Here is a 115,343-nt window from a genome sequence, read left to right as displayed (position 1 = left end):
CTTGCCCGGCACGGGCAGCCGCGAGCCGGACAGCCTCCTGCAGCGTCTGAGCGAACAATGTCTCCGTTGCTATGCCGAGGACCCTTGCCATCTTGTCCGCGGCCTTGCCGATCAGGATCAGGAGCTTGACCCTGCGCTTGAACAGATCGTAGAGCGGGCTGAAATCGCTTCCCTTGTCCAGACCCCCGGCGATCAGGATCACGGGCCGGGTGAATCCTTCCACGGATTTGAGCACGGCGCCGACATTCGTGCCTTTAGAATCATTGATGTAGCTAACACTGTCTTTCATGCGAACGAATTCGAGCCTGTGCTCCAGACCGGGAAACTCCCGCAACACTGATGCCACCGATTGGATATCAGCCCCGGCCAGGAGGGACAGCGCTGTTGCGGCGAGCGCGTTTTCAAGGTTATGCACGCCGCCGATCTTTAGTTCATCAACGGCAATGATGCGCCGTCCGTTGAACATGAGGTATCCGTCAAGCACGCACGCGCCGGGATTAAACCGGAGCCGCCGTGAAAAGGGGATCACCGTGGCCTCTGTCCGCCCGGTGTACGATTTTACGATGGGATCATCGAAATTCAAGACCAGATAATCGTTCTTTTGCTGGTTCATGAAGATCCGCGCCTTGGCTTCTCCATATTCTTCGATCGTGTGATACCGGTCGAGATGGTCCTGGGTCACGTTCAGGATGGTCGCGATGCGCGGCCTGAAGGTGTCGATGTCCTCAAGCTGGAAGCTTGAAAGCTCGGCAACGATCCAGTCCTTGCCGGTAAGTTGCGGAACATCCTCGGTGAGCGCATTCCCGATATTTCCCGCCACCAGAACCTTCTTCTTCGCTTTCGCGAGCATCAGTCCCACGAGGGTCGTGACCGTTGACTTGCCGTTCGTTCCGGTGATGCCGATATACGGCGCGTCAGAGAGCAGCCATGCAAGTTCGAGTTCGCTGATCACCTTGACACCATGCTGCCGTGCCTGCAGGACCTGGGGGATCCCGGGCACGCCGGGACTGAGCACGATGAGGTCGGTATCGATGAAGATCCGGTCCGGATGGCCGCCCGCTTCAATCGTGATGCCGCTGCCGAGGGACGCAACCTGCGCAATAAGCTGGTCGATCGGCTTCTTGTCCGTCACGGTCACGATCGCGCCGAGCGCATGGAGCGCCCGCGCCGCCGCCACCCCGCTTCGCGCCAGACCAACCACCGTAACCTTTTTGCCTTTGAAGTCAGGCTTCACGAGACCTCCAAGGTCAAAAACTTTTTACCACAGAGATCGCAGAGAAGAGCGAGAAAAAAGATACTGAAAAATTGGGCTCATCCTGTCCGTAGCTACTTGAATGACTTCTCTTTCCCTTTCCTTCGGTTTCATGCCTTCCTCTGTGTCCTCTGTGGTAAATTAAATTTTCCTGTTTTCATCTCAACTTTAACGACCCGATCGAGATCAGCGCCAGGATGATCCCGATGATCCAGAACCGCACAATGACCTTCGACTCCGGCCAACCGATCTGTTCAAAATGGTGATGAATGGGCGCCATCCTGAAGATACGCTTGCCCCTCAGCTTGTACGACGCAACCTGCAGGGCCACCGAGACGGTCTCCATGACGAAAATGCCGCCCACGACGATCAGAATGAGCTCGTGCTTGGTCACGACAGCCAGCGTGCCGAGCGCTCCGCCGAGCGAGAGCGATCCCACATCTCCCATGAACACCTCCGCCGGGTGCGTGTTGTACCACAGGAACCCGAGGCTTGCGCCGATCATGGCGCCGCAGAAGATGACGAGCTCGCCGCTCCCGGAAATATAGAGGATCTTCAGATAGTCGGCGATGATCTTGTTCCCGCCCAGATAGACGATCACCGCATTCGCCGCGGCTGCGATGCCCACGAGACCGATGGCCAGACCATCCAGGCCGTCGGTGAGGTTCACGGCGTTCGACGACCCGACAATGACCACGGCGACAAAGGGGAGGTAGAACCAGCCCAGATCGATCAGCAGACTTTTCATGAACGGCACGGACAGGAACGTCGCCGTGCGGTCGCCGGAAAAATGATAGAGAAAGAGGCCGACAACCAGCGACGCCGCGACCTGGAGTCCGAACTTCTGATATGCCCGGAGACCGGTGGAGCGTTTTTTCACCACCTTGAGATAGTCGTCCCAGAACCCGATGCCGCCGAAGGCGAGTGTGGCGAAGAGCACCACCCAGACATACTTGTTCGTGAGGTCCGACCATAACAGCACGGAGCTCACGAGGGCGGCAATGATCAGCAGTCCGCCCATGGTCGGCGTGCCCTGCTTGCTGAGATGGGTCTTTGGACCGTCGTCCCGGACCTGCTGGCCCACCTTGAGCCTCCGAAGCCATGCGATCATGGACGGCCCCAGCAGGAAGCTTACGATGAGCGCGGTCAGGACCGCACCCGCGCTCCGGAAGGTGATGTACCGGAAAACGTTAAACCCGAAGAAGGCATCACGCAACGGATACAAGAGATGATAGAGCATTAAAACTCCTCCAGGATCTTTTCCATCTTCATGCCGCGGGAGCCTTTGATCAGCACGACATCTCCCGGCCGGGACAGCTTCTTGAGCAGAGCGGCGGCCTCAGCCTGCGAACGCGCTTCAAGCACCCGGTCCTTCGGCATTCCGGCATCGATCGCCCCTTCTCCAACGTGTTTCGCGAGCGGCCCCAATGTGATCACCAGGTCCACCCCGAGTCGAGCGATAGTCTTGCCGATTGTTTGATGCGCATCGATTGCGACTATTCCCAGCTCGAGCATATCGCCAAGCACGGCGATCGTCTTTCCTCCGGATCTCAGTGAGGCCAGTGTCGAGAGTGCCGCGTCCATCGAAGCGGGATTTGCATTGTAACAGTCTGCAAGCACGGTCCTTCCCTGGACCTGTCTCAGCTCCGAACGCATGGCGAGCGGCTGAAAAGCATCGAGTCCGTTTTTCACGGCATCCATGGATATGCCCATTGCGAGCGCGGCGGCAGCAGCGGCCAGGGCATTATAGACATTGTGCTTTCCGACAGCCCGCAGCCGCACCTTCACCGTGGAATTGCCGGACCGGATCGTGAATTCCATGCGGTCCTTTTCCTGCCGGATGTCCGATGCGCGCACAGCGGACGCCTTGTCGATGCCGAAAGAAAGAACGCGTCCGCCGAACTTTTTTTTCAGCGTATCGAAGTACTGGTCATCCGCATTCAGCACAGCCGTACCGTCGGGCTTCAGGTGGCCGAACAACTCTCCCTTTGCCTGCGCCACCAGGTCCATGCTCTTGAGAAACTCGAGATGGGCCGGGCCAATGTTGGTGATCACCCCGACATCGGGGCCGACAAACCGGGCGAGCGCATCGATCTCTCCCAGCGCGCTCATCCCCATTTCCACGACCGCGGCCTTATGGCCCGCGTTGAGCCTGAGCAGCGTGAGCGGCACACCGATGTGGTTGTTCAGGTTCCCCTCGTTCTTGAGCACCGGACCTTGCTGCTGCAGGATGCCGGCGAGCATTTCCTTGGTCGTGGTCTTGCCGTTCGAGCCGGTGATGCTCACGACGGGAACAGAGAACTTCCTGCGATGCAGGTAAGCCAATTCCTGGAGCGCAATGAGCGTATCTTCCACCGGCAGGATATTTTTCAGTCCGCCAAAAAGGGGTAACGTGTCCGCAAGCGCCTTCGGCGCGACCAGCGCTCCCCAGGCCCCTTTTTTCATCACCCCGGGAACGAAGTCATGGCCGTCGAACCGATCGCCTTTTATGGCGACGAACAGCTCGCCCTCCCGAATGGTCCGGGAGTCTATGGATACCCCTGTGATCTCCAGCTGTGCCATCTTATCCAAGAGTCCCAGCAACAATTTTTTTTCAGATTCGTTCATGATAACGCATCGTATGACGGAAGTCGGGAAACAGACCGAATCCAGATAGATACTTATTTGCTCGCTGTATTTCCTCTGTCGTCTCTGGTTCGTCGTTTCTCGTCACTCATCTATCCCCTGTCATCCTACCCCTATTGTCTGTCTTTTCCGTATCTCCTCCCGCGCTACCTCCCGATCGTCAAAGCGCATTTTTGTCTCCCCGATGATCTGATAATTTTCATGGCCCTTGCCGGCAAGCACGACCACATCACCGGGTCTTGCCAGACCGATCGCAACCGCGACGGCTTCATGCCGGCCGGGGATGACATAGTACGGTTTTTTTCCGGGGACAACCTGCTTTGCAGTTTCCTCTGCCGACGTCTTTACGCCCTGTTCCCTCAGTCCCTGTTCAATTTCGCGGATAATGCTCAAGGGATCTTCGGTCCTCGGATTGTCTGAGGTGATGATCACGACGTCGCTCCCCGCGATCGCCGCCGCTCCCATGGCCGGCCGTTTGGTCCTGTCACGATCGCCGCCGCATCCGAAAACGACGATGATGCGCCTGGCCGTAATCTCCCGGACCGACTCGAGGACCCGGACGATGGCATCCTCGGTATGTGCATAGTCCACCACGACGCTGAAGGGCTGGCCTTCATCCACTTTTTCCATGCGGCCGGGCACGGCCTTCATGTTTCTGATACCGCGGGCGATCATCTCGGCACTCACGCCGAGGGCGGTGCCGATGCCGATCGCCGTAAGGATATTGTTAATATTGTATCTGCCGACGAGCGATGACTCGACCGGGATCGTGCCCGCCGGCGAGGCAGCATCGAACATCAATCCCGTGATGCCGTGACGGATCGTTCCCACCGGCCGCACGTTTGCAAGCTCTGAAAAACCGGTGGTGATGACCCGGGCACGGGTTTTCCTGACGATCTCGACGCCGTACGCATCGTCACTATTGATGATCGCCCAGGCCTCCGGGGAGAGACCGGTGAACAGCCGCAGCTTGGCCTGAAAATAGGCGTCCATGCTCTCGTGAAAATCCAGATGGTCCTGGGTAAGGTTCGTAAATCCCGCCGCGGCAAACTCACATCCCTCGATCCTGCCCAGCGCCAGCGCGTGCGACGAGACCTCCATGACGCAGTGGCTCGTGCCGAGCCCCACCATCTCCGACAGCAGCCGCTGGAGTTCGAGAGATTCGGGCGTGGTATTCGGCGCGGGATACACCTTGTCGCCCACGCGATAGTCGATCGTGCCGATGAGTCCGGCTGCATGCCCCGCGGCCTCGATAATGGCTTTAACCAAATACGTAGTCGTGGTCTTGCCGTTCGTGCCGGTGATGCCGGTAAGCGTCAGACGGCGGGAGGGATGGCCGAAGAACGCATTCGCGAGGAGAGCAAGCGCTCTGCGCGAGTCATCCACGATGACCAACAGCGTATCGGCCGGGACCGGGGGCCCCTCCTGTTTTTCAGCGACAATTGCCATTGCGCCCTGTTTTATTGCCTGCGAAATAAACTGATGGCCGTCCGAGTGAAATCCTCGCACGGCCACGAACAGGGAGCCCGGTTTTACCTTCCGGGAATCATGGGCGATGTCCCGCACTTCCCGTTCCAGCCAGCCCGGCGGAACCGTCGTTTTGTTTTCCAACCCGATCAGAAGGTCACCGAGCTTCATCGTCCCACCAGGAGCATTCTGCCTCCCACCTCGTCCGGCGCCACCTGCAGGTACGCGAGACTCTGTTCCGCCACCGCCTTGAATACCGGTCCGGCCACGCTGCCGCCGTAGTGGACAGCGCCTTCAGGACTGTCCACCATCACCAGGATCACAAGCTTCGGGGAGTTGGCCGGAGTGAATCCCACGAATGAGCTCACGTAATCATTTTGTGAATACCTGCCGGTCCGTTGGTCGATCTTTTGCGCCGTGCCCGTTTTGCCGGCGGCGGTGTACCCCGCGGGCCGCGCCTGCTGGCCCGTGCCGGTCTCGACGACCCGCTGAAGCATCTTGTTCACCTTGGCGCAGGTCTCCGCGGTGATCGCGCGGCCCACGGCCTGGGCCTGGAACTTTTTCCCTTCCCCGCCGCCGTGGTCGATGATCTCAGACACGAGGTAGGGCTTCATGAGCATACCGCCGTTAGCGAGCGCGCAGTAGGCCGAGGCCATCTGAATCGGCGTCACCCCGATCTCCTGGCCGATGGCAATGGAACCGATGGATACACCGGACCAGAGGCGGTAGTCCTTGAGCTGGCCGGAGATCTCCCCGGGGATGTCCACGCCGGTCTTCTTCCCGAAGCCAAAGGCGGAAATGTATCTCGCAAAGCGCTCCTTTCCGAGCCGCAGGGCCACCGTGATGGTGCCGACGTTGCTTGACTCGGCGATCACGTCCGTGAAGGTCAGTACGCCTTTTTCATGCGCGTCCCTGATCACGCGGTCGGCAAGCTGAATTTTGCCTGCCGAACAGTCAACCGGCTCGAGCGGGTGCACGACCCGCTCTTCGAGCGCCGCCGCCGCGAGGAATGGTTTGAAGATCGAGCCTGGTTCGAAGGCATCGGTTACCGCGCGGTTCCGCCACTCCGCCGGCTTCGAGCGCTGAGGCTCGTTCGGGTTGAACGCCTGTTTGACGTGCGGGGCCGAGCGCACCGAAAGGGCAAGCACCTCGCCGGTCTGCGGGTTCATGACAAGGCAGACGCCGCCCTTTGCGCGCGAAGTCGCGAGCGCCGCGTCGAGCTCTTTGTCGGCGATGTGCTGGATCACTTCGTCGATCGTGAGGAGGATGTCATGGCCCGGTTTCGGCAGCTGGTACTGGAAACCCGATCCGCCGGGGAAAACCGTCCTGCCCCTGGCGTCCTTTTCAGCGACCACCCAGCCGCTCACGCCACGGAGCGTCTTGTCGTAGGTGAGTTCCAATCCCTCAAGGCCTTTGTTGTCCACACCGAGAAATCCAAGCACCGGCCCGGCGAGGGCCTTCTTGGGATAAAATCGTTTTGCCTCGATCCGAAGACCGATCTCCTTATTGCCGAGTTCTCGGATCTTCTCGGCCCTTCCCGGTTCCACCTTGCGGCTGAGCCAGACAAACTGCTTGTTTCCCGCCAGCCGTTGCTCAAGGCCGCGCCGGTCTTCCCGCAGAATCCCGGAGAGCTGCTGCGCGACCGCGCGCGGATTGTCGATCCCGGAGGGCACCCCGTAGACCGAATCCACATCGAGACTCACGGCAAGCTCCCTGCCCATGCGGTCGTAAATGGTGCCCCGCTTGGGATCAAGCTTCACGACGCGCTCCTGTTGACGTTCGGCACGGGCGGTGAACTCTGCTCGCTGATAGACCTGGAGGTATACAAGCCTCAGCGACACGAGCGCGAAGCCCATGCCCATCAGCAGCAATACCGTGATTATCCTTCCCCGCCTGTTAATGTCTACACGCTCCCCGGAGTTGGCAGCCGGATCCCTTTCAACTCCTTCACACTGCGTCATGCTGAAAATCAAATCCAACTGCTCTGGTTCAAAGACTTCGGCGAGCTCAGTCGAGCCGTTCCAGGTTCACGGTTGGAAAGTCGTGATGAAAGGTACAGAGTATCGGTGTTGAATATTCACAGGCTGTTGAAAAAGTCTTTTTGTGGTTCGACAGGCTCACCACGAACGGATAAATACGAATAAATTCAATACATGCTCCGTTCGCCCTGAGCTTGTCGAAGGGTAAACCAAGTGTTTTTCAACAACCTGTTCAGTTTTAAACCATGAACCTTGAGCCGTGAACCAGACAACCTGAGTAATTGCTATTTGGAATTTACCGTATCCCTCTTTCTTTTCACGATCACGACGTTCTCCTTCGCCGGTCTGATCATGCCCAGACGCTTGATCGCGATCTCCTCAATGCGCGCGGGAGATGACAGGCTCGACGCCTCGATCAGGAGCGACCTGTTCGCACGCTCAAGCCCATGCTTCTCGCGCTCCAGGCCCTCGATCTGGTATCCGAGTTGGACGATTTGCACCTTCCCGCCCACATAGAGGAGCAGGCCGGAGATGATCAGGAGCGCGACGAGAACCCGGTGAAAATTGTCACGCCTGCTCCGCCCGAATACCATAGTACCGATGTCACCTGTCCGGGTTGTCATGATGTCGCTACGCTCCAATTGGAAAATGAAGATTGGAAATTATAAATTTGATGCATTCGTAAAAAGTATCAAAAAGGATCTTTGCGAGCGAAGCGAAGCAATCTCGCAGTTCATAATCGGTTGCACAGTCGAGATCGCCACGTCGCTGCACTCCTTGCAATGACGGCTCTGGGGCCTTTTTACGAGTTCATCAATATTCACTTTCATAGTTTCTCCGCAGCTCTGAGCTTTGCGCTCCTTGACGCGGGGTTCTTTCTCAACTCTTCTTCCCCGGCCGCCACCGGCCTGGGAGTAAGGATCCTGAGGACCGGCTTCCTGCCGCAGGCACACACCGGCATTCGGGGCGGACATATACATCCTTTTGCCTCTTTCACGAAGGCCTGCTTCACGATCCGGTCTTCGAGAGAGTGGAACGTTATTACGGCGACCCTTCCACCGGGCCTCAGCATCGGAATGATATTGGCCAGCCCTTCCGCGAGGGCCGCCAGTTCATCATTGACCGCGATCCTGAGCGCCTGGAACGTCAGCGTGGCGGGGTGAATGCGTCGGGGCGGGTAAGGGGGAAATACGCTTGAAATGATCTCTGCAAGCTGAACCGTGCTCGTGATAGGCCCCCGGACCCTTGCCTTCTCTATTGCCCTCGCTATGGCGCCGGCCCTATGGTCCTCCCCGTATTCCCGGATGATCTTCACCAGCTCTTCATGAGGGAGGGTGTTCACCAGGTCGGCAGCGGTCCTCGATCTGCTCATGTCCATGCGCATATCGAGGGGACCGTCGAGCATGAAGCTGAAGCCGCGCTCCGGGGCCTTGAGGTGGAACCACGACATGCCGAGATCAAGCAGGACCCCGTCGACAACCGTATGCCCGAGCTCGGAGAGGACCTCGGGCAGGTCACGGTAATTCGCCTGCCTGATGATAACGCGATTTCCGTAAGGCGCGAGGCTTTTGCCGCAACGCTCCACCGCGTCCGCATCCTGGTCCATGCCGATCAGCACGCCGTCGGGCGCCGAGCGGTTCAGGATCTCCGCAGCATGGCCGCCGGCCCCGAGCGTCCCGTCTACATACAACCCACCTGCTTTTGGTGCGAGCAGGTCAACGGCCTCGTGCAGCAGAACGGGTGTATGGATCAAGTTCGAAGTCAGGAGTTCGGAGTTGGGAGTATTATTTAATTCTGCATTCCCTCCAGATAATTCCGCACTCCGCATTCCGCACTCCGCACTGATTCACAGTCCCAATGGCAGGTTTGTTTCCGGTTTTCCGCCCCCAAAGCTCTTCGCCGCGAGCTGTGCCGTGTCAAAGACCTGGAACTGCTCGAGCACGCCGGTGGTGCGAAAGATATTCTTGATATAGTCCGACATTCCCGCAAGCCGGATATCACCACCGAACGACTGCATCCGTTTCCGCTCGTCAACCAGCGCAGAAAGGACCGTAAAGTTGACATGCTCCACGGACTCGAAGTTCAGGATCAGGCCGAACATTTCACCCTTGATCAGCTGACCGATGACGCGATTGATCTCCGCTATCTTCGCCGCGTCGATCTCGCCATCCAGGTTCATCTGATATACCCTGAGTTTCGGTTCCATGCTAGAGGCCCAATGCGGCAAGCGCTTCGCCGATTTTGTCGCCATTCTGAGAATTTCGTGCCTCCCACGCCTTGGCGTCCCATATCTCGATCTTGTCGATGATCCCGACCAGCATCACATTTTTCACGATCCCCGCGTGATCGCGATGAACAGCGGGGATCAGCACGCGGCCCTGCTTGTCGAGCTCACACTCGGTGGCCGAGGCAAGAAGAAACCGCATGAAGTCTTTGACCTCTTTTTTCATCGTGGGCAGGGTCCTGATCTTTTCCTCCAACTTCTCCCATTCCTCGAGCGGATAGACCGTGAGGCACTTGTCATAGTCCATGGCAAGCACGAGCCTGCCGTCGTACCGGTCCGCGATGATATCGCGAAACTTCGACGGAACGCTCACCCTTCCTTTGGAATCCACGGTATGTTCAAAGCTGCCCCGGAACATGGCCCTCCCCTGCTATACCCACTGCACCCCACTTTATACCACCTGCTGGCCAAAGTATATAATTCATGGGGGTCGATGTCAAGGAAAATATTAATATTTTATGCTGTTACAGGGTGGGTGGGGAATTGGGCTGAAAATCAATTTTATGTGGTATCCGTGACCCATGTAACCACAATATCTGGTATCATCTGAAACCGGATTCCCCCCGGCTTAAAAACATGCTGGGGCAGGCTTTTAAAACTTCGGGAAGGACGCTATATTTATACGTGTGTTTATGCCATCCCCGAATGCCTCTAACGGGGATGTGGTGTCACCATATTTGGAATTTCTGAATGAAGGAGATATGCCATTTCATTTTTTGGCGTGACAATCGGGGAAGAAGCCAGTAGTATAAGCGTTGCAGGAGTCCGCAGTAAAAGGCAAGCTATTCCCCCTTTTTTTCTGACCCCTGTCTACTTCTTTTTTAATACTATGACCGATTATTTCATTGCCGTCGATGACGAACACATCAAAAGGGAGAAGGCAAAGGCCCGCGAACTGCGCGGTTCCCAGTGGTGGAAACGGAAACGCTCTTCCGGCATCTGCTACTATTGCGAAGGCAAGTTTAAACCAGCGGAGCTGACCATGGACCATCTTATCCCGATCGTGCGCGGCGGCAAGTCGGTGCAGGGAAATCTCGTGCCCGCATGCAAGGAATGCAACAACAAAAAAAAATATTTCCTCCCCATGGAATGGGAGGAGTATTTGAGGTCGCTGAAAGCCACAGAATAATCTGACGCTTATGATGTTCCAGACAATCAGAATTGCGCGATAAAATAACGTGCTGTGATACTCAATTGCCGTTCGCCTATTCTTGCGGCAACATCCCCGTCACCCATTCAAGGAAGCGCTTTGCATGCTCCGCCATTTCCCTTGCCTCGGCCTGGGTAATTGACCTTCCTTCGTATTCAACAAGGTTCTTTTTTGCGATGACCCTTGAAACATGCCTGCCCGCCGGCGCAGCCGCTTCGCCAATGATATCGTGGAGCAGGCCGACAACCTCCCGGTGGTCGAGTTCGACGCTCCTCACTCCGCCATAATAGACAATCACCGCGTCACTGGCTGAGATCACGGCATGGACAGCTTGAAGCCCCGCGGAGTTCCACTTGCCTTCCGCAAGCGCAAAGTCCAACAGGGAAGCAAAATCCCTTGCCTTGGCGAAAAAGTCCCGATACTCGCGCTTGTCAACAGCCCGCGTTTTCCGTTTTTTTGTCATGGAAGCAGCTCTCGGAGTGGTTTGCCGGAAAGCGTCACGCCCTCCTCTTTGACGGTCCTGAGCAACGGCAAGGTTTTTTTGCTTCGGAGCTCATCGAGAGTAAAACAGTGCAGCGAAAGAAGGGAATTGTAACGCTCGCGATAGAAGGGTGCAAGAGCCGCTGATTTTTCCTCCAGGTCCGATTTCAGTCGTTCATCCCCTGCAATTGCCAGAACATCGATGTCGCTGCCCCTTTTTTCCGTCCCCCTGACAACACTGCCGTACAGCGTGAGACTGACCGCTTTTCTTCCGAATTGCGCGACGATCTTCTTTTTCAGCTCATCAAGTAACGCCGCCTCGGCTTTGATACTGGGCACAATGATCAGTTCGACCGCTCTATTGCCCGGGGAGAGGGAATACTGATACGCGTTTCCAACCCTGCGCTGACGTACTGCGCCGAGTTCGACCAGGGATTCCAATGCCTGGATGGCGCCTCGATGACTGAGCTTTGAAAGTTCTCCAACCTGCCTTCCGCTCAGCGGTTGCGGGGAGGCGGAGAGAACCCGCAGGATGCGGATTTTTGCGGGACTGCCGAAGATGGCTTCAAGAACCTTGTGGATGCCCATGTATGGATACTATACTATCCATAAGAATAAGTCAAGTATCCATCATGGTTTTTCCGTTGATTGTTCATGGATGGCAGCGAGCAGGACTGCAACGCGCACAGGTACTCGTCGATACGTGACAGGCTGTTGAAAAACGCTCCTATATCGTCATCCTGAACGAAGTGAAGGATCTCAACTATTCGAAAAAACAAGATTCTTCGCTGCGCTCAGAATGACATTATTGGTACTCATTGACTTATTCAACAGTCTGGTGAGATTCGATCCAACAGCTTCTTTCCTTTGGGCAATGCTTCCTCGTAATGCAGCAGCCTCGCGAAAATTGAGGGATGGATGCCGACATCATTTCTTCAAGCCGCTCTCTTTTCCCTCTACTCTTTCCCTTCTGTTCCGCTCCGGCAGGAAGGACAGCATAATTTCTTTATTTGCAATATAACCATTCCCCTGTTGCCGGATCAAGTTGACACGCAACAATTCCTCGACGTCACGGCGAACGGTTCTTGGGGTTTTCGTCGCGTATAACGCTGCTATGCGGGGACTGACTTCATTGAGTTTGGCGAGGGCAACAGGTTCACTCAGCTGTGAAAGATCCAACACGAGTTTTCTCATACGGTCGTTTATCTTTCCGGTCTTATCTCTGAAATGTGAATACACATAATCGCGCCAGGCAACTAATAATTGCTGCTGCTGTACGACCCTAAGCTGCGACCGCAGACCGTCCACAAAACCTTCCACCGCATACTGTATGAATGGAATGATGTCCCCTTTTGATTTGCTCGCATAGTCGAGCTGCCGGTAGTATTCGGTCCTCGTAAGATTATAGTGATTGCTCAGAAGGTGCGCGGCAGGGGTCGGGATGCCGGACAATAGGAGTATTTTGAACTCGAGCAGTCTGGCAGTGCGGCCGTTGCCGTCTCCAAAAGGATGTATCCATGCAATATAAAGATGGGCGACAATGGCCCGTATTACGCCAAAAATAATGACTTGTTCTTGCGGGTTAAACTCCGGCCTATTCAGCCATTCGCACATATGCTGGAGAAGATACTCGCAATCCTCGGCAGGCGCCCCCCTGTATCCCGCCACGCCAACCGAGTGTTTTCTGATTACTCCGGGCACAACGTCCTTGTCGAGTTCCAATTCATTCAGTACCGTTTTGTTGAATGCCACGATCTCTGCGACGCTTAAACCGCCCGCTTCCCCTTTCATTAATTTTTCCTTAATCTCATTACAGCCCTTGAGGATATTATCTATCTCTTTTCCAAGGTACTCACGCGAAGGCGGCAGGGGAAGATTTCCCTCTATACGCTCAATAACTTCCTCTTCGGAAAGGGTGTTTCCTTCAATGGCAGTAGTTGCCCTGACGCCTTTTGCAAGATACAACAGATGTAGTTTTTCCGCAGTATCCGGCTGTAAGGGCACGCCCGCTATGTGCTCACACTTGGACGCGGTCTCTCCGAGCGCCATCCAAAGCTTATGATCAAATTTCCTTAGATCAAGCTCAAAACTTATCCACGGGTGTGTCTTTTCGAATGTCTTCATTTTTGTCACAGTTTTATTATGTTAAACTATATGAATTTATACTGATAATCTACATTATAGCACTAATATTGTCAATACTTTTGTCCAATAATTTATTAGATGAATTTATCGTTAAATACGTCTAATTGGCTTATCCAAAGCGAAGCAGAAGACTCCAAAACTATGCTCGTCCCCTCTTCCTTTTTTCGATCGCCACTATAAGAAGGGACATCGCAGCCGGAGTCACGCCGGAGATGCGCGATGCCTGGCCGAGCGAGACCGGCTGAACCTGCTTGAGCTTTTGCTTCACCTCGCTGCCGAGGCCGGTCACCGCGTCGTAGTCCATGTCCGCGGGGATGGTTTTCTGTTCCAGTGATGCAAAGCGCTCCACCTGCTGGAGCTGACGCTGGATATATCCTTCATATTTCAGATGGATTTCCACCTGTTCAGCCGCTGTTCTTTCAAGCGGTGTTTCAGGCGGGTTGATCTTTGCAATATCCCCGTATCCCAGCTCCGGCCGCTTGATGAGCTGATCGAGCGGTACTTCTCCCGGAAGTTCAGTAGAGCCCTGTTGTGCGAGCACGGCATTGACCTCAGGTGTGGGCTTGACCCAGGTTTTCTTGAGCCGTGCTGTTTCTTGCTCGATACTTTTCTTTTTCTCAAGGAATAGTTTGTAAACATCCTCTGACACGAGCCCAAGTTCACGCCCCTTGTCCCGGAGCCGCAAATCCGCGTTGTCCTCGCGGAGGATGAGTCGATATTCTGCTCGGGAAGTGAACATGCGGTAGGGCTCGTTCGTCCCGCGGGTCACGAGGTCATCGATCAACACACCGATGTACGCCTCGGCGCGCGTGAGGATAAGGGGTGGCTGCTTCCGGATCTTGAGCGCGGCGTTGATACCGGCCATCAGTCCCTGGGCAGCGGCTTCCTCGTATCCCGATGTTCCATTGATCTGGCCGGCGAAGTAGAGCCCGCTCACCTTTTTCGTTTCGAGTGTATGCCGGACCTGGGTCGGCGGCGCAAAGTCGTACTCGATGGCATAGGCAGGCCGCATGATCTCGACCTTCGCGAGTCCTGCAATGGAACGGTACATCCGGACCTGAACATCGTACGGCAGGCTTGTGGACACGCCATTGGCATAATATTCCTCGGTATCGAGCCCCTCGGGCTCAAGGAAGACCTGATGCCGTTCGCGCTCGGAAAATCTTTTTACCTTGTCCTCAATGGAGGGGCAGTAGCGCGGCCCTATGCCCTTTATCTGACCAGTATAAAGTGGGGAGCGGTCTAGGTTATTAAGTATGATTTCATGGGTTTGTGCGTTTGTATATGTGAGAAAGCAGGGTATTTGTGGGAGGGGATGGCTATTTTCTGTAAAAGAGAAGAATGGGGCCGGATCATCGCCGGTCTGCATTTTCATGACTGAAAAATCGATCGTTCTCCCGTTCAGCCGCGCGGGCGTACCGGTCTTGAGCCGGCCGATCTCGAAGCCGAGTTCCCTCAAGCTGTCCGATAGTCCGATTGACGGGAACTCCCCTGCCCTGCCCGAAGGATAATGCACCATGCCGATGTGAATGAGTCCCTTTAAAAAAGTACCGGTTGTCACGATCACTGCCGATGCCAGATACTGCACGCCGATGCTCGTTTCGACCCCCAGGATCGTATTGTCCTCAACAAGGAACTTCTCGACAGTCCCCTGCTTCACATCCAGGCCCGGCTGCTTCTCAATGGTTTCCTTCATAGCGAGCCGGTACCGCTGCTTGTCGGCCTGTGCGCGCGTGCCGTGGACAGCCGGTCCTTTGCTCCGGTTCAGGACGCGGAACTGGATCCCGGTCCGGTCGATGATCTTCGCCATCTCGCCGCCAAGCGCATCGATCTCCTTTACGAGATGACCCTTTGCCAGGCCGCCGATAGCCGGGTTGCAGGGCATGAGCGCGATGCTGTCAAGGTTCATGGTGAGCATGAGCGTGGAGCAGCCCATGCGCGCCGAGGCCAATGCGGCCTCGCACCCGGCATGGCCCGCGCCGATCACGATGATATCGTATTTATTATCTAAAGACATCAATCATCTCCTGAATATTAGCAACGGAGACACCGACGTTTGAGTCAGGTTTGACAAAGTCGTAAATCGTGTCTCACACTAAGCCACGAAGCCACAAAGAAATCTCTTTTATGAATCAACGGCCTTACTTACTTCGTGTCTTCGTGCCTCCGTGTGAGAATATGACTTTACGAAGTCGTCATGTTCACTTCCCGATACAGAAGTCATTAAATATCCGTTCAAGGATGTCTTCCGTATAGGTCGCTCCGGTGATCAGCCCCAGGCTGTCGAGCGCGCCCCGGAGGTCCAGGGAAATGAACTCCGGCGAGAGTCCGGACGTTATCGATTCAAGCGCTCGTTGCAGGCTTTCTTTCGTCTGTTCAAGCGCTGTTTTGTGCCGCTGGTTCACTGCCCAGACATGTTCCCGCGAGCTGATCGTCCCCTGCTTGACCAGGCCTGCTATCGTGCGCTTCAGGTCATCAAGCCCCTCGCCGGTGCGGCAAGATACCGAAACCTGCGCCTCCGGTTCTCTCAGCTGCTCGAGCTTTCTCGGCAGGTCCGATTTGTTGATGATCGCGATCACGTGCTTGCCCTTTACTTCGTCCATCACACGCCGGTCCTCGGCAGTGAATGGTTGGGAGCCGTCGAGAACGAAAAGCACGATATCGGCGGACCCGATGGCTCCGAGGCTCCGTCGCACGCCCTCCTGCTCCACGATGTCATGGGAATGCCGGATGCCGGCGGTGTCCAGGATCTTGAGCGGTACGCCCGCGATGTTCAGATATTCTTCGATCACGTCCCGGGTCGTTCCCGGGACCTCGGTCACGATCGCCCGGTTCTGTTTCAAGAGCGCGTTCAAGAGCGAAGACTTGCCGACGTTCGGCTTGCCCACGATAGCGGTCGCGAAACCGTCGCGCAGTATCCTTCCCTGGGCGTAACCCGAGAGCAGTGAGTCGACCATGGCGAGCAAGCGGTCTGTTTCGTCCGCGAGCGGCTGACCAGTCCCGGTCTCAAGGTCCTCCTCGGGAAAATCGATCCCCGCCTCTATTGCGGCAATGAGTGACAGCAGCCGGTCGCGGAGTATGGCGATCTCTCCTGAAAGGCCGCCGAGCAGTTGTTCATTTGCCGCACGGAGAGCGAGATCGGTCTTGGCCATGATGATGTCCATGACAGCCTCGGCCTGGGCAAGGTCGATCCTGCCGTTCAAAAAAGCCCGTTTCGTGAACTCGCCCGGTTCCGCCTGTCTCGCACCTGCCGATATAAGCAGCCCCAGTGTTCGCCAGAGCGGCATCATGCCGCCGTGACAGTGTATCTCGATCACGTCTTCCCTCGTGTACGTTGACGGCGCGCGCATCACGCTACATAGCGCTTCATCCACGGTCTCGCCAGTGGCGGGATCAACAACATGTCCGTAGTGAATCGAATGCGAATTCGCGGCGATAAGATGTTTGTCCCTGCGGGGCTTGAAGATTGTAGTTGCGATCCCGATCGCCGTCCTGCCGCTGATCCGGATAATGCCGATGCCGCCGGCGCCTGGCGGTGTTGAGACGGCGCATATGGTGTCCTGTTCAGGCATAGCGGTATATTACCATAAACAGGGGAGGGGCGAAAAAGAAATTATTGGAATGGGAACGTCGAGCTTCATGACGGCACGGGTAGCAGTGATATAGCTTTGATAATTACAAATAGTGTACAATCGGAATATTTTTTATGATAAAATGCGGTACATACAGAGTTGCCCCTCACCTTAATCCTCTCCCCTGATGGGAGAGGAAATATAAACTCCCTCGCCCCATCGGGGAGAGGGCTGGGGGTGAGGGGAGGGTCCTGCCGAGATGAAAAATTGATTATTTCGTTTGCAGTAGCTTCTCCAACAGGAAGTTTGAGAGACCGCTTTCTCTGCGCCCTCTGAGGTGAAAAAAGATGAACAGCAAGTTACTCTGGGAACGGTACAAAAAACATCTCTGCGAATGTCCCTCGATCGGCATGACGCTCGACATCAGCAGGATAAACTTCGCTGATGATTATCTCGCACGCATGGAGCCTGATATCCAGAGGGCGTACGCGGCCATGGATGCCCTCGAAGCAGGGGCGATCGCCAACCCCGACGAAAACCGCATGGTCGGTCACTACTGGCTTAGGGCGCCGGGGCTCGCTCCATCGCCGGAGATCAGAAAAGAGATCGAGGACACCATCAAGGCGATAAAGGATTTCACGTTCACCGTGCACACGGGAAAGATCTTTCCCCGAAAGCGTGCCCGGTTCACGCATGTCCTTTGCATCGGCATCGGAGGTTCCGCACTGGGACCGCAGTTTATTGCTGACGCGCTCGGCACGACTGCGGATAAAATGAAACCGCACTTTCTGGACAATACGGACCCGGAAGGGATCAGCCGGGTGCTCGCCGAGATCGGGAACGATCTGGCGGATACGCTTACCGTGGTGATCTCTAAAAGCGGTAGAACCATTGAGACCAGGAATGGAATGATCGAGGTTGCCGCAGCCTATCGCAAAGCCAAACTCTCCTTTGAGCGGCAAGCTGTTGCAGTAACTGGAGTGGGGAGCAAGCTTGATGAAACTGCCAAAAAAGATTGCTGGATAGCCAGATTTCCAATGTGTGACTGGGTTGGTGGGAGAACTTCGCTATTTTCGGCAGTTGGTATTTTGCCGGCTGCATTGCAAGGAATTAATACTGAAGGATTATTAAAAGGCGCTGCGCTCTGTGACGGGCTCACTCGAGAAAAAGACACCCGCTCTAACCCGGCGGCGCTCCTGGCTCTTGCCTGGTATCATGCAACAGGCGGCAGGGGACAGAAGGACATGGTGATCCTCCCCTATAGGGACCGGTTGATGCTCTTTCCAAAATATCTCCAGCAGCTTATTATGGAGTCACTGGGCAAGGAAAAGGACCTGAACAACAAGGTCGTTAACCAGGGGATCACGGTCTACGGTAATAAAGGCGCCACGGACCAGCATGCCTATGTACAGCAGCTCCGGGATGGAGTAAACAATTTTTTCGCCACCTTTATCGAAGTGCTCCATGACCGGGATGGGGCTTCCCTTGAGGTTGAACCCGGCATCACGAGCGGGGACTATCTGAGCGCTTTTCTGCACGGAACGAGGAGCGCCCTGTACGAGAACAAGCGCGAGTCGATCACCATCTCGATCGACAAGCTCGATGAGCGATCCATCGGCGCGCTTATTGCGCTGTATGAACGGGCGGTCGGGTTCTACGCCACGCTGGTGAACATCAATGCGTACCACCAGCCCGGGGTCGAGGCGGGGAAAAAGATGGCCGAGGCGGTCATCAAGCTTCAAGGCGAGGTGTTTGCCCATCTCCGAAACAATGTCGGAAAATCGTATACAGCGGAAGAAGTTGCTGGAGCCATCGGAGCAGCAGAGAACGCGGAGTCGGTTTTCAAGATCCTCGAACACGCGAGCGCAAACGCGGATCATGGGGTTAAGAAGGATGCGGGGAAGACCGTTTTTGAGTCAAGGTATGAGGCGTTGTCAAATAATTGAACGGTTTCTTTGAAACATTCGTCATACGTCTAGTCTCACACAAAGCCACGAAGCCACAAAGGGAAAAATTTTATTTTCAATCCGTCTTTCTTTGTGTCTCTGTGTCTTTGTGTGATAGAGATATCTTTTTCATGTTCATCTTTTTGCCTGTACCATGAATAAACCGTTATCGTGCCAACCGTTCAACAGCATTGAATAATCCTGCAATCTCCTCCCCGGTATTATAAAAATGCGGCGACACGCGGATACCGCCGCCGCGGGCATTGACCATGATCTTTTTTCCCCGCAGCGCATCCCGCATTTTGGCAGGATCAAAATCACCCGAAAACGTAATGTTCCCACCGCGCTCGTGCCGCGCATTCGGGGTCAGGACACGATAGCTTCTTTTCATCGCTTCCTGCATGATCAGATCACCGAGGTCGAGCACGCGCTTTTCGATATGTTCGATCCCGACCTCGAACAGGAGATCAAGCGCCGCGCCAAGCCCGACAATGCCCATAAGGTTCATCGAGCCTTCCTCGAATCGCAGGGCATTGGTTTTCAGCAATAATTCGGGGCGATCGAATTCGAATTCGTTTTGGACACTTTTCCACCCGATGAGGGGAGGGGAGAGCTGCCCGGCCAGCTCTTTTCTGCAATAGAATATCCCGATGCCCTCAGGACCGAGGAGCCATTTGTGCGCATCTGCCGAGAGAAAGTCGATATGACAGTCCTTCACATCCATCGGGATGATGCCCAGGCTCTGGATCGCATCAACACAGAAGTGAATCTGTTTCTCCCGACACAGGGCGCCGACTTTTTTTAGATCGATCCTGAAGCCGTTCGAGAATTGAACAGAGCTCATGGCAAGAAGGCGTGTTCGTGTATCCATCAACCGCTCGATGTCAATCATGTCGATGCGGCCGTCCTGTGAAGGAATGATGCGGACTTCGACACCGTTACTCCTCAGATTCAACCAGGGATAGATATTGGCAGGGAACTCTTTTTCATAGATAAGGACATTGTCTCCCGGCCGCCAGTCGAGCCCCTGGGCAACGATCGACAGCCCATGAGACGTATTTTTTACAAAGGCGATCTCGTCCGGCCCCGCGTTGACGAGCCGTGCACACGCCTGTCTTATCTCCATGACCTGTTGTGCCCACGCAGGATAATGAAAGGACCCGCCTTCGGTCGCCTCGGCAAGAAATTTTTCGACCGCTGTCCTGACCCGGAGCGACATCGGCGCCACGCCTGCATGGTCGAGGTAAAGGTATTTCCCAGTAACGGGAAATTCGTGCCGGTATGCCTCGAAGAATTTATTATCCATTGTTCCTGATGTACGCTTTCTTTTCTTTCCTTTCCTTGATAATTGCTTCATGGCGTATTCCTTTTTAAGGGCCTGCGAGCGATTGCGGCAAGGCTCGCTGAACAGGAGCTTCACCGGAAGACGGCTGCGGGTGTAGCGTGAGGCCGTGCCGTCATTGTGCTGTTGGACGCGTCTCTGCAGATCGGTGGTAATGCCGGTATACAGCGTATTGTCCCTGCATTTCAGAACGTAGAGCAACCAGGCAGCAGCTTTCTTTTTTCTTTTCTTCGCGGCACCCATTCAACCACGATTGTATCCGAGACAGGGGCCTTTATCAAGCCTATTTACGGGTATTGTCAACCCCATCTCTCTTCTGGACTTTTGCAGCCACTTGTAGTAGATTTTCAAACAGTTGTGGCGTTGTTAAGGAGGGGCATGGCTGATTTAGAATCTATCCAGAAAAAAATTATCTCATTCCGGAACGAGCGTCACTGGGCGCAATTCCACGACCCCAAGAACCTCGCCGAAGCCCTCTCCATTGAAGCGGGGGAGCTGCTGGAAAATTTCCTGTGGAAGACAACCGATCAGTCCCGCAAACTCTCTCCTGAAGAACTCAAGAACGTAAAAGAAGAACTTGCCGACATTTTTATCTTTCTCACCTATCTCAGCGAGGAATATAAGATCGATCTTTTTAAGGAAGTAGAGAATAAGATCGCGAAGAACGCTGTCAAATATCCAGTAGAAAAGGCAAAAGGGTCGAATCGAAAATACACGGACTTATAAACGGCAAACCAAGCAGGAATTCCCTTGACAAAGTCTTATAAGTACTATATAGTTCTTTATAGTACTCTATAGCTATCCGTTGGGGGTGTCTTTATGAAGAAAATCGAAATTGATGATGACGTATTTAGTTTTTTACAGAAACATGCCAATCCATTGATCGATTCTCCAAATCAAGTGCTCAGGAGACTACTGTTCGGTGAGAAGGAACACACGGCTGTCAAGGAATCGTCCGGAAAGCTCAGCGGCGATTTAAAATCGATCTTCATACAGGGTGTTGTCAAAAAAGAGTTGGGCAAGAATTATAAAAAGATACCGCCAAATAGATTTATGTATGAGTCGGCAGATAAGTTGATATATCTCCAAAACTTTGATAAAAGCAGCGTAAAACTGTGGTACAGAATTAACAAGAACCAGTTTGACCTTCTGAAAAAAGTAACGAAAAAGGCATTTCTTGGGCTGACAAATCCGGCAGATAAGTTTGCCTATATATTCCCGATTAAGGATATAGAGCAGAGAATTAAAGAAGTGAAATGGACACGTGACTACCTCGAAGCAAATATTGATTACGCCTCATCACGCTGGGTTGAATTGGATTGGCGCATAGAGAAATATCTTCGCAGATATTAGAGATATACCATCAGACTGTAGTTGAAGAGCCTTCGGCGCTAATGGTGAACAATAACTATGCAGAATGACCTGTTTGGTAAACAGAAATTTCGCGATGTAACAACCTCGATATCGGGCATACGGGATAACCACAACCGGGGTGCGGTTGGCGACTTCCTGAAAACTAAAATAAAGGAAGGTTCCAATCTTTCGGTAGTATCTGCCTATTTCACTATTTATGCCTTTGATGCTCTCAAAGATCATCTCAGGCAGATTCAAGAAATGAGATTTCTTTTCGGAGAACCTCGTTTTATTCAATCTCTCGATCCGGATAAAACGGACAAGAAAGCATTCAAGTTGATAGATGACGGTCTCAAACTAGAAAACAGGCTGGAACAGAAGCGTGTAGCGAGGGAGTGCGCTGCGTGGTTAAGTGAGAAAGTCCAAATTAAATCAATAAGACAAACGAATTTACTGCATGGCAAAATGTATCACATGTCCACTGATGGTATTGACGATGCCATAATGGGCAGTTCGAATTTTACGGTTCGAGGCCTTGGCCTTGGCGAGGCCAACAATATCGAATTAAACCTTGAAGTAGACAGCAATCGCGATCGGAAGGATCTTAAATCGTGGTTCGACGAAATCTGGAACGACGAAAAGCTGGTTGTTGATGTTAAACAGGATGTCTTAAACTCCCTGTCTAAACTTTATGCAAATCATCCGCCCCAGTTCATCTATTATCTGACGCTGTTCAATCTGTTCAGGGAATTTCTTGACGGCAAGCGGGAATTAGACGAAACACTTCGCAAGACAGCTCTACCCGATACTCACGTTTGGCAGAAGCTGTTTTCCTTCCAAAAGGACGGGGCGAAGGCGGCCATTAATAAGATCCTTGCCAATAACGGCTGCATCCTTGCTGACAGCGTAGGACTTGGCAAAACCTTTACCGCACTGGCTGTTATCAAGTATTTCGAATTGAGAAACGAGCGGGTTCTTGTGCTTTGTCCCAAGAAACTGCGCCGCAACTGGACGGTCTATCGTTCCAACAGCACGCTTAATCCCTTTCTTGCCGATCGTTTTCGTTATGACGTGCTCTCGCATACGGATCTTTCTCGAACGACCGGGTCAATTGACGATATTGACCTGTCCACGTTGAACTGGGGCAACTATGATCTAGTCGTGATCGACGAATCCCATAACTTCCGCAATAACGCGGTCAACCGTCAGCGGCCGGGAGAAAAGCCGCGCCGCAGCAGGTATCAGCGACTGATCGAAGATATCGTCAAGTCCGGCGTTCGCACCAAGATCCTTTTGCTTTCTGCTACTCCGGTAAACAATCAATTATCCGACCTGCGAAATCAGATCTCCTTCATTGCGGGGGGCGACGTAGCCCGCGACGACCAGGCCGATGCTTCGTTTACAGAAAAGCTCGGGATAACTTCCGTTCGCGAGACCACCCGCATAGCCCAAACGCATTTTACGAACTGGTCTAAGAAGCCGGCTGCTGAAAGAAAAACCAGAGATCTCCTTGCCGCACTCGGCGGTGATTTCTTCAAGTTGCTTGACGGGCTCAGCATTGCCCGCTCCCGACGCCAAATAGCGAGCTACTATAAAAACGAGATGAAGGAGCTTGGCGGTTTTCCTCGCCGGACCACGCCTCGGTCCGAGCATCCCACCATCGATCTCCAGCAGCGGTATCTGTCATTTGAACAGCTCGACAGGGAAATCAGCGATCTTCATCTTGCGCTGTATCATCCGACCGCAAAACTTCGAAAAGACCTGCCGACCGCAATACGAGACATGTATCAGGATAAGATCTTGGGCGGGTTCACTCAGGAGGGTCGTGAAAAGATCCTGATCGCGATGATGAAGGTCAATTTTCTGAAGCGCCTCGAAAGCTCCGTTGATTCCTTCCGGCTGACGCTGGAGCGTACAATCGAGAAAATCAACCGTCTGGAAGAGCGCATCCTGGCATTCGAAAAGCATATCGATGAAAATCCTGAGATCGACTACGACACGTTAACGCCGGACCAGTTCGAAGATCCGGATTTCGATAGAGAAGAATTTACCATAGGCGGAAAGCGGCGAATTCATCTGGGACATATCGACCTTCCTGAATGGCTGAAGGAAGTCCGTCAGGATCGCGTGCAGCTGCAGTTTCTGCTAGAAAAGACAACAGCGGTCCGGCCGGACCGCGACGGCAAACTGGCAACTCTTCGGACCATCATAGAGGAGAAGACTAAGTCGCCCTCGATTAACAAAGATGGCAAACAGATACGGAAGATACTGGTATTCACCGCGTTTGCCGATACCGCCCGCTACCTGTACGAACAACTCGCGCCCTGGGCGCGGCAGACCCTCGGCATTCATACTGCTCTCGTTGTCGGAACGGGCGACAATAAAACATCTCTGGCCGAACCCAGCTCCGATTTCGATGACATCCTGACCAACTTTTCTCCGTTGTCCAAGTTTCGTGAACTCCAGGAGCGTTTTCCACAGGACGAGGAGATCGACCTACTGATTGCGACGGATTGCATATCCGAGGGACAGAACCTCCAGGACTGTGACCTGCTCGTCAATTACGATATTCACTGGAACCCCGTCCGGATCATCCAGCGATTTGGCCGTATAGATCGGCTCAAATCACGAAATAATGAAGTCAATCTTGTTAACTTCTGGCCAGTGGCTGATCTCGATCGTTATCTTAATGTTAAACATCGTGTTGAAGCCCGCATGGCCCTTGTGGATATTTCGGCCACCCAGACCGACAATCTTCTCGATCCTGGTCAGCTTGAGGAATTGATCCGGGAAGATCTTCTTTTCCGCGATCGGCAGCTTAAGCGGCTGAAAGATGAAATCCTCGATCTGGAAGATTTAGATGACAGTGTATCCCTGACAGATTTTTCACTGGATGAATTTCGGCTTGATCTGTTGCAGTATATCGAGTCCCGCAAAGAAGAATTGGAGGATGCCGGGCCGGGTCTGTATGCAGTTGTCCCTCCCAAAGAGGACATCCCGGCCTGCAAGCCGGGTGTGATCTTCTGCCTTCGCCATAATGGAGCTCACGCAGCCAAAAAGAAAGAGGCGGCGGATCGACAGCCGGGGGATTCCGCTCCAATTAATCCGCTGCTGCCTCATTATCTTGTCTATGTTCATGATGACGGAACCATCCGGTACTCATTTGCTCAACCCAAGGAATCGCTTCTCCTGATGCGCAGCATTGCTTCTGGCGAGGAAGCCGCGATTGAAAAGATTTGCGATCTGTTTGACTCCCGCACAGCGGATGGCACTGATATGAGCCACTACGATAGCTTGATTAAGAAGGCGCTTGCCTCGATCGAACACACTTTTCAGCGCCGGGCTGCTTCAGCGCTTCTTTCCGGTCGGGGGGGCGTACTCCCGACTGCAGAGGAGACCCCGGTTGCGGATACGGGAGAGTTTGAGCTGATTACCTGGCTTGTTATCATGGAACCGCATAAGGACTAAAACGAATGGCAGTAAATGCGTCACAAGAAATAAGAGAAAAGATAAAATCAGCGCTTGTCGATTTCGACACAAAGCCGCTCAATACGGCTGCGCGCGCTTTATTCGACGTTCTTGGTTACAATAGCCAACGCGACGAACGAGTTTTGAAAATATCTTCAAATGATGATTTCTTGCATTGGTTGAATGCTTCCGGGATCGGCGGCAAGTTGACGGATAAAGATAGAAGCGAACTCTTTTCATCGGTAAAGAGTCTCCACTTTCTGTTCCAGCTGACCGACGCGGACATCAGAGAAAAAATCGGGCCTGTTCAAGGTTCTCTCTTCGATTCCTCAACGGCTGTCGATAGGGCTAAGATTGAAAGTTACCTGTTCTTCGCGGTATCTCTGAATCCAGGCGTTCCGCGTACCCGCACAGCTCTTGCCAAAATCGTACGTCTTATAAACAAGCCGCTCCCGATGCCCGCTCTTGTCCTCTTCCGGCATGGAGAAACACTTACCCTTGGAGTAATCAACCGAAGGCTAAATTTAAAGGCAGCGGACAAGGATGTCCTGGAGAAGGTCACCGTCATCAAGGATATCAGCATCAAGAGCCCCCACCGGGCGCATACTGAAATACTTTTTGACCTTTCTTTTTCCGAGCTTCGCCGAGAACCGGGGTTCGAGAACTTTGTTCAGCTGCATAACGCATGGAAAAAGACACTCAACATCCAAACCCTCAATGAAGGCTTCTTCCGGAAGATACGCAACTGGTTCTACTGGGCTCGGTTGAATGCCAGCTTCCCGGAGGGCGCGAAAAAGGACGCCGACGGCCGCGATTCGGAATCCGTGATCCGGCTGCTCACGCGCATGATCTTCTGCTGGTTTCTGCGCGAAAAGAACCTTATCCCCGATGAACTCTTCTCGGAACGATCAATCGAAGCTTTGCTCGACAAATGGAAAGCCGCGGAGATCGGGCAGGATGCCGAAGGCCGCTACTACAAGGCAATTCTTCAGAATCTGTTCTTTGCCACTCTCAGCACACCGATTGAAGAGCGTAAATTCAGAACGAATTACTCATACAAAGGCAGGAACAAACATTACGGTGATCAGCGGTTCTTTCGCCATTGCGGCCTGATCTCGGAAAAAGCTCCGGTCGAAGATTTGTATAAGTCGATTCCCTTCCTGAACGGCGGCCTCTTTGAGAATCTTGATGAGATTCCGGGGCAGGGCGATCCCTCTATCACGAAAGAAAAACGCATCGATGGTTTCTCCGATGTCGAGCAGAAACAGCCGGCTGTTCCGGACTTTCTCTTCTTCGGGATTGAAAAACCGGTCCCAGAAATAGCCGAACTCCTTGGCGAGAAAACGGCCCCGTTGGCGATGGGCCTGCTCAACATCTTCCGGGATTACAAATTTACGATTGAGGAGAATACCCCGCTCGAAGAAGACATTGCGCTTGATCCGGAACTCCTCGGCCGGGCGTTTGAGAATCTGCTGGCAGCGGTTAACCCCGAGACCGGCACGGTTGCCCGGAAATCGACCGGTTCCTTCTACACGCCCCGCGAGATCGTCAACTACATGGTTGACGAGGCGATTGTTCGCTATCTGTTAGAAGCGGTGAGTGCAAAAGGGAATCACGCACCCGATCTTGAAGAAAAACTGCGCCAACTGGTTTCAGAAGACCTTGAGTTGCAGCCCTTTAATGAACAGGAAACCGACACAATTATTTCGATCGTCAGCCGCCTGAGAGTCCTTGATCCCGCCTGCGGGTCCGGCGCGTTCCCGATGGGCGTTCTTCATCGTCTCGTTCATATTCTGCGTAAGCTCGATCCCGGCAACACCCGTTGGAAAGAAACAAAACTCGCCACTTTGCCGCCTGAGATGCGTCAGAAGGCCGAAGACGTTTTTCATTCCGAATCATTCGACTACTCGCGCAAGCTGGAACTGATCAAGGATTGCATATACGGCGTTGATATTCAGCCGACGGCCATTCAGATCAGCAAACTGCGTTTTTTCCTGTCCCTGGTTATTGAACAGCACGCCGGGAATTCCATCAGGCCACTCCCCAATCTTGAAACAAAGTTCGTGTGCGCAAACGTATTGCTTGGAGGGACTCACCCTGACGGTTGGTCTCTGTTCCAGCATCAGGTCGAGCAAAAGGAAAAAGAGATTCTCGTTGTTCGTTCCAAATATTTCTACGCTATGACGAAAGCTGAAAAAGACGCTTGTCGAAACGAGGATCGCCGTCTGCGGAAAGAGATGAGCGACTTTATCGAACAACTCGGCGGAAGCGACGCGCACGCGCTTGCTTCGGTCGTCGCGGATTGGGACCCTTACAAAAGCGGCACAGTGGCCGAGTATTTTGACCCGGAGTCCATGTTCGGCGTTTCAGACGGCTTCGATATCACCATCGGCAATCCGCCGTATGTCCGGGCCGATGAACAGTCGGAATGGAACCAAAAACAACGTCGGCAGGTAGTTGCGAGTAAAGAGTATGAAACTCTCTGGGAGAAGTGGGACCTCTTCGTTCCATTTATAGAGCGGAGCTTCAAACTTCTTAGGCCCGGTGGAGTCTCCACGCTGATTGTTTCGGATGCTTTCTGCCATGCAAAATATGCTCAGAAACCACAGAACTGGTTCCTACAAAACGCGCGCGTCGTTCGCCTCGACTTTTGTAGCGATCTAAAGATATTTGATGCTGCAGTTCATAATCTTATATATTTCTTCCAAAGAACAGACGGTAGCCATAATATTCCTGATCGCCGTGTTCATAAAGACGAGTTCGGGAATGTAGAGAAGCTATCGAGTGACGAGCAAGTGAAGTTGACATATAGGGCCTTCTTCCCAGATGCGGCTAGTAGCGGGCATGTTAATTCATCAAGTATTACATTGTCACAGATTTGTTACATAAGCAAGGGAATGGTCGTTTCCTCTGATGAACGGCGTGCACAGGGTGCATTTCGCATGGAGGATGTCGTTTCAGAATTGAAAGATGAAGAGCATCCAAAGAAATTTGCAGAGGGAAAGCATCTATCCTCGTGGTTGCCAAGTTGCACTAAATGGTTGGAGTGGGGAACAAAGCGAGCGCCAAGCCTGTTTAGTCGCCCAACATTTCGAGAGTTGCATGAGGTCGCCGAAAAGATTCTTGTACAGCGTAGCCCGGGTCCCGATCCAAAATGTTGCTATGACGACCAACAAATTCACTTCACTGAAAGTACGGTTGGCTTTGTTTCATGGCATATGCTCGCAGATGTCCGAAATCGATCACTCCAAAAAGTTGCCCGATATCGCGGAGAGAAGCGGCGTCCTGATCTGCCTATGCGAGAAGATTTAGAGGCAATAAGCAATCGATTTGCCGCAAAGTATCTTGTTGCAGTAATGAACTCTTCGGCAGCGCGCGCATTTCTTAGGTCAAACCGCCGTAGCAATATTCATCTTTATCCTGATGACTGGAAAAAACTTCCAATCCCTGACGTTCCTAAAGACAAGCAAACACCGATCGTTCATATCGTTGACCAGATTCTTACTCTTCGCCGGGGAAATCCCGAAGCTGATATTGCCGAGCTTGAGGCAAGGGTTGATCGCATGGTAACGGAATTGTACGGGATCGGCGTACACGTTGCCCATATCGATGCGGTCTTGCCGGCGATGACAGCCGAGATATATGTGTCCAGTGAATCCGGAAGGAAGCAGTTGTTGCGCGATCAGGTATTGCCCGAGTTGCGTTTAAAGGGGCCATATTTCAGCGTAGAAGTTCTGAAAAGGATTTTGAAGGAACGCAAAGAGACCATAGAATCTACGACACTAAATCGATATCTCGTCGAGTTGGTTGATGGCGGCTTTATCTTTGATGCCGGTCGCGGCTGGTATTCATTCTTAAAAGATCCGGCAATGTTAAATAAGGATTCCGTCAAGGAACTTGTGTCGGAGGTTCGCAAAGAATTTCCTTTGCTGCGCTTCGCCGCGTGGTCAACTGACCAGTTCAATCCCTGGCTGCATCATTTGATCGGTCAACCCGTGATTCTTCTTCATGTTGAAAAAGACGCCATGAAGGACGTTGCCGCTCGTCTTGAGGAAAAGAACTGGAAAATTGCGCTCAATCCGCGCGGAGGCCATGCACAGGTTACTCCGCAACCGCGCGTTGTGGTCATCAGGTCGCTTCATTCAGCTGCGCCGGAAGCAGCGGACGGTTACGCGAAGCCGGAGCAGGCGCTTGTTGAATTGGGGCTTGAAGTTGAAGCGCTAAACCTGATATCGGCAGCCGAATATCGTGCAATGGCTTCGCGGTTAGTCGGGGAACAGCATGTTTCAGTCGCTACCTTATTGAATTATGGGGCAAAGAGGCGCTTAGAACCTAAGGATATTTTCGATAATCAATTAGCGGCACTTTTTAAGGAATTTGCCGTTAATTGATTTAAGGCCAAATCATGATTGCAACTCATTGTTTTCAAAAGGATTGGGCTTTAGCCAAACGCAGTGAGTTAGGCGGCGGCGATCCCACATTAATAGAGAAAACAGTCCACGCCTTTGCTCTTCTTTGCCATCTGGCGCACAGAGGCGTGCCCATGGTTTTTAAGGGCGGAACCAGCCTGATTCTCAGATTGCCACGATTCAGACGCCTTTCGATCGACATAGATATTCTTTGTCCTCTGCCTGATAACGATCTCGACACTCATCTAAAACAGATTGCCTTAGAGCCGCCATTCATTCGATACGAAGAAGACGACCGGGGGCATGACCGCTTGCCTGCGCGGCGGCATTTCAAATTCTATTACAACTCAGCAGTCAACAATAATTCACCTGAATACGTTCTTCTTGATGTTGTCAAAGAGGAGGCTCAGCATCCCTATGTGGAGAACATAGTCATTGCATCGTCTCTGTTTGACGTGACGGGTGACATTCGGGTTGATGTGCCGGTTATTGAGAGTCTTCTCGGTGATAAACTTACTGCTTTTGCACCGTGTACCGTCGGCGTTCCTTGCACACCCGATTATGCGATGCAGGTGATGAAGCAGTTATTTGATGTTGGTGTCCTGTTCGATGTAGCTTCCGATTTTGGAAGGGTCGCACAGGCATACGATGCAATTTTTGCAGCTGAAAATATGTATCGCGATGGGGCACATACGGTCGAGGCTGCTCTCAACGATAGTATCGAGACGGCACGGCTCATTGGTCACTTTGGCCTCAAAGGGTCAGCGCAAAATGAACAGCAAATTTTGCTTGAACGGGGCAGATCTTCTCTGACCAGTCATCTGTGCGGGACCTCTTTTTCGGGCGCGCAGGCAAAAGTAGCTGCAGCAAAAGCAGCATATCTTGCGACATGTTTAAGAGATCGGAACTTAGATGGGATAATACGAAGAAGACCATTTAATCCGGACGGCGTCGGCGAATTGCGCGAAATTGTTTTGCCTGACCTCGTTCTTCAGAGATTGCGGGGTGGCAATCCCGAAGCTTTCTATTACTGGGCGCTCGCATTAGGACTGTTATCGTGACGGAGTGTAATGTAGGGGTGCGATTTGGAAACGACTGAAAAGATAGTCGAAGCCTATGTTCGATATGTCAAAGGATGGTTCACTTTGCCGAATATCAAATGCGATGGCCAAATGGAAATTGATTTGCTAGCCTTGAATACGGCCAATCCGAACAACCCCGAGCGCTATCATATCGAGAGTGGTGTTTCAATATCCGGCAATTTTTCGAAACTGACTAATAAGCCTTTTTCCAAAGACGATCTGAAAATTCGTGTTAAACAGGCGGAACAACGACGAACACTTGGTTATTTTGTTGATCGAAAATTCAATGATCCACAGGTCATTGTCAAGTTAGAACAATATGGGTTTACACCGGGCACTTATCGCAAGGTGATCGTGTCGTGGGGTTGGGAGGATGACGTTCCGAGCGCAGCTGAAAGAGCCGGAGTCTTGCTTTGGGATTTCAAAGAGATACTTCACGAAATTGCACATAGTGGGCGTGCATGTAGAACGTATTTTACTGACGATACTATGAGGACTCTTCAGCTCATGGCGAAGGCTATTGATTTCAATTAAAGCAGAAAGGCCACACTATGATAAATCAATTATACATAGAGCGCGCTTTGTTCGTTGTTGGCTTACAAAACACGGGCAAATCCACTCAATTAAGAAGCATGCTCGCGGATCCTCGATTTGGGGCAAATGGACGTACTGCGTCGTCGAAAAGAATCAAAATCATTCAACTCAGCAATGAAAGAAATCTGTATATAAGATTGTCGTCTCCTCATGAAAGTCGCCTGACGCCACAGAAATTTATACGGGGTATTCAAAGTAGAATGCGAGCGGGGCGCTGGTGCTTTGCCGGAGCCCTTCATCCCAAGCCGCTTAATAAAATGCCAGACGCTGCTGAGTCTATAGCGTTGTTTCAGGACAAATTCAACGTGGAAAGAATTCGGGTTTGTTTCCTTTCGCCGGATAAACGCGGTCAGTGGTTGAATGAAAATGAAGAAATTAGAATTGAAGGTTTGTTGCGACATTTAAGAAAAATCGGCAATGTTGAGTGCATGTTTATTGATGCCAGATCGAGGAAGGCCAATAGTTTATTGCTTTCTGACTTTTTTGATTTCAGCTAGCCAGCTACACAGATCTTGGGGCATTAGACTCGCTTGTTATCCTTTCAATATTCGTACTGGGAGTTGCTCATGGATGATGAGTTATGTCAGAAAATGAAAGCCATCAATTGGAAGTGGGCGGATAAAGACCCGAACGCTCTTCAGGTCCTTGAAGGGCGGATTGCAGATGCCGGAAGCATGCTCGGCATAGTTGTTTACTCCGATCTCGTTCGAGGTATAGATTTCCATGTGCCAACAGTAAACAATGGCAATGCTTATCGAATACAAACACATGAATGGTCCGGCTTCGACAGGGGATTAATTGGAGAATTTCTCGGATATATATCGATGCGGTCATATTGCGAGCACGGATTCATGGCGAGCGCATTAGTAGTGAATAAGATAGAATTTAAGCCTAGTGATCATTTTTTTCAGTGGATGGAGACGCTAAACGTACTTCCGGATACTACTGATGATACTGTGTTAAAATTTTGGATCGAAGAAGTTAATAAAGCGCACAATTAGTATAAGGCTGGCCGTAGATAGAGGTCTTCATACGCGACCCATAATTATGCGGATGAAGCCAGCGCGTCATATCAATTATGACAACTGATAATCACAATTAAACTGAAATATTATTATAGAGGTGTTGATTTTATGAGTAAACATGATAATAAGGATGATGGCTATTTTGAGGGCTACGCCCAATTTGCGGGTGTTCTGAGAACTTGGCTGATAGCTTACGGTATTGGTGGACCAGTCTTATTCGTCACTCAGGCGCAGCTTGCAGATAAATTATCTAAATCAGGCCAGGCCCATTTTATTGCAAGTCTCTTCTTGGCTGGTGTTTTTCTTCAAGTGGTAGTTGCGTTACTTTATAAAGGTGCAATGTGGTACCTCTATGTTGGTGAGGAAGATGAAGATATGCAAAAAAGAAAACGTTATATAATATCAAGTTGGCTGGCCGAATCTTTTTGGCTCGAGATGCTTTTTGATTTAGCATCAATAGCGTTGTTTATGTTTGCGACAAGTATTGTTTTAGATATACTTACGTCAACTGTTATAGCACAAGTGCATCCGTGAAAAAACTTCATTGGTGCCGGTCTATATTGCTGCACTTTGTACATACGCGACTCGCAGTGCGTGGTTTTTTGCCTTTGCATATTGAGGCCGTGAAAAGGGCGCTTTTATGAATAAAGAAAATCCGACTACCACCATTACCCCATTTGAACGCATCCGCCGAACAAATTCGACAGGCAACGAATTCTTCTGGTCGAGCCGGGGTTTCGCCCAGGTGCTTGGATATACGGATTACCGCAACTTCGAAGCTGTCATCGAAAAAGCGCGCACTGCGTGTTTTAACAGCGGCCAATGTGTCGAAAACCATTTCGTTGAAATCACCGAAATGGTCGGCATTGGGAGCGGGGCGCAGCGTCCGATCTGGACGGTGATGCTGTCTCGTTATGCCTGTTATCTGGTCATCTGAGTGCCCTCAATCATCGTTGCTCTTCCCAAAAACACACAGATCATGTTGCGCCGCTGCCGTTCGGTATGTTATAGTACTTTTTCCATGAAGACCCTGCGCGACATCATCCAGCCGGTGCTCTGCGATATCCAGGCCGGGCACAAAACCGTTGAAGTAAGCGAACTCTGGGGGGCTGCGAAGGCCTTTTTTTTATTCGGTCTCCAGCACGAATCACGCCGACCGGTCATTATCGTGACCGCCACAGAGGAAGAAGCAGAAACGCTTGCTGAGGACCTGCGGTTTTTTTCCGGGCAGAAGAACCTGTTCACCACGGAGGCTGCAGAGGGAACAACACCGCTAGAAAATCCCCCTGTATCCCCCTTCCCCGATAAAACCATTCGAGGACAAGTTTCCAAAGGGGGAGAAATAAATGCCCCCCCTTTAGCAAAGGGGGGAGGGGGGGGATTTGAAATATTCCTCTTTCCTGCCTGGGGCGTGCTTCCCTTTGAGGCGGACTCGCCCGACAGCCGCACCGTGGGCGAGCGCATGCGCTTCCTGTACAGCCTCATCTCCGGCAGCCCGGGGATCTTCGTGGCGCCGGTCACGTCCCTGATGCAGAAGCTTCCGCCCTGGGAGCTTTTCGTTGATTCAATAAAAACCATAACCACCCAAACACAGATCAATCCCGACGGCCTCATTGCCGCGCTGGTTGCCACGGGCTACGAATCAGCCTCCCTGGTCACGCGCGTAGGCGAGTTCAGCAGGCGCGGCGGGATCATTGATTTCTTCTCGCCATTGCATGAGAACCCGGTCCGCATGGAATTCTTCGGCGACGCGATCGAGTCCCTGCGCGAGTTCGATCCCGAAACCCAGCGCTCCACGGGAGAGATCCGGGAGGCGGTGGTGCTGCCGGTGCGGGAACTGATCCTCAATGAGAAGGGGATCGAACGATTCAAAAAAAGACTTCAGATAACCACGGATGAAAACGGTTTCACAACAGACGAACGTATCAATCAAATACAGCAGGGCATCCTCCCGCCAGGCGGCGAGTTCCTCGCCCCGTTCTTCTACGAGATGGAGAGCCTGTTCCACTATCTGCCCGTAAACAGTCTCTTCGCGCTCATCGAGCCCGATGATCTGAAAAAAGAGCTCGAGGACCAGATCAGAAAGAGAGAAGAGGGCAGACACGAAGAGAAAGAAGAGGGGAGAATACTGCCGGAGGTCGCCGAGCTGTATCTTGACCGGAAGGGGATAGAGGCCGGGCTTTCAAAGTTCCCCTTGCTCAACATCCGCCTGCTCGGCTCAGGAGCGGGGCATCGCATGGACACGAAATCCTCGTCCTGGCTCAGCGTTCGCCTCACGAAGCCGATCGAGCGGGAGCAGCGCGAGCAGGAGCAGAGGCCTGTTGAAGGCACGATGGCCGGGCTCGTGGAAAAGCTGAAACGGCTGAGAGAGTTCAACCGTGTCGCGCTCGTATGCGGCACGGACGAGGCCGCGGCGCGGCTAAAAAAACTGTTCATGGAATACGGCCTCGGCGTTGCGCTCGGCCCGCATCTTCCTGACCAGCAGTCCGGGCCATGGCCGATCATGGCAATGATCGGCAGGCTGTCGGATGGGTTCGCCTGGCAGGAGCTGGGCGTCGCGCTGATCACCGAAGAAGAGATCTTCGGCAGGAAAGTGCATTCCGCCAGAGGCGGAACGCCAAGATCCAAAGTCGCTCCGTTCCTCTCGACGTTCAAAGAGCTCAAGCCCGGAGACTTCGTGGTCCATACCGACTACGGCGTTGGCGAATACCAGGGCCTGACGCACCTCAGCGTTGACGAGTTCGAGACAGACTTTCTCACGCTCCGCTATGAACCGGACGCGAAATTATACGTTCCTCTTTACAGCCTCGACAAGGTCCAAAAGTATATTGGAATAGAAGGTTCGGCCCCGAAGCTCGACAAGCTCGGAGCGCCCGCGTGGGCACGGACAAAAGAGAAAGCACGGAAGGACATCCTCGAGATGGCCCAGCAGCTCGTGGCCATCTATGCCGCGCGCGAGGCCATGCAGCGGCCGTCCTTTTCGCCGCCGGACAACCTTTACCGCGAGTTCGAGTCCGCGTTCCCCTATGAGGAGACACCGGACCAGCAGAAGGCGATCGAGGACGTGCTCGCGGACATGCAGCGCCCCCGGCCCATGGACCGGGTCGTGTGCGGTGACGTGGGGTATGGAAAGACCGAGGTCGCGCTGCGGGCCGCGTTCAAGGCCGTGGAGGACGGGTATCAGGCCGCGGTGCTCGTACCCACGACGCTGCTTGCGGACCAGCACTTTCGCACCTTCTCCCAGCGGCTTGCGCCCTTTTCGGTCCGCGTGGACATGCTTTCGCGCTTTCGGACAAAAGCAGAACAGAAGGAAACCCTCAAGGGCTTGAAGAGCGGCACCGTGGACATGGTCATCGGCACGCATCGCCTGATCCAGAAGGACATTCTTTTCAAGAACCTCGGACTGCTCGTGGTGGATGAGGAGCACAAGTTCGGCGTCAAGCACAAGGAGCGCATCAAGGAATTCAAGAAGCTTGTGGACGTGCTCACGCTTACGGCCACCCCGATCCCGCGCACGCTCCACATGTCGCTCGCGGGCATCCGGGACCTCTCGATCATCCAGACGCCGCCGCTCGACCGCCAGGCCATTCAGGTGGTGCTCGCGCGCTTCGGCAAACGCGTGGTCCGCGAGGCGATCGCGCACGAGCTCGCGAGAAACGGCCAGGTATTCTTCGTGCACAACCGGGTCCAGGGCATCGAGCGCATGGCCGACTTCATCCGGAACCTGGTGCCCGAGGCAAGGGTGGGTGTGGCGCATGGCCAGCTCAAGGAAGACAAGATCGAGGACGTGATGACGAAGTTCCTTGCCGGGAACCTGAACGTGCTGGTGACCACGACGATCATCGAATCCGGCATCGACATCCCGACCGCCAATACGATCATCATCAACCGCGCGGACCGCTTCGGTCTGGCGGACCTGTATCAGATCAAAGGCAGGGTCGGCCGGAGCAGGGAGAAGGCCTATGCCTATCTGCTGGCCCCGGCGGACGAAGCGCTCTCTGACACGGCGCGCAAGCGTCTCCGAGCGATCCAGGAGCTGTCCGAGCTCGGCGCCGGGTTCCGCATCGCGGCGCAGGACCTCGAGACGCGCGGCGCCGGAAATCTGCTCGGCAAGCAGCAATCCGGCCATATCGCGGCCGTGGGCATCGACCTCTACACCCAGATGATGGAGGAGGCCATGGCGGAGCTGCGCGGCGAAACGGTTTCGGAAGTGCCGGACACGCTCATTACCATGCGCGCGTCGGCCTTTATACCCGAGGACTACATAAGCGACGTGAGCCTGCGGCTCGCGGCGTACAAGGAGATCTCGAGCATGAGCCTTGAAACGGAGCTGAAGGACCTCGCTGATGAGCTTCGCGACCGCTACGGTGAGCTGCCCGAGCCAACGGCGAACCTGCTCGAGATCATGTCCATCAAACTGATCGCCAAAAAGGCAGGTGTTGCGCGGATTGACGCGGGCAAGAACATCGTGAATATCACCTTTACCGTGAACGCGGGCATTTCGCCCGACCGGGTCATGACGCTCCTCAAAAGGAACAAGGGAAGGATCAAGCTTGTCCCGGAATATACGCTTCAGATCGCTTTGCCTGACCAGACGCTTCGGACCGCGTCGGAAGCGGTGAAAAAGTGCTTGCAGGAACTAGTGTAGTGTGTTATAAGAATAAGCGTTTTATGCACTAGAGAGAGCCTTACCAAAGGACGTAAATTCACTTATTTGAGGAGATCATTTCATGAAAAAGTTCAGCACGATACCCCTGTTATTAATCCTTGCGTTTTCCCTCACAATGTCCGGTTGCAACAAGGGCGAGGATGGCGCGGTTCTGGCCAAGGTGAACCGCGGCACCATCACCGCGTCGGATTTCAAAAAACAGATCGAGGAACTGGCGCCCCAGATGCAGCAGGCCATCCTGGCCGATCCCAAGGCCCGCAAGGAGTTCCTCGAAGACCTGATCGGGATCGAGGTCGTGATCCAGGAAGCGAAGCGACAGGGGCTGGACAAGGACGCGGAGTATAAAAAGCGGCAGGAGCAGCTCAAAAAGGAACTGGAGAGGCGGGTCCAGGAAGAGGCGAAGAACGATCTCTTCAACAGCCTGTTAAAGAAGGAGCTGGGCGACAAGATGAGCAAGGTGACCCCGCCTTCGGACAAGGAAGTGCAGGACTATTTCACCCAGAACAAGGACAAGATCTTCAAGGCAGCGGGAAAACAGGTCAGCCTGAAAGATATCGGGCAGCAGCTCAAGTTGAGAATGACGCAGGAAAAGCGGCGGGACCTGTACCTTGAGTACGCGAAAGGCCTCAAAGCCAAGGCCAAGATATCGGTTGACGACAAGGCCATGGACACGGCAATGGCCGAACTCAACAAGCCCGCGGACCTGTCCAATCTGACCGTGACGAAGGTCCCCGCAGCGGGAAAAGAAGAAACAAAAAAATAGCGGCTGCGATGAATATCCCGCGTCTCACGAAATATCTGGCCCCGGTGCTGTTGCTGGGGCTTCTCTTTTTTGCCTGTAAGAAAAAGGTGGAGGAGAAGTCACAGAACAGTACCGTTGCGACGGTCTCCGCCGACGTCAGGGTCGTGGCGACGGTGAACGGGGACCCTATCACACTCGCAGAATTTCAGGAACGATTCGGCCGCACCGGGATTAAACCCGAGCGCGAAGCCGAACTCGAGATCAAGGTGGAGTTCCTCAACAGGCTTATCGAACGCAAGATGATGCTCGGCGAGGCCCAGCGGAAGCGGATCAAGGTCGGGTTGCCCGAGATCGACAAAAAAATGGAAGCGCTTCGCATGGAATACGGACAAGACATTAAGGACCTGCTCGCAAGCCAGGGCATTGACTTTGAAAAGTGGAAGTCGGACATCTGGGAAGAAATCATGATCGATCGGCTGATCGCGCGCGAAGTGAACCGGCACATAGCCGTGGCGCCGTCCGATGTGCGGCGGTATTACCAGGCCAATGCCCGGGAGTTCGAGAGGCCTGAGCGGGTCCGTGTGCGCCAGATCGTGGTTGCCACCGAGGAGGAGGCCAGAAAGGTTGAGGAACTCCTGCAGGCCGGAACCGACTTCGCCACCCTTGCGCGCGAGAAGTCAACGGCACCCGAGGCCGAGCGCGGCGGTGATCTGGGCTATTTTGCCATGGGAGAAATGCCGGCTGAGTTCAACGTAGTCTTCGGGCTGCCCAAGGGCGGTATCAGCGGGATCGTGAAGAGCCCGTATGGGTTCCACGTTTTTAAACTTGAGGAGAAGCGGGGAGCCGGCAGGATGGGTCTTGACGAAGTTTCTCATGGCATAGCCGAGAAGCTGCAGCGGGAAAAAGAGGACACGCGGTACAAACAGTGGCTCAAGGAGCTTCGCGCGCGGACAAAGTTCGAGGTGAATTATAAGGCGCTGGAGCAGTGAGGCGGGATGAGCGAAATTGGAGAAGGGGAGACGGGAAAATAGAGAGGCAAAGCGCAAAGGGCATAGAGCAAACCCCTATGCGCCATGCGCTATGCACCATGCCATTTTTTTACCGAGTCCCCGTTTCAGCGCTTTTCAAGGATGGCGCAAGCAGGATCGTCCCGCGGTCATTCGCAATGTCCAGTTTTGTCTTGAACCGTTCCGATGCGGCATTGATGCTCTCAAGCACTTCCCGGGCAGGTTTGCCCCGCAGAATGCGGGGCCGGTATTTTACCCGGTAGTTGTTCACATCCAGCGGCACTGCCTCAACCCGCGAAAGGCTCTTGCCCTGAAAAGTCAAAAGGAGTAGTATGCTCGCGTTCGTGTTGTTGCTCTCGGACCCGAACACGAAATTGCCGAGACTGTAAGCGATGATGCGGCCCTGGTACACCTCCAGCTCCTGCAATACGTGGGGGTGGTGGCCGAGCACGAGATCGGCTCCCCAGTCGATAGCCTTGCGGCCCAATTCGACCTGATAGTCCTTGGCCGCGGTCATGAGTTCCGCTCCCCAGTGGAACGAGACCACGACCAGGTCCGCCGAGGACCTTGCCTTTTCGATGTCGGCCCTCACAAAGTCGTCGTACCCCGGGGCGGTGCCGGGCCTGCCTGCCGATGCGAAGAATTCGAGCGGAAAGGTAAGTGAGTACGAGAGAAAGGCGATCGTCCTCCCCTTGACCTTCAGAAAGGCCGGGGAGCGGGCGTCATCGAGGTCCATACCGGCTCCGGTGTGAAGGATATCGTTCTCATCCAGGACCGTGAGCGTGTCCCTGAGCGCGAGGGGGCCGAAGTCCATTGAATGATTGTTCGCGAGCGTCACCACCCGGATGCCGGCCTTCTTGAGTGCCTGGGCGGCGATCGGCCCGGCGCGGAGCGTGAACTTCTTGTTCTCCACAGCAATGCCCCGGGTGGAGATCGCAGACTCAAGATTGCCCACCGCCACATCGGCATTCGAGAGAAACGGCATCACCTCCGCAAAGGGGTAGTCCGGGCCGAAATCATTGAGCATTGGCTCGGCCCGTCCGCCAAGCATCAGGTCGCCGACCGCGGCAATGGTGATCTCGTCCTGCACCGGCTGTTCAGCGGCAGCGGCGGGAAGGATGAGGGCGAGAACAAGGATGAACGTAACAGCGAATTTTTTCATAACCGGTGTGAATAATAATCAACTCGCCGCCAAAAGGCAACAGGAAAAGGCGGAAAGAGACAACGCAGGGAGCGGAATCATGAAAAAAAATCTAATTACAGTATTTGCAATGATCGGGATTTTTTGCACGAACGCCATGCCGGGTAGTGCGAGCGGGTCGGTTGTCGTGGACCGGGTGGTCGCGGTGGTGAACGACGAGATCATCACCATGAGCGACCTCCAGCGCGAGGAGGCGTTGAAGAAGAACGATGTCGCGCGCGACGATCGGCTGGTCCTCGAGGACATGATCGACCGGAAGCTTCAGATGGCGGCTGCGAAGCGCGAGGGCGTGGATGTTACGGACAAAGAGCTTACCGACGCCGTCGCCGATATCATAAAACGGAACAATATGGATATGATGCAATTCGGCGTGGCACTGTCCAAAGAGGGGCTTACGCTCGAACAATACCGGGCCGAGCTCCGGGAGCAGATCACGCTTTCGCGTTTGTTCAACAAATACGTTCGCTCCGGTGTTAATGTGGACGAGGCAGAGGCCCGTGCTTTCTACCGGAATAATCAGAAGACGTATTCACTGCCGGAAGAGATCCGGGTGCGGCAGATTTTCCTGACTGTGCCGGACAAGGCGACGCCGGAACAGGCTGCGGCGATCAAGGAGAAGGCGCAATCCGTTCATGCGCGCATCCAAAAAGGCGAGGATTTCATCAAACTTGTCCGCGAGGTCTCGCAGGGCGCGACTGCGTCCCAGGACGGCGATCTTGGGTTCATGCAGCGAGGGGACGCGTTGCCTGAGATACAGCAAGCGGCACAGGCTCTCAAACCCGGCGACAGTTCAAGCCCTTTCCAGTGTGCCGGCGGCTACAATATCATCAAACTCGAAGAGATACGGACGCCGGTCCGACCTTTTGAAAAGGTAAAGGACGAGATCATGAAGACCCTCTACGAGCAGAAGGTGGAGAACACCTACCGAAGCTGGCTGCAGGCGCTCAGGGGCGATTCGCATATCGAGAATAGATTATAGGAATATCGCAGAGGGCAAAGAGCGAAAAGCAAAACAGAATTAATGCAAACGCATAAAATATTGTTACATGTAGGGCAAGGCTTTAGCCTTGCTTTAAGCAACCCTGAAGGGTTACCCTACAAATGATATAACAATAATTATTACGTTTGCTATAGTTGATTCAGACGCTCTGCGCCATGCTCTCTGCGCGATGCCTCTCCCCTCATGAAAACCGTCAAACTCAAGCAAAAAGAAGAACGCCGCATCCTTCGCGGACACCCCTGGGTGTTCAGCAACGAGCTCGATCGCTCCCCCGTTGAATTCACACCCGGCGAGATCGTCGATGTGCTGGACAGCATGGGCCGTTTCCTCGGCCGGGGCTATATCAATCCGCACTCGCTCATCGCCGTACGCCTTCTCACGAGAACACAGGAAGAGATCAACGTTGGTTTTTTTAGAAGGCGGATCTCCGCTGCCCGCAGTCTGCGGACCATGCTTGGGTTCGGCGATTCCTTTCGCGCGGTCTTCAGCGAAGGCGACAATCTGCCCGGTCTCATTGTCGACAAATACGCCGACGCGCTGGTGGTTCAGTCCTCAACCGCGGGGATCGATGGGATGCTGAACGAGATCCTTGACGCGCTGAGGGAAGAATACGCGCCCGAGGCGATCATACTCAGAAACGACACCGCATCGCGCGAGCTCGAAGGTCTTGCCCGGGAAACGCGAGTGGCGCACGGGGCAATTTCCGGGCCGGTGACGTTCGAGGAATCCGGAATCAAATACCGTGTCGATGTTCTCGAAGGACAGAAGACCGGGTTCTTTTTCGACCAGCGCGAGAACCGGCTGGCGCTCAAAGGGTATGTGCAGGGCAGGCGCACGCTCGACTGTTTCTGCTACGTGGGCGCCTGGGCGCTCTCCGCGGCGCGCTTTGGCGCAACGGAGGTCATCGGGCTTGACTCGTCGGAGAAGGCGATCGCACTGGCAACGGAAAACGCCGCACTGAACGGCCTGTCGGTGCAGTTTAAAAAAGCCGATGTCTTTGATGAGCTCCGCGTCCTCGAAAAGCAGCGGGAACGTTTCGGCTGCATCGTCCTTGATCCGCCCGCGTTCGTGAAGAGCAGGGCAAAGGTGCGCGAGGGGCTCAAGGGATACAAGGAAATAAACCTGCGCGCCATGAAGCTGCTCGAGCCGGGCGGCGCGCTCGTGACCTGTTCCTGCTCGCATCATATAGATCAGGAACTCTTCCGGGAAATGCTGATCGACGCGGCCTACTCGGCAGGGCGGCAGGCGAGGCTTCTGGAAATGCGCTCCCAGGCCCGGGACCATCCGGCCCTGCTTGCGGCAAAGGAAACGCAGTATCTGAAGTGCGCGATTTTAATGGTAGATTAAAAAGATGATCATGACTCTTGGCTCATAGTCAAACCAACAGCTATGAACTATCAGCAATGAGCCGGTTTTTTATCTTGACGAACCGGCGTGCCCTGTGTTAAAAAGTATCCGTTCCCGGGCGATTAGCTCAGCGGGAGAGCACTGCCTTCACACGGCAGGGGTCGCAGGTTCAAACCCTGCATCGCCCACCATAAATTTACAAAGGGGTTAGCATACAACTGCTAACTCCTTTTTATTTTACCCATCTCTTTTTTTACCCCGTAGCAGCTCTCGTGCGGATAAAATATCTCAAGCGACAAAGACAATATGAATTACGATGCCCACGTAATGCGTTACGGAGTGCGATGATTCGAGGCTGGACTTATTCAGCCACTTGTAGTAATGTTTTTAAATATTTGAGAGATTAGCTATAGTCGGGGAAGGGCATGGCTGATTTAGAATCCATCCAGAAAAAGATCATCGCATTCCGGAACGAGCGCGACTGGGCTCAATTCCACGACCCCAAAAACCTCGCTGAAGCCCTCTCCATTGAAGCGGGTGAACTGCTTGAGAACTTCCTTTGGAAGACCACCGAGAAGTCTCGCAATCTTACCGCAGAAGAACTCAAGAACGTAAAAGAAGAACTGGCAGATATCTTTATCTTTCTTACTTATCTCAGTGAGGAATACAAGATCGACTTGCTGACGGAAGTGGAAAAGAAAATCGCGGTGAATGAGGCGAAGTACCCGGTAGAGAAGGCGAAGGGGTCGGCCAAGAAATATTCGGCATTGGATTGAGAGTGGCGATTTCGGGACCTTGACTTTAGGCTTCCTGTGATTTTTTGTGAGGAGAGATTTCATGAAGCAAGAGATTATCATATCGCTGAGCAAAACATTCGAAGAATCGGCCTATGAACAGGACGGTGTTGAATACTGGCTTGCAAGGGATCTTCAGGTTTTGTTGGAATACAGCGAATGGCGCAACTTCGTACAGGTTGTTGACAAGGCAAAAATAGCCTGTAAAAATGCTGGTCAGAGCACTGCCGATCATTTTGTTGACGTCAACAAAATGATCGAATTGGGCAAGGGGGCTCAAAGAGAAATTGACGACATAATGCTGACGCGTTATGCTTCTTATCTGATAGCGCAGAATGGAGACCCTCGTAAAGAACGGATAGCTTTTGCTCAAAGCTACTTCGCGCTTCAGACGCGCAAGCAGGAACTGCTGGAAGAGCGTATTGCCCTTACCGAACGTCTGCAGGCCAGGGAAAAACTGGTTGCGACCGAGACCGAGCTGTCTAAAATCATTTATGATCGCGGCGTCGACGGTCAAGGATTCGGGCGCATACGGAGCAAGGGCGATCAGGCGCTTTTCGGCGGCCACACGACAATGCAGATGAAAAAGAAGATGGGGATTCCCGACAACAGACCTCTTGCCGATTTTCTGCCGACCATCACCATCAAGGCAAAGGACCTGGCCACTGAAATCACTAATTTCAATGTAACCAAAAAAGACCTCCACGGCGAAAGCGGCATTACATTCGAGCATGTTAAGAATAACACGGATGTGCGAAACCTGTTGGCCAAGAGCGGCATAGAGCCTGAAAGCCTGTTGCCGGAAGAAGACATTAAGAAACTTGAACGTCGTGTAAAAGCGCATGATAAAAAGCTTGTCAACGGCGTTCAAAAGCTCAAGAGCATTGATGGTGGCGAAGAGCATTAGCGGGTTCCTAAATGGGTGATGACCATTTTAAGAAAATGATTCTTGCGTTTATCAAGAAGTATGGTTCTGCGAGTAGGCAAGATTTAGACAAGCTGCTGGTAGATAAGCTTTCGGATATATTAGATGAAAAGCAAAAAAGGAACAAAATAAGCAATTTGCTGTCGCAAATGTCTAAAAAGGACAGGACCATTAAAAATAGGGGTTCTGACAAAAGTCCGAAATGGATCTTAGCATGACGTTTTATTTGTAAAATTTGTATTAATATTTGTAAGTTAATTGAAACGCCTTATAACTGTTTGATCGAACAGGAAAAAATGGGATCTGCCCAAGACCTTCCTCGCCGGCTCGGACGATTCCGCTACGCAAGCAAGGCGCAGTTGGCGCTCCAATTTCTGAGTGCGGGACGGGGACGTAGTTGCACCCGTTGCGTAGCGGGATTTAGAGAAAAAGAATGACCCCAATGCTGACACCACCACCCTTGAAAAACAGAACGACGAAATGGTCTATGCCCTCTATGGCCTCACGCCTGAACATCTCGGGGCCGTTGTGTCCCGAGTGTCTTTTCTCTTGATTGATAGTGCACTGTCTCACATAAAGGTACGATAGGACTCCCTTGATGACGTTGAGGTTGTCGAGGAAACGGAATTGGAAGCGGAGGAGAGCACGGATAATGTGGAGGCTGAAGAAGTATGAGCGAAGCACCTGACAGACCGAAAATCTATCATATTACCCATGTGGATAATCTATCGTCTGTTCTGGCTGCTGGCGGGCTTGAATCAGATGCAAGGCGGCTTGCTCAGGAAGCTGGGCACACGACTATCGGCATGACGGAGATCAAACAGCGCAGGTTGACGCTGGAGGTTGATTGCCACCCAGGAACCAAAGTCGGCGGGGATTCCCTTGGTAATGTTGTTCCTACTGTACATTCTTTTTGACCAGATAATATTCAAAACGATGTAAGGGGGGATATGAAAAAGAAGGACCCGGAAAAAAATAAAGACCTAGTGTCTACGGAAAGTTCGTTTTTGCTTTATACAACAGAAGACGGTAAAACCCGCATTCAAGTAAAACTGCAGGATGAAACCGTATGGCTTACCCAAAGACTTATGGCAGAATTATTTCGGATATCGGTTCCAACGGTTAACGAGCATATAAAGACTATCTATAAAGACGGCGAACTGATTCCTGATGCAACTATTCGGAAATTCCGAATAGTTCAACCCGAAGGGGTAAGAGCTGTTTCCCGTGAGGTTGATTTTTACAACCTCGATATAATTATTTCCGTAGGCTATCGGGTCAACAGCCTGCGCGGCACGCAATTCCGTATCTGGGCCACACAGCGTCTGCGGGAATATATCATTAAAGGCTTCACCATGGATGACGAGCGGCTTAAACAGGCGGGCGGTGGCAATTACTTTGACGAACTGCTTGCAAGAATCCGCGATATACGTTCATCGGAAAAGGTGTTCTGGCGCAAGGTGCTGGATATTTACGCAACCAGCATTGACTACACCCCGGACGCAGTCATTTCGCAAGAATTTTTCAGAATAATTCAAAATAAAATGCACTGGGCTGCGCACGGCCATACAGCGGCTGAGATCATTGATAAGCGGGCTGATTCAGCATTGCCCAATATGGGACTGACTTCGTGGACAGGAACAACTCCCCGTAAAGATGATGTTACCGTTGCCAAAAACTATCTGAACGAAAAAGAGCTGAATCTGCTAAATCGCATTGTTACCGCCTATCTTGAATTTGCCGAGCTTCAGGCGCTGGAACACAAGCCCATGTACATGAAAGACTGGATAGCCAAACTCGATGACTTTCTCAAACTCAGCGGAAGAGAGCTTTTGAATCATGCCGGAAAAATCAGCCATGATGACGCAACAACAAAGGCGCTTGCCGAACTTCAAATATATCGCCAGTTGCATTTGAATGATCCATCCCCAGTAGATCGACATTTCATTGAAGCGATAAAAGAGGTGGAGGTTCTTGAAAAGGAATCAAAGAAGGCCAAGAAAAAGGGCGGAAATAAAGAATGAAACTGAAATTTGAGACTCCTTTGGTGACATTCTAACTGTGCATTCTTCTTATCTGATGGCCAGATCGAAAGCGTAAAAAGCATTCATAGAACCAACCAAAATTATTCACGTAACCCATTTATTATGAGGATGGAACCATGTGCGACCTCTGCACCAAACACGGCGATGGCAGGATCTGGTATAAGAACGCGAGAAATTATGCCGAGGATCTCCTGTCAGACCTTGAACGCCGCCGGTATATCGAGAACTTTCTGACCACCGCGTTCAGCGAAGGGTTTCAGACTCTCGGAAGGCTCGAGACCATCTACAAGAAAAAAGGCAGGCTTCCGGAAGCGGTCAAGAATGCCATGGTCGCCAAGGCAAAGGCGGAGCATTTCGGCCAGGTGCTGCCTATCGAGGAGATCAGCGAGGTGGTGCGTCAGGCCAGGACCGTGGTACGCATGCCCTGTGCCTGCAGGTGGAACATCGGGAAAAAAGAGGAGCGTTGCTGCTACGCGGTGAGCTACGGGCCCGAGGCATGGTACCAGGGCATCGATATGGGATATTTCGGCATGGCTTCGGATGAGGGCCTCGAATCGCTCTCTCCGGACACGGCTATCGCACAAATGAAGGCAATGGAGGCGGACGGGTCGGTCCATACCATCTGGACCATGATGACGCCGTTCATCGGGGCGATCTGCAATTGTTCTCCTGATGAGTGTCTTGCCATGAGGACCCTGTCACGGACCAGTGTCGAGACCATGGAGCGGGCCGAGTATGTGGCGAACGTCGATGAAGAGCTCTGCACCGGGTGCGGGCTCTGTGATGCGCAATGTCACTTTCACGCGATCGAGAGCGTGACCCGAAACGGCATATCTTGTGCCCGCATTGATCCGCACAACTGTTTTGGCTGCGGCCTGTGCCGCAGGGCTTGTAGTACCGGGGCTATCTCGCTTGTGTTGCGATAGGTGAGAACGGGGAGAGTAAAACAATAAAAAAAGCAGGTCCTGAATGAACAGGACCTGCTTGATAGGTTAATGCGCAGACTTACAGCTTTACAACATTGGCTGCCTTGGGGCCTTTGGGCGAGTCGACAACGTCGAACTGCACTTGCTGGCCTTCAGCCAACGACTTAAAGCCGCTGTCCTGAATATCGCCGAAATGGACGAACACATCGCCGCCCTTTTCGCGGGTAATGAATCCAAAGCCTTTGGAATCATTGAACCACTTTACCGTACCTGTTTCCATGGTGAGCTACCTCCTTCTTGGGAATTGAAGCTCACGGAAAAGGCCAAAAAAATCCGCAAAGCCTAACGTACTTTGCGGTTACCCTACAAATACATCCGGAACTTCTGAAAGACATAATGGCACTTCCGAACCGTAATGTCAAGGATTATTATTTAAATAAAAAGTGGTCACCCACCGCGTGCAGAGGACAGGGAATTCAACGGCGGCGGAAAATCGCTCTCAGTACGTTGCGTTTTTGACCGCGTCAAGAAGCGAGGCGATGGTCTTATCAGGGTCCTGGAGCGTCTGGTAAAGGGGCGCTTGTTTAACCTGTTTCTGGAGGTACGCTTCCTCTTCAGGGGACAAGACGACAAATTGGATGCCTGCTCGGTAGCGGTCGCTGTTCGGCTTGCTCCAGATGAGCACGCCGTATTTCTGGCCGCCGATTTGTTCCTTGAAACAGATCAGGCCGGGATCGATCCGCTCGCTTGACTCAACCCCCACGCCGATCACGCTGATATCCACGATCCGGACAACGTGTTCCGTCCGCGTGGGCAGGTCGAAGGAGATGACGTCCAGGGAGTAGGTGCGATGTGAGGTGACGCGATACCGCTGGATTCCCTGGCTCCGTTTTTCTCCCCACGTAATCACGAAAAGCGTTCCTCCACAGGGTGCTATGACCGGCTGCTCTAGTTATATCAAAAAACTGACCCGGTGTGAAGAAAAAAATGCGACCCGTCCTTTTTTTGGGTGTCCCCACTATCCGGCATTCCCCTTGACCCCGTCACGACAAATCGGTATTATATCATTCAGGCGTCCCATGCCGTAATCCCCATGACAGCAGACAAAACCATATTCGGCCTCCGGTTCCGTTCGAATGAAAAACTCCAGCCCTCGATCGACGGGCTCAGGATCTTCCTCGACAGCCCAAAGAAGGAAGGCAAGGGAAAGCTGCACGGCGACGACCTGGCCGCGTACCGAGATCTGCTCAAGGCCGTCGAGTCCTTTGAACATGACCAGAAGAAAGACGTTCGCAACTGGATGCTCTTTACCGTGCTTGATCACTCCCACCTTGTCAAACCCGCCCTGAAATCGGCCGTGGAGCAGTATAAATATCATATGCATAACCTGTCCGAACTCGACCTTAAAAAGCCGTCAGCCTTCATCAAGTCCGCCGAAGAAGAGATCTCCAGGCTTAATCCGAAAAAGAAGGACGAAGCTGCGCGAAAAGAACGACTCCTGGGAATGGTCAAAGATCGGAAGCAGGCCCTCGACGCTCTGAAGAAGCACTGGTTCGCGCTGGCCGAAGAGTTGAGCCATATCATCGCGTACCTCAGGGACAATCTCACCAAGATCGAAAAGCTATCCGAAGAGTCGATCGCCGTCCTGGTGAGCGACCAGATTAACAGAAAGAAACAGGATGACCTGATCGAGGACATAAAAACGCAGTTCAAGGAGCGCCTTCGGGAGTCCCTGCGCCAGGGTACCATCACCAGGGAGCAGCTCGAAGCGGCGAAGGAAGAGGTCGCCGGTCTTTCGAAACGGACCGCGGATCTCATGCGGGCAGACATCTATACGCTGACCGAGCTGTACGAGACCATCCACGAATACAGCGGGACGGCGTCTCGCGAGCTCGACAGAATGATGGGCGAGATCGAGACAAAAAATCATGCCAGCTTCGATGACGACCTGGAGCTCTACACACAGGTTGAAAATACTCTGATATTGCTCACCGGCAGCTGCCGCTTTGAGATAAAGGCAACCGACATCGGCGCCGAGACAGAGCATGACCTGATCCTGAGTGAAAAAAGAAAAGAGATGCTCGACCACCTTTTTGATCTGTTGCGAAAGGGGTCCTCGTCCTGATGAATCTGCAGAGGGTATTTCACCATGGTCACAGGTTGGGGGTTGCGACGGCGCTGTGTTTCCTGACCCTGGGATTGATGTCGGTGCCCCGTGTGTTCAGCGCGGAAGAACGAACAACCGCCGTTACCTCACCTCGCATCCGGGCATTTACGCCGGGCGAAACACTGACCTATGAGATCAGTTGGTCGAAAATCGTCACGGCAGGGACCGCGGTCATGGAGGTCAAAGAGGAAAGACTGCCAAACGGGAGAAAGGTCTTCAGGTTCATCGCAACATCCCGCTCCGTGGGCGTGGTGGACAAGGTCTATCCGGTGAACGACAGGGTCCAGAGCCTCTTTGACCCGCAGATCATGCAAAGTCTTTCGTTCGATCTCAGCGAGAGCCACGGTAAGAGAAAGAGACGCCACACGCTGACCTTCGACCATGCAAGCCGAACAGTCGTCAGTACGGTGAACGCCGATCCGCCGCAGACCCTGACCATTCCAGAGAAGGTACAGGATGCCCTGTCGTCGCTCTTCTATCTCCGGACCATGGAAGACTTCACGATCGGCAAGACCCATGTCATCGATGTCCACGACAGCGGCAAAAACTGGTCCGTCGAGGTCCTTACCCTGGGCAGGGAAAAGGTGAAGACGCATGCCGGGGAGTTCAACACGATCAAGGTCAAGACCTTTCCCCGGTACGAGGGTGTCTTCATGAATAAGGGGGAAATCTTTATCTGGCTTACCGACGACAGCCGGAAGCTGCCGGTGCTCATGAAAAGCACGATCTCGATCGGGTCCATCGTGACCACCCTGACGGACATGAAGCTGGGAGAGGTTGCGCGTTGATGTCATCGCTGCCCCGCATTGCTTTTCAGAAAAACAAAAAAGGGGTCAGCCGATAACCGGCCAACCCCTTTTCATCATACGTATCAAAAGATATTTACGGGAAGGTCCCGTGGCGCGATTCCCTACCCCGCCTGCAGCTTCTCTTCTTCTTCCTGGCGGGTCTTGCAGTCAATGCACAGGGTGGTTACCGGCCTGGCCTCCAGCCGTTTCATGCTGATTTGTTCTCCGCATGACTCACAGACACCGTACACGCCGCTGTCGATGCGCGAAATGGCATCGTCGATCTTCTTGAGCAGTTTCTGCTCTCTCCCCCGCAGCCTGAGGACGAAGTTATTGTCGAGTTCGGCCACAGCCTGGTCCGTGGGGTCGGGAAAGCTTTCTTTTTCCGAGCTGATTTTGCTTGTCAGCGTGTGTTCCGCTTCGGCAAGAAGGTCCTGCCGCTGTTTGATGAGCTTCTTTTTTATTATCAGAAGTTTCGAATCCGCTACCATTCCACAACCTTTCCATAACAGTATAAAAGGGCTGTTACCGCCGAGGTGGCGATGCAGCCCTTTGAGATTTAATGGTGTACTATATCAAAAAAGCCCGCATGAGTCAATTGTTAAATAGCAGGGTCGCCGCATTCGCTGATTGACAAATTAGGGCGATATCGATACTATTAAACATGCCGAGCGAAAAACAGATGCTCAATATGATCATGAGACTGGGCGTGGAGCTCACCGAGGTGAAGGATGTCGATGTGCTTCTTGAACGGATCCTTCGCGAGGCTCGCCAGCTTGTCACCGCTGATGCAGGATCGATCTATATTAAGGAAAAGGACACGTTAAAGTTCAGCTATACCCAGAACGATACGCAGCAGAAAAAGCTCTCGCCCGGCAGGAAGCTGATCTATTCCACCTTCTCGATACCCATCAACAACCAGACGATCTCGGGCTACGTGGCGAACACCGGTGAATCCGTGAACATCCCGGATGCCTACAAGCTCCGCTCCGGTCTGCCCTATTCGTTCAGCAAGTCTTACGATGACCTCTCGGGGTACCGGACCCAGTCCATGCTGACATTCCCGCTCAAGACCAACCGCGGCGATACCATCGGCGTTCTCCAGCTTATCAATGCGAAGGATTCCAAGGGCAGGGTCGTTCCCTTCTCGAAAAAGGACGAGCCCCTGATCCTGCACTTTGCCAATATGGCCGCGGTGGCCATCGAACGGGCACAGATGACCCGGGCCATGATCCTCCGTACCATCAAAATGGCGGAACTGCGCGACCCCATGGAAACGGGCGCCCATGTGAACCGCGTCGCGTCCTATGCGGTTGCGATCTATGAGGTGTGGGCCGGGAAGCAGGGCGTTCCCGAAGTTGTGATCGATAAGAACCGCGACATCCTCCGCATGGCGGCCATGCTCCATGATGTGGGCAAGGTGGCGATCTCCGATTCGATCCTGAAAAAGCCGGGCCGACTCGACGATACTGAGCGCGATGTCATGAAGCAGCACACCATTCTGGGCGCGCGGCTGTTTTCCGAAAAATATTCCGAGTTCGATGAAATGGCGGCGGTCGTTGCCCTCACGCATCATGAGAAATGGGACGGGACGGGTTATCCGGGGCATGTGAACGTCAGTGACGGCCAGGTGCTTCCGGGCTACGAGATGAGCGATGGAACGGCGCGGCCCATAAAAGGGGAGGAGATCCCCATATTCGGAAGGATCGTTGCTCTTGCCGACGTGTATGACGCCCTCGGATCACACCGGGCGTATAAAGAGCGGTGGGACGAGACGCAGATCCTTGAGGAGTTGAAGGCCTGTTCCGGCACCTTCTTCGATCCGGAGATCGTTGAATTGTTTTTATCCTGCATGGACACGATCCGCAGCATCGGCGAGAGGTATCCCAACCATTAATTTCCCGAATACTTCGGATTTAAACAAGATTAACATAATGAGCGGTATTTCCGATTGATCTTTATTCTGAACAGCTTGTTGAAGAACGCCTATGGTTCCAGCTCATCGAGCTGGTTCCTCAAATCCGCATATGAAAAAAAGCAAACCCCCGGCTTGGCCACAACCGGATTTTAAAAACACACCGTTCACGTCCCTGAAAGGCCGTGTTCCCGCAACAGCCGGATCTTCAAAAAAAAGCACAACGCCCCTGGTGCGCAAGAAGAACAACAGCAGCACCGATGAAGACGATGCCTCGCTCTTTCTTCGCGCAACAGAGGGAGCAAAGAGATTCGGTCAAGCTCCTGACGCGCACGATCTCTCGGCTACCCGGCAGGCCCCTGTGGAAACCACGGTCCGCGCGCCGGAAGACAGCCGGCTTTTTCTCGTTGCCATGCAGAAGATCGGAACGACCTTCGGCGATAGAGTACCTGAGCGGGAACTTGAAGATGCGGAGCGACGGTCACCGACGAGCAGAATGCGGCAGCTGAAACGCGGTACGATCCGAATCAGCCGGGAGCTTGATCTCCACGGCTTTCTCAAGGACGAGGCACTTATGCGGCTTGAGCAGTTTGTTGCCGATGCATACAGCGGAGGGCAGCAGGCGGTGCTCGTGATCACGGGTAAGGGCATCAATTCTCCCGAGGGCCCGGTATTGCAGGGGGCTGTGGCCGAGTGGCTGAGGAAAAAGGGGAAGGGGCTTGTTGCGGAGTTTTCACCGGCGCCGCGCGCGCTGGGAGGGAACGGTGCCTTTGCGGTGTTCTTGAAGAAGCAGTGATCACCACTCGGGAAAACGGGCATTTTTCTGTTGTTACGACACAGGTCCCTGGAATATATCGTACGTTAAGCAAGGAGGTAACGGTGACGAAGCCCGTATCGTCAAGCGGTCAACGGTAACGTAAAAGACGTATGGCGTTACCGAATACCGAAACAGGCATCGTAACCGTTGCGGATGTCCTGAGTGTTTTCACGATGTAATCCAGTCCGCAAGGGATGCTGAACTACAGGGAAAATCGGGTTTTTGCCCTTGACAGGCGCTTGTGATTTGGATATAGTGCTGGGGCTGTGAACGACTGGGGGATCGTCCAGTGGTAGGACGGCAGGCTCTGAACCTGTCTACGGGGGTTCGAATCCTCCTCCCCCAACCATGTAACGACCTATTGTAAAATGAAGATTGGAAATTGCAAATTGGAAATTGTTGCAATCCGATCAGGCTTTTTCATTTTACAATCTTCAATATGCAATCTCCAATTTCCAATCTGACGCTTCACCAAGCATGGTCCCATCGTCTAGCGGCCTAGGACGCTGGCCTCTCACGCCGGAGACACGGGTTCGATTCCCGTTGGGACCACCATCTTAATAAAACAAATCCTTACTAAAAATCTATTTGATTTTCCGGCCCTGATGTGACGTGTTCACGTTCGATCATATCGGGGCCAGTGGTGATCTGGATTTATCTCGTCTTAATAATCCCGGAACAAGTTGACATATCGCATAATTATCATTATGATATTGATGATGCATCAAATATGTACGGTTGCCACATTTTGTTGCGCGTTCAATTGTCTAATAATGGAAAGCCACTAAAGCTGCAACATGGAGGTTATTATGGCAGAGATATGTCCGGTGGTAAATACTGAGAAGTTGCTTCTTGCAACAGATGCTTCACAATTCAGCGAGGGCGCCATACGCGAGGCCATCCGGCTCGCAAAACGGTGTTCAAGCAAGCTTTCGGTATTATCCGTGATCGAAACGAACCCTGAGTATGAAACGATCGCGCCCCAGCTTCTGGAAAAAGCTGAGAAGTCCGCACAGGAGCATCTCGGATCCGTGAAAGAACGGGCAAAAAAAGAGGGGGTGGATTGCACCACCAGCATCCTTGAAGGTGAAGACTCCTTTAACTATATTTCCGACGAAGCGGCCAAGAACAAGGTATCGATGATCATTATGGGAAGGCGCGGCCGTTCGGGGCTGAAGCGGCTTATGATGGGGAGTGTCACCTCGCGCGTAATCGGCCACGCGCCATGCAACGTGTTAGTCGTGCCAAAGGCGGCGCAGGTGGATTTCAAGAGCATCGTGGTTGCGACGGACGGCTCGAAATACTCGCTTGCAGCGGCGTCCGAGGCCATCGGGCTTGCGAAGCAGAACAAGAGCGAGTTGACGGTCATCAGTGTGGTTCCGTCAGAGCTTATGACCCCCACGGACATCGACTTGACCATGACCCACAAGGAACTCATCGCGGATAAAGAGATGCACGAGGCGGAGAAGAACGTCAAGTCAGTTAAAGAAGCGGCGCAGAAAGAAGGTGTCGCGGTAAAGGCCTTTGTCATGAGCGGCAGGCCCGCCGACGCCATCATCGAGATCGCCAGGGACAAGAACGCGGACCTCATCGTGCTGGGAAGTCATGGCCGGACCGGTCTGGAAAAACTCCTCATGGGCAGCGTGGCAGAGCGGGTGATCGTACTGTCGTCCTGCGCGGTGCTGGTAGTGAAGCGGAAATGACTACGAGGGATGAGGGATGATCGTTCGCTACGCGCACAAGGACGAGGGACGCGCGTATCCTTTCCTTTTCGTCCCTCTTCTGTCGTCCATCGTCCGTCGTCTTATTTATTATGCTCAACATCCTAATCATATCCGATGAATCGAAGTACATCGCGGCCCTGTTCAAGGCTACCGGTTTTACTTCTGATACGCAGAATCAGAGCAGGGAGAGTGACACTTCGGGAACAGTTCCCGCCGGCATGGAAGGGTATGATATCGCCTTGCTGGACCTTGATACAGAGAACTGGCAGCATCGGCTTCTGGACGTGCGACAGAGCATGCCCGTCATAGCCTTCTCTCATCCGGACCTGAACCGGGCAGTGGAGGCTATGAAACTGGGGGCGAGCGATTATCTGGGAAAGCCGTTGACCACAGAGACCCTGAGTCAGGTCATCGAGAAGCACAAAAAACAGATCCTGAACCAAAAGTATGGATTTGATGAGATTATCGGGACGAGCAAGCCCATGCAGGAGGTCTTCGGGCTTATTAAAAAGGCCGCGGCGAGCGAGAGCAATGTGCTGATCACCGGTGAGAGCGGTTCGGGCAAGGAGCTTATCGCCCGCGCGATCCATCGCTGGAGCCCGCGGAACGAAAAGTCGTTCATGACCATAAACTGCAGCGCGATCCCGGACACGCTTCTTGAGTCGGAGCTTTTCGGATTTGAAAAGGGATCGTTCACCGGCGCCCAGTACATGAAGAAAGGCCTTCTTGAACAGGCTGACGGCGGAACGGTCTTTTTTGACGAGATCGGAGATGTTTCGTTGTTATTCCAGACAAAGATCCTGCGGGTCCTCCAGGAAGGGGAGATCATGCGGATCGGCGGAATGCGTCATATGAACGTGGATGTGCGTTACATAGCCGCCACGAACGTCGACCTCAAGACAGCCTGCCAGCGCGGAACCTTCAGGGAAGATCTCTTTTACCGGCTGAACGTTATCAATATCCATCTGCCCCCGCTGCGCGACCGGTTGGAGGATGTGCCGCTTCTCGCAAAACATTTTATCCAGGAACATGCGGCAAAGCGGAAAGACATCATGATCAAGGGCATTTCCAGCGATGCCCTGCACATCCTCAAGGAGCACAGCTATCCAGGCAATGTGCGTGAACTTGAGAACATCATTGAACGCGCCATATCCTTCGCGAACACCTCGGACATTCTGCCGACCGATCTCCCTCCCTATCTTATGCTGACATCCCCTGCTAAACCCAGACCCGCGGCACAGCGGCTTCGGGATGCCATCGTGGCAACGGAAAAAGAAACTATAGCTTCAGCGCTCCGTGAGGCTAATGGAAACATATCCCGCGCAGCAACAGCCCTCGGTATCTACCGGCAGCAACTTCAAAGAAAAATAAAACAATATAATATCGCAACATAAATAAACTTAGTGCAACATCATGGTGCACTAACTGCCACGAAAAATCGCACAATTTAATAAAAAACCGCATCATTTGATTGCACCACCATGCCCACAACATTAAAATTAATATAAATTTCAACCAGTTATAATATGGCATGTCTCTTGTAATACAATAAGATAGAAATTGATTCAGGAGGTATTAGATGGAAAAACTAATAAAAATGATAGAGGATATCATGGTAGCAATCACCTTTGCCGAGGCTGGAGAATTCGACGAAGCGAACAGAATAGCCGGGAATGATATTGCCCGGGATGAGAAAAGCGCGGAGCTTATTTCTGTTAGAAAATAATCTGTGCTGATCTCCTAAGTTTGCGCATGCTTCTTGACAACATAATATGTGGATCATTCGGGCTTTCCTGAAAAAGAAAACCCCGATTTTTTTGACCAATAATAATCATTATAACAACCTGAAGAAATAAACTTATGTTGACTAATAAGACAATAGATAGAGAAAGCCAGCAAAAGCTCTATGTCCAGATGTTCTCTATTATCAAAGAAAAGATAGAGACTCGCGAATGGCCTGTGGGATCGCAGATTCCTACTGAAGACGAGCTTTGCAAAATCTATGATGTGAGCAAGGCAACGATCCGGATGGCCATTGCCGATCTGGTACGGACCGGGTATCTCAAAAAATTGCAGGGCAAAGGCACCTTTGTCAAGCATTCAATTCCAGACCTCGGCATAACCATGAAAACAAGATTGACCGAAGATATGTTCGGAGAGGGGGTGAGCGCACGAAAGGAGCTTCTGGTGAAAGGGATCAAGGTGCCGCCTGCGGACGTGAAAAATTATTTAAAGGCCGAAGGCGACATCTACTACATTCTCTGCAAGAGGGTCGTGAACAGTGAGCCTGCCTACCTTGAGGAGTCATTCATTCCGCTCGACAGCGTTCCCGACATAGCAGAGTTTGAGGTCTGTCAGACCCCTTTTTATGAAATGGTGCAGCAGAAGTCAACAAAAAAGATCTTCAAGGTCGTCCAGATGATCGAGATCACCGGAATGACCGACGACGCCGCTTCAATTCTCAAGACCGGTGTTGGCACGCCGATGCTCCTGCTCCATCGGCTTCTCGTTGCGTCCGATGGGAGCCCGATCGCCTATACCCGCTTGATGGGATGTGGCAGAAAGTACAAGATCCAGACGGAACTGATACAGATTACCTCGTAACCGGTCACAAAAATATACAGAGGAGGGTTTGATATGGGAGCAATGAGAAACACCTACGAATTTTTGAAAGCGGCGTCCATAGCGCACGCCAAGTGGGACTATGAGGTCTCCATGAGCATCATTCATAACCGGAAGAAGATGTGGCTCCTGTTGCTCATGCTGATGCCGATTCTGATCATTACACTGGCAGACGCTGGTAATATGCTGGGCGGCAAGACCGCCTATGCACCGGCATTTTATTCAGACAGCATCTTTCTGATCTCGATCGCCATCGGCCTGGCCGCAGGGCTCATCACCGGCTGTATTGGCGCGGGCGGCGGATTTATCATCACCCCGGCGCTTATGGCCGCGGGCGTCAAGGGCATCCTGGCTGTGGGCACCGACGTGTTCCACATCTTTGCCAAGGCCATCATGGGCACCACGGTCCATAAAAAGCTCGGTAACGTATCGACGAAGCTGGCAATAGCGTTCCTCGTCGGTTCGGGCGCCGGGACGTTCATCGGCGGCTCCATCAACAGGTTTCTCTATGACAAGGATCCGCTTCTTTCCGAGGCGTTCATCAGCCTGGTCTATGCTGTCCTGCTCGGCTTTCTCGGCGTGTATGCCATGATGGACTTCTGGAAATCCCGCCATGCGACGGGCGGCGATGCCCACGGCGGGTCCTCGGGCACGACCGACTTCGCTCGGAAGCTCCAGAGCATGAATATCCCGCCCATGATCACCTTTGACGAAGATTATGTCGAGGGAGGCAAGAAGATCTCCGGCGTGTTTATTGCCATGGGCGGCATGATCGTCGGCATCCTGGCCGCCATCATGGGTGTGGGCGGCGGGTTCGTCACCTTTCCCATGTTCGTGTACACCTTCGGCGTGTCCACGGCGACTACCGTAGGCACGGATATTCTCCAGATCATCTTTACCGCGGGACTGGCCTCCATCGTGCAGTACGCCATCTACGGCTATGTGTTCTATACCCTGGCCATGGGCATGCTGATCGGTTCGCTCATCGGCATCCAGGTCGGCGCACTCACGACCAAGGTGGTGAAGGGCATCCAGATCCGCGGGTTCTACGCCGTGTCCATCCTCGCGGGATTCATCAACCGGGCGGCAACGCTGCCCAAAAAGATGGTGGAACTTGAGTACATAAACATGTCCAAGACGACCATCAACGCAATCGAATTTTTCGGCAACATCATTTTCTGGGTCGTGGTCGCCATCTTCGGCATCTGGATCTTCAGCAAGTTCTTTGCCAACATTAAAACGCTCAGAGAGGAGGCATAGCCATGATCATAAAAAATAAATCCACATTTTTCACCGGAGCATTCCTTGCGGTGACCTTTGCCGGCGTGCTCGCTCTTATCTTCTCGCCTGTCTTCGGTGACGGCAGGAACGGGCTTGTATACGCCGACGATATGTTCAACAAGCTTTCGAAAGGGTCGTCCTACTTCATTCCCAAGGTCATGAAGAGTAACGAGAAGTTTGCGAATACTTCCCTGGCGATCGCGATAAAATATGAAAAGCCGGAACAGATTGACGGCACCGTGAAGCTCCTTGCTGATGCGGGCATTGATGCGAAAAACGCGAACCCGGAGCTTCAGGTCAATGGCAATCTCGGCGTACTGATGTCGAAGATACTCCAGGATGCTGACGACATGTTCAAGAACGACGGCGCAACGGTTGCCAAGCGCTACGGAGTCGAGGAAAAGAAGGTCATGGAGTCATGGCATGTCCTGCTCAAGACCATGGACAAGGCGCTCAAGAAGCAGGGCAAGATCGAAGAGGCAAAGATCGTCTCTGATGTGATGAAGAAGGCCGTGGAGCCGGCATATAATTACTACAAGATCGAGGCGCAGCAGGTTGCGGACAAGGCGCTCATCATGACAGGGCTTCTCGTATTCTACGTGGTCTATACCATGTGGTGGGGTTTTGCCATATTCTACATGTTCGACGGGATCGGCCTTACCATGAAAAAAGCCAAAGTAAAAAGAGAGGTATAGGAGGGAACATGAAAGTATTGGTACCGGTTGACGGATCCAAACATGCATCAGAAGGCATCAAGGTGGCATCTCACTATGCAAAGACAAAAGATGCGCAGCTGTACCTGATAACGGTCATCCCGTCGGTGGCGGACATCGACCTCGAACTTTCCGCTTCAGAGCGCAACCGGCTTCTCGAAAGCATGAAAAAACAAGGAGAAGAGCTCCTGGCCAAATCAACGGAATTGATGAAAGCGTGCGGAGTTGGCAAGGTGAACACGGTCCTTGCCACGGCGCCCTCTCCCGCACAGGAGATCGTCTCTTTTGCTGAAAAGGAAAAGATCGACCTCATCGTGATCGGAAGCAGAGGGAGGAACGCGAACAGTCGCTTCAGCCTTGGAAGCGTGGCAGCCAACGTCGTGCGCCACAGCCACTGCTGTGTCTATGTCGTGAAAGAACCGTGCTGGATATAAAAAAACGCGGGGGTTCGGTGGCGGCGCCATCGAACCCCTGTTTCTTTTTAAGCGGGGTTACGCTATAATAACGTCACATGAAGATACGGGATAAACTCTTCGTCGGTTTCGGCCTGTATATATTTCTTTTGGCCATACTCGGATTCTTTGCCTATAAAGAGCTCCGGACGATCTCTCTGCGGCTGGTCCTCGTGGAGACGGCGGACGATATCACCAATACCATCCTTGAAGTACGGCGATATGAAAAGAACTTCCTCCTGTTCAAGGACCAAGAAAGCCTCGACGTATTGCAAAAGTATCTCAGTACGCTCAAGAAAACCATTGATGACATCAAATCGGAGATCGCCCGGGAGATCGGCGGTAAGGATAGCGCCATGATGAAGCAGACCATCGCCGAGTATGAGCGCCTCATTGAAACCATCGCGGCGAACGATACCTCCCAGGAAGAGCTGGAGGAACTCGTGCGGCTCAAAGGACAGGACGTGGAGCGGACGCTTGGCAACACGGCTCTCCGGGCGTTTCTCGTCCTGAGGCGGCAAGAGAAGAACATCATGCTGTACAAAAATAAAGTGGTCTATGAGAATTTCATGAGGACTGCGCAGCACCCGACCCTTGCCTCCCATCCCGCGATCCGGGAATACCGGGACCTCGTTACCAGGCTGTATGGTCTCTACGAGGCGAAAACGGAAGCAATTGAGAGAATGCGCATCACGGCCCGGGACATCCAGTCCTTTACGCAGAACCTTTCAAAAAAAGAACGGGCGAGCATTGCCACGACGATCAAGATGTCCATCACCCTGCTGGTGGTCGCGCTGGTGCTGGTGGTTATTTTCGGGACCATCATCAACATCAAGCTGGCAAACAGCATCGCATCGCCGCTTCGCACGCTTGAAAAAATAACCAAGAAGATCGCCCAGGGTGATTTTTCGGAAAGCATCGAGGTTAAGGGAAAGGACGAGCTGGCATCGCTCGAGGCGTCGTTCAATCTCATGGAGGAGAAGCTGAAGAACGCACTCTGGTCGCTCGAGCACACCATCGAAAAGCTGCGGGAGAAACAAGCGCAGCTGGTGGAGGCGGAAAAGCTCGCTTCGGTCGGGATGCTCGCCGCCGGCATAGCCCACGAGATCAACAATCCACTCACCTCGGTGCTTACCTTTTCCAACCTCATCCTCGAACAGTGTCCCAAGGCCGATCCGAGATGCGACCAGCTCAAGATCGTAGTTCGCGAGACCGAGCGGGCGCGGAACATCGTTCGGCAGCTCCTCAATTTTGGAAGAGAAGTGAATATCAAGCCCGTCAAGATCAACATCAACCGGCCGGTGGAAGAGATCATGGACTCACTTGTCGCGCAGGAGGCTTTTAAGGGGATAGAACTCTCCATAAACCTGGGCGAAAATCTGCCGGATGTGTATGCCGACCCGGCCCAGATAGGGCAGGTGGTCCTGAACCTTTCATTAAATGCCATTCATGCCATTACACCGCCGGGAAAAATCGAGGTGTCCACCCGGGTCATTGACACGTTTGTCGGGATCGTCTTCCGTGACACGGGCTCGGGTATAGCTCCGGAGCATATGGGCAAGATCTTCGATCCCTTTTTTACGACCAAGGGAGAAACGAAAGGTACGGGCCTCGGACTGGCCGTGAGCTATGGTATCATTAAGAAACATGGCGGAGATATCGAGGTCGCCAGCGTTATGGGACAGGGGACGACATTTACCGTGAAGGTGCCGATCCATGGATAAGATAAGAGCGCTCGTCGTGGACGACGAGTCAAGCGTATGTGAGGCCATGAAGGCCATCCTTGAGATGGAAGGAATTGAGGTGATCGCCACGACGAGCAGTGTGGACGCGGTCGATATGGTGCGAAAGAACTCTTTTGACCTTATTGTATCGGACCTCAAAATGCCGGTCATGAATGGATTCCAGTTCTATGAAAAGGTCCGGGAAATCGACACTGACAGCATATTCATCATCATCACCGCGTTCGGCACCATCCCGTCAGCCGTGGACGCGGTCAAGAAAGGGATCTACGACTACATCCCCAAACCGTTCTCGCCGGATGAAGTAAGGTTACCCGTCAGGAGGGCGCTCGAAAAGCGAAGGCTGGAACGGGAGAACCTCGTTCTTCGTACGCAGATCGAGACGCGGTATTCGTTCCAGAACATCATCGGCAACAGTCCAGAGATCCGCGAGACATTCCGGGTCATGCGCCACGCGGCATCGAGCGAGAGCAATGTGCTCGTGACCGGCGAGAGCGGAACAGGCAAGGAACTGGTGGCGCGGGCGATCCATTCGAACAGCGTGCGGGCCCGTCGGAAGTTCGTGACGGTGAACTGCGGAGCCATCCCCGATGGGCTTATCGAGTCCGAGTTCTTCGGCCACATGAAGGGATCGTTCACGAGCGCGATTGCGGACAAACGCGGACTTGTGGAAGAAGCGGACAAGGGAACCCTGTTCCTCGATGAGATCGGCGAGCTCTCACCGCCGCTCCAGGTAAAACTTCTGCGGGTCCTGCAGGAAGGTGAGTTTACGCGTATCGGCGACGTCCAACCGCGCAAGGTGAATGTGCGCGTTATCGCTGCCACAAATAAAGACCTGAAGAAAGCCATCGCTGAGAAGAATTTCCGGGAAGACCTGTTCTACCGGCTGAACGTGATCCCCATCGAGCTGCCGCCTCTTCGCAGGAGAAAGGATGATATTCCCCTGCTCGTAAACCATTTTATCGACAAACACAAGAACAAAGCGCCGGAAAAGAATATCACCGGAGTTGTTAAGGACGCGATGCAGGCGCTCCTGAACTACCATTTCCCGGGTAATGTGCGTGAGCTCGAGAACTCGATCGAGTATGCCATCGCCTTTACTGCGGGGCCGGTTGTGCAAAAAGAAGATCTACCCAAGTATATTCTTGAGGATAAGAAGCTCAGCCAGGATGCGCAGAAGATCCCGATCATGCCGCTCAAGGATGCGAAAGGCCAGTTCGAAAAGAGCCTCATTATCGCGGCGCTGATTGAATCAGGCGGTAATATATCCGAGGCAGCGCGCCTGCTCAACGTCCACCGTCAGAATCTCCAGCAGAAGATCAGGCTGCTTGGTATTGATATGGTATCTGTCTCTCCTATAAAATAATTGATTGCTCCAAAATACCTCTAAATTATCCCCCGTCTCCGTTCTCCCCGGCATAGTGCAGTAATAACTTGCGCCCCCTCATGCAGTAAAAAAACTGCACCGCACAACTTAACCTCTTGAAAAATAGCAGGTAAAATTCTGGCACGCCCCATGCAATATAGTTAGATCAGAAGCGGACAAAACAATAAAAAAATCCAACAGGAGGTAGTTAACATGAAGATCATGGTTGCTTATGACGGCACGCTGCAGGCGAAAGAAGCCCTGGTGTACGGTATGGACAAAGCGCGGGAGAAGGGCGGAGAGGTAGTGGCACTCCATGTTTTCAACAACAGCATGTTCATCGATTACGATGCTATCGTTGATGCACAGGGCATTGCAAAGGCTGAAGCAGAACAATTTATCAACGAGGCAAAGACCATCATTCGCGAGAAGGGCAAAGGTGTGAAGGCGAGCCTCTTCAGCACTGAAGGGAATCCGACCGAGGAAATGATCAGCTTTGCAAAGGCGGAGAAGGTGGATGTTCTGCTCTGCCCGCCGAAGTTCACGAAGATCATCAACAAGTATCAGAGGGCTTTGGGTGAATCCGAACTCACGAGCGAAGCAGCAAAGCTGCATGTTGCCGCACTTTCCACGAAGTCGATGTAAAAGAAAAGACCCGCTTCTCGCGAAGGCCAGGAGGAAGGTTTTTTCTGATTTTAAGAACGATACGAACTATCTGCGAAAATGATTGGTTGTTACAGGGAGAGCTATCATGGATTTTGAACACGCATTTCTTCAATCGAATTTTTTTATGCTATTTCAGATGATGTTCATGGGATCGCTTCTCGTGCCCAGCATTATCGGCAGGATAGACCTTTACGGGAAGGTTGTGAGGGCGCTCGCGTCGAATGTCGTAAGTTTTGGACCAGTTGCCCTGCTTGTGTACGTTCTCTATCAAGTATCACATTTAAACTGAGAAGGACGTGACCAGTTTTAGGGTTCGAACTTGGTCATATCGATCTCCCAGAACTTGTTGGACTTATGGTTGGTCCTGGAAGATTTTTTCGGAAGCAAAGGGGTGTTGAGCCTATTCCAGATCTTGAGCAGTTCCTGCTGGACAACGGGTACATTCCCCGCGAGAGCAAGTGCCACCAGCAGTTGAAAAAGAAGAATGTTCCTGAGGTTAATCGCGAATATTTCGATGTGCATCATTGCCTCCTTGGTCTAAAGAAATTAAGCAGTATGAATTCGGAGTGTATCTTGACAACGGGGTTGCAACTCCTGCAGACCAGCAGGCTCATAAACGCCGGCTTCTGCAAATGCGACGGCAACCCAGAGGTCTTCGAGCATTGCGATAAACTTTTTCATAGTGGTCTCCTTGGAATCTGAATTATGAACATTGCCTGGTTGATATCATATATAGCAATGACCATGCCTGATTGCAAGGCATTGAGTTAATTGTAAATTGTGATAATTTGTAGTAAGTGGTGCAATTAATAGATGCGCTAATATGGACATGTTAAATGCAGATTTAAATAACTGCTAATAAAATAACAAGTTATTAATGCATCTATATGATGCACCAACATTTCATGTTGCACATACAGAGCCTGACTTATTACCCAGAAAGAGGTCGCTTATGAAGATTCTTACCATATACGATGGCACAATCCAGTCCAAGACCGCCCTGCGCTATGGGATAAGGAAAGCAAAGGAAAAGGGTGGAGAGGTCTTAGTCCTGCATGTATTCCAGAGCAGCTTGTTCATTGACTACGGTGCCGGTCCCAAGGCAGAGGAAGCTGCCCGTGCTGAGGTAAAGAGGCACCTGCAAGATGCCGAGAACATGATCCGGGAAGTTGGTCCGGATGTGAGTGTAAAGATAATGTCTGTAGAGGGAGACCCTGCAGAGGAGACCCTGCGTGTCGCAGAAGCCGAGCACGCAGGATTGATCCTTGCCTCACCGCGCTACAGGGCGATCCTGAAGAAGGCCTCCTGCCCGGTATACATCATGCCAGGAACCATCCTGGTCCCCCTCGGCAGCTCGGACATGTCGTTGGCCAACAAAGAGGACATCATCGCAGAGACAAAGGCCACGAGTTCGAAGGTGTTGCTCCTCGGTATTGTGCCTGTCCATCTCTACAGCGCGGGAGAAAAAGTGGAGCTTGAACAGGTGAAGAAGTGGACAACCGCGACGGTCAAGAAGATCAAAAGCGCATTGACCAAAGAGGGGATCGATGTTTCGGAGGCGATCAAGTCCGGTTACCCGGACGAGGAGATCCTGAAGGCAGCCGAGGAATACTCGGTGTCCCTGATCATGCTTCCCGCAGGCGGAAAAACGCCTTCCGAGCTGACCAAGGCCGCGTCTATTTTACTCGATGAGCCGGAACGGGCGCGCATGCCGATTCTGCTCATGCGTGAGGCAGGGGTGTAAGGGAAAGTCTCTGATGATGTTATGTCACCAGTACGGCACTGGTAACGACCGTCTGCTCGTGAGTCCTCCAATTAAATTATTACTTGCCATGACTGACAGTTTGTTGTACTCTTGTTCTACGAAGGACGGAGCAGTTTGTCGCGCACAACATGTTGGTTGGTCATCAGGCCATATATTTTCTCAAGGAGGAACAAGATGAAAAAAGTTGTGATCGTTGTGGTAGCAATGGCCATGGTTATGGGTATCGGTATCGGGAGCGCATCGGCAGCCAACAGCTTGCAAAAGGGAACCATAGGATTTAATATCAATGCGGTTAATAGCAGTGATAGTTTCGTCATCACCGGCAAATACTTTATTTTAAGAGATCTCGCCGTGCTTGCCGGGTTTGGTTTCGGCGCAAAAGGCGGTGATGCAAAGGGCACTGATATTGGAATAGGCGGCGGTGTAAGAAAATACCTGAAAATCGACGACTTTGCCCCCTTTGCAGGAGGTAGTATTTTCTATAGCAAGACGCGGGACGGAGACCAGAAGGACATGAGCATCATGGGGGAATTCGGCGCTGAATACTTTCTACACAAGCAGTTCAGTGTTGAGGGAAGCGTCGGTTTCGGCTACACATCTTCAGAAACAGAAACAACTGCCGGTGCCGTGACGACCAAGTATAAGGAAACGACGATTGGGACTCAAAGAGCAGCGATAAGCTTTAACTTCTATTTTTAAAGTATCAGCAATCTTTTCCGTGAAATCCCCCGGCAGGTATCGATCTGTTGGGGGATTTTTTATTCTGGAAACGGAAGTTGGCAACAGGTGAACGCGGATTGTCTCTGATAAAGCCAGACGAATCATCACCACAAGGGTGAGTCTTGTTTTAGTTATAGAGATACTTTTTATCTGTATCTGCGTCCCCAATGTTCTTTTGAGGATAAGTCGTCTTATTTCGTCTGCGTTTTTGTGTAGTTCAGCATCCCGCCAGCCAGAAGAATGTCCCGTTGTCTCATGCTCAATGTATATTTCAGCGGAACACGATTGCCATTCGTCGTGTCATTGAGCATCAGGTCCGTTCCCGCCTCGAGGGCTGCTTTGATCGCGGCGATTTCGATCTCATCATTTGCTCCGATCGCATCATAATCAGCTTCGTTCGTGAAGGTGAGCGGCAGAATGCCGAAGTTGATGAGGTTCGCCGCATGGATGCGCTCAAACGATTTTGCGATCACTGTCTTGACGCCCAGGTACATGGGACAGATGGCCGCATGTTCGCGGCTCGAACCCTGACCATAGCTCGCTCCTGCGATCACGACATTGTGCTTTCCTGTTTTTTTGTTCTCAAGCGCTCTTTTTGCAAAGGACGCATCGACTCCCTCGAACACGAACTCCGCGTACTTCGGAATATTCGAGCGGTATTTCAATCGCGATCCCGCAGGCATAATGTGGTCCGTTGTGATCTTGTCGCCGACCTTGATCGTTACCACGCCATGAATGACGTCGGGAAGCGGTTCTGCAGCAGGCGGATCGCCGATGTTCGGGCCCCGGTAGACGGTCACCGACAGCGGGTCCTTGGCAGGGGGAAGGACCATCGAGTCGTTGGTCCAGAATTGTTCGGGCATGGCGATCTCGGGATAGGGGATTTCGAGATCACGGGGATCCATGATCCCGCCGGTGAGCGCGGCGGCAACAGCGGACTCGGGACTGGCGAGATAGACCTTCGCGCTCTTTGTGCCGGAGCGGCCTTCAAAGTTCCTGTTGCTCGTGCGGACCGAGATCGCGTCGGTCTTCGGCGCCTGGCCGCTCCCGATGCAGAAACCGCACGTCGATTCGAGGATCCTCGCTCCCGCGGAGACGATATCAGCCATTGCACCGTTCCTGGCGATCATCTCGAGCACCTGGCGGGACCCGGGCGCTACGCCGAAGCTCACATCCGGAAAGACCCTTCTTCCTTTCAACATCGACGCCACGATCATCAGGTCACGATACGATGAGTTGGTGCATGAGCCGACCATGACCTGGTCCACTTTCGTTCCCGCCAGCTCCTTCACCGTACCGATATTATCAGGGGAGTGCGGCTGTGCCATGAGCGGTACGATCGTGCCGAGGTCAAGTTCGATCACCCGGTGATAATCCGCATCAACATCAGCAGCGAGTGCAAGCCAATCAGACTCTCTTCTCTGTGCCTTGAGAAATGAACGGGTAATGTCATCGCTTGGAAAGATCGATGTGGTCACCCCAAGTTCCGCGCCCATGTTTGTGATGGTCGCGCGCTCGGGTACGGAAAGCGTTTTGATCCCGTCGCCGCCATATTCTATCACGGTGCCGACGTTACCTTTGCTCGTGAGCATCTTGAGGATTGTGAGGATGATGTCCTTGGCCGATACCCAGGGCTGAAGTTTGCCGGTTAAATTTATTTTTACGACCTTGGGACAGGTGAGGTAGAACGGTCCGCCTCCCATGGCCGCTGCCACGTCAAGTCCGCCTGCGCCGATGGCGATCATACCGATGCCGCCGCCGGTGGGCGTATGAGAATCGGACCCGAGGAGCGTCCTGCCGGGCCTTCCGAAACGCTCAAGGTGCACCTGGTGACAGATGCCGTTCCCCGCTTTCGAATAGTAGATCCCGTATTTTGATGCGACGGTCTGCAAATACCGGTGGTCATCGGCGTTCTCGAACCCGTCCTGGAGCGTGTTGTGGTCCACGTAGCTCACCGAAAGCTCGGTCTTGACCCGCGGCACATCCATGGCCTCGAACTGCAGATAGGTCATGGTGCCGGTCGCGTCCTGGGTTAGTGTCTGATCGATCCTGATCGCGATCTCGGTACCCGCTGTAAGCGTTCCTTCGACCAGATGTGATCCCAATATTTTGTAAACGAGATTATTACCCATAGTGTCACCCCTTCATCACATTGAATGCCCGCATATTATATTTCAAGAGATCGGATAAGGCAACGGGAATTTGACGATGAACCCTTATTAGCCACGGATAAACGGTAAAGCGTAAACTTTCTGGTCATGATAACATTGTCATATGCAAACCTTATTTTTCTGTGCTATAGTTAGCATATTCCGATACACTCGAAATGCAACTTACATACACTTTTCAAAGGAGGCGCATCATGGTGCAGAAGGCGAGTCCCAAATTGACGGAAATGATGAACCAGGCAATAGCAGGAGAGTTGCAGGCAATCGTGCAGTATATGTGGCACCACATCATGGTGAAGGGCCTCAATTCAGCGTCTCTCATGGACGTGTTCGAGGATATTGCCGTTGAGGAGATGAAACACGCCGAGAAGATCGCCGAGAGGCTTTTTTACTTCGATGTGGCCCCCACCATCAAGCCCAATCCCATAGCCAAGGGCGGAACCCCCGAGCAGATGCTGAAGGCCGACGTAAAAGCCGAGGAAGAGGCCATCACCTTGTACAAGGACATAATCAAGCGGGCCTCTACAGAGGGTGATGACACAACGAGACTGCTCTTCGAAGAGATCCTCTCGGATGAGGAACGGCACCACGATACGTTCACGACGCTCCTGGGAAAGTAAGTCGCTGCCTGTAATCGCAAGCTTCAAAGGTCAAAATGCAAAATGCAAAGTGGAAGACCGATTCGGTCTTTAGTCCATTTTGCATTTTGCTATTTTCAATCTGCAATTATCAATTCGCCCGTTAAGGGCGTCACGGCATTTTGAACTCTTTGCCTGCGATCCGCACGGTAAGCACGGGGCAGGAGGCCTTGCGCACGACCTTCTCAGCGGTGCTTCCGAAGAGCATATGGTCGATGCCTGTTCTGCCGTGGGTGCCGATAACGATCAGGTCAGCGCTCCTCTCCTTTGCGGTCTGGATGATCTCGACGAACGGCACACCGCGTACGACAATCTTCTCCACGTCTTTCACCTGTTTAGAGACCTCCGCGATCCACTTGTCCATCTCCTTCCACGCGCTCTTCTGCATGTCCTCAACCAGATCGCCCACGGAGAGCGACGAGGGGATGTACCACTCGGCAATGCTGATGTCCTGGATCACATAGAGCAGGATGAGCTTTGCCTGGTAATCCTTTGCCAGCGAGACGGCATGGTCCATGGCCGCGCGGGCGCCGTTCGAGAAGTCAGTCGGGAATAAAATAGTCTTGATCTGCATAGGCCCTCCTCAGGTTGATTTTAATGTTAGTTTAGCTCCACTCCGGGGCGCTGTCAAACGAAAACACGAGGGATTGCAGGGCCTTCCTTCGTTGCGATCATGCGTCCGCGTGAGTTGACCCAGGGGAAAAAAACCATTGACAATTCAGCATCAGGCTGTTATAAATGTCGCCTATGCTTAAGGCAACAGAAAAGATATGGATGAACGGATCGTTCGTGAAGTGGGACGATGCGAAGGTGCATATCCTTACGCACACGCTCCATTACGGGACCGGCGTGTTCGAAGGCATCCGCTGCTACAAAACCGATTCCGGTTCGGCCGTGTTCAGGCTGCAGGAGCACGTCAACCGGCTTTTCGACTCGGCCCATATCTGTCTGATGGATATTCCGTTTACCCGCGAGGCCGTTGCGGAGGCGATACTCGAGACCATCCGCGTGAACAAGATAGACGCTTGCTACATCAGACCGCTTGCCTATATCGGCTATGGGGCAATGGGCGTTTTCCCGAAGGAGAATCCTATTGAGCTCGCGATCGGCGTCTGGCCGTGGGGCGTCTATCTCGGCGAAGAAGCGCTGAAGAACGGCATCCGGGTAAAGATCTCGTCTTTCAGCCGGCCCAATGTAAACGCGACCATGGTGCGCTCGAAGACCACGGCGAACTATGCCAACTCTCTGCTTGCCAAGCGCGAAGCGCTCAAGGACGGCTACGACGAAGCCATACTGCTCGATACTGAAGGATACGTAGCCGAAGGGAGCGGAGAGAACGTATTCATGATTCGGAAAGGCGTGATCAAGACGCCTCCGCTCACCGCCATTCTTGAAGGCATCACTCGTGACACGATCATCCAGCTTGCCGCCGAGCGCGGGATGCGTCTCGTCGAGGAGCGGTTTACTCGGGATGATCTCTATATCGCCGATGAGGCTTTCTTCACCGGCACGGCCGCGGAGATCACTCCGATCCGTGAAGTGGACAATCGCAGCATCGGTGAAGGCAAGCCGGGACCGGTGACGAAGGAGCTGCAGGCCGCGTTCTTCGACATCGTCCACGGCCGTGACAACCGACATGCGGGCTGGCTCACCTCCATCACGGCGAAGCAGCCGACGATGAAAAAATAAGAACCAACCACAGAGAGCACAGGGAAAGGCAAGACCTTGAATCACGTTTTATCTCTGTGGCCTCTGTGGCGAAAGTTTTTTAAATGCCGAAGTGGTGGAACTGGTAGACACGCACGTTTGAGGGGCGTGTGGGGCAACCCATGGGGGTTCGAGTCCCCCCTTCGGCACCATTTTTTATTCGTATCGAACCTCATCCAAGCGCAGTATGCCCTCTCGCAGTTCTGAATCGATCTGATGAAAAAACTAATCTCCCTACTACTACCCTGGTTATTTACCGTTTTCCTCCCCGTCACGGGTGTTGGTCAAGAGCCCACAAACGCTGAGTTGGGGATCGTGTCCGCGCCGCTCGCGAACGTGCATGAAGAGCCGGTATCGAAATCAAGGCTCGAAACGCAGGTGCTCATGGGTGATGAAGTGCTGATCCTGGGAAAACAGGATAATCGTTACCGCGTGAAGATCCCGAGCCAGGGAAATCGCGAAGGCTGGATCCAGCAGGAAGCGGTCGACATCCCAAAGGACAAAGGCCGATCCTACCTGAACGCGAATCGTCAGTGGATCGTTATTACGACGCCGAAGGCCGAGGCGATGATCCTGGACAGGACCGGTGACCACAAGGTCTCACTGTATGCCGGCACGCGCCTGCCGGTGATCCAGACCACCGAAAAGGGGCATAAGGTCCAGTTCCCCGACAGGTCGGTTGCGATCATCGATGTTGCGGAAACAATGCCCGTGAAATCCGCTGATCCCGTCATAAACGATACCAGGCCCGAGGAAGTTACAAAGACGGCAAAGCAGTTCCTGAACGTCCGGCACCTCAGCGGCGGGATTTCGGCACAGGGCATGGACATCAGCGGCCTGATCTATATCACCTACCGGATCCACGGGTTCCCGCTCAGCACGGATCGCGCGTCGTTCAAAGACAGGGCCGAGCGTGTATCGAAAAAAGAGCTTGAACCCTGCGACATCCTTGTTTTTTATGGCGAAGGTCTCGGTTTGTACCTTGGGAGCGGGCGGTTTATCCAGGTTCCGAAAAAAAAATCGGCGCAGCTCGCCGGGATCCAGGATCGACGGTTTGCCAGCTCGCTCCAGTATGGTCTTCGAATCATCGGCGCCGGTCAGCCGGATGAGAAAAAGAACATGGCTGCCATGACCGCCGATGATATCCTGCTTGCGCAGGCGCGGATTTCGAAACTTCCGCTGAACAAGCGGATCGCCTCCTGGGCTAGCCGCTTTATCGGGACGCCCTATGATACGGACCCCCTCGGCCTCTATGTGCGCACCAACCGCATCGTGGCTGATGAAAAGGTCGATTGCATGTATCTTACTTTTCGTTCGGTAGAGCTCGCCCAGACAAGCACTCCCGGTGAGGCCATTGACCGGGCGCTCAGCCTGCGGTTCATCACCCAGGGCAAGGTCACGGACGGACTTGTCGCGAACTACGACGAGCGCTTTCAGTACGGCGAGGACATGGTTTTGAGTTCCAAGTGGGGAAAGAACATCACCGCTGACCTCGGCGCGACCAGGCAGATCGCGGGCTCACGCGGCAAAGACACTGTCGACATCCTGCCGAAAAATGTCCTCGCGACGCGGGCGCTCCAGAAGAAGCTGCAGGATGGCGACATCATCTACTGGGTCAAGGACCCGAAGAAACGCGTGGTTGAGGAGATCGTGGCCCACCTTTCGATCGTCAGGATCAAGTCCGGCAAGCCTTACCTGATCCATGCTGCCGGAGACAAGGACCGGCAAGACAAGTTCGGCGGAGGCGTGGTCAAAGAAGTTCCCTTTTCCGATTACGTGCGAAATATGCGGTTCATCGGCGCATTTGTTACGCGGTTCGAGCAGTAGTTTCCTGGCTGCAATTTCGGTTTGACAATCCCTTCATTTCTCTGCTATTCTCTGCCATAATAACAGTCAGGTTTTAAGGAGTTGGGAGCATGCTCCTTATTCCGCATTCCGAAATCCACATTCCGAAATTCATCGTAGGAGCCCTATGCTCTCCAAGGTCATCAGCGCTGCGGTGCTCGGCATCGACGCCTACCCGGTAGAAGTGGAGGTTGACATTGCGAGCAGGGGGCTTCCATTCTTCTCAACGGTGGGCCTGCCCGATGCAGCGGTGAAAGAAAGTAAGGAGCGCGTGCGTGCGGCGCTCAAGAACACTGGATTCGATTTTCCCCTCAAGCAGGTTATCGTGAACCTCGCGCCGGCGGACATCAAGAAAGAAGGGTCCGCCTTCGACCTGCCGATCGCCGTCGGTATGCTGATCGCCGAAGGCGTCCTGACCCAGGAGATGGTGGACGGTTACTTGATCGTAGGCGAGCTCTCGCTTGATGGCAGGGTAAAACCTGTGCGAGGCGCACTATCCATGGCCGTTCTGGCAAAGAAGGCCGGGTACCGCGGCATGGTGATCCCCGAGGACAATGCGCAGGAGGCGGCGGTCGTCGAGTCTGTCAAGATTTTCGGAATGCAGACCCTGCCGCAGGTGGTGGAGTTTCTCGCGGGCAATGCTCTGGTCGAGCCGGTGAATATCAATATCCAGAATGCCTTCGAAACCTACTCCGCGTATCAGGAAGACTTCTCCGAAGTAAAAGGCCAGGAACATGCCAAGCGCGCTATCGAGGTCGCGGCGGCAGGCGGCCATAACATCATCATGATCGGCCCTCCCGGTTCGGGAAAAACCATGCTGGCGCGCAGGCTTCCGACAGTGCTTCCCCAGATGAGCTTTGACGAGTCAATCGAGACCACCAAGATCCACAGCATCATGGGCCTGCTCAGAAAAGGCCAGCCGCTTATCGCGACAAGACCATACCGTTCGCCGCATCACACAATCTCGGATGCCGGCCTTATCGGCGGCGGCCAGGTGCCGAAACCCGGCGAGGTGAGCCTGTCGCACAACGGGATTCTCTTTCTTGATGAGTTGCCTGAGTTCAAACGGAATGTGCTCGAAGCGCTCCGCCAGCCCCTCGAGGACGGCCAGGTAACGATCTCTCGCGCCATCACATCGCTCACGTATCCCGCGTCATTGATGCTGGTGGCCGCGATGAACCCCTGCAAGTGCGGCAATTGGGGAGATCCGGCGCACCAATGTCAATGTACACCGCATCAGGTGCAGACCTACCGGTCGCGCGTCTCAGGCCCGCTTATGGACCGCATTGATATTCATATAGAAGTGCCTGCAATAAAGTTCAATGAGATATCGTCGGACACGCCTGCGGAAGCATCATCTCTGATCCGCGAGCGCGTTACCAAGGCGCGGGCAATTCAGTATGCACGCTTCAAGAGCGACGGCATCTACGCCAACGCCCACATGAAGCCTCGGCATATCCGGAAGTACTGTAAGATCGACGAAGACTCGCTCAGTCTTATGGAAAAAGCAATGAACCGTCTGGGGCTTTCGGCACGTGCGTATAATCGCATCCTCAAAGTGGCGAGAACGATCGCCGACATCGAAGGCAGCGAGAAGATCGCGACCGAACATATCTCCGAAGCGATACAGTATCGGAGTCTGGATAGAAGGATGAGTTGACGATGATCCTCTGAATTTATAATGCACTGAACGCAGCAACGTCACGCATGGAGTATGGAGAAGAGACTATGAACATTAGAAAAATGATGCTTATTGGGGTATTAATTTTAGTTTCTGTATCGCATGCCGGTGCAAATGAAGAAAGCGATCGGATTAATGGCGTCGCAGATTTTCTCTTGGATAGGGGAAGAGAAAATTACCTCTATTTATTCGAACAAAGTATCAAGGACAATAAAGCCGTCAAGTGTTACTTTCCCACAATATATTCGAACTTAGAGCAGGGAGATTTGAGATTATTATTGAAGAGCCGAAAAACATGGAAGAATTCTGTTGATGTTGATTTAAAAAATTTAATGGTCAGGGTTGCAGCTAAGGAGTTAAGCAAAGCTGTAGATTTCAAGAGAACTGCAATGGATGTGACGGAGAGATACCTTGAATTTGCTCAGTATATTAGTGTCATGTACGAGGGCATTCCGCATCCTCTGACCGTTAGCTCACCAGTAAAACCTCCGCAGGATTTGCAAGACTTAATGTATGGATTTTATGCCGGCGTTCTCGATATGCGGGATAGCTTTCTCAAAATCGACGCCAAATTAAAAAATATTGATCAATTATGCGAGACGCCTGAAATTACAATAGATGACATTCCGAGTATCGAAAAAGACATTAAGGACTCAATCGACAAGTTAAATCTCTGGAAAAAGCATTTTGAGGCCAACAAAGGCAAACTCGTTGTCGATGTAAAAAAACTCAAGGATGATTGCCAGACCGACCCCAGCCAGCGTATATGCAAATATAAGGCGGATGCCTTATTAGGGGAATGGAGTAAACTGGCGACAGAAGCCATGAATGAAGGTAGCGGTAAAATAATCGCTACGTTTGACAATCTGGAAATCTATTACAAGCAAATCATGGCTGCGGACACCAACACGGCTAAGGCCATAATAGCGACAAATTTTTTAGAAAAAAGCAAATCAATAGCCGACAAAAAAGCTTCGGAAACGTTCAAGGAGCATGTTCTTTTTTTTGCTGAATTGTCGGACGCGGAATCGTCTGGCCAAGCAAAGGAAGTCCTCAACGCATATATGTTGCCGCCTGTTAGTTTTGCGGTCAAAAGGGAGAAATATAGAAATCATATACTCATTTCTTCTTATCTTGGATACTTGTTCGGGGAAGTAAGAAATTCACAGGATTTTGGAGATAAAGATAAACACGGAATTTATGCCCCGATCGGCTTGGAGTATAGCCACGGATTTGGCTGTGGTAGCTCGATGAGTTTTATGATTGCGCCCTTCGATTTTGGAAATCCGATTAACCTGAAATTGAATGGCATTAACAAGAATGTGGACCTGAATGAGATTGTCGCGCCGTCATTTCTTGTGTCATACGATGTTGCGAAGTATCCTTTAAGCATAGGTGTGGCTTATCAGAAAGGGCGTAAAAGCGAAACAACGAGCGCCACAGAGGAACGATTATTCCTCTTTGTTGGTTTTGACATGCCGTTGTTTACGCTTTATTGAGCCGCCTAAAGAGATAGAATCCTGTAGGACGATTAAATTATCAGGTTCACATGAGGTCGTTACCGCAACACCCCAACACACCTACATGATCCTGACAAAGCGGGTGGAACGCATGGCCGCGTTTTTCGAGAAGTTCGCGGATCGGGATTACGTGGGAAGCCCGGTGCTCTGGTTCGGTGTTTCCGTGGAAAACCAGGCACAGGCTGAGCGACGGATACCGTTCTTGTATCAAATGCCAGCAGCTGTCAAGTTCGTTTCGGTCGAGCCGATGCTTGGCCCGATAGACCTAACCGGCTATCTAAGCAAAAAGCGCGGGCCTCTCGTACCCCGCAGTTTTCAGCTTTGGGCGTCGAGCCGACTGATAGACTGGATAATCTGCGGGCCCGAGACCGGGCCGGGCGCACGGCCTTTTGATCTGACCTGGGCCCGGGGCCTGCGGGACCAGTGCCAGTCCGTCGTGGTACCCTTTTTCTACAAGGGGAAAAAGCCGCCAAAGGATCTGAGAGTCTTCGAAGAACCAACCCCGCCGCCTTGCCCCACCCGCCGCGCGGCGGCTAAGTGAGCTCCCCCATCGCTCAGTCACAGCGCTTGCAGTCCTGTCAGCCCCCTTGCAGATCGGCCTGCATGACCCTGTGACCGGGACATTGCAGCCGGCAAGGGGGTCGCTTCACGCCCGAATCATGTCAGGCTTTGTCAGGGCAAGCGCAGCGCCGTCGCTCCACCACGCTCGCCTGAGCTTTCGCAGAAAAGGCGCTCGCCAAAGCGAGCGCCCGGCGCCACCAATATCGTCAGTGGGAGATAAATGCGCGGGACTTTCAGCCTGGGCATATAACGGTTTACTTAAAGATGCACGGACGATTGCTGATATTTAGCCCAGAGAGAAGATCGCAACGAGCACATCTCAGCGACGATTCAGCATCTGAGCTTGGCTAGGAGGTTGAGCCGATCTTCCAAATACAAGATGATTTAGAATGAATGGGATATGGCATTTTGAAGCTCATCGGCACTCGTATTTGTTTCTTCCTGTCCTTAACGCGAGTTTCACTTTTTTAGAATCGGGAATTGCTAATTTCAGTTTAAGAATGAATCGTATTAAACGTCACATTCCGAGTCCGATATGCGAGGTGTTTTGCTGCGCAGACTATCCTAGAACAACAGATGAGGGTACTGGCTCTGATTCATTATAAGCCGAAAATAATATTGAATTTTCTTGACAACACCTTATTTTTACTGTAATTTTAAAAAAGTTAGTCATCGTATAAATGCACTATCATGAAAAAAACCATATTTTTCAGAAAGTTAATTCTATGAATTCTGTCCGCCCTCTTAGTCTTTATTGGTAAGTGAGGAGGCGGGCTTTTTAATTTTTCTACCCTGTTTTTATAAAATCTACCGATAAGTCTATTATGAATTATTTCGTTTAAGCATATAATGCCTAATAAAAGAAAACGATATTTACATACAACTCGGGTTCAAGCTGCACCGTCACTTCAAGAAGACTTTAGAAATATTTTTCCAATTATTTTTACTCTTTTCGGAATTATTCTTTCTGCTTTGTATGGTGTTATTTTAAGTGGTCTACATAACCAATCCTATGTCCATCGCAATTTGACAGATGCATTACTCAATTTAACGAAAATTCTTGGCTCTTTAGATTTTGAAATTTTCTATAAATTATTTATTTATTCGTTTAATGCATTTATTATGTGCATGACGTTCTATTTTCTTATTATGGCTTATATGAAAACAGACGATGCAATTAAAGCTCTCGGCGAAGATTTAGGTCCAAAATATTCAACAAAGAGTATCGGTAAGAATCATGGTACCTCTGTAGCGTTATATTTAATGCTAATGATGATATCGTCTGTGATTCTCCCTTTGGAGATTAGTGCTTATGATTATATGGTTTATTCGCTTGTGATAGATCTTTTTATGATCTTATTTTTCGTTCTCATTTTTATCAGTAGATTTCTAGAAAGAAGTACTATTAATGCTTAAAGAAAGGGGAATGCGGCAATGATAATCGGAATTATCGTGCTAACATTTATCCTTATATTGTTTTATTTACTCCTCAAAAGTATTCTAACTTACTTATTTAGAGAATATCATTTGAGAAATATTATCTCTATCTATCCAAAAAAAGTATTTGAAGCATCGGACAATTCACTTACTCTTATTGAAAGGCCCTTTAGCGATTTGCTAAATGAAATATCATTAAGAAAGCGCTCAAAAAGCTATCAAAACGTAGGTTTAATTACAAAAATGAAAAGCTTTTTCGAGAGAAAACCTCTTGGATATGATTTTGTAGCTAGTCATTATCCTGCTAGCTTGGGCAACCTGTCTGAAGTCGCACGAAGAAAAATTACTGCAGATTCTGAAGTAGTAGACAGCATAAAACATGAAGCATACAATTTATATAAAGGTATCCAGTTTAATGATAGTGCCTTGATCCTTAATTCGGTTGCTAACACATACAGATGTATGAAAGATTTTGAAACAGTCGATTTTGAAACAGGTATTGAAATAGAAATAAATAGTCAGTTTTATACTTTATTAAAGAAAGTAAAAAAAGAATTAGATAGGCTCGATATTTTTAAATCTTACATTGAGCTTATTGCTTTAGAAAATAATGGAATATTAGAAGAACTTTCTTTGGCGAATTTTAATGACAAAGAATTAATAATTTATGAAACATTAAAGATAAGACTCGAATCTTTCTTTCAATCGTTCACTTATCCGATTAAAGAAGTCATGATTACCAAAAAAATCAAGGAGTGTCAGGAGTTATTGAATCACATAATTAATTCACCCGCACTAACTAGTAAATTTATAGTACAGAATTTGTGTTAAATAGAAGAATGGAAGATTTACAATCATTACTTAATACGGTCATCAGAAAAGATTACTCTAATGGTGAAAAGATTTGGGACGAGTGGTTCTTTTATGAAAACGTATTTTCTTTTATAGATGTCTATGAAAAGTTCTATGACAAGTATTATAAACTAACCGACAAGTTTGATTATATCTGCTCTCTAGGTAAATCAGGTTATCCACTCGCAGCAAAACTCGCCTTTGATTCCAAAAAACCGTTGCTAATCAGTTCAATGTCTGAATTTATATATGAGGATAGAACTTTCATCCTCGGCCTGCCACCGGAATCTGCTAATTTTAGTGTCAAGGGGAAAAAAATATTTTGCGTTGATTCACATACGAGAACAGGCGGTACAATTCGGCTTGCCAATAATCTGATCACAAACAGACAGGTTAAGCACATAGAATATGCGGTATTATTTGATTGTATTGAGGATGAAAAGCATAAAAAATCTTATTTAAAATCAATTAAATCATTATACGACTGGGAAACATTACATAAGCCGTTAAATCAGATGGTCGATAAGTCTAGAATGCTAAATGACGACTTTTGGATGAAAGAGGACAAATACTGGCTGACATACATAAAAACGGAAAATTTAAAAGATAATGTGCAAACTCTTCCAGAGATAAATGTAACAACAATATTGACGCCGGAAGAATCAAAAAAATTTATTACGGCTGATTACATAAACCCATTAGATCTGTACCTTGATCCTAAACTTTATTCAACATTTATTAATAGATTATTAGATCAATTAATAAATGTAGACATCGATACCTTTGTTGCCTTATCTGTTGCATCGATACCAATAGCTTTTAATTTAGCCATTGAACAGCAAAAAAGATTTAAAACAAAAAAAGTAAAATTTATTTTTTTAATGAATGAACCACTTCAATATTATCGTGAAAAAATGGCAGATGCGACCGGCATATTACTTTGTGATGATGTCATCGTAAGCGGTGGTTTACTGTATGCTGTAGCAAATCTGTTAATTGGGGAAAATAACAATAAAAAAGTGAAAATAATAGCTACATTTTTCCATAGCTTACAATTTCCCTCTGCTGGCCGATGGTATCTCAGTTCTGTAATTAATCAAACAAAAGCAAAATATATTGCTGGTATTAGTTTTTAATTGCAATAAATTCAAGCATTCATCCAGTGTCCATCTTTGTTTTCAGTGGGCAGTCATAAGAGACTCGGACTGCTATTCCATTTTAGTTGCTATCCGAGTTTATGAATTTGAATAGATAACGCAGTATTCCTTAACAATTTTAATTGCTGTAATTGCGGCTTTGAAGTTGCAGTCAGTAGCACTCATCTACTATTTTTCTTTAAGAAGCTGCATATAAACTCTTTATTCCTTTTGCACGGCTTCATCCCGTTGCTCAGCCAATCGACGAGCTGCTCCGGGTCCCGCCCCATGGCCACACCGAGGCGATCGAACGACATCCCGTGGACCTTCTTGAAGTACCGCAGCCGTCCGAACAGATCATCCGGGCCGTCAAAAGGTACGTACCCGAGAAATTCGATGATCTTGGGGATATGCCTTAACTCCGGTTCCGTTCCCCGCTCCCAACTACATATCGATGCCGCTGAGACACCCATCTTGTCAGCAGCTTGCCGCTGGAACAACCCCAAATCCATCCGGCGCTTCTGGATATGCTCACCAAGCGTTTTGGGTTGCAAAACGTACCCTTTTAGGTATATTCTTAACGGTAATGACAACCGAAACTTTGCAAACCCGACTGAACCCCTGCAAGTGCGGCAATTGTGGAGATCCGCAGCACCAATGTCAATGTACGCCGCATCAGCTGTAGACATACCGGTTGCGCGTCTCCGGCCCGCGCGGGGTTCTATGCCACCTTGCTCATTCTCATCGAGTTGGCCCGTTCGCTCGTTCTCAAGTAAGGGCATAACCCTTCGTTCCTGCGTACCGCATCCGGCGTCCGCTGAACTCAAAAGTTGAACTAAGCCGCTGAAGGAGATATAGGCATCATATGGGTCGATCAACAGTACATTATGCGGACAGCGACACGAACAACACGCTGAAGAAGCTCCACAAGAAGCTTCGCCCGGCGGGGACGCCTGTCCAGCGCGTCGAGTACATCATCGAACTGCTGTTGTTCCGCATCTTCGAGGTGAAACTGAAGCAGGACCCGGACTTCAAACAACTCCGCGACCTGTTCGCCCGCCCCAATGACCACCTGCTTTTCAACTCACTGCACACGGTTCCGAACGAACGGCTGTTGCCGACCCTGAACGAGAAGTTCTTTCCGTTCTACGCCAGTATTCTTTCTCAAGCCCGGAAGGTCTACAAAACCAATCTGGGCCAGAAGGTTCAGGACCAACTTGTTTTGATCGAAGAGGTCTTCAAAAACTCTAACTTCACGAACAACGTCAAGAGCGGCGACCTTCAGGAAGTTCTCGCACTGATCGGAGAGATTGACGAAGATCGCCTCTTGAAGACGGACCTTCTCGGGGACGCCATCGAATCGGCTCTTTCCGAGACCGGCGGCACAAAGGACATGGGCCTGCACCGCACGCCTGACCACATCCGACAATTCATGGTCGCCCTGACCGACCCGACTTTTCTGGACAGCATCTTCGATCCGGCTTGCGGTACGGCGGGTTTCGGCTTTGACTCCTACGGCTATGTGACGGAGGCCGTCCGCCGTTCCGGGAAATGGCCCGGTCTCAAGGCACACCCGGAACTCATCGCCTATTTTCAGAAGCACTTCGCTAAACACCCCGCCGCCATGCCGTCGCCGACGAAGGCCCTCGAATTCTACCGTTCCGGCATACATGGCATCGAGTACCTAGGCATGATCCGCAAAATGGCCGCGATCAACTTCTATATCCGCGGCCTGAACCCGCAAAACATTGAGCAAGGCGACTCGCTCGCTCTCTTCGATCCAGCCAAGGACGGCGGAAGCAAGACCGTCGTTCAGGCCAATCCGCCCTTCGGCGCGGACCGGGACCAGGAAGCCTACCCAAACGTGTGGGCGGAGTTTTCCCGCGAATCCGAGACCACCATCCTTTTTGTGAAGCTCATGCTCGACGCGCTGGCCCCCGGCGGCCGGTGCGCGGTCATCGTGTCCGAAGGGTTCATGACATGGGGACAGGCCAGCGCCCGCACATTACGGAAGATGCTTGTCGAGGAAAACAATCTCCGGGCGATCATCAGCCTGCCGCAGGGAGTGTTTGTTAGCAAGGGCGGTGTCGGCCCGAAGACCTCCATTCTAGTCTTCGAGAAGGGCGGACAGACCAAGGATATCTGGTTCTATAAGGTTACGAATGACGGTTACACAATGGGCACCAACCGCCGTCCCATCGAAGGTTGCCAACTGGTCGAGGCTCTTGAATTGTTCGATAAATACGTCAGGCATGACAAGACACCTCCGGAAACCAAACATTCCTTCAGTGTGCCGGCGGCATGGATTGTGAACCTGGACCCCCGCGTCAAACTCCGCATCGCGGCCGACACCACCACCGACTTTTACGAGCGGGCGGCGAAGGAAAGTGAACCCCTGGGCGCGAAACTCGCCGACCAACTGCGCGCCGGCAAGATCACCGAAACCGACCGCAGCGGGCGACTGACCCAGCAGGATGAAGTCTGGCGAGTCAAGACCATGAATGAAATTGCGAAACGCATCGAGGTCGCGCACCTCTATTCGTTCAACCTGCCCAACGCCCGGAGCAACCTATCCAAAAGCCAACTTGAGGAATGGAACGCTGTCTTCAAGGGCGCAAAGCGAAAGAACGGGCACCCTCTCGACGCCCGCTATGAGGCACTCAAGGACTGCCCGCCGGAGAAAGCCCATTCCGCACTCGCCATGCTGGACGTGCAGGATTCCATAGAGTTCGACATCGCCCGGCAATACCTCATGGCCTACCCGGTCGAAGAACTGGCGAATCACGACCAGCTTGCCACTCTCCGGAAGATCATCGAAAGCGGCGCACGTTACCCACGATGCAAGTTAGGCGAACTGGTTGAACCCAAGCACGAACGCTTGCGAAAGGAAGATTATTCCGGGCAATTTGATATTGTAGAGAAGATCACCTTTGCTGATGGATGCATTCACTTTCGCGAATTTCCAGAAACCGGCATGGATCTCTACATTGCGGACCGCGGAGAACTAATCACATCGAAGATCAACCTACATCAAGGTGCTGTCGCATTAGCGCCACGCCGATTGGTTTGTTCGACGCATTATCAAGTGTACCAACCGAAGACGCCTGATAGCCGCGCTGACTACCTTTGCCACATGCTCCGTTCGCCGCAGTTTCTTGCTCAGTTGATCGATCAGAAGAACAAAGGCATCAAGACCGAACAGGGCTCGGATTTCCTTTGTGGTTTCGAGATTCCGCTACCGCCGCCAGAAATTCAGGAGACCATAGCTCGGCGGCTTGATGAACTCGTATCCGTCGCGTCGTCGTGTCGCATCATCCAATCCAAATTCACAATCGTGTTGCCGGACTCTATCCAAGACAACCTTCGCCCGATTAAAGACGCAATCCTGGAAACAAGGAACGGATGGTCGCCGACGTGCAACGGTGGCGAAATACCCGTCTTGACCCTGGCATGCTTGAAACGGGGCCGTATTGATCTGACCGAAAGAAAGTACACGTCCGAATTCCGCCCGAACATCGAAACCTTCTACGTTCACGAGGGGGACTTCTTCTACAGCCGTGGCAACACCCCGGAACTCGTCGCACTTGCAGGGATTGTCGGGCCGACTGAGGATAAAGTCGTCTTCCCCGATCTCCTGACCCGCGTTGTGTTTGATCGCACCAAGATTCTGCCTGAGTTTGCGGCTATCCTCTTCAATTCGACGTATGGCCGCCAGTATTTCGGCCGTGTTCCGCAAGGGGCATCACCGAGTATGGTCAAGGTCTCCCAAGATTATATGGGGGAGTTTCGCGTTCCCTATATGGAAGACATTCACACTCAGGAAGTTCTCGTCGCCTCTGCCCGACAGAATCTCGACGCTCTGTCAGCCGTTGGCAGACTTCAGGACGACGCGCAGAAACAACTTCGCCGGATCATCGAAGAGGTTTGGGGGGTGACATGCCCGACATAAATGCCAACGAAGCGACTGCGACCGACCTTCGGGTCATCGAAGACCTGAAGAAACTCGGGTGGAAGGTCGGCGACACCCTGCTTTACCAGCCGCAGTACCCACTGACGCCGGAACAACAAAAAGAATTTCCCGGTCACAAGTACGTCAAGCCGGATGTGGTTCTCCAAGACCTTCAGGGAACGCCGCTCGCGGTCTTCGAGAACAAACTGGACGATCCCAAAAAGGCGCTGCCGAAACTCCAGATTCTCTACTCTCGCATTCTCCACCCCCAGTTCCTCTACGCCTGTTCCGCCGAGCGGACGCTGTTCTACGACATGGCCTGGACCGGGCTTGAGGCGGGCGAGTTCCGTCCGGTCAACTCGTTCCTGTCCCTCGAAGACATGGGCGTTCGCATGGCGCAGGAGCAGAAGCGGCGGCAGGAACGCGAGATCGTCATAGACACGACCATCGCCGGTGGCTTCGATTCGGCGGCGGGCAAGGAACGGTACTATCAACTGGACTGTATCAACGTCCTGCTGAAGGGTTTGCGCGAAGGGCGCGGTAAGATGCTGGTTCACATGGCGACCGGCCTAGGCAAGACGCGGACCACCGTTGCCCTGTGCAAGGCGCTCCTCGACACCGGCCTTGCCCGGCGGATTCTCTTTGTAGTGGATCGCCGACTGCTGGCAGAGCAGGCGCGGGATGACGGCTTCAGTCTCATCAGCCCGACCTATACGGCGGGCTGGATCACGACTTCCAACTACAAGGGCTTCAAGCATAAGGACATTCACGTTGCCGTCATTGACACGCTGGAAATCCTCTACTCGGGGATTCCCAGCACCTACTACGACCTGCTGATCGTGGACGAATGCCACCGGTCCATAAACGTCAGCCGGCGGGTCATCTTCGATCACTTCCTTTGTCCCCGGATCGGACTCACCGCCACGCCCCGGATTGCCATCCCGAAGGACCCGAAGAAGGTGACGGACGACGACCTTGCCATTCTGGACACCTACCGACTTTTCGGTTGCGAAGTCGGCGAACCGACGTACGAATTTGACCTTGGTCGGGGCATCGATGAGGGCTTCCTTGCGCCCTACAAAGTTGATGAGATCAAGACACACCTGACGCAGATCGCGGAGCAGGAAGGCGTCGAGTTCGATTACGTTCTGGACCCGGACGAGCGGAAGAAGATCGAACTCGACAAGACCAAGAAACTGAAACTGGAGCAACTGAACCGAAAGTATCTCACCGAGAACACGGCCAAACGCGTTGCCGAGGAAATCCGCAAACGGACCGAGTACGGCGAGAAGATGATTCTTTTTGGCGTGAGCCAGGCGCATTGCATGATGCTGGCAAACGCCCTGAACGCGGTCTTCAACGACGAAGGCAAGAGCCCCCGCTACGCCGAACCGATCATTTCCGAGAACGCGGAGTTGAACCGGACCCTGAAAGGCTGGTTCAAGAAGCCCTACCAGAAACCCTACATCGCCGTTTCTGTGGACATCATGAGCACCGGGGTGGACATCCCCTGTGTGCGTTACATCGGCTTCGCCGCGCTCACCCGGTCGGTCGGCAAGTACATTCAAATGCTGGGCCGTGGCACCCGCCTTGATCCAAAAACGGGCAAGTTCAGTTTCCAGATCCTCGACTTCGTGGGTCTGTGCAAACGCATGGGTGACAACGGCAAGGGGACCGAGAAGAAGAACAAGAAGGTTGTCACTGGAACGGGAGGCGGGGGAGGAGGCGAAGGTGGCGGGGAACCGGAAGGCTACTTCATCGTGGACAACCCGGACCCGGAGCATCAAATCCAGCGGGTCAAGGTCCACGAAGGTGTCCGCGTGGTCGAGAACACCCCCATCGAAGAAGCCAAGCGCATCTTCGAAGCGGCCGTCAGCAACCCGGACAACCCGGTCATCGTGTCGCTAAAGCAGAAGATAGACGAACGAGAGGACTACGAACCGACGGCTGAGGATGTCGAGGCGGTCGAAGATTGGGTGTCAAAACCGGAAATCTGGTTGGACGAAGGCAACCTCCAACGCATCTACGACTATCCCGCCGGGTCCGTGTGGGACTTCTTTCTCCACGTCCTCGGCAAGCGCCGGATACCGACGCCGCTTCAGCGGGTCCAGACTGGCTACGAGAATTACATCCTCTCCGCCGAGTTTACCGACGCCCAAGTTCACGTCTTAGAGCTGATTAAGGATGTGTTCGTTTCAACACTCAGTGAACACGGCACAGTAGATGCGCAATCGATCTTCCAGAACCCTATATATGAGAGCATTATCGGGACTTACGATGAAGTGAACCAGGCCTTCGATTGCAAGATTGACGAGGTAATCAAAACAATGTCCGACAACTTCAAGTTGGCACGGGCAGCATGACACAAGAGCGGCTTACTTAAACTTCCTGGGAGCACCCTTGAATTACGACGCTATAGAAAAAAGCTATTGGGAAGCGCAGAGCAAGAGGATCGCGGCTCTGCGGGACAAAATCAATGCACGTCCACCAGTCGGTGATGGGCGCATCGTACCGGAAGACACCGACCTTTCGATTGGGGATGGTAGGCGGTTATCGATGGCGGTAATGTTCATCGATATTTGCGGTTTTTCTTCACGTCCAATGGAAACTGTGGCAGAGCAGGACTTAATGTTGCGCGTCCTGAATCTATTTTTCACAGAGATGATCCGAATCGCAGAAGATTACGGTGGAAACGTCGAGAAAAATACAGGCGACGGACTTTTGATTTACTTTAACGATAACGAAGGAAGTCCACCAGAGACTGGCTCTAAAAGAAGTGTTGCCTGCGCTTTGACGATGCTGGCGACAACAAAACACCTGATAAACCCCATCCTAAACAACTCGAATACGAAACCGATCGAGCTCAGGGTGTCGATTGACTACGGTAATGTAACGATAGCCAGAATTGGCGCGCCAAAGAGATTCAACGCAAATGCTGCTATTGGAGCTACCGCTAACTTTGCGTCAAAAGTAATGCGATTCGCGAGCGCTGGTGACATTGTCATAGGCGAATCTGCCAGGAAGCAACTTCCAGAGTCCTGGAGAAACATCTGGACGGAGCTTGTGCCTGAGCCTACTGGTTGGACTTACACGCACGACGGTTCACCCTACAAGCTATATAAATACAAAGGGCGCTGGAAAGACTTTATATAAGGGGGCTCACTATGCAAACGGAAAGTCACCAGTCATCTTCGGACGCAGAGTTAACGCCAAACGTTGACAATTCAGCCCCGCTTACTGTTGACCGATCAGCATCAATAAGCACAGAAGGAATTAAGCATGACGCGACAGTCAGTGCTCATGACCACAAGGAGTTGGAGATAAAACTTAAATTCGGGGAGGAAACACATCAGTATGTGCGCGACTACATTAGGCTAGCTGATCAAAAGGCCGCGTTTTTCTTCGCTGGATCTGCGGCTTTTCTTGCCTACCTGAATACGCTTGGACTCACAAACAATTGGATTTCTAATCCAAGTTCATGGGGTCTAATTCATATCCTTTCTTTCATTGCAACAACTTGCCTAATTGTTGGGAGCTTGTTTTGCATAGGAACGGTAATGCCGCGCTTAGGCGGAGCTTCAAGAGGCATCATTTTCTTCCACGCTATTTGTCAATATGAAAGTTCCTCTGAGTATTCCGAAGACGTACTCAGTCGAAAGCTGAGTCAGCTATGTGACGCAAAATATAAGCACACATATGAGTTATCCAGTGTGTGCCGTGCCAAATACAGCTCACTAATTTATGGTTTTAAATTTGGCATTGTCGGTGTCATAGCAGCGTTCATTTTGCTATCACTAAGGTGATAAGTTCTAATATTCCGATCAATCGGACGCCCATAAGTGGGGTGCTTTTCGAACGTGCCGCCTCATGCTGGCGCCAGACTCGCCCCTGCGGGGCGGGGCCGCTTAGCACCGCATTCCGGAACTTGGCCTCCACTTATTTGCTGCGTGATCCGATGCAATCCGAATAGCAATCTGCTGTAATGATTTAGATTACACTATAACCGAGACGACTATACGTAAGGAAACCTTCTTGTCATTAAACCTGAAAATAAAAAGCAAGGGCCTTCTTGGAAACCTGTCCCTTTTGCAGGCGAGACTCCTTGGACACGGCCAGATACGAAAGACCGTTGACAACGAGGCGCCGCTGCGATCGGAACTATTCAGCAGCGATCAGATGGATCAGCATGGCAGGACCCTGGCGGGTTTGCACACGTTGGGTCCGGGACGGGCACGGGACCGGCTTCTGACGCGGCTGGCTGAGAATGAAGACCTGCTGCTTGGGGTCCACAACCTGCTGACGGAGGCTATTAAGGCAAACCGCCGGATTACGCCGGCCGGGGAATGGCTGCTCGATAACTTTTATCTGATCGAAGAACAGATCCGCACGGCCAGGAGACACTTGCCAAAGGGGTACAGCCGGGAACTGCCTCGACTGCTGGATGGTCCCTCGGCCGGTCTTCCGCGCGTGTATGACATTGCTCAGGAGACGATCTCACATGGCGATGGGCGGGTGGATCCGGAAAGCCTCAGCCGTTTCGTGGCGGCCTACCAGACAGTCACCGCTCTGAGGTTGGGCGAATTATGGGCAATCCCCATCATGTTGCGCCTGGCGCTGATCGAGAATCTCCGACGCGTTGCAGCCCGGATCGCCACTGACAGGACCGACCGAAACTACGCCGATTATTGGGCAGACCGGATGACGGAGATTGCCGAGAAGGACCCGAAGAGCCTGATCCTGGTGATCGCGGACATGGCCCGTTCGGACCCGCCCATGAAGAGTGCTTTTGTTGCGGAACTTTTGCGCAGGCTGCAGGGACTGGGGCCTGCTCTTGCATTGCCGCTCACCTGGATCGAGCAGCGCTTGTCCGAGAGCGGCCAGACAACAAAGCAATTGGTGCAGTCGGAGAACCAGCAACAGGCCGCTGATCAGGTCTCTATGAGCAACAGCATCGGCAGCCTCCGTTTCCTGGGCGCGATGGACTGGCGCGAGTTCGTCGAGACAATGAGCGTCGTCGAGCAGGCCCTGCGAAAGGAAACCAGCGGGGTTTACGGCAGGATGGATTTTTCCACGCGTGACCGTTACCGCCATGTTGTGGAGAAGATAGCAAAGAGCAGCCGGCTGTCGGAGAGCGAGGTGGCGGCCGCTGCGGTCCGGCTTGCGCGTGAGGCCGCGGCCCGGAAAGACGCCGCCGTCGATTTGGACGATCGTTCGGCACATGTCGGCTTCTATCTGGTCGACAAGGGTTTGCCGCAGCTCGAAGGAGCAACAGCGGTGCGACGTTCCTTCTCCGGGACGCTTCAAAAATTGAGCTCACGGTTTCCGTTGCTGCTGTATGCAGGCACGATTGCGCTGATCACGGCGATTGTTAGCGGGAGCTTATTGGTGAATGCACATGTCGCTAGGTTGCCTGGTTGGCTTCTCGGGCTGATCAGCCTTCTTTCGATGTTTGCTGCAAGTCATCTGGCTGTGGCCCTGGTGAACTGGCTTGCACCGTTGCTCGTGAGGCCGCATTTGCTGCCGCGGATGGACTTCTCCAAGGGTATCCCGCCTGAATCGCGCACTCTTGTCGTTGTCCCGACCATGCTCACCAGCGCTCAAAACATCGAGAAAATGATCGAGGCACTGGAAGTCCGGTTCCTGGCAAATCGCGGCGACAACCTGCACTTCGGCCTGCTGACGGATTTTCAGGACGCGGCCGGGGAAACGTTGCCTGAAGACGAACCGTTGTTGTTGCCGGCCCAACAGAAGATCGTAGAGCTGAATGAAAAGTACCAGAGTTTAACAGGCGACACGTTCTTCCTTTTCCATCGCCCGCGCCTTTGGAATCCCCGTGAGAGGATCTGGATGGGATACGAGCGCAAGCGGGGGAAGCTTGCGGCTTTGAATTCCCTTCTTCGCAACGGGGCACATGATAATACGGGGTCGCACTTTTCGCTTGTCGTCGGTAACACGACCGTCTTATCGAAGGTGAAGTATGTAATTACCCTTGACACGGATACGCAGCTGCCCCGCGATGCGGCACGGCAGTTTGTGGGGGCCATGGCGCACCCGCTGAATCGCGCGCACTACGACGAGGACAAGAGGCGTGTTATTGCCGGGTACGGCATCCTTCAGCCGCGCGTCGGGGTGAGCATGGCCGGCACGAAATGGTCCCGGTATGCGCGCATGTGGGGGAGTGATCCGGGCATTGATCCGTATACGCGCGCTGTCTCCGATGTCTACCAGGACCTGTTCCAGGAAGGCTCGTTCATCGGTAAAGGCATCTATGAGGTTGATGCGTTCGAACGGGCGCTGGACGGACGATTCCCCGAGAACCGGATCCTGAGCCACGACCTGATCGAAGGGTGCTATGCGCGTGCCGGGCTGTTGAGCGACGTGATGGTGTACGAGGAATATCCTTCTTGCTACAGCGCGGACGTGAGCCGCCGGCATCGCTGGATCCGCGGAGATTGGCAGCTTGCGCGATGGCTGCGGTCGCGCGTGCCGGGCATTGATGCGCGCTTACAGAAGAATCCTCTCTCGCTCCTGTCCCAATGGAAGATCTTCGACAACCTTCGACGCAGTCTGGTGTCCCCGGCGCTGATACTCCTGTTGCTGATGGGCTGGACGGTCTTGTCATCGACCTGGTTCTGGACCTTGTCGATGATCAGCATCATCTTTATCCCTTCTCTGATCACCTCTTTCCCGGGTCTGTTTCAGAAGCCGGGCGATGCGCTTCTGGGGCAGCACCTCGCTGCCGAAGGACGCTCCCTTGGCAGGCGCTTTGCCCAGGCCCTCTTTACGCTCGCCTGTCTGCCCTACGAGGCGTTTTACAGTCTCGATGCGATTCTGCGCACCACGTGGCGGATGTTGGTCACGCGCAAGCGGCTTCTCGAATGGGGCATGTCGGGAGATACCGGGTGCAGTCGCCGCAATGGCCTTGCCGCCTCCTGCCGGACGATGTGGTTCGCCCCCGTTCTTGCAACCGCCGTAATGATCTTACTCAGGCTTTCGAGTCCGTCCACGGTGGCTGCGGCCGCGCCCCTGCTGGGCCTCTGGTTTGCCTCGCCAATACTGGCCTGGTGGATCAGCCGGCCGATTGCCCGCCGCGGAGCAACGCTGACAGCCGGCCAAACCCTGTTTCTCCGGAAGCTTTCCCGCAAGACCTGGGCGTTCTTCGAGAACTTCGTCGGGCCGGAAGATCACTGGCTGCCGCCGGATAACTATCAGGAGTATCGCGCTGCCGTGGTCGCACATCGCACTTCGCCGACCAACATGGGACTTGCGCTGCTGGTGAATCTGTCCGCGTACGACTTCGGCTACATTCCTGCCGGACAACTCATCGAGCGCACGGAGAATGCACTGCGAACGATGGATGCCCTGGATCGGCACCGGGGCCACTTCTACAACTGGTATGACACGCAGTCTCTGAAGCCGTTGCTCCCTGCTTACATTTCAACGGTGGATAGCGGGAACCTCGCCGCCCACCTGCTCACCTTGCGGCAGGGTCTGCTCGCGCTTCCCGATCACCAGGTCCTCCATTCGAGATCGTTTGACGGGTTGCGCGACACCCTGCAGATACTCGTGGACGCTGCGGAAGGAGCAGCTCCCGCCAGGCTCGCTCAACTTCAGAAGGGCCTGGAGTCCGCGTATGCTTCCCCGCCGACCACTCTCGCGGCTGCGCGGTTGTGCTTTGAAAAACTGGCAACATCCGCCGCGGAAGCGGCCTCAGAATTCGATTCCCTTGATCTTGATCCCGAAAGCCAGGCAACGTGGTGGGCACATGCCCTTACCGCGCAATGCCGGGCGGCCCTCGATGAGATGACCTTCTTTGCCCCGTCGTTTGTTCGCAACGGTGATGAGATCCCGACACTGCGCGAACTGGCAAGACTTGGAAACCAGCACGCCAGGGCAAGGATGAGGGCCATCGAAGCCCTTGCCTTGCGATCCGGAGAACTCAGCCGTATGGAGTATGATTTCCTGTACGACAGGTCGAGCCGGCTCCTGGCCATCGGGTACAATGTTGGTGAGCGCCGGCGGGATGCGGGTTATTACGATCTACTTGCTTCGGAAGCGCGACTGTGCTGTTTTGTGGCGATCGCGCAGGGACAACTGCCGCAGGAAAGCTGGTTTGCCCTGGGGCGCCTGCTCACCATTGCTGATGGAGGACCGGTCCTTCTTTCGTGGAGCGGTTCGATGTTCGAGTACCTCATGCCGCTTCTGGTGATGCCGATCTACGAGAACACGCTGCTCGACCAGACCTGTCGGGCGGCGGTGGAGAGACAGATCGAATATGGGTGGCTGCGCGGCGTACCGTGGGGCATGTCTGAATCCGGCTACAACACGGTCGATGCGCATCTCGATTATCAATACCGTGCTTTTGGCGTGCCCGGCCTGGGGCTCAAACGCGGACTCGCCGAGGATATGGTCATTGCGCCCTATGCCTCGGCCCTGGCGCTGATGGTGGCGCCCGATGAAGCGTGTCTGAACCTCGAGCGACTCTCCGCGGAAGGATTTGAAGGAAAATACGGCTTCTATGAAGCGATCGACTACACGCCTTCACGTCAACGACGCGGGCAATCGAGCGTCGTAGTCCGGTCGTTCATGGCGCATCACCAGGGTATGAGCTTTCTTTCGTTGGCCTCTGTGCTCCTGGACCGTCAGATGCAGAAGCGGTTCGAATCTGACCTGGAGCTCCAGGCAACCATGCTGCTGCTCCAGGAGCGTGTGCCGAAGGCCACGGCGTTTTATTCGCACACCTCCGAGCTTTCCGAGCTCCGTACGACCTCCAACGGTCCGGAGTTGCCGATGCGCGTACTCAACAGCCCCGACACAACCGTTCCGGAGGTGCAGTTATTGTCCAACGGCAGGTACCACGTGATGGTCACGAATGCGGGGGGCGGTTACAGCCGATGGAAAGACATCGCTGTCACCCGCTGGCGCGAAGACAGTACTTGCGACAATTGGGGCACGTTCTGTTACATCCGCGACGTGGCGAGCGGAGAGTTCTGGTCGACCGCATATCAGCCGACGCTCAAACGACCGAATAAATACGAAGTGATTTTTTCGGAAGCGCGAGCGGAGTTTCGCCGCATTGACAACGACTTTGAAATGCATACGGAGATCAGTGTTTCGCCCGAGGATGATATCGAACTGCGCCGGATCACGGTCACCAACCACTCCGCGAAGCTTAGAGAGCTCGACATAACGAGTTACGCGGAAGTCGTTCTCGCATCTTCTGACGCGGACGCACTGCATCCGGCGTTCAGCAATCTCTTTGTTCAGACCGAGATCATCCGCCCGCAGCGCGCCATCCTCTGCACCCGCCGGCCGCGCTCCCTTGACGAGCAGACGCCGTGGATGTTCCATCTCATGGCCGTACACGGGGCGGATGTTGGAGAAATCTCCTATGAGACCGACCGTATGCGGTTCATCGGCCGGGGCAACACCGTCGCCGACCCGCACGCGATGGGCGCTTCATCGGGCCCCTCGGGAGCGCTTTCGGGCAGCCAGGGCTCGGCGCTCGATCCCATTGTCTCCGTACGGTATCGGATAGCGATCGAACCGGAACAATCGGCCGTCATAGACATTGTCACCGGCATCGGAGAAACTCGGGAGGTCTGCATGGGCCTTGTCGAGAAATATCAGGACCGGCGTCTCGCGGACCGCGTCTTTGATCTGGCATGGACGCATAGCCAGGTGCTCCTGCAACAGATCAACGCCACCGAGGCCGACGCGCAGCTCTATGGACGCCTGGCCGGCTCGGTGATCTATGCCAATGCTTTGCTGCGCGCCGACCCGGGCGTCATCATCAAGAACCGCCGGGGGCAATCCGGTCTCTGGGGCTACGCCATTTCGGGTGATCTTCCGATCGTGCTGCTCCAGATCGAACATCCGGACAATATCGGCCTGGTGCGCCAGCTTGTACAGGCCCACGCGTATTGGCGTCTCAAAGGTCTGGCAGCAGACCTGGTGATCTGGAACGAAGATCGCGCCGGTTACCGCCAGCTCCTGCAGGAGCAGATCATGGGGCTCATTGCCACGGGTGTTGAAGCGAACGTGACTGACCCGCGGGGCGGTATTTTCGTACGGCCCGCGGACCAGATATCGCCTGAGGACCGCCTCCTGTTCCAGACAATCGCCCGCGCCATCATCAGAGACAACCAGGGATCGCTGGCTAACCAGCTTAGCCTTCGCACTGCCGGGGAACCACGGATACCGCGCCTCCAGCCGACTCGCCGCCATCTTGCCGAATCCTCGACCACGCCGGCATTGCCTCGCCGCGACCTGATGTTATTTAACGGACTGGGCGGGTTCACGCCTGATGGCCGCGAGTACATCATTACGACCGCGCACGAACAGGTGACTCCGGCGCCCTGGGTGAACGTCATGGCAAACCCGCTTTTCGGCACCGTCATTTCAGAGAGCGGTCTTGCCTACACCTGGAGCGAAAATGCCCATGAGTTTCGCCTCACTCCCTGGCAGAACGACCCGGTAAGCGATTCGAGCGGAGAGGCGTTTTACATCCGTGATGAAGAACGCGGACACTTCTGGTCCCCCACGCCGCTGCCCAGCCGCGGGGCGACGCCTTACGTCACCCGCCACGGCTTTGGCTACAGCGTCTTCGAGCACACGGAGCGCGGCATCCGCTCTGAGATGTGGGTTTACGTGGCCGTGGATGCTTCGATCAAGTTCACGGTGTTGAAAGTGCGAAACGAGTCCGGCAGATCGCGCCGGCTCTCCGCCACCGGATACGCGGAATGGGTGCTGGGAGATCTGCGGCCCAAAACAGCCATGCACGTGGTCACTGAACTTGATCCCCACACCGGCGCGCTCTTTGCGCGGAATTCCTACAACACGGAGTTCGTTGACCGGGTTGCCTTCTTCGACGTGGATGAGGTGACCCGAACCGTGAGCGGCGACAGGACCGAGTTCCTCGGACGCAACGGTACGCTTCGGAATCCTGTGGCGATGACCCGGGTGCGCCTCTCCGGCAGGGTGGGGTCTTCTTTGGATCCCTGCGCCGCTATTCAGGTTCCCTTCGATCTGGCCGACGGGCAGGAGCGCGAGGTCATCTTCAGACTCGGCGCAGGGCGAGGTGTTGATGACGCCGGCAAACTGGTGCGTCGCTTTCGAGGATCTGCCGCCGCGCGTGGCGCGCTCGAAGCAGTGTGGCAGTACTGGAACCGCACGCTTGGGGCGGTGCAAGTGGAAACACCCGACCAGTCCGTCAATATCCTGGCCAATGGCTGGCTCTTGTACCAAACGCTCGCGTGCCGTCTTTGGGCCCGCAGCGGATACTACCAGTCGGGCGGCGCCTTCGGTTTCCGCGACCAGTTGCAGGACGTGATGGCGCTTATCCACGCCGCGCCGCGCCTCGTGCGCGAGCACCTCCTCCTGTGCGCCGGCCGGCAGTTCATGGAGGGTGATGTTCAGCATTGGTGGCATCCTCCATCAGGCCGGGGCGTGCGTACACACTGTTCGGACGATTTCCTCTGGTTGCCGTTGGCTGTTGCCCGCTATGTTCTGAACACCGGGGACACCGGGGTATTGAATGAAACCGTCAACTTCATCGGGGGCCGCCCGGTAAACAAAGACGAGGACTCGTATTACGATCTTCCCCAAGCGTCTGAACAATCGGCCAGTTTGTATGATCACTGTGTGCGGGCCATCATGAGGGGCATCAGCTTTGGCGAACACGGTTTGCCGCTTATCGGCTCGGGTGATTGGAACGACGGCATGAACATGGTGGGCGAACACGGCAAAGGTGAAAGCGTCTGGTTGGGATTCTTCCTGTATGAAGTGCTCATGCGGTTCACGGAGATCGCACGTCTGCATGGCGACCTGCCCTTTGTTGAACGCTGCCGGACGGAAGCGGGGGAACTGCGCCGGAATATCGAGCAGCATGGCTGGGACGGGGAATGGTACCTCCGCGCGTTTTTCGACGACGGTACTCCGCTCGGTTCGGCAAGTAATCCCGAATGCCGGATCGATTCCATTGCGCAAAGCTGGTCTGTTCTCTCAGGCGCCGGGGGTGCCGAACGCTCGCGCATGGCAATGGAGGCAGTGGATAAGCATCTCGTTCGACGGGACCAGAGACTGATCCAGCTCCTGGACCCGCCCTTCGATAAGTCGAATTTGAATCCCGGCTATATAAAGGGGTATGTCCCCGGTGTCAGGGAGAATGGCGGGCAATACACTCATGGGGCGATCTGGACAGCGATGGCATTTGCTGCATTGGGCGACAGCCGGCGCGCATGGGAACTGCTGGCAATAATCAACCCAATGAACCATGGGAGATCTCCGGAGGAAATTGAAACCTACAAAGGAGAGCCGTACGTTGTCGCAGCCGACGTATATGCGGTCTCACCGCACATCGGTCGCAGCGGATGGACATGGTACACGGGCTCGGCCGGCTGGATGTATCGGCTTATCGTGGAATCACTCCTGGGGCTAAGGCTTGAGGTGGATAAACTGCGTTTCGAGCCATGCCTCCCAACGGATTGGGAAATGTTCAAGGTGCATTACCGGTACCGGGATACTCTCTATCATATCACTGTCCAACAAACGCCCGCGGACATCAGCGAGACGAGTGTGACCGTCGATGGCGCTCTGCAACCCGACAAGGCCGTTCCCCTTGTTGATGACCGTAAGGAACACTCGGTCGAGGTGAGGATACCTGTTGCAGGTGGTTCACATTCGGGAACAGGAGCTTTTCCATGAAAGAGGGCATCTCGGCGATCACCTCTATGGATCAACTCGGTCTCTCTGCCCGCGCTTACAACCGCATCCTCATCGAAATACTCCAATCGTCCTTCCAGATATTCAGGACACTCGAACGGTACATGCCGCAGAACTTCGATGATCTTAAGTTTGTTCGTAACTACTCAGGTCAAAATATTGTCCGCAGATTACGCAGATTTCACAGATTAAATCGAACCTGATTTATTTTCTTAAAATCTGCGTCCATCTGCGAAATCTGCGGATAAAAAGGTTTTTATCTGTTGTAACACCCTTCTGGGTTCAGAGGTGCTGAGTAGTTACGTTTGTTCAATCAATTTGGGTCGGTGTCTTAATCCCAATTACGCGCCTATACCTCAGAAAATCCCATTTTAACTTATAGTTACCGCAGAAATTATCCCCAGATCTTTTCAGCACGTCCAATCGCTATCTCTGAGTGTTTTCATCTGAAAATGATCGCTCTGAGATCCGAATCACCAATTCAATTTAAATCGCAATAATTCGTTATAATGACTGAAAAAACATTGCACCAGTGCTACTTTTTTACTCGACAAATAATAGTTGATTTGCTATATTCATCCGGAAATAAATTTTATTAATATACAGCAAAACATCATATTTTCAATAGAAGGTGAACATGATCCTTGTTAGACAACGTTAGACAACGGTCATCAATGGTGAAAATAATTTTTATTAGCTGTTAAATTAATGCGAAGGAGGTTTGAAATGGGGGTATCAAGACGTGATTTTTTGAAGCTCTCCGGCAGTTCGCTTCTCCTGGGGGCACTTCACGCCGATCCTGCTTCCGCTGACACAAAAGAGCGGGAAATCAGGATCAAGGGCGCGAAAGTGACCACCACGATTTGTCCGTTCTGCTCGGTCGGGTGCGGCATCCTCGTGCACACCAAGGATGGAAAGGTCGTCTACACCGAAGGTGATCCGGAACACCCGATCAGTGAAGGAACGCTATGCTCAAAGGGCGCATCGCTGTTCCAGATGATGAACAATCCTACCAGGCTGCAGAAACCCCAGTATCGTGCCGCGGGTGCAACGGAATGGAAGGAAGTGGAGTGGGACTGGGCATTGGATGAAATCGCGAAACGGGTGAAGGATACCCGCGACCGAACGTTCAAGCTCACCTCCAAGTCCAAGGTGAAGGAAAAGGCGGCAGACGGCACGGAAAAAACCGTTGAAAAGGACTTTGTGGTAAACCGGACCGACGGCATCGCCCATGTCGGGAGCGCGGCCCTGGACAACGAAGAATGCTACATACTTCAAAAACTGGTGAGGTCATGGGGCCTGGTATATATTGAACATCAGGCCCGTATCTGACACTCCGCGACGGTAGCGGCTCTGGGAGAGTCGTTCGGACGCGGTGCCATGACGAACCATTGGATCGATTTCAAGAATGCTGATGTCATCCTCGTAATGGGGAGCAATCCGGCTTCAAATCATCCCATTTCCATGAAGTGGATACTGAAAGCCCAGGAGCGGGGCGCCAAGCTTATTGTTGTAGACCCCCGCTTCACGCAGACAGCCACCAAGGCTGATGTATACGCGTCCATGCGTTCGGGCACGGACATCCCCTTCCTGGGCGGGATGATCAAGTACATCCTTGATAATAATCTCATCTTCAAGGAATACGTTATCAAGTATACCAATGCCTCGTTCCTCGTGAACCCGGACTACAAAGGCCCGGGCGAACTGGACGGTCTCTTCTCGGGTTATGATGAAAAGACCAGGAAATACGACAAAAAAACTTGGTCGTTCCAGATGGACGAGAACGGCGTCCCGAAGAAGGATCCTTCTCTGAAAGACCCGCATTGCGTGTACCAGTTGATGAAGAAACATTACTCGCGCTACACGCTCGACAAGGTCTCAGGCATCACCGGCACACCCAAGGACAAACTGGAAGAGGTCTACAAGCTCTATGCTTCGACCGGCAAGCCAAACAAGGCCGGCACCGAGTTGTATGCCATGGGCTGGACGCAGCACACGGTCGGGACGCAGAACATCAGGGCTATGTGCATCATTCAACTGTTGCTCGGCAATATGGGCATCGCAGGCGGCGGCATCAATGCCCTGCGCGGAGAGGGCAACGTTCAGGGTTCAACTGACCACGGCCTGTTGTTCCATATCCTCCCGGGCTATTTGGCAACACCGACCGCGTCCATAGCCACCCTCCCTGCGTACATTGAGAAATACACACCCAAAACCAAGGAACCGAAGAGCGTGAACTGGTGGTCCAACCGGGGCAAATACATTACCAGCTACCTCAAGGCCATTTACGGGAGCAGGGCCACCAAGGAAAATGATTTCGGGTATGCGTGGATGCCGAAGCTCGATGAAGGCATGAACGCTTCCTGGCTCATGATTTTCGATCAGATGTTCAAGGGGAAATTTGAAGGCTTCTTTGCATGGGGCCAGAATCCCGCGTGTTCGGGAGCTAATTCGAACAAGACCCGGCAGGCGCTTGCCAAGCTCAAATGGATGGTGAATGTCAATCTCTACGACAACGAGACCGGATCGTTCTGGAAGGGTCCTGGCATGAATCCGAAGGATATCCAGACCGAGGTCTTCTTGCTGCCCTGCGCATCATCGGTTGAAAAGGAAGGCAGTCTTTCAAACTCAGGACGGTGGGTGCAGTGGCGTTATAAGGCAATTGAACCCATCGGCCAGTCCAAGCCGGACGCGGAAATCGCAAACGAACTGTACTTCCGGGTAAAAAGCCTTTATCAGAAGGAAGGTGGCAAGTTCCCCGCGCCCATCCTGAACATAACCTGGAACTACGGTGAAAAAGACGCCCAGGGGAAAATCCACGAAATTAATGTGCATAATATCGCAAAAGAGATCAACGGCTACTATCTGGAAGATGTGTACGACAAGACCGCAACACCGCCCAAGCTCCTCGGCAAGAAAGGCGAGCTCTGCGCGTCCTTTGTGTATCTGCAGGCGGACGGTACAACCTCATCTGGCTGTTGGATCTATTCTCAGAGCTACACTCAGAAGGAAGGCAAGATCATCAACATGATGGCGCGACGAGGGAAAGATGATCCTACCGGCCTTGGCCTGTTTTCGGGATGGGCATGGGCATGGCCGGTCAACCGGAGAATCATCTACAACCGGGCCTCGGTGGACCCCAATGGTAATCCCTGGGATCCGAAGCGTGCATTGCTCAAATGGGACCCGGTCAAGGAAGATCCGGCGAGCAAGAAACCCGGCACCTGGGTGGGAGATATCCCGGATGGGCCAGCTCCGCCCATGGCAACGGAAAAAGGAAAGTTACCTTTCATTATGATGGCCACCGGCGTGGGACACCTTTTCGGGCCCGGCATGGCCGAGGGCCCCTTCCCCGAACACTATGAGGCACTTGAGTGTCCGCTCGAGGAAAATATGCTGTCCAAACAGCGGATCAATCCGACGATCAAGATTTTCGGTGATGAGGCGGGTGCCGTTTTCTCCTGCGATATGCGGTATCCTCTTGTTGCCACGACCTACCGCGTTTCCGAGCACTGGCAGACCGGCGTCATGACACGACATGAACCGTGGCTGCTCGAGATGCAGCCCCAGATGTTCGTTGAAATGAGCGAAGAACTGGCAAAGGAAAAAAATATCAAAAACGGTGAAAAGGTCATGGTGAAATCAGGCCGGGGCGAGCTCTGGGCAATCGCAATCGTTACGACGCGGTTCAAACCCTTCAAGATCGGAAACTCCACCGTGCATCAGGTGGGCCTTCCCTGGCACTTCGGATGGCAATACCCTGTGGACGGCAGCGGCGGGGACAGTGCGAACCTGCTGACGCCGACCGTCGGTGATGCCAATACCATGATACCCGAATCGAAGGCCTTCATGGTCAATGTCGTAAAGATCACGGGAGGGAGGACATAATGACAACGATTACTCAACCCCCCCAAAAAGCCGTGCTGGTCGACCTGACGCGCTGCATCGGATGTCGCAGCTGTCAGGTGGCATGCAAATCATGGAATGAACGTTCCGTGAAGAAGACAGTGAATCAGGGAGTGTACACGAATCCGCCGAAACTGAATTCCGATACGTATACCCGTATCGAATTTCTGGAAGGGGCGTCCGGACAGGCGCCGGCATGGCACTTTATCAAGGACCAGTGTATGCATTGCGATGATCCGGCCTGCGTATCCGCGTGTCCGGTGGGGGCCTTCAAAAAACTGCCGAACGGGCCCGTGAACTATGACTATGACAAATGCATCGGCTGCCGGTATTGCATGATCGCGTGTCCCTTCCAGGTCCCGAAGTATGAATGGGAAAAGAGGATCTTTCCCTGGGTCCGCAAGTGCACCTTCTGTTCAGACCGCCAGGCTGATAATCTGACCCCTGCGTGCATCAAGATTTGTCCGACCAAGACCATGTTTTTTGGAAATAAAGAAGAGGTCCTGGCCGAGGCGAAGAAGCGGCTCGCGGAACATCCCGGTAAATATGTGAATTATGTCTATGGTGAGAAAGAGGCGGGCGGAACATCCTGGATGTATATCGCGGCTGTGCCTTTTGAGCAGCTGGGATTCAACATGAACATACCCGCCAAGAAACTTCCGGAAAATACCTGGGCCATGCTCAGGGAGATCCCGTTCAAAGTGGTCGGGTTCGTTACCGCATTGTCGCTCATTGCGGTCTTCCGCAACCGGGGCAGTAATCCCGACGCTGAATCCACGCACAAGGAGGAGAATTAACCATGACATTCCTGGAAGGAGTGAAAAAAAGCTTTGAAACGAAAGGAATGCGTCTCCTCCTGCTGCTCGTCAGTCTGGGTATTGTGGCGACGCTTCTCCGCATGTTCAAGGGTCTTGGCGCGGTTACCAACCTGACCGATGAGTATCCCTGGGGGCTCTGGGTCGCCGTTGACGTGTTCTCGGGCGTGGCCCTTGCGGCCGGTGGCTTCACCATCACCGCTGCGGTGTACATATTCAATATGAAAAAGTACAAACCCATAACCCGGCCGGCCATTCTGACGGCCTTTATCGGTTACTCCATCGTCGTCGTGGGACTTGCCATCGACATCGGCAAGCCTTTCAGCGCATGGCACCCGATGGTTTACTGGAATTACCGCTCGGTCATGTTCGAGGTCGTGATGTGCATCACCCTGTACACCACGGTGCTGTTGTTCGAATTCGCGCCGGCATTTCTGGAGCGCGTGAAGTGGCACGGAGCGCTGAAGGTCATCAAAAAAATCACCTATCCCCTGGTAATCGCCGGCATTGTGCTGTCGTTCCTGCACCAGTCGTCGCTTGGCGGTTTCTACCTGATTGCGCCGGCAAAGCTGAACCATCTCTGGTGGACGCCGAACCTGCCCTACATGTTCTATCTCTCGGCGATTGCCGCGGGTCTCGCCATGGTCGCTTTCGAGGGTATCGTGAGCACCCGGGGCCTCAAGCGGGAGTCTGAGACAGAAATTGTTCAGGGTTTGGGCCGGGGCACGCGTATTGCCCTGCTGGTTTATTTGATCGCGAAAATCGCGGACATGTCGTATCGGGGCAATTGGCCGCTGCTGTTGGACTGGAACAAGGCCAGCTTCTTCTGGAGCGCGGAGATACTGATCGGCGTGCTTATTCCGATTGCCCTGTTCTCGATGAAGTCCGTCAAGGAGTCCGAGAACGGCCAGCTGATGGCATCAACGCTGGTCATCATCGGTGTTGTCTTTAATCGATTCAACATGACCTTTTTCACCCAGGCTGGTTCGGGTACCTTCTATTTCCCGTCGATTTGGGAAATTTTCGTGACGCTGGGACTGCTCTCGGCCATTGTCATGTTCTACCGTCTGGCTGTCATGCACCTGCCGGTATTCCATGAGGGTCCGTTGAACAGATAGGCTCTCAATGGTGAGAAGTAATAAAAACCCCGCCTTTGATACTGAAGGCGGGGTTTTCTTTTTCCTATTCTCTGAAGAGAGCCTTGCGTTCTTATAAGCCGTTCCATCCTGATCTCATCAAAGCATCCACCTCTTATAACAGATAGCGTTGCCAGACCCTCGTGTAAACGCACGATAATCACGAACGCCTCATGGCAGATGATTACGCTTCTCTCGCCCCCTTTTTTACCGTAACGGGACGGGGAGAGTTGAGCGTCTTTGTTCTTTATTGATTCATGTCGTGAAACAGTATTTATTTTGTTTGGGTCTGGCCTCAATTACACGATGGGGATAGGGGTTGAAATTAATTGTTTGGGCATCATCCTGTTTTTCAGGCAGGGCTGACAAAGACATGCACCCGCATGAGGTCCCCGCGATTGACAAGATATCCCAAACAGGGTAAATTGCGCAATGCAGATCGTGCTGCGGGAAAGCGACGATCATCATGCACCGGATTAGGATCGGGCGGAGACGCAGGGGAACTTCGGTCGATTGCGGAAAGATCATCATGATTCCACGGGAATTATTAAATAACGGCGCAATAAAGCTCGGCATTCCCTTGACCGTTGAACAGGCCAATTCCGTGTTCATCTATCTGGCGGAGCTCAAAAAGTGGAGCCGGAAGATCAACCTCACCGCGATCAAAGATGAACGGGATATTATTATCAAACACGTGCTGGATTCACTTTCATATATTCATGGATTTACGCCCGCCCCGGGACTGCGATTGCTGGACATGGGATCGGGAGCGGGTTTTCCGGCGCTGCCGATCAAAATAGTTTGTCCCGGGATAGTGGTCACCATGGTGGAATCAACAAAAAAGAAAGCGTCTTTTCTGCGCCATATCATCAGGACCCTGAAGCTCACGGAAACCGCGGTCGTCGATTCAAGGACGGAAGAACTCGATGTTCACTTTCTCTCCGCGTTTGATATTGTCACGGCCCGCGCTTTTGCTGACATGAAATCAGCTATAGCAGAAGGAATGCCCTTGCTCAGGCCGGGTGGGCTTATAGTACTGAGCAGGGGACCGGAAGAGACGATCAACGAGCAGGACCTGGCCAGGGCTGGTGTTTCGCTGGAACGCCGGACTGACCTGACGCTCCCGTTTTCGGATTATAAAAGGACGATCTGGGTCTTTAAGAAGGCTGGTTAAACCTCAATGGTTTCAACGTGTTGGATGTCTGGCAAAGACGGAGATTGTTCCACGTGGAACATCAGCGCGCGTCAGGCTGATTGACAGGACAGCCTTGATTCGTTCGAAAAAATCAGAATGGGTCCATCCTGAACCCTTTGATGTCATTCTGAACGTAGCGAAGCGAAGTGAAATATTTGCTCAGGGCAGGCTCAGTGAAGAATCTTTCAACTGGATGCAAAAGCAAGATTTCTCGCTTGGCTCGAAATGACAAAACAGGAGATTTCCAACTTATTACGAGACCGTCACTCCTTATATACACATGAAAATTTACGTTAATTCTTGGTTCAAAGAAAGATTTTTATGTTAGAAGGGCCGCTTACAATACCGGAGGAATGGCGTGAAATTGCCCAAGAGATCCTTTTTCACGGCGGGCCGGTTTTTGCCATCGGAGCGCCGGGTTCGGGAAAAACCACGTTCTGCCTCTATCTCGCCGGCCTCTTCTGCCGGTCCGGCAAAAAGGTCGTTTGGATCGATGCGGACCCCGGCCAGCCCTTCATCGGCCCGCCGTCAGTAATATCGCTCACCGCGTATACAGAAGCCGCCGAGCTGTTGAGTCGAAAGAACCCTATGATCATGGGCTTTATCGGCAATACTTCTCCCGTCGGCCGCCTGCTTGAGATGATATCGGGTCTTCAAAAGCTTTATTCGCTGGCCCAGTCGCTCGATCCCGGCCTTGTTCTTATTAATACCTGCGGACTCGTGAATGGCGGCGCCGCGCGGGAGCTTAAATGCCATGAGATCGACATGCTTTCCCCCCGCTATGTGATCGCCTTGCAGAAGGGGACCGAGATAGAGCATCTGCTGGCCCCGCATTCGCACAGGGCCGGCTTGCTCATCCATCGGATACCCATATCGCCCGATGCAAAGGCATCCACCAGAGAGGCCCGACGGTCGGCCCGCGAACAGCGCTTTAAGGAGTATTTCCGCGGCGCGGACTTTCAGGAGATCTCTCTCCATGATGTCGGAATACTTGGCCCGGGCCTCGGCACCGGCGAAAGGCTGGGATTCCGGGATATTAACCGGCTTTCGAAGATATTTCAGGCGATCGTGATCCATGCCGAGTTGTCCGCTGACCGGCTCTTCCTCATCATTGAAGGCGAGTATATGGAGGAGGAGCTCTACACGGCAAAGGAGCAGTATAATGTCCGGGAGGTCATGGTGGTTAAACGATCAGAGCTGGACCATCTGCTCGTGGGGCTGAATGACGACCGCAACCTTTGCCACGGCCTAGGGATCCTCCGCTCCATCGATCTGAAGGAACTGTCCATACGGGTAATTACTCCGCTCCGGGACGTTTCCGGGGTACGACATCTTTCGCTCGGGTCGATCCGCGTCAGTCCTGCCGGAGGAGAGCTGGGGCTGGTGTAGCCCGATGATCCACTTGTAACAACGCTGTATTCGCTTGCTAACCACGGGTGCACATGGCAATACCAGGTGCTCAGTGTCTCAACGCAACGGGTTGTTGCCCAAACCCCGTTCACCCTTCGACAAGCTCAGGGCGAACGGTATAGCCTTTGATATTATGAACTTTTCCCGTTCGTGCTGAGCCTGTCGAAGCACACAATTGGTTTATGCAACAGCCCGTCAATAATAGATTTCACCATATTGATATGAACCTGATACCGCGTTCGTTTCTTGATCGTTGATAAAAGCCGTGTTCATCCGCTGTTCCCCGTTGTTTTTACGTTAAACCTGTTTATTGTTTCTGTTCATTTCTGCGTAACATCACCCCCTCAAATATAATTTTAAAAAAAATTCTCCACTCATATGACCCCTATCATATGCTTCTCTTCCCGCTACCCGTATAATCGGTCCACATCAACGAAAGACGATGTAAATTTATTCCTTGAGGAGGATGCTATGTTTTGTTATCAATGCGAACAGGCAGCAAACGGCAAAGGGTGCACCAAGATCGGGGTATGCGGCAAGGACCCGGAGGTATCATCACTTCAGGACCTTTTAGTCTATTCCATGAAAGGGCTTTCGCTCGTTGCAGTTGAAGGCAGGGGACACGGCGTCAATGACCAGGAAGTTAACCTTTTTCTGACCAAAGGGCTTTTTTCAACGCTCACGAACGTCGATTTCGACCCCAGGCGGTTCGAAACACTCATTCAGAAAAGCGTTGAGCTCCGCGATGGGCTGAAAACAAAGGTCACAGCAGCCGGCGGCAGAACGGACTTCACTCACGGCAGCGCTTCCTATAAACCAGCAGCTTCAATCGAGGCTTTGGCAAAACAGGGCCGGGAGGTAAGGGAGCGGGTGCCTGATGCAGCGATCAACCCCGATATCCAGTCGCTCCAGGACATTCTCCTGTTCGGCCTCAAAGGCGTGGCTGCTTATGCAGATCATGCCCAGATCCTCGGAAAAACCGATGATACGATCTATGCGTTCATGGCCGAAGCACTGGCAGCCATGACGGGGACCGATCTGGGCCTGAACGAATGGGTTGCGCTTGTGCTGAAGTGCGGTGAGGTCAACCTCAAGGCCATGGAGATCCTCGATGGCGGCAATACCGGCACGTTCGGCCACCCGGTCCCGACCAAGGTACCGCTCGGTGCGAAAAAAGGCAAGGCGATCCTTGTTTCCGGCCATGACCTGAAAGACCTTGATATGATCCTGAAACAGAGTGAGGGCAAGGGGATCAATGTCTATACTCACGGCGAGATGCTGCCGGCCCATGGCTACCCGAGCCTCAAAAAATATCCTCATTTTTTCGGCCATTACGGTACGGCCTGGCAGAACCAGCACAAGGAGTTCGCGCATTTTCCCGGCGCCATTGTGATGACCACAAACTGCATCCAGAAGCCGCTGGCGTCGTACAAGGACAATCTCTTTACCTGCGGACTCGTGGGCTGGCCTGATGTGAAGCACATTTCAGACGGAAATTTTATCTCCGTGATAGAAAAATCCCTGTCGCTTCCTGGATTTACCGAAGATGTACCGGGCAAGGAGGTTTTTGCCGGATTCGCGCGGAATGCGGTGCTCGGCGTGGCGGACAAGGTGATCGATCTGGTCAAGGACGGAAAGATCCGCCACTTCTTCCTCGTGGGCGGGTGCGACGGCGCAAAGCCCGGCAGGAACTACTATACGGAATTCGTGGAAAAAGCGCCCAAGGACACCATCGTGATGACCCTGGCCTGCGGCAAGTTCCGCTTCTTTGACAAGAACCTGGGAGACATCGGCGGCATCCCGCGGCTGCTCGACATCGGTCAATGCAATGACGCTTATTCGGCTGTTCAGATCGCGCTCGCGCTTTCAAAGGCCTTCAACATCGGCGTGAACGAATTGCCGCTGTCCCTGGTCCTGTCATGGTACGAGCAGAAGGCCGTGGCTATCCTGCTCTCCTTGCTGTCTTTGGGTATCAAGGACATCCGGCTCGGGCCGACGCTTCCGGCATTCATCACTCCGAACGTGCTCGATGTGCTGGTCAAAAACTTCGACATCAAGCCCATTGCAGCAACGGCCGAAGAGGACCTCGAAACGATCCTCGGACCCTGCTGGTCAAAGACAAAGGCAGAGTGTGTGGAAGCTGAAGAAGTAACAGTCTGATACCATTCAACCTCCATTCCGGCAGGGCGGTTTTTCCGTCCTGCCGTTCTTTTTTCTCGATCCTGTAAATGATTGTTCCACGTGGAACATTGAACAGGGTGTAGGCGAAATGCAGGCCCTGACAAGCCATTTATTGCCGAGGAATGACAAGGGCTTAATGACCGCAGCCATTGTCTCTTTATACACGCGCGAAAAAAACGGCATGCTTGTAACAAGCCTCTTTCGTCCATCTGATTTTAACTATTCTACAAGTGTTGCCCAGCTTCAGTCGCGGGAAAACCGAGTTTTTTTCTTCCTTTTATCATCATCCTATGGTACATTAACCAGGTTTTGGACCAGCGGTATCGGGGGGTGTCGGAAGAATGGGCAGGGTCATAGCAATTGCCAACCAGAAGGGCGGCGTGGGCAAGACCACGACTACCGTGAACGTCGCGGCATCGCTCGCTGCTGCGGAAAAAAAGGTGCTGCTCATCGATTCAGACCCCCAGGGAAACTCCTCGAGCGGCATGGGCATCAACCGGAACGAGATCATCGGCAGCACCTATGACCTGTTTACCGGGAAAAAAACACTTCAGGAAATTAAAAAATCAACACACTTCCCCTGGCTCGACGTCGTCCCCGCGAAGATCGACCTGGTGGGTGTTGAAATAGAACTTATCCAGATGATCGCCCGCGAGCGGGTGCTTAAGAAGGCGATCTCGACCTTCCGGAACGATTACGACTATATCCTCATCGACTGCCCGCCATCGCTCGGCCTGCTCACCGTCAACGCGCTGACCGCGGCGGACGGGGTGCTGATCCCGGTTCAGTGCGAATACTACGCCCTCGAGGGACTGACAGCGCTCATGAACACCGTCACGCTCATAAAACAGGATCTGAACCCGGACCTCGCCATCGAAGGCGTGCTCCTCACCATGTTCGACAGCAGGAACAACCTTGCCTCTCAGGTGGCCCAGGAAGTGCGCACATATTTCGGCAACAAGGTTTACACCACCGTCATCCACCGCAATGTTGCCCTTTCCGAGGCGCCAAGCCACGGGAAGCCGGTGCTCCTGTACGATATCCGGTCCCGGGGCGCGCAAAGCTACCTGGAACTCGCGAAGGAGGTCATCACCAATGCAAAAGCAGGCGCTCGGTAAAGGTCTCGGTGCGCTTATTCCCGACCTGTCCTCGCTCGACGACAAAGCGCGAAAGGCCATCGGCATCTATGAGATCGAACTGGACAAGATCGTGCCGAACGAGTACCAACCAAGAAAAACGTTCCAAAATGAGAGCTTGAAAGAGCTTGCCTCCTCGATAAAAGAGCACGGGGTGATCCAACCCATCATCGTCCACCGGATCGGGACGAACTACGGACTCGTCGCCGGTGAACGGCGGTGGCGGGCGGCACGGCTTGCCGGTCTCAAGACCATCCCCGCGCTCGTAAAAGAGGCGACCAAGCGCGAGCTCATCGAACAGGCCCTTATTGAGAACATCCAGCGAGAGGACCTGAACCCGCTCGAGGCTGCCGAGGCGTATAAGCGGCTCCAGGACGAGTTCAAGCTTACACAGGAAGATCTCGCCAGGCGCGTTGGTAAAGAGCGGTCAACAATCACGAACTATCTTCGTATCCTCGGACTTCCCAAAGAATTGAAGCAGGGCCTCTCAACCGGTGCGCTCAGCATGGGCCATGCCAAAGCGCTTCTGTCGCTCGAACGCGTGCGTGACCAGATCCAGGCAGCGGCGACGATCGTCAAGAAGGGTCTCTCGGTGCGCGAGGCCGAGGCGCTCGCCAACCGGCTCAAGAACCCTGCGAAGGAAAAAAAGGTGCGGCAAAGCCACGAGCTGAAAGCGGTGGAAGAGAAGCTCAAGAAGGCGCTTGGCACCAAGGTGAGCATCGCGGCCAAGGCCAGGGGCGGCAGGATCGTGATCGAGTATTATTCAACTGAAGATCTGGACAGAATCCTGGATAAGATCGGGTAATAAAAACCGAGGTTGTCAGGTTCACGGTTCAAGGTTCATGGTTCAGGCTTAATAAACAACACCGGAATATTGAACCTATTATTATTTTGAAATTCGTTCAGCGACTCTTCAAGTCGTTCGAGTTTCACGGCCTTCCAACCTTGAACCGTGAACGACTCGACTGAGCTCGTCGAAGTCCTGGAACTTTGAACCTAAGCAGTTACAAGTATTTTATGAATTATAAGGAGGGCTCATTCATGTTGAAAAAAGGTTCAGGCACACCGGAGCAGTCCGAGATCACGGCATTCCTCGGAAAGGGTACGGAGTTCAAGGGAGTGCTCAGCTTCGAGGGCACCATACGCGTTGACGGCAAGGTCGATGGAGAGATCATCTCCAAGGACACGCTCATCGCCAGCGATGGCGCATTTCTCCAGGGAGAGATCTCCGTGGGCACGATCATATTGAGCGGCAAGATCGTCGGCAATATCAATGCAGGCCAGAAGGTACACCTCCTCGCCCCGGCCTATGTCCAGGGAAACATCAAAACACCAAAACTCATCATTGAGGAGGGTGTCACTTTCGACGGCAAGTGCGAGATGGCCGGTGAGAAGAAGGCCGCGGAGCAGAAGGTCGTGTCTCTGAAGGAGCGGTAAGCAGAAACGAATAGATCATCAAAGCCTTATATTGCTTGCGCAACAAGCCCTTGACAAGCGCACTAATTTGATGCATATTAATACATATGATAATGCATACCTGAACACGGAGGCAGCTCATGCGCACCACCCTGAACATTGAGGATGAGTTACTTGATAGGGCGGCAAAATTGACCGGCATCAAAGAGAAAACGTCGCTTATCAAGCGGGGGCTTGAATCGTTAATAGCGATCGAAAGTGGTAAACGACTCGCACAACTGGGTGGCTCCGAAAAAGGTCTGAAGGCGATACCCCGGAGACGGACAGAAGGCAGGTAACATGATACTTGTCGATACTTCCGTATGGGTAGAGCATTTTCGACATGGAAATATCGGGCTTGATACTCTATTGCAGGAAGGACAGGTTGTTTGTCATCCTTTCATTGTCGGCGAGCTCGCCTGCGGAAATATAAAAAATAGATCGCGAATCCTGTCTCTTCTCAGCACTCTCCCGATAGCACACACTGCAGAACATGAGGAAGTAATGCACGTTATTGAGAAGTACCAGCTTATGGGCAAGGGATTGGGATATATTGATGTGCATTTGCTTGCTTCGGCGATGTTGACACACATTCCACTATGGACACTCGACAAGAGACTGAACAGTGTTTCAACAACCGTGGGCGCCAAATGGTAATTCCGCACGTTGGGCTGAATTTTCTTCGTTTAGCACGACGTTGTAATCGAGAACCTGTTGGGCAAGCTGCGCTATTTTGCCCAACCTACTCGCTTCTATTCCGCTGCCTCGATTTTTTTTGTAAAATGGATCCTGAGAAATCACAGGGGAATTAAGTGAAAAGAGATTTGGCGAAAGACGTTCTTATCAGCTCTTTGATTGCTATTGTCTTGTATGTTGTTACCGGAAGCTGGGAAGCATCTATCTTAGTAGGATTAGCATACTTTCTTTATGACTTGAGATGGATTGTAATTCATCATAGAAGACGCGAGGAAACGCGCCGAGACTAGTCGAATGCACTATGCCATTCAGCTTTAATAGCGAGCATTCAATCATTCGCTAAGATAGTGTCGCGAAAATAAATCCTCTCAAGTGGAGCACTGCAAGATCGGCCTCAAGGAAACAAAGGAATCCATGATATGATTCTCTTTCATCACTATCGCTCCCCGGCGCTCTCCACGTACCAGACCGCCGACCTGCTCACAACGGCCCAGCATAAGGTAGATCCCGCAATAACCGGGATCAAGACCGAGTTCTGCTTCAACATCGCAGCCACAGAGCCGTTGTCAGCTGACGAAATGCGCCTGCTGCGCTGGCTCCTGGCCGAGACCTTCGAGCCTAAAAAGTTTTCCGACAGCAGTTTCCTCATTCGTCCCTCGTCCCTCGTCCCTCGTCCTACGGTTTTAGAGGTCGGCCCCCGCATGAACTTCACCACTGCCTGGTCCACGAACGCGGTCTCGGTCTGCCACGCCTGCGGCCTCAGAAAGATCACGAGGATCGAGCGTTCCCGGCGGTACCTGCTCCTGCTTGATGATCCATCAGCCATGAGCAATGAGCTCAAAATTGTCTTTCTCTCCCTTGTCCACGACCGCATGACCGAGTGCCCGTATCCCAACCCGCTCAAAACTTTCGAGACCGGCATCAAACCGGAACCCGTGCGCATGATCCCGCTCATGGAACAGGGCAGGGCTGCGCTCGAAACGATCAACCGCGAGATGGGACTGGGGCTCGATGACTGGGACCTGGATTACTATACCAATCTTTTTGTAAAGGACATCAGGCGCAATCCCACGAACGTGGAGTGCTTCGACCTGTCGCAATCCAACAGCGAACACTCGCGCCACTGGTTTTTCCGCGGCAAGCTCATCGTCGATGGGAAGGAAGTTCCCGGCAACCTGATGAAGATCGTGAAGGCCACCTACGACGCGAACCCGAACAACAGCGTTATCGCTTTCAGCGACAACTCAAGTGCCATCACGGGATACGATATTACCACCATCATCCCCGAGCTTGTCGGGAAGCCGTCGGCGTTCATCGCATCGCGGCGTACATACCATATTATTTTCACGGCCGAGACGCACAACTTCCCGTCCGGCGTAGCGCCCTTCCCCGGCGCCGAGACCGGCACGGGCGGCCGCATCCGCGATGTGCAGGCAACGGGCACGGGCGGCCTCGTGGTCGCGGGCACGGCTGCTTACTGTGTGGGCAATCTCCGCATATCCGGGTACGAGCTTCCCTGGGAAGACGCGGCATATTCCTATCCAACCAATCTCGCGTCGCCGCTCCGGATCGAGGTCGAGGCCAGCAACGGTGCGTCGGACTACGGCAACAAGTTCGGAGAGCCCGTGATCCAGGGTTTCACCCGCTCCTTCGGTCTTCGCCTGCCTGACGGCGAGCGCAGAGAATGGCTTAAGCCGATCATGTTCAGCGCCGGCGTGGGCCAGATGGATTCCCGCCACACGAAAAAAACAGAGGCATCAAAGGGCATGCTCGTGGTCAAGGTCGGAGGCCCGGCCTACCGCATCGGCATGGGCGGCGGCGCCGCCTCGTCCATGATCCAGGGCGAGAACATCGCCGAGCTCGACTTCAACGCGGTACAGCGCGGCGACGCGGAGATGGAGCAGAAGATGAACCGCGTGATCCGCGCCTGCGTGGAACTGGGCGAGAGAAACCCGGTCCAGAGCATCCACGATCAGGGCGCGGGCGGCAACTGCAACGTGGTGAAAGAGATCGTGCACCCCGCGGGCGCGAGGATCGAGATCCGCAAGATCCAGGTCGGCGACAACACGCTCTCGGTCCTCGAGATATGGGGAGCGGAATACCAGGAACAGAACGCGCTCCTTTTGAAACCCGAACACGAGGGACTGTTCCGGTCGCTCTGCGATCGCGAGAAGATGCCGATGGCGATCATCGGCACGATCACCGGCGACGGATATATCGTTCTGTTCGATGAGATCAACGGAACGACACCCGAAAAACTGGAGCTTGCCAGGGTGCTCGGCGACATGCCGCAAAAGAGCTTCACGCTCGAGAGAAAGAAAAGAACGCTCAAACCGCTCGAACTTCCGAAAGGCCTGACCATTCGCGCAGCGCTCGATCGTGTGCTCCGTCTGGTCTCGGTGGGCTCCAAGCGCTTTCTCACGAACAAGGTCGACCGCTCGGTCACCGGGCTCATCGCGCAGCAGCAGTGCGCGGGCCCGCTCCAGCTTACGGTGTCCGACGTGGCCGTGATCGCCCAGTCTCACTTCGGCCTGACCGGCGCCGCGATCTCCATTGGTGAACAACCCGTAAAGGAATTGCTCGACCCCGCGGCCATGGCAAGGATGAGCGTGGGCGAAGCGCTCACGAACATCGTCTGGGCAAAGGTGAGCGGGCTCGGCGATATTCGCTGTTCGGCAAACTGGATGTGGGCGCCGAAGCTTCCCGGCGAAGGCGCGAGACTCTACGATGCGGCCGTTGCCATGCGCGACGTGATGATCGCACTCGGCATGGCAGTGGACGGCGGCAAGGACAGCCTGTCCATGGCCGCCAGGGTCACGAATCCCGACGGTTCTCACGAGACCGTGAAATCACCCGGCACGCTCGTGATCTCGGCCTACGTCACCTGCCCGGACATCACCAGGACCGTGACCCCGGACCTCAAGGCGCCGGGGAAAAGCAAGCTTATGTTCATCGACCTCTGCAGGGGCAAGAACCGGCTCGGTGGTTCCGCGCTCGCGCAGGTCTTCGGCCAGGTGGGCGACGCCTCGCCGGACCTCGACGATCCCCTGCTTCTTGCCAGGGCATTTAATGCGGTACAGCAACTGGTTTCCGACGGATTGATTCTCGCGGGCCATGACCGCTCTGACGGGGGCCTCATCACCACACTGCTCGAAATGGCCTTTGCGGGAAATTGCGGCATTGAGGCGGATCTGGGCAACCACGGACAGGGGCAGGAGGACGGGATCGAACTTTTGTTCTCTGAAGAACTGGGACTGGTGCTCGAATATCTCCCGGCACAGGAGGCGCAAATAATCTCCGTTCTGTATAAGGCCGCGTTGCCGCATCGGGTGATCGGCAACACGAGCGTACAAAAGCGAATTATTATTTCACTCCGAACTGGTTCGACTAATGCTCACCATCATGAGCGACAGTCGAATGATCCGAACAGCTCGACTGAGCTCGCCGAAGTCTCTGAACTCCGAACTATTTTGAACGAAGACATGCTTGTGCTCAGAGACATCTGGGAAGAGACGAGCCATCAGCTCGATCTTCTTCAAAGGAATCCCGAGAATATCCGCGAAGAGCGCAGGAATATCTATGACCGCACGGGACCAACTTTTGCGATACCGTTCGTGCCGAAACCCACCGACATATCGATCATGGATCGCAAGGACAAACCAAAGATCGCGGTCATCCGCGAAGAGGGAAGCAACGGCGACCGCGAAATGGTCTCCGCCTTCTTTCTCGCGGGCTTCGAACCCTGGGACGTGACCGTCACCGACCTGCTCGAAGGCCGCGTCACGCTCGACCGGTTCAGGGGCGTTGTGTTCGTGGGCGGGTTCAGCTACGCGGATGTGCTCGATTCGGCAAAAGGCTGGGCCGCTTCGCTCCGCTTCAATAAAAAGGTCTGGGACCAGCTCGAAACATTTTATCATCGACCCGACACCTTCAGCCTCGGTGTGTGCAACGGCTGTCAGCTCATGGCGTTATTAGGATGGGTGCCCTGGCGCGGCATTGCGGATGAGCTCCAGCCGCGCTTCATCCACAACCGGTCGGGCCGTTTCGAGTCCCGCTTCTCGACGGTCAAGATCCTGAAAAGCCCTTCGATCATGCTGCAGGGCATGGAACATTCAGTGCTCGGCATCTGGGTGGCCCACGGTGAAGGCATGGCCTACTTTCCGGATGAGAACATGCTCAAAGAGTGCGAGCATGGACTTGCCCCTGTTCGCTATGTGGATGATGCATCGAAGATCACCGAATCCTATCCTTTCAATCCCAACGGCTCCCCCGCGGGCATTGCCGGGCTTTGCTCCCCCGATGGCCGCCACCTCGCCATGATGCCGCACCCGGAACGCGCGGTGCTCACCTGGCAGTGGGGCTGGATGCCCGGGGACCTCAAAAAATCCCTCGCTGCCTCGCCGTGGCTCACCCTGTTCCAGAATGCGCGCGAGTGGTGTGAAAAAAAATAACCGGCGAGAGAGATCATTCATCTCAATCGTCGGCCATGTTTTCCCGCAGCCGCCATCTCAAGTACCACCGTACGAAGGATCACTCCAGCGAAACCGTAAAGCTCCCCGGGTACCCATGCTCGGAGAATTCCCTCTCAGCGTCTTCAGCAGCCCTCAGCGAAGTATACTTTCCTGCGTAGACCCGATGAAAGATCTCTCCATTAATGTTCGTCAGGTGGATCTCCGAGAAGCCGACGGTTCTTTTCATTTCCCCGGACAGGCGTTCTGCATTGCCATATTCCTTGAACGAGCCTATCTGCACCGTATAGTTGCCGGCATCATAGTTCTCGATCGCGCTATAGTGATCCGCGCCGCTTCCGCGGTACCCAAGCGCCTCGATCCTCACCGGCGCTGTTCCCGCAATATCGACTCCGAGCGTCTTGGCCGCTGAATAGGACAGATCGATGACCCTGCCTTTGACAAAGGGGCCCCGATCGTTTACGCGCACAACGGCCTCACGTCCGTTTTCCCTGTTCTGGACCCTGACGAACACGCCGAGCGGCAGCGTTTTGTGCGCGGCGGTCATGGCATGCATGTCATAGGTCTCGCCGTTGCTCGTTTTTTTTCCGTGAAAATCCGGACCGTACCAGCTTGCGATGCCGCTCTGAACGAACCCCGCATGGGTCTGCAGCGGCTCGTATCGCTGGCCCAACACCGTGTAGGGCCTTTGATATGCCTTCTGCCCGGAAGCCGGAGGCTTTGTCGCCGTGAACTTTTTCGGCGCGCAGGATGAAGCCAGTAGTAAACAGCACAGGACCAGTATGCTCCGCTTCATCATTGTTGCCATACCCCTTGCTCTTTTATTGCTCCCCGTGTATTATCCTTCGCAGGAGCGCTCACAAAAGACGAACGCGATGCTATAATACAAACTATTGAATGGGAGAGCAACAGAAAAAAGGCCGGCTGTTCCGTCAAAACATTTTTTTCGCGCAAGGAGACGCGTCCATGATAAAACATGTCGTGATGTGGAAGCTCAAGGATTTTGCGGAAGATGCGGACAAGGCACGGAACGCGAAGAGGATCAAGATCGAGCTGGAGGCGTTAAAGAACACGATCCCGCAGATCTTTCACCTTGAGGTCGGCATCAATTTTCTCGAAGCCGATGCCGCCTATGATGTGGTGCTCTTTTCCGTTTTCAA

At 53.1% G+C, this 115,343-nt stretch carries 89 protein-coding genes and 4 tRNA genes (2 of these 93 running past the window's edge); 69 read left to right on the top strand and 24 right to left on the bottom strand.

The genetic code is table 11. The annotated features are described in order from the left end of the window. From murD to mraZ, 9 genes are all read right to left on the bottom strand, one after another. Nucleotides 1–1,234, bottom strand: the 5' portion of a protein-coding gene (murD, locus tag M0R70_02880) for a UDP-N-acetylmuramoyl-L-alanine--D-glutamate ligase (GenBank protein ID MCK9418304.1). 101 nt of this gene lie to the left of the window's left edge; the window shows 1,234 of its 1,335 coding nt (coding positions 1–1,234); the start codon lies at nt 1,232–1,234; its stop codon lies off the left edge, out of view. A gap of 175 nt (nt 1,235–1,409) precedes the next feature. Next, nucleotides 1,410–2,492, bottom strand: coding sequence for a phospho-N-acetylmuramoyl-pentapeptide-transferase (gene mraY / locus M0R70_02875; protein ID MCK9418303.1), 1,083 nt, complete (start codon nt 2,490–2,492; stop codon nt 1,410–1,412). Then, the gene (locus M0R70_02870; GenBank protein MCK9418302.1) at nt 2,492–3,859 is read right to left on the bottom strand and encodes a UDP-N-acetylmuramoyl-tripeptide--D-alanyl-D-alanine ligase; all 1,368 of its coding nucleotides are present in this window, start codon (nt 3,857–3,859) and stop codon (nt 2,492–2,494) included. Before M0R70_02870 ends, mraY begins: the two co-directional genes overlap by 1 nt. Before the next feature lie 120 nt (nt 3,860–3,979). Then, complete coding sequence (locus M0R70_02865; protein MCK9418301.1) at nt 3,980–5,515, bottom strand: UDP-N-acetylmuramoyl-L-alanyl-D-glutamate--2,6-diaminopimelate ligase; 1,536 nt, start codon at nt 5,513–5,515, stop codon at nt 3,980–3,982. After that, nucleotides 5,512–7,305 carry a penicillin-binding protein 2 gene (locus M0R70_02860; protein ID MCK9418300.1) on the bottom strand — a complete coding sequence of 598 codons (1,794 nt, stop codon included), beginning with the start codon at nt 7,303–7,305 and terminating at the stop codon, nt 5,512–5,514. Before M0R70_02860 ends, M0R70_02865 begins: the two co-directional genes overlap by 4 nt. Before the next feature lie 302 nt (nt 7,306–7,607). Beyond that, complete coding sequence (gene ftsL, locus M0R70_02855) at nt 7,608–7,946, bottom strand: cell division protein FtsL (protein MCK9418299.1); 339 nt, start codon at nt 7,944–7,946, stop codon at nt 7,608–7,610. 203 nt (nt 7,947–8,149) lie between these two features. Beyond that, a complete protein-coding gene (gene rsmH / locus M0R70_02850) occupies nt 8,150–9,151 on the bottom strand; it encodes a 16S rRNA (cytosine(1402)-N(4))-methyltransferase RsmH (protein ID MCK9418298.1) in 1,002 nt (333 codons plus the stop codon). Between the two features lie 18 nt (nt 9,152–9,169). Then, nucleotides 9,170–9,529 carry an STAS domain-containing protein gene (locus tag M0R70_02845; protein MCK9418297.1) on the bottom strand — a complete coding sequence of 120 codons (360 nt, stop codon included), beginning with the start codon at nt 9,527–9,529 and terminating at the stop codon, nt 9,170–9,172. A gap of 1 nt (nt 9,530) precedes the next feature. Next, a complete protein-coding gene (mraZ, locus tag M0R70_02840; GenBank protein ID MCK9418296.1) occupies nt 9,531–9,965 on the bottom strand; it encodes a division/cell wall cluster transcriptional repressor MraZ in 435 nt (144 codons plus the stop codon). Nucleotides 9,966–10,436: 471 nt separating this feature from the next. On the opposite strand from mraZ, the gene M0R70_02835 reads away from it, so the two are divergent. Then, complete coding sequence (locus tag M0R70_02835) at nt 10,437–10,736, top strand: HNH endonuclease (GenBank protein MCK9418295.1); 300 nt, start codon at nt 10,437–10,439, stop codon at nt 10,734–10,736. Between the two features lie 76 nt (nt 10,737–10,812). Here M0R70_02835 and M0R70_02830 read toward each other — a convergent pair whose 3' ends face one another. The 5 genes from M0R70_02830 to mnmE form a co-directional block, all read right to left on the bottom strand. Next, nucleotides 10,813–11,220: a hypothetical protein gene (locus M0R70_02830; GenBank protein ID MCK9418294.1), complete on the bottom strand. Its 408-nt coding sequence runs from the start codon at nt 11,218–11,220 to the stop codon at nt 10,813–10,815. After that, nucleotides 11,217–11,825: a nucleotidyltransferase domain-containing protein gene (locus M0R70_02825; protein ID MCK9418293.1), complete on the bottom strand. Its 609-nt coding sequence runs from the start codon at nt 11,823–11,825 to the stop codon at nt 11,217–11,219. The genes M0R70_02830 and M0R70_02825 overlap by 4 nt, the downstream gene beginning before the upstream one ends. Before the next feature lie 339 nt (nt 11,826–12,164). Beyond that, nucleotides 12,165–13,361 (bottom strand): Fic family protein, encoded by a 1,197-nt coding sequence (locus tag M0R70_02820; GenBank protein MCK9418292.1) that lies wholly within the window; start codon nt 13,359–13,361, stop codon nt 12,165–12,167. A 160-nt stretch (nt 13,362–13,521) separates the two neighbouring features. Then, entirely contained in the window at nt 13,522–15,399 is a 1,878-nt protein-coding gene (gene mnmG, locus M0R70_02815) for a tRNA uridine-5-carboxymethylaminomethyl(34) synthesis enzyme MnmG (GenBank protein MCK9418291.1), read from the bottom strand. A 184-nt stretch (nt 15,400–15,583) separates the two neighbouring features. Further along, nucleotides 15,584–16,954, bottom strand: coding sequence for a tRNA uridine-5-carboxymethylaminomethyl(34) synthesis GTPase MnmE (mnmE, locus tag M0R70_02810; GenBank protein MCK9418290.1), 1,371 nt, complete (start codon nt 16,952–16,954; stop codon nt 15,584–15,586). Between the two features lie 347 nt (nt 16,955–17,301). Here mnmE and M0R70_02805 point away from each other — a divergent pair, with 347 nt between their 5' ends. After that, nucleotides 17,302–18,900: a glucose-6-phosphate isomerase gene (locus M0R70_02805; protein MCK9418289.1), complete on the top strand. Its 1,599-nt coding sequence runs from the start codon at nt 17,302–17,304 to the stop codon at nt 18,898–18,900. 166 nt (nt 18,901–19,066) lie between these two features. On the opposite strand, the gene M0R70_02800 is transcribed toward M0R70_02805, so the two are convergent. Further along, entirely contained in the window at nt 19,067–20,485 is a 1,419-nt protein-coding gene (locus M0R70_02800; protein ID MCK9418288.1) for an aminotransferase class V-fold PLP-dependent enzyme, read from the bottom strand. Nucleotides 20,486–20,620: 135 nt separating this feature from the next. On the opposite strand from M0R70_02800, the gene M0R70_02795 reads away from it, so the two are divergent. The 13 genes from M0R70_02795 (at nt 20,621) to M0R70_02735 (ending at nt 38,573) form a co-directional block, all read left to right on the top strand. Continuing rightward, nucleotides 20,621–20,968: a nucleotide pyrophosphohydrolase gene (locus tag M0R70_02795; protein MCK9418287.1), complete on the top strand. Its 348-nt coding sequence runs from the start codon at nt 20,621–20,623 to the stop codon at nt 20,966–20,968. A 93-nt stretch (nt 20,969–21,061) separates the two neighbouring features. Further along, nucleotides 21,062–21,595: a hypothetical protein gene (locus M0R70_02790; GenBank protein ID MCK9418286.1), complete on the top strand. Its 534-nt coding sequence runs from the start codon at nt 21,062–21,064 to the stop codon at nt 21,593–21,595. Nucleotides 21,596–21,652: 57 nt separating this feature from the next. Further along, nucleotides 21,653–25,063: a phospholipase D-like domain-containing protein gene (locus M0R70_02785; protein MCK9418285.1), complete on the top strand. Its 3,411-nt coding sequence runs from the start codon at nt 21,653–21,655 to the stop codon at nt 25,061–25,063. A 5-nt stretch (nt 25,064–25,068) separates the two neighbouring features. Then, nucleotides 25,069–29,454 (top strand): Eco57I restriction-modification methylase domain-containing protein, encoded by a 4,386-nt coding sequence (locus M0R70_02780; protein MCK9418284.1) that lies wholly within the window; start codon nt 25,069–25,071, stop codon nt 29,452–29,454. 14 nt (nt 29,455–29,468) lie between these two features. After that, the gene (locus M0R70_02775) at nt 29,469–30,533 is read left to right on the top strand and encodes a nucleotidyl transferase AbiEii/AbiGii toxin family protein (protein MCK9418283.1); all 1,065 of its coding nucleotides are present in this window, start codon (nt 29,469–29,471) and stop codon (nt 30,531–30,533) included. A 24-nt stretch (nt 30,534–30,557) separates the two neighbouring features. Next, on the top strand, nt 30,558–31,088 hold the full coding sequence (locus M0R70_02770) for a hypothetical protein (protein ID MCK9418282.1): 531 nt from the start codon (nt 30,558–30,560) through the stop codon (nt 31,086–31,088). A 17-nt stretch (nt 31,089–31,105) separates the two neighbouring features. Beyond that, a complete protein-coding gene (locus M0R70_02765; protein MCK9418281.1) occupies nt 31,106–31,645 on the top strand; it encodes a hypothetical protein in 540 nt (179 codons plus the stop codon). A gap of 69 nt (nt 31,646–31,714) precedes the next feature. Further along, a complete protein-coding gene (locus tag M0R70_02760) occupies nt 31,715–32,149 on the top strand; it encodes a hypothetical protein (protein ID MCK9418280.1) in 435 nt (144 codons plus the stop codon). 132 nt (nt 32,150–32,281) lie between these two features. Next, a complete protein-coding gene (locus M0R70_02755) occupies nt 32,282–32,707 on the top strand; it encodes a hypothetical protein (protein MCK9418279.1) in 426 nt (141 codons plus the stop codon). A 106-nt stretch (nt 32,708–32,813) separates the two neighbouring features. Then, a complete protein-coding gene (locus tag M0R70_02750) occupies nt 32,814–33,110 on the top strand; it encodes a DNA replication protein DnaD (protein ID MCK9418278.1) in 297 nt (98 codons plus the stop codon). An 84-nt stretch (nt 33,111–33,194) separates the two neighbouring features. After that, complete coding sequence (mfd, locus tag M0R70_02745) at nt 33,195–36,821, top strand: transcription-repair coupling factor (protein MCK9418277.1); 3,627 nt, start codon at nt 33,195–33,197, stop codon at nt 36,819–36,821. A gap of 82 nt (nt 36,822–36,903) precedes the next feature. Further along, entirely contained in the window at nt 36,904–37,605 is a 702-nt protein-coding gene (locus M0R70_02740; protein ID MCK9418276.1) for a SurA N-terminal domain-containing protein, read from the top strand. An 8-nt stretch (nt 37,606–37,613) separates the two neighbouring features. Next, nucleotides 37,614–38,573 (top strand): peptidyl-prolyl cis-trans isomerase, encoded by a 960-nt coding sequence (locus M0R70_02735; GenBank protein ID MCK9418275.1) that lies wholly within the window; start codon nt 37,614–37,616, stop codon nt 38,571–38,573. A 109-nt stretch (nt 38,574–38,682) separates the two neighbouring features. On the opposite strand, the gene M0R70_02730 is transcribed toward M0R70_02735, so the two are convergent. Then, nucleotides 38,683–39,753 (bottom strand): CapA family protein, encoded by a 1,071-nt coding sequence (locus tag M0R70_02730; GenBank protein ID MCK9418274.1) that lies wholly within the window; start codon nt 39,751–39,753, stop codon nt 38,683–38,685. A 79-nt stretch (nt 39,754–39,832) separates the two neighbouring features. Here M0R70_02730 and M0R70_02725 point away from each other — a divergent pair, with 79 nt between their 5' ends. The 8 genes from M0R70_02725 (at nt 39,833) to M0R70_02690 (ending at nt 46,829) form a co-directional block, all read left to right on the top strand. Continuing rightward, a complete protein-coding gene (locus tag M0R70_02725) occupies nt 39,833–40,771 on the top strand; it encodes a peptidylprolyl isomerase (GenBank protein MCK9418273.1) in 939 nt (312 codons plus the stop codon). Between the two features lie 204 nt (nt 40,772–40,975). After that, a complete protein-coding gene (locus tag M0R70_02720; protein ID MCK9418272.1) occupies nt 40,976–42,139 on the top strand; it encodes a class I SAM-dependent rRNA methyltransferase in 1,164 nt (387 codons plus the stop codon). Nucleotides 42,140–42,255: 116 nt separating this feature from the next. Further along, nucleotides 42,256–42,330 (top strand) — tRNA-Val (locus tag M0R70_02715). Between the two features lie 234 nt (nt 42,331–42,564). Next, nucleotides 42,565–42,915 carry a nucleotide pyrophosphohydrolase gene (locus M0R70_02710; GenBank protein MCK9418271.1) on the top strand — a complete coding sequence of 117 codons (351 nt, stop codon included), beginning with the start codon at nt 42,565–42,567 and terminating at the stop codon, nt 42,913–42,915. A 61-nt stretch (nt 42,916–42,976) separates the two neighbouring features. Continuing rightward, complete coding sequence (dinD, locus tag M0R70_02705) at nt 42,977–43,840, top strand: DNA damage-inducible protein D (GenBank protein MCK9418270.1); 864 nt, start codon at nt 42,977–42,979, stop codon at nt 43,838–43,840. Nucleotides 43,841–44,529: 689 nt separating this feature from the next. Then, complete coding sequence (locus M0R70_02700) at nt 44,530–44,775, top strand: DUF4433 domain-containing protein (GenBank protein ID MCK9418269.1); 246 nt, start codon at nt 44,530–44,532, stop codon at nt 44,773–44,775. A gap of 33 nt (nt 44,776–44,808) precedes the next feature. Next, nucleotides 44,809–45,882 (top strand): virulence RhuM family protein, encoded by a 1,074-nt coding sequence (locus M0R70_02695; protein ID MCK9418268.1) that lies wholly within the window; start codon nt 44,809–44,811, stop codon nt 45,880–45,882. A 137-nt stretch (nt 45,883–46,019) separates the two neighbouring features. Then, the gene (locus M0R70_02690; protein ID MCK9418267.1) at nt 46,020–46,829 is read left to right on the top strand and encodes a 4Fe-4S binding protein; all 810 of its coding nucleotides are present in this window, start codon (nt 46,020–46,022) and stop codon (nt 46,827–46,829) included. A gap of 79 nt (nt 46,830–46,908) precedes the next feature. On the opposite strand, the gene M0R70_02685 is transcribed toward M0R70_02690, so the two are convergent. Then, on the bottom strand, nt 46,909–47,109 hold the full coding sequence (locus M0R70_02685; protein MCK9418266.1) for a cold-shock protein: 201 nt from the start codon (nt 47,107–47,109) through the stop codon (nt 46,909–46,911). Nucleotides 47,110–47,328: 219 nt separating this feature from the next. Further along, the gene (locus tag M0R70_02680) at nt 47,329–47,739 is read right to left on the bottom strand and encodes a PilZ domain-containing protein (protein MCK9418265.1); all 411 of its coding nucleotides are present in this window, start codon (nt 47,737–47,739) and stop codon (nt 47,329–47,331) included. Between the two features lie 183 nt (nt 47,740–47,922). Here M0R70_02680 and M0R70_02675 point away from each other — a divergent pair, with 183 nt between their 5' ends. Both M0R70_02675 and M0R70_02670 read left to right on the top strand, forming a co-directional pair. Further along, on the top strand, nt 47,923–48,954 hold the full coding sequence (locus M0R70_02675) for a hypothetical protein (GenBank protein ID MCK9418264.1): 1,032 nt from the start codon (nt 47,923–47,925) through the stop codon (nt 48,952–48,954). Next, a complete protein-coding gene (locus M0R70_02670; protein MCK9418263.1) occupies nt 48,954–49,784 on the top strand; it encodes a DUF3108 domain-containing protein in 831 nt (276 codons plus the stop codon). The genes M0R70_02675 and M0R70_02670 overlap by 1 nt, the downstream gene beginning before the upstream one ends. A gap of 122 nt (nt 49,785–49,906) precedes the next feature. Here M0R70_02670 and dksA read toward each other — a convergent pair whose 3' ends face one another. Continuing rightward, a complete protein-coding gene (dksA, locus tag M0R70_02665) occupies nt 49,907–50,275 on the bottom strand; it encodes an RNA polymerase-binding protein DksA (GenBank protein ID MCK9418262.1) in 369 nt (122 codons plus the stop codon). A 173-nt stretch (nt 50,276–50,448) separates the two neighbouring features. Between dksA and M0R70_02660 the strand changes: the two genes are divergently transcribed. The 15 genes from M0R70_02660 to M0R70_02590 all read left to right on the top strand — a co-directional run bounded on the left by M0R70_02660 (nt 50,449) and on the right by M0R70_02590 (nt 63,371). Continuing rightward, nucleotides 50,449–51,681 (top strand): HD domain-containing protein, encoded by a 1,233-nt coding sequence (locus M0R70_02660; GenBank protein ID MCK9418261.1) that lies wholly within the window; start codon nt 50,449–50,451, stop codon nt 51,679–51,681. Nucleotides 51,682–51,811: 130 nt separating this feature from the next. Continuing rightward, nucleotides 51,812–52,495, top strand: a complete 684-nt coding sequence (locus M0R70_02655; GenBank protein ID MCK9418260.1) for a Smr/MutS family protein — start codon at nt 51,812–51,814, stop codon at nt 52,493–52,495. 296 nt (nt 52,496–52,791) lie between these two features. Continuing rightward, a tRNA-Gln gene (locus tag M0R70_02650) sits at nt 52,792–52,865 on the top strand. A gap of 130 nt (nt 52,866–52,995) precedes the next feature. Next, nucleotides 52,996–53,071 (top strand) — tRNA-Glu (locus M0R70_02645). Between the two features lie 254 nt (nt 53,072–53,325). Then, complete coding sequence (locus M0R70_02640) at nt 53,326–54,219, top strand: universal stress protein (protein MCK9418259.1); 894 nt, start codon at nt 53,326–53,328, stop codon at nt 54,217–54,219. Between the two features lie 110 nt (nt 54,220–54,329). Then, nucleotides 54,330–55,634: a sigma-54 dependent transcriptional regulator gene (locus M0R70_02635; GenBank protein MCK9418258.1), complete on the top strand. Its 1,305-nt coding sequence runs from the start codon at nt 54,330–54,332 to the stop codon at nt 55,632–55,634. 185 nt (nt 55,635–55,819) lie between these two features. Further along, nucleotides 55,820–55,966, top strand: a complete 147-nt coding sequence (locus M0R70_02630) for a hypothetical protein (protein ID MCK9418257.1) — start codon at nt 55,820–55,822, stop codon at nt 55,964–55,966. 134 nt (nt 55,967–56,100) lie between these two features. Next, a complete protein-coding gene (locus tag M0R70_02625) occupies nt 56,101–56,844 on the top strand; it encodes a GntR family transcriptional regulator (protein ID MCK9418256.1) in 744 nt (247 codons plus the stop codon). Between the two features lie 33 nt (nt 56,845–56,877). Further along, nucleotides 56,878–58,122, top strand: coding sequence for a sulfite exporter TauE/SafE family protein (locus M0R70_02620; protein MCK9418255.1), 1,245 nt, complete (start codon nt 56,878–56,880; stop codon nt 58,120–58,122). A 2-nt stretch (nt 58,123–58,124) separates the two neighbouring features. Beyond that, entirely contained in the window at nt 58,125–58,838 is a 714-nt protein-coding gene (locus tag M0R70_02615) for a hypothetical protein (protein MCK9418254.1), read from the top strand. Between the two features lie 8 nt (nt 58,839–58,846). Beyond that, nucleotides 58,847–59,290, top strand: coding sequence for a universal stress protein (locus M0R70_02610; protein MCK9418253.1), 444 nt, complete (start codon nt 58,847–58,849; stop codon nt 59,288–59,290). 77 nt (nt 59,291–59,367) lie between these two features. Then, entirely contained in the window at nt 59,368–61,032 is a 1,665-nt protein-coding gene (locus M0R70_02605) for an ATP-binding protein (GenBank protein ID MCK9418252.1), read from the top strand. After that, complete coding sequence (locus tag M0R70_02600) at nt 61,025–62,416, top strand: sigma-54 dependent transcriptional regulator (GenBank protein MCK9418251.1); 1,392 nt, start codon at nt 61,025–61,027, stop codon at nt 62,414–62,416. Before M0R70_02605 ends, M0R70_02600 begins: the two co-directional genes overlap by 8 nt. Before the next feature lie 213 nt (nt 62,417–62,629). Continuing rightward, on the top strand, nt 62,630–63,061 hold the full coding sequence (locus M0R70_02595) for a universal stress protein (GenBank protein MCK9418250.1): 432 nt from the start codon (nt 62,630–62,632) through the stop codon (nt 63,059–63,061). Between the two features lie 106 nt (nt 63,062–63,167). Further along, nucleotides 63,168–63,371, top strand: coding sequence for a hypothetical protein (locus M0R70_02590; protein ID MCK9418249.1), 204 nt, complete (start codon nt 63,168–63,170; stop codon nt 63,369–63,371). 17 nt (nt 63,372–63,388) lie between these two features. On the opposite strand, the gene M0R70_02585 is transcribed toward M0R70_02590, so the two are convergent. Continuing rightward, nucleotides 63,389–63,607: a hypothetical protein gene (locus tag M0R70_02585; protein ID MCK9418248.1), complete on the bottom strand. Its 219-nt coding sequence runs from the start codon at nt 63,605–63,607 to the stop codon at nt 63,389–63,391. A 427-nt stretch (nt 63,608–64,034) separates the two neighbouring features. On the opposite strand from M0R70_02585, the gene M0R70_02580 reads away from it, so the two are divergent. Continuing rightward, nucleotides 64,035–64,826: a universal stress protein gene (locus tag M0R70_02580; GenBank protein MCK9418247.1), complete on the top strand. Its 792-nt coding sequence runs from the start codon at nt 64,035–64,037 to the stop codon at nt 64,824–64,826. Nucleotides 64,827–65,021: 195 nt separating this feature from the next. Then, entirely contained in the window at nt 65,022–65,546 is a 525-nt protein-coding gene (locus M0R70_02575) for a hypothetical protein (GenBank protein MCK9418246.1), read from the top strand. 212 nt (nt 65,547–65,758) lie between these two features. On the opposite strand, the gene M0R70_02570 is transcribed toward M0R70_02575, so the two are convergent. After that, nucleotides 65,759–67,699 (bottom strand): aconitate hydratase, encoded by a 1,941-nt coding sequence (locus tag M0R70_02570; GenBank protein MCK9418245.1) that lies wholly within the window; start codon nt 67,697–67,699, stop codon nt 65,759–65,761. Nucleotides 67,700–67,929: 230 nt separating this feature from the next. On the opposite strand from M0R70_02570, the gene M0R70_02565 reads away from it, so the two are divergent. Continuing rightward, nucleotides 67,930–68,355 (top strand): ferritin, encoded by a 426-nt coding sequence (locus M0R70_02565; protein MCK9418244.1) that lies wholly within the window; start codon nt 67,930–67,932, stop codon nt 68,353–68,355. 130 nt (nt 68,356–68,485) lie between these two features. On the opposite strand, the gene M0R70_02560 is transcribed toward M0R70_02565, so the two are convergent. After that, entirely contained in the window at nt 68,486–68,947 is a 462-nt protein-coding gene (locus M0R70_02560; GenBank protein ID MCK9418243.1) for a universal stress protein, read from the bottom strand. A 173-nt stretch (nt 68,948–69,120) separates the two neighbouring features. Here M0R70_02560 and M0R70_02555 point away from each other — a divergent pair, with 173 nt between their 5' ends. The 9 genes from M0R70_02555 to M0R70_02515 all read left to right on the top strand — a co-directional run bounded on the left by M0R70_02555 (nt 69,121) and on the right by M0R70_02515 (nt 79,112). Next, a complete protein-coding gene (locus M0R70_02555) occupies nt 69,121–70,062 on the top strand; it encodes a branched-chain amino acid transaminase (protein MCK9418242.1) in 942 nt (313 codons plus the stop codon). A gap of 85 nt (nt 70,063–70,147) precedes the next feature. After that, nucleotides 70,148–70,232, top strand: a tRNA-Leu gene (locus M0R70_02550). A gap of 64 nt (nt 70,233–70,296) precedes the next feature. Beyond that, the gene (locus tag M0R70_02545) at nt 70,297–71,907 is read left to right on the top strand and encodes a C40 family peptidase (protein ID MCK9418241.1); all 1,611 of its coding nucleotides are present in this window, start codon (nt 70,297–70,299) and stop codon (nt 71,905–71,907) included. A 145-nt stretch (nt 71,908–72,052) separates the two neighbouring features. Further along, nucleotides 72,053–73,585, top strand: coding sequence for a YifB family Mg chelatase-like AAA ATPase (locus M0R70_02540; protein ID MCK9418240.1), 1,533 nt, complete (start codon nt 72,053–72,055; stop codon nt 73,583–73,585). 68 nt (nt 73,586–73,653) lie between these two features. Beyond that, nucleotides 73,654–75,105 carry a hypothetical protein gene (locus M0R70_02535; protein MCK9418239.1) on the top strand — a complete coding sequence of 484 codons (1,452 nt, stop codon included), beginning with the start codon at nt 73,654–73,656 and terminating at the stop codon, nt 75,103–75,105. Between the two features lie 85 nt (nt 75,106–75,190). Then, entirely contained in the window at nt 75,191–75,667 is a 477-nt protein-coding gene (locus M0R70_02530; GenBank protein MCK9418238.1) for a phage Gp37/Gp68 family protein, read from the top strand. 869 nt (nt 75,668–76,536) lie between these two features. Next, nucleotides 76,537–77,103 carry a hypothetical protein gene (locus M0R70_02525; protein MCK9418237.1) on the top strand — a complete coding sequence of 189 codons (567 nt, stop codon included), beginning with the start codon at nt 76,537–76,539 and terminating at the stop codon, nt 77,101–77,103. A gap of 111 nt (nt 77,104–77,214) precedes the next feature. Continuing rightward, on the top strand, nt 77,215–77,955 hold the full coding sequence (locus M0R70_02520) for a hypothetical protein (GenBank protein MCK9418236.1): 741 nt from the start codon (nt 77,215–77,217) through the stop codon (nt 77,953–77,955). A gap of 8 nt (nt 77,956–77,963) precedes the next feature. Next, nucleotides 77,964–79,112, top strand: coding sequence for a phosphoribosyltransferase (locus M0R70_02515; GenBank protein ID MCK9418235.1), 1,149 nt, complete (start codon nt 77,964–77,966; stop codon nt 79,110–79,112). A gap of 182 nt (nt 79,113–79,294) precedes the next feature. Here M0R70_02515 and M0R70_02510 read toward each other — a convergent pair whose 3' ends face one another. Continuing rightward, nucleotides 79,295–79,666, bottom strand: coding sequence for a helix-turn-helix domain-containing protein (locus M0R70_02510; protein MCK9418234.1), 372 nt, complete (start codon nt 79,664–79,666; stop codon nt 79,295–79,297). Between the two features lie 311 nt (nt 79,667–79,977). Between M0R70_02510 and M0R70_02505 the strand changes: the two genes are divergently transcribed. The 16 genes from M0R70_02505 to purL all read left to right on the top strand — a co-directional run bounded on the left by M0R70_02505 (nt 79,978) and on the right by purL (nt 114,165). Beyond that, nucleotides 79,978–83,061, top strand: a complete 3,084-nt coding sequence (locus M0R70_02505) for an N-6 DNA methylase (GenBank protein ID MCK9418233.1) — start codon at nt 79,978–79,980, stop codon at nt 83,059–83,061. After that, entirely contained in the window at nt 83,049–85,424 is a 2,376-nt protein-coding gene (locus tag M0R70_02500; GenBank protein MCK9418232.1) for a DEAD/DEAH box helicase family protein, read from the top strand. The genes M0R70_02505 and M0R70_02500 overlap by 13 nt, the downstream gene beginning before the upstream one ends. 37 nt (nt 85,425–85,461) lie before the next feature. After that, the gene (locus M0R70_02495) at nt 85,462–86,214 is read left to right on the top strand and encodes an adenylate/guanylate cyclase domain-containing protein (protein MCK9418231.1); all 753 of its coding nucleotides are present in this window, start codon (nt 85,462–85,464) and stop codon (nt 86,212–86,214) included. A 924-nt stretch (nt 86,215–87,138) separates the two neighbouring features. Then, entirely contained in the window at nt 87,139–95,766 is an 8,628-nt protein-coding gene (locus M0R70_02490; protein MCK9418230.1) for a cyclic beta 1-2 glucan synthetase, read from the top strand. A 744-nt stretch (nt 95,767–96,510) separates the two neighbouring features. Then, nucleotides 96,511–99,672: a formate dehydrogenase-N subunit alpha gene (fdnG, locus tag M0R70_02485; protein MCK9418229.1), complete on the top strand. Its 3,162-nt coding sequence runs from the start codon at nt 96,511–96,513 to the stop codon at nt 99,670–99,672. After that, nucleotides 99,672–100,487 carry a 4Fe-4S dicluster domain-containing protein gene (locus M0R70_02480; protein ID MCK9418228.1) on the top strand — a complete coding sequence of 272 codons (816 nt, stop codon included), beginning with the start codon at nt 99,672–99,674 and terminating at the stop codon, nt 100,485–100,487. The genes fdnG and M0R70_02480 overlap by 1 nt, the downstream gene beginning before the upstream one ends. Before the next feature lie 2 nt (nt 100,488–100,489). Further along, the gene (hybB, locus tag M0R70_02475; GenBank protein MCK9418227.1) at nt 100,490–101,623 is read left to right on the top strand and encodes a Ni/Fe-hydrogenase cytochrome b subunit; all 1,134 of its coding nucleotides are present in this window, start codon (nt 100,490–100,492) and stop codon (nt 101,621–101,623) included. 547 nt (nt 101,624–102,170) lie between these two features. Further along, the gene (gene rsmG, locus M0R70_02470) at nt 102,171–102,815 is read left to right on the top strand and encodes a 16S rRNA (guanine(527)-N(7))-methyltransferase RsmG (GenBank protein ID MCK9418226.1); all 645 of its coding nucleotides are present in this window, start codon (nt 102,171–102,173) and stop codon (nt 102,813–102,815) included. Between the two features lie 342 nt (nt 102,816–103,157). Then, nucleotides 103,158–104,225, top strand: a complete 1,068-nt coding sequence (locus M0R70_02465) for a hypothetical protein (protein MCK9418225.1) — start codon at nt 103,158–103,160, stop codon at nt 104,223–104,225. Between the two features lie 492 nt (nt 104,226–104,717). Continuing rightward, nucleotides 104,718–106,406, top strand: a complete 1,689-nt coding sequence (hcp, locus tag M0R70_02460; GenBank protein ID MCK9418224.1) for a hydroxylamine reductase — start codon at nt 104,718–104,720, stop codon at nt 106,404–106,406. A gap of 362 nt (nt 106,407–106,768) precedes the next feature. Next, nucleotides 106,769–107,545 (top strand): AAA family ATPase, encoded by a 777-nt coding sequence (locus M0R70_02455; GenBank protein ID MCK9418223.1) that lies wholly within the window; start codon nt 106,769–106,771, stop codon nt 107,543–107,545. After that, entirely contained in the window at nt 107,523–108,368 is an 846-nt protein-coding gene (locus M0R70_02450; GenBank protein MCK9418222.1) for a ParB/RepB/Spo0J family partition protein, read from the top strand. The genes M0R70_02455 and M0R70_02450 overlap by 23 nt, the downstream gene beginning before the upstream one ends. A gap of 236 nt (nt 108,369–108,604) precedes the next feature. Then, on the top strand, nt 108,605–109,000 hold the full coding sequence (locus tag M0R70_02445; protein ID MCK9418221.1) for a polymer-forming cytoskeletal protein: 396 nt from the start codon (nt 108,605–108,607) through the stop codon (nt 108,998–109,000). A 119-nt stretch (nt 109,001–109,119) separates the two neighbouring features. Next, nucleotides 109,120–109,317, top strand: coding sequence for a type II toxin-antitoxin system VapB family antitoxin (locus M0R70_02440; GenBank protein MCK9418220.1), 198 nt, complete (start codon nt 109,120–109,122; stop codon nt 109,315–109,317). Nucleotide 109,318: 1 nt separating this feature from the next. Beyond that, the gene (locus M0R70_02435) at nt 109,319–109,675 is read left to right on the top strand and encodes a type II toxin-antitoxin system VapC family toxin (protein ID MCK9418219.1); all 357 of its coding nucleotides are present in this window, start codon (nt 109,319–109,321) and stop codon (nt 109,673–109,675) included. A gap of 458 nt (nt 109,676–110,133) precedes the next feature. Continuing rightward, nucleotides 110,134–114,165, top strand: coding sequence for a phosphoribosylformylglycinamidine synthase (gene purL, locus M0R70_02430; protein MCK9418218.1), 4,032 nt, complete (start codon nt 110,134–110,136; stop codon nt 114,163–114,165). Nucleotides 114,166–114,244: 79 nt separating this feature from the next. Here the strand turns inward: purL and M0R70_02425 are convergent, their stop codons facing one another. Beyond that, nucleotides 114,245–114,979 carry a septal ring lytic transglycosylase RlpA family protein gene (locus M0R70_02425; protein ID MCK9418217.1) on the bottom strand — a complete coding sequence of 245 codons (735 nt, stop codon included), beginning with the start codon at nt 114,977–114,979 and terminating at the stop codon, nt 114,245–114,247. A 170-nt stretch (nt 114,980–115,149) separates the two neighbouring features. Here M0R70_02425 and M0R70_02420 point away from each other — a divergent pair, with 170 nt between their 5' ends. Beyond that, nucleotides 115,150–115,343, top strand: the 5' portion of a protein-coding gene (locus M0R70_02420) for a Dabb family protein (protein ID MCK9418216.1). The gene runs 112 nt beyond the window's last position; only the first 194 of its 306 coding nucleotides appear in the window; it begins with the start codon at nt 115,150–115,152; its stop codon lies off the right edge, out of view.

The sequence above is a fragment of the Nitrospirota bacterium genome (genome assembly GCA_023229435.1).
Classification (GTDB): Bacteria; Nitrospirota; UBA9217; order UBA9217; family UBA9217; genus JALNZF01.
Note: the sequence above shows the minus strand (reverse complement) of the source record. Positions and strands in the feature narration are given on the sequence as shown.

What these genes read in the sequence shown, in the direction of transcription:
- M0R70_02440 (MCK9418220.1), top strand. Translation starts at nt 109,120, where the DNA reads ATGCGCACCACCCTGAACATTGAGGATGAGTTACTTGATAGGGCGGCA.
- M0R70_02660 (MCK9418261.1), top strand. Translation starts at nt 50,449, where the DNA reads ATGCCGAGCGAAAAACAGATGCTCAATATGATCATGAGACTGGGCGTG.
- M0R70_02435 (MCK9418219.1), top strand. Translation starts at nt 109,319, where the DNA reads ATGATACTTGTCGATACTTCCGTATGGGTAGAGCATTTTCGACATGGA.
- M0R70_02725 (MCK9418273.1), top strand. Translation starts at nt 39,833, where the DNA reads ATGAAAAAAAATCTAATTACAGTATTTGCAATGATCGGGATTTTTTGC.
- M0R70_02710 (MCK9418271.1), top strand. Translation starts at nt 42,565, where the DNA reads ATGGCTGATTTAGAATCCATCCAGAAAAAGATCATCGCATTCCGGAAC.
- M0R70_02780 (MCK9418284.1), top strand. Translation starts at nt 25,069, where the DNA reads ATGGCAGTAAATGCGTCACAAGAAATAAGAGAAAAGATAAAATCAGCG.
- M0R70_02570 (MCK9418245.1), bottom strand. Translation starts at nt 67,699, where the DNA reads ATGGGTAATAATCTCGTTTACAAAATATTGGGATCACATCTGGTCGAA.
- M0R70_02870 (MCK9418302.1), bottom strand. Translation starts at nt 3,859, where the DNA reads ATGAACGAATCTGAAAAAAAATTGTTGCTGGGACTCTTGGATAAGATG.
- M0R70_02835 (MCK9418295.1), top strand. Translation starts at nt 10,437, where the DNA reads ATGACCGATTATTTCATTGCCGTCGATGACGAACACATCAAAAGGGAG.
- M0R70_02585 (MCK9418248.1), bottom strand. Translation starts at nt 63,607, where the DNA reads ATGATGCACATCGAAATATTCGCGATTAACCTCAGGAACATTCTTCTT.
- dinD (MCK9418270.1), top strand. Translation starts at nt 42,977, where the DNA reads ATGAAGCAAGAGATTATCATATCGCTGAGCAAAACATTCGAAGAATCG.
- M0R70_02445 (MCK9418221.1), top strand. Translation starts at nt 108,605, where the DNA reads ATGTTGAAAAAAGGTTCAGGCACACCGGAGCAGTCCGAGATCACGGCA.
- hybB (MCK9418227.1), top strand. Translation starts at nt 100,490, where the DNA reads ATGACATTCCTGGAAGGAGTGAAAAAAAGCTTTGAAACGAAAGGAATG.
- M0R70_02600 (MCK9418251.1), top strand. Translation starts at nt 61,025, where the DNA reads ATGGATAAGATAAGAGCGCTCGTCGTGGACGACGAGTCAAGCGTATGT.
- M0R70_02695 (MCK9418268.1), top strand. Translation starts at nt 44,809, where the DNA reads ATGAAAAAGAAGGACCCGGAAAAAAATAAAGACCTAGTGTCTACGGAA.
- M0R70_02610 (MCK9418253.1), top strand. Translation starts at nt 58,847, where the DNA reads ATGAAAGTATTGGTACCGGTTGACGGATCCAAACATGCATCAGAAGGC.
- M0R70_02465 (MCK9418225.1), top strand. Translation starts at nt 103,158, where the DNA reads ATGTTAGAAGGGCCGCTTACAATACCGGAGGAATGGCGTGAAATTGCC.
- M0R70_02540 (MCK9418240.1), top strand. Translation starts at nt 72,053, where the DNA reads ATGCTCTCCAAGGTCATCAGCGCTGCGGTGCTCGGCATCGACGCCTAC.
- mfd (MCK9418277.1), top strand. Translation starts at nt 33,195, where the DNA reads ATGAAGACCCTGCGCGACATCATCCAGCCGGTGCTCTGCGATATCCAG.
- mraY (MCK9418303.1), bottom strand. Translation starts at nt 2,492, where the DNA reads ATGCTCTATCATCTCTTGTATCCGTTGCGTGATGCCTTCTTCGGGTTT.
- M0R70_02765 (MCK9418281.1), top strand. Translation starts at nt 31,106, where the DNA reads ATGATAAATCAATTATACATAGAGCGCGCTTTGTTCGTTGTTGGCTTA.
- M0R70_02760 (MCK9418280.1), top strand. Translation starts at nt 31,715, where the DNA reads ATGGATGATGAGTTATGTCAGAAAATGAAAGCCATCAATTGGAAGTGG.
- mnmE (MCK9418290.1), bottom strand. Translation starts at nt 16,954, where the DNA reads ATGCCTGAACAGGACACCATATGCGCCGTCTCAACACCGCCAGGCGCC.
- M0R70_02730 (MCK9418274.1), bottom strand. Translation starts at nt 39,753, where the DNA reads ATGAAAAAATTCGCTGTTACGTTCATCCTTGTTCTCGCCCTCATCCTT.
- M0R70_02640 (MCK9418259.1), top strand. Translation starts at nt 53,326, where the DNA reads ATGGCAGAGATATGTCCGGTGGTAAATACTGAGAAGTTGCTTCTTGCA.
- rsmG (MCK9418226.1), top strand. Translation starts at nt 102,171, where the DNA reads ATGATTCCACGGGAATTATTAAATAACGGCGCAATAAAGCTCGGCATT.
- mnmG (MCK9418291.1), bottom strand. Translation starts at nt 15,399, where the DNA reads ATGTCTTTAGATAATAAATACGATATCATCGTGATCGGCGCGGGCCAT.
- M0R70_02750 (MCK9418278.1), top strand. Translation starts at nt 32,814, where the DNA reads ATGAATAAAGAAAATCCGACTACCACCATTACCCCATTTGAACGCATC.
- M0R70_02605 (MCK9418252.1), top strand. Translation starts at nt 59,368, where the DNA reads ATGAAGATACGGGATAAACTCTTCGTCGGTTTCGGCCTGTATATATTT.
- M0R70_02515 (MCK9418235.1), top strand. Translation starts at nt 77,964, where the DNA reads ATGGAAGATTTACAATCATTACTTAATACGGTCATCAGAAAAGATTAC.
- M0R70_02825 (MCK9418293.1), bottom strand. Translation starts at nt 11,825, where the DNA reads ATGGGCATCCACAAGGTTCTTGAAGCCATCTTCGGCAGTCCCGCAAAA.
- M0R70_02505 (MCK9418233.1), top strand. Translation starts at nt 79,978, where the DNA reads ATGGGTCGATCAACAGTACATTATGCGGACAGCGACACGAACAACACG.
- M0R70_02450 (MCK9418222.1), top strand. Translation starts at nt 107,523, where the DNA reads ATGCAAAAGCAGGCGCTCGGTAAAGGTCTCGGTGCGCTTATTCCCGAC.
- M0R70_02775 (MCK9418283.1), top strand. Translation starts at nt 29,469, where the DNA reads ATGATTGCAACTCATTGTTTTCAAAAGGATTGGGCTTTAGCCAAACGC.
- M0R70_02700 (MCK9418269.1), top strand. Translation starts at nt 44,530, where the DNA reads ATGAGCGAAGCACCTGACAGACCGAAAATCTATCATATTACCCATGTG.
- M0R70_02575 (MCK9418246.1), top strand. Translation starts at nt 65,022, where the DNA reads ATGAAAAAAGTTGTGATCGTTGTGGTAGCAATGGCCATGGTTATGGGT.
- mraZ (MCK9418296.1), bottom strand. Translation starts at nt 9,965, where the DNA reads ATGTTCCGGGGCAGCTTTGAACATACCGTGGATTCCAAAGGAAGGGTG.
- M0R70_02820 (MCK9418292.1), bottom strand. Translation starts at nt 13,361, where the DNA reads ATGAAGACATTCGAAAAGACACACCCGTGGATAAGTTTTGAGCTTGAT.
- M0R70_02525 (MCK9418237.1), top strand. Translation starts at nt 76,537, where the DNA reads ATGCCTAATAAAAGAAAACGATATTTACATACAACTCGGGTTCAAGCT.
- M0R70_02565 (MCK9418244.1), top strand. Translation starts at nt 67,930, where the DNA reads ATGGTGCAGAAGGCGAGTCCCAAATTGACGGAAATGATGAACCAGGCA.
- M0R70_02735 (MCK9418275.1), top strand. Translation starts at nt 37,614, where the DNA reads ATGAATATCCCGCGTCTCACGAAATATCTGGCCCCGGTGCTGTTGCTG.
- M0R70_02590 (MCK9418249.1), top strand. Translation starts at nt 63,168, where the DNA reads ATGGATTTTGAACACGCATTTCTTCAATCGAATTTTTTTATGCTATTT.
- M0R70_02795 (MCK9418287.1), top strand. Translation starts at nt 20,621, where the DNA reads ATGGCTGATTTAGAATCTATCCAGAAAAAAATTATCTCATTCCGGAAC.
- M0R70_02635 (MCK9418258.1), top strand. Translation starts at nt 54,330, where the DNA reads ATGCTCAACATCCTAATCATATCCGATGAATCGAAGTACATCGCGGCC.
- M0R70_02620 (MCK9418255.1), top strand. Translation starts at nt 56,878, where the DNA reads ATGGGAGCAATGAGAAACACCTACGAATTTTTGAAAGCGGCGTCCATA.
- M0R70_02655 (MCK9418260.1), top strand. Translation starts at nt 51,812, where the DNA reads ATGAAAAAAAGCAAACCCCCGGCTTGGCCACAACCGGATTTTAAAAAC.
- M0R70_02560 (MCK9418243.1), bottom strand. Translation starts at nt 68,947, where the DNA reads ATGCAGATCAAGACTATTTTATTCCCGACTGACTTCTCGAACGGCGCC.
- M0R70_02615 (MCK9418254.1), top strand. Translation starts at nt 58,125, where the DNA reads ATGATCATAAAAAATAAATCCACATTTTTCACCGGAGCATTCCTTGCG.
- M0R70_02555 (MCK9418242.1), top strand. Translation starts at nt 69,121, where the DNA reads ATGCTTAAGGCAACAGAAAAGATATGGATGAACGGATCGTTCGTGAAG.
- M0R70_02480 (MCK9418228.1), top strand. Translation starts at nt 99,672, where the DNA reads ATGACAACGATTACTCAACCCCCCCAAAAAGCCGTGCTGGTCGACCTG.
- M0R70_02830 (MCK9418294.1), bottom strand. Translation starts at nt 11,220, where the DNA reads ATGACAAAAAAACGGAAAACGCGGGCTGTTGACAAGCGCGAGTATCGG.
- M0R70_02805 (MCK9418289.1), top strand. Translation starts at nt 17,302, where the DNA reads ATGAACAGCAAGTTACTCTGGGAACGGTACAAAAAACATCTCTGCGAA.
- M0R70_02580 (MCK9418247.1), top strand. Translation starts at nt 64,035, where the DNA reads ATGAAGATTCTTACCATATACGATGGCACAATCCAGTCCAAGACCGCC.
- M0R70_02630 (MCK9418257.1), top strand. Translation starts at nt 55,820, where the DNA reads ATGGAAAAACTAATAAAAATGATAGAGGATATCATGGTAGCAATCACC.
- M0R70_02860 (MCK9418300.1), bottom strand. Translation starts at nt 7,305, where the DNA reads ATGACGCAGTGTGAAGGAGTTGAAAGGGATCCGGCTGCCAACTCCGGG.
- hcp (MCK9418224.1), top strand. Translation starts at nt 104,718, where the DNA reads ATGTTTTGTTATCAATGCGAACAGGCAGCAAACGGCAAAGGGTGCACC.
- M0R70_02625 (MCK9418256.1), top strand. Translation starts at nt 56,101, where the DNA reads ATGTTGACTAATAAGACAATAGATAGAGAAAGCCAGCAAAAGCTCTAT.
- M0R70_02500 (MCK9418232.1), top strand. Translation starts at nt 83,049, where the DNA reads ATGCCCGACATAAATGCCAACGAAGCGACTGCGACCGACCTTCGGGTC.
- M0R70_02740 (MCK9418276.1), top strand. Translation starts at nt 36,904, where the DNA reads ATGAAAAAGTTCAGCACGATACCCCTGTTATTAATCCTTGCGTTTTCC.
- M0R70_02455 (MCK9418223.1), top strand. Translation starts at nt 106,769, where the DNA reads ATGGGCAGGGTCATAGCAATTGCCAACCAGAAGGGCGGCGTGGGCAAG.
- M0R70_02535 (MCK9418239.1), top strand. Translation starts at nt 73,654, where the DNA reads ATGAACATTAGAAAAATGATGCTTATTGGGGTATTAATTTTAGTTTCT.
- M0R70_02865 (MCK9418301.1), bottom strand. Translation starts at nt 5,515, where the DNA reads ATGAAGCTCGGTGACCTTCTGATCGGGTTGGAAAACAAAACGACGGTT.
- M0R70_02800 (MCK9418288.1), bottom strand. Translation starts at nt 20,485, where the DNA reads ATGGGTGCCGCGAAGAAAAGAAAAAAGAAAGCTGCTGCCTGGTTGCTC.
- M0R70_02530 (MCK9418238.1), top strand. Translation starts at nt 75,191, where the DNA reads ATGATCCTGACAAAGCGGGTGGAACGCATGGCCGCGTTTTTCGAGAAG.
- M0R70_02675 (MCK9418264.1), top strand. Translation starts at nt 47,923, where the DNA reads ATGACAGCAGACAAAACCATATTCGGCCTCCGGTTCCGTTCGAATGAA.
- M0R70_02785 (MCK9418285.1), top strand. Translation starts at nt 21,653, where the DNA reads ATGCAGAATGACCTGTTTGGTAAACAGAAATTTCGCGATGTAACAACC.
- M0R70_02845 (MCK9418297.1), bottom strand. Translation starts at nt 9,529, where the DNA reads ATGGAACCGAAACTCAGGGTATATCAGATGAACCTGGATGGCGAGATC.
- dksA (MCK9418262.1), bottom strand. Translation starts at nt 50,275, where the DNA reads ATGGTAGCGGATTCGAAACTTCTGATAATAAAAAAGAAGCTCATCAAA.
- M0R70_02595 (MCK9418250.1), top strand. Translation starts at nt 62,630, where the DNA reads ATGAAGATCATGGTTGCTTATGACGGCACGCTGCAGGCGAAAGAAGCC.
- purL (MCK9418218.1), top strand. Translation starts at nt 110,134, where the DNA reads ATGATTCTCTTTCATCACTATCGCTCCCCGGCGCTCTCCACGTACCAG.
- M0R70_02790 (MCK9418286.1), top strand. Translation starts at nt 21,062, where the DNA reads ATGAAGAAAATCGAAATTGATGATGACGTATTTAGTTTTTTACAGAAA.
- M0R70_02545 (MCK9418241.1), top strand. Translation starts at nt 70,297, where the DNA reads ATGAAAAAACTAATCTCCCTACTACTACCCTGGTTATTTACCGTTTTC.
- M0R70_02720 (MCK9418272.1), top strand. Translation starts at nt 40,976, where the DNA reads ATGAAAACCGTCAAACTCAAGCAAAAAGAAGAACGCCGCATCCTTCGC.
- M0R70_02670 (MCK9418263.1), top strand. Translation starts at nt 48,954, where the DNA reads ATGAATCTGCAGAGGGTATTTCACCATGGTCACAGGTTGGGGGTTGCG.
- M0R70_02690 (MCK9418267.1), top strand. Translation starts at nt 46,020, where the DNA reads ATGTGCGACCTCTGCACCAAACACGGCGATGGCAGGATCTGGTATAAG.
- rsmH (MCK9418298.1), bottom strand. Translation starts at nt 9,151, where the DNA reads ATGCGGAGTGCGGAATTATCTGGAGGGAATGCAGAATTAAATAATACT.
- M0R70_02685 (MCK9418266.1), bottom strand. Translation starts at nt 47,109, where the DNA reads ATGGAAACAGGTACGGTAAAGTGGTTCAATGATTCCAAAGGCTTTGGA.
- ftsL (MCK9418299.1), bottom strand. Translation starts at nt 7,946, where the DNA reads ATGACAACCCGGACAGGTGACATCGGTACTATGGTATTCGGGCGGAGC.
- M0R70_02425 (MCK9418217.1), bottom strand. Translation starts at nt 114,979, where the DNA reads ATGAAGCGGAGCATACTGGTCCTGTGCTGTTTACTACTGGCTTCATCC.
- M0R70_02755 (MCK9418279.1), top strand. Translation starts at nt 32,282, where the DNA reads ATGAGTAAACATGATAATAAGGATGATGGCTATTTTGAGGGCTACGCC.